Raw genomic sequence first — 113,803 nt, forward strand, 5'->3', positions numbered from 1 at the left:
CCGCGACAAGTCGGTCGCAGCGAACGCCGGATGCTGGCACATGAACTGATAGATCGAGGGCACGCCGAAGAAATGCGTCAGCCCAACCGACGGATCTCCGATGATCGACAGTGCCGCGCCCGGATCGAACGCGCGCATCAGCAGCGTGGTGCCGCCAGCGTGCAGCACCGGATTGGTGTAGCAATTCAGCCCGCCGGTGTGGAACAGCGGCAGCACGCAGAGAAACACCGTGCGCTGCGAAATGAACGCCGGGATGCCGAGATTGACCGCGTTGATGAAGGTCATGCCATGGGTGATCATGGCGCCCTTCGGCTTTCCGGTGGTGCCGGAGGTGTACATGATGGTCGAGACGTCATCGAGCGTCACCGGCTCGGCGGCGCCGAGACGCGGCGAACTCGCCAGCGCGGCCTCATAGGCCTGACCGAACGCCAGCAGATGCGGCACGCCGCACGCAGCCTTCAACTCCGCCGCCATCGGCGCCAGCTCGTCGTCATGCGCCAGCACCCGCGGCGCGGCATCGCCGACGATATAGGACAGTTCGTGCACCGTGAGGCGGACGTTGAGCGGCACGAAGATCGCGCCGAGCCGGAAGCAGGCAAACTGCACCTCCAGCGTCTCGACCGCATTCAGCGCCAGCACCGCGACGCGATCGCCGCGGCCGACGCCGAGCGTTGCGAGATGCGCCGCCAGCCGGTCGACCCGCTCGTCCATTGCCCGGTAGCTGATGTTGCGGCTGGTGGCGAGATCGACCACCGCGATCCGCTCCGGGCGGACCTCGGCGTGATGGGCGATCCAGTCGAAGTAAGCGAAGCTCATCGGTTTTCTCCCTCGGAAGGTCGGCGGCTCTTGATGGCCGTCTCGACGAGGGAAGTGAAAGCGCGGGCCGGCGGGAAGTCAATCGCCGCATCTTGTGCGCCGCAACTAACTATCGCGAAATTGAGCCGGCCATGCAGCCGGTCGGCGCAAGACAGGCCGGCGCCGTCCAGCGGCTACTGATAAGCCGCCACGATGTCCGAGACCGCGCGTTCGAGCTGCTTGGCCGTCGCGCATTGCCGGACCACGTTGCAGAACGGCGCGTAGCGGAACATTTCCGAATCGCCCCAGCCCCAGCCCATCCGACCTTCGGGATTGAGCCAGACCACGCGCTTGGCGCGCTCCGAGATGGTGCGCAGAATGTCGGTGCGCGGATCGAGATTGTTGCTGCGGGCGTCGCCAAGCACGATCACCGTGGTCTTCGGCGTCACGGCGCGCAGCCAGCGCTTTTCGAAATCCGCCAGCGAGGCGCCGTAATCGGACGAGCCGAACCCGACCTTGGACATGATCTCGCGCATCGCCGCTTCCGGCTCCTGCTTGTCGAGGATATCGCTGACCTCGATCAGGTGGCCGGAGAACGCGAACGAGCGGACGTCGTCGACCACCTCGTGCAGGCTATGGATCAGCAGCAGGAAAAAATCCGACACCTGCGCCACCGAGCCGGAGACGTCGCACAGCGCCACGATCTGCGGCCGGTCGCGATGCCGGCGCTTCCAAGCGGTGAGGAACGGAATGTTGCCCCAGGCGGCGTTGCGGCGGATGGTGCGGCGGACGTCGAGATGGCCGCGGCGCTGCCGCTTGCGCGGCTTGCTATAGCGCTCGCGCAGCCGCCGCGCGATGGCGCGGATCAGCTCCTTCATCTGCTCGACCTGGCGCCGCTCCAGCCGCATCATCGGCGCGTTGCGCAGCACCTCGTGGCGCAGGTTTTCGGCCTCCTCGCGGCCGTAAAGCAGCAGCGCCTGCGCCACCATTTCGCGGACGCTGTCGCGCAGACCGTCGAGCGCCGCGGCGAGCCGTTCCGCCTGCGCCGGATCATCGGCCTTGAGTCGGTCGAGATCGTCGCGCAACCGGCTAACGCCGAGCGCTTCCATCATCCGGCTCTGAAACAGGCCGCGCTGGGTGAAGAACCGGATGTTGGCCAGCGATGCTTCGTTCGCCGCACCGGCAAGCGCGGCCGCAACCGCGCTGCGGTCCTGCGCGAGCAACATCTGCGCCAGCTCGCCGAGTTCCGGCGGCGCCGAGCCTTCGCCGCCGCCCTGCCCCGGCGCGCTGTTGCCGCTCGGCTGCGAGGGTGATGTCGCGTTGTCTGCCTGCTGATCGGCGTCGTCGGCCGCATCCGTGTTGGTCTTCGGCTCAGGCCGGCTGAAGAACAGATCGAAGCATTGCGCCAGCGCCTGCTTCTCGTCCTGGGTCTTGGCCAGCGTCACCAGCAGGGTGTCGCGCAACAGGCCGCGATCGGCGAAGCCGACCTCCGACACCGCCCGCATCGCGTCGATACTCTCGGCCGGCGACACGCGCACGCCAGCGCCGCGCGCCGCCCGGAAGAAGCGGTGCAGCTCCTCGCGCATCAGCCGAACACGCCCTCGCGCCCGGCCTTGGCGACGAATCCGGAGACCTGCGGCAGCGCGGTTTCAATATCGGCTTCGTATTTCAACAGCACGTTGAGCGTGTCCTTGACCACCTGATGGTCGAGCTCGCTCGCCTGCAGCAGCACCAGCACCCGTGCCCAGTCGATCGTTTCGCTGACCGACGGCAGCTTCTTCAGATCGAGCGCACGGATCTGGTTGATGAAGCCGACCATCTGCTTGCGCAGCGTCTCGCCGGCGCCGGGCACGCGGCTTTCGACGATGCGCTCCTCCAGCTTCTGTTCGGGGAAGCCGATGTGCAGATGCAGGCAGCGCCGCTTCAGCGCATCCGACAGGTCGCGCTCACCGTTCGAGGTCAGCAGCACCAGCGGCTTCACCGTGGCGCTGATGGTACCAAGCTCGGGGATCGTCACCTGGTAATCGGACAGGATTTCGAGCAGCAGCGACTCGAACTCGGCGTCGGACTTGTCGATCTCGTCGACCAGCAGCACGCAGCCCTGCGGCTGCTCCAGCGCCTTGAGCAGAGGTCGCGGCTCGACGAATTCCTTGGAGAAAAATACGTCGCCGAAATCGTGCAGCCGGCCGAGCGCATCGGTCAGTGTCTGCGCGCCGCCGAGCACTTCGCCGAGCTTGTCCTTGAGGATCTGGGTGTAGAGCAGCTGCTTGGCGTATTTCCACTCATACAGGGCCTTGGCCTCGTCCAGTCCCTCGTAGCACTGCATCCGGATCATCTGCAGGCCGCGCCAGCTCGCCAATGCTTTGGCCAGTTCGGTCTTGCCGACGCCTGCAGGGCCTTCGACTAGGATCGGCTTCTCGATCTTTTCGGCCAGATACACCGCGGTGGCGATCTGGCGGCTGGCGATATAGCCGACCGATGCCAAACCTGCGGTGACGGCCTCGATGGATTGCATCGGCAGATTCGCAGTCATAGCTATTGATTGCTCCAGAGAGATTGGCCGAGGGCGATCTGACGCTGCTTGCGCGGCTCGCGCGCCACATTAGCCAGCACGTCGAACGCCGCCAGCGATCGGGTGAGTTGATCGTCGATCCGATCCGGCGGCAACAGCGCGCGCAACTCTTCGACGAGCATACGCGCCAGGCTGCGGACGCCGATCACGCGCGCGCCATTGGGCGGCTCTCCGCTGTCCACCGCCTCCACCGCGGCGGCGCTTCCCGCTTGTGCCAGCGACAACAGTCCAGCGAGGCGGCCGAGCGTCAGGGCGTTCTCTTCGCTGTTCGCGATCCGCGCCGCGACCGTGTGCAGCAGCCAATCGAGGAAGCCGACAGTGGTCGCGGTGGCGACCGTATCTTCGAGATCGCGGAACGGCAGCGCCATCGCCGGATAGGCATCCGGCATCGTGCCGATCCGCGCCGAGGCCGGCACGACGCAGTTCTCAAAGCTCAGTTCGCAATGCGACGCCGGCTTCAGCACGTCGAGCGACGGCATCGGGGTCAGCGTCAGCCCCGCGGTGCCGCGCGGCAGCAGAAACAGGCCGTAGCGCTTGCGGCCCTGCTCGACGCCGGTGATCGCCAGCACCAGAAACAGATCGGCGACCGGACCGTTGGTGATCCACGCCTTGCGGCCGTTGATGACGTAGCCGTCGGCCCGCTGTTCGGCGGTCGTCTGGAGATGCTTCGGATGCGCACCGGCGCCGGGCTCCGAGATCGCCACCGCGGCCCAGCCGCGCCCCGAAGCGATCCGCGACACCAGTTCGCCGCGCTGCACAGCGTCAGCGAAGCCGGCGATAAAGAACCGCGCGATCAGTTGGCGGCCGGCGAACGCCGTGGCGAGACCGAGTTCGCCGGTCGACGCCGCAATCGCCCGTTCGGCCTGCGCGATCGCCCCGTAGCTGTCGAGCACCGCGTCGCCGCCGGGAAGGCCGATCTCGAACAGACCGGCCTTGGCCATCGGTATGAACGGATCGGTGCCGGATCGATCTGCGGCTAGCGCCCGCCAACGCGCGATGCGTGCGGCGACCGCCGCTGTTGCCGCCTCTGTCGTCCCGAGGGTCGCGCCTGACGCGCCCGGTGTTCGAAGCTCACTCATGGCTCCGTGTGTAGAACAAGCCCGCGGCGGCGGCGAGTGTTTGTTGTATTCCGGCAAATGGAATGCGCGCGCGGCGAAGCCGACTCCGTCGCGCGCCATCAATGTCGCCGAATAGCAAGCTTAGTTACACCGCGTGAACCTTCGGCTCGCGCTCCCAGAATCGCAGTTGCGAGCAAAGCTCCAGGAAACGCTCGGCGTCCTTCGGTCCGCCGAGACTCATCACGCCGCCGTCGGGTTCGACACCGGCCTTCTCGAGCAGTGGCGCGGCATCCTTGGTGACCGCAATAAACTTGGCGTGGGCGAAGGCGTCGGCAACGAAGTCGCGCGCGGTCGCTTCCTGTTGCAGTTGAAGGGCGCCGTCCGGCGAGAGCAGTACCGCGACCGCATCGTATAGCACCGACGGCCCACCATTGACCTTCTGCTTCGCCGGCCGCTGCTTACCATCGGACGCGGTGAAGCCGCCGACCTTCGGGGCGATCAGTTCGACCATCGCGCCTTGCTGCGTGGCGGCGGCCTCCAGCGCCGCCAACAGCTTGGCGTCGGCGCCGTCGCTGACCAGAATGCCGAGCTTGCGGCCCTTGAAGCTGCCCGGCGCATTCTTGACGATGCTAAGCGCCGGCGACGGCGGCAAATCCGTGATCGGCTTGCGGGCTGGCTCGGCAGCCGCCGGCAGCTTGATGCCGAGGCCGTCGGCGACCATCTGGGCGAGGGTCTTGTCGACATTGACGAGATGCGACACCACGCGGGCGCGGATCGCCGGCGTCTCGACCTTGCTGAGTTCGAACACGAACGCGTCCTTGATATGCGTCTGCTCGATCTCGCTCTGGCTGACGTAGAACTGCCGCGCCTGGCTGTAGTGATCGGCGAACAGTTCGCCGCGGGCGCGGCGCCGCTCGCCGGTTTCCTCGGCCGGAAAGCTGCGGAAACCCGTCGGCGTCTCGCGCGGGCCGGTCCCCCAGCTGTTCGGCTCGTAGTTGACGCGGCCACGCGGGTTGTTGAACGCCATGTGGCCGTCCTGCGTGAAGCTGTGGAACGGGCACTTCGGCGCGTTGATCGGCAGGTCGGTGAAATTGGTGGTGCCGAGCCGCTTCAGTTGGGTGTCGAGATAGGAGAAGTTGCGGCCCTGCAGCAGCGGATCGTTGGTGAAGTCGACGCCCGGCACGATGTTGGCAGTGTGGAACGCAACCTGCTCGGTCTCGGCGAAGAAATTATCGACGGTGCGATCGAGCACCAGCCGGCCGACGCGGCGGATCGGCACACGCTCTTCCGGAATGATCTTGGTGGCGTCGAGAATGTCGAACTCGAATTCGTCCGCGAAGGCGTCGTCGAACAGCTGCAGGCCAAGCTCCCATTCCGGATAGTCGCCGGCCTGGATCGCATCCCACAGATCGCGGCGGTGGAAGTCGGGGTCTGCGCCGTTGATCTTCACCGCCTCGTTCCACACTACCGACTGCATACCGAGCTTCGGCTTCCAGTGAAACTTGACGTAGGTCGATTTGCCCTCGGCATTGATCAGCCGGAAGGTGTGGACACCGAACCCTTCCATGAACCGAAATGAGCGCGGGATCGTCCGGTCGGACATGATCCACAGCGCCATGTTGATGGATTCCGGCATCAACGAGATGAAGTCCCAAAAATTATCGTGCGCGGTCTGCGCCTGCGGGAAGCCGCGGTCCGGCTCCTGCTTGGCAGCGTGCACCAGATCGGGAAACTTGATCGCGTCCTGGATGAAGAACACCGGGATGTTATTGCCGACGATGTCCCAGTTGCCTTCGCGCGTGTAGAGCTTGACGGCGAAGCCGCGGACGTCACGCGCCAGATCCGACGAGCCCTTGTTGCCGGCGACAGTGGAGAACCGCACGAAAGCCGGCGTGCGTTCGCCGGCGCGCTGGAAGATGTCGGCAGCGGTGATGTCCGACAGCGACTCATAGGTCTCGAAGAAGCCGTGGGCGCCGAAACCTCGCGCATGCACGACGCGCTCGGGGATACGCTCGTGGTCGAAGTGGAAGATCTTCTCGCGGAACAGAAAGTCTTCCATCAACGTCGGCCCGCGCCGGCCGATCTTCAGGCTGTTCTGATTGTCGCTGATCGGAATGCCCTGCCGGCTGGTGAGCGCCGGCATATCGCCGCTGGCAACCTGATGGGTCTCGCCGCCAGGCCCGCGATGGATCGAAGCGTCGGCCAGCTTGGCGGATTTCAGTTCGGGATGCTTGTCGGCCATGGAACCTCGCACGGGATGCAGTGAACGGCAGCGCGACGGCACTCGTCCGCGATGATGGCCATCGCGGCGCATGTCGATCCAATCGGTGCGCGAGAGGCGTCCGCCGGCGTGTCTACGGCGAGGATGCGGTTTGGTTCCTGGACCTGGCCGAAGATCGGTCAGGTCGATCTAACCATCCGTCTCTCCACGTCATGCCCGGGCTCGTCCCGGGCATCCACGCCTTGAGGCGTTCGTGGCAACAAAAGGCGTGGATGGCCGGGACAAGCCCGGCCATGACGGATGTGGGACGCTTACCGACGAATGAAGCGATGGTGTCTGCTCGGCAATGGCGCAGCGCTGCTAATTCAGATGCGCCAGATAATGCGCCAGCGCGTAGATCTCTTCTTCGCTGAGCTGATAGGCGACGTCGGCCATCGCCGCCATCGCGCCGCCGGAGCGCTGGCCGGATTTGAATTCGTTCAGCGCCTTGATCAGATATTCTTCGCGCTGACCGGCGAGCCGAGCAGTCGCCTTGATGCCGGCGAAGCTGTCGGTGTGGCAGGATGCGCAGCGCCGCCCCACAGCGGCCTCGGCGCCCTTGCGAGATAGCTCTGGCTTTTCATCCGGCTTCAGATTTTTCATCGGCGGCAATGAAGCGAAATACGCACCGAGATTGCGGATGTCCTCATTGCTGAGATCCTCGACCACCGAGCGCATATTGGCGTTTTCGCGGGTGCCGGCGCGGAAGAACACCAGCTGCCATTGAATGTAGAGATCGGGCTGTCCGGCCAGCGACGGGGTGTACTCCATCTTGGAGATGCCGTTCTCGCCGTGGCAGATGGTGCACACACCAGCCTTGGCCTTGCCGGCCTCGATGTCGCCGGCGACCAGAGGGGAGGCAAGCAAACCAAAACAGAACGACAGCGACAGCGCAGCAAGCAGGCGAGTCATGCAAGGGGCCTCTGTTGGCTCAGAGCTTGTGGTTGGAGTTCGTCATTCCGGGATTCGTCGCGGTCGGCGCAGCCGGCCGGGGCGAAGGCCCCCAATCCATAACCACTGCGATCGCGGTGAAGCACGAAGGCGGTGGTCGGGCCTCACAAACGGCACGGGGACCATGGATTCCGGGTTCGCCGCTGCGCGGCGCCCCGGAATGACACGTGGGGAGAGCGCGCTCAGCTCGAACTCATTTGCTGTAGCTGATGCGATAGATCGCGCCGGCCCAGTCGTCGGCCACCAGGATCGAACCATCCTTGGCCAGCAAGATATCGGCCGGACGGCCGAGATAGCCCTGATCGCCTTCGATCCAGCCGTCGGCAAACACCTCCTGCTTGGCGTTCTTGCCGTCAGCATCGGCCGTCACCTTGACGATCCGGCCACCCTGATATTTGTGCCGATTCCATGAGCCGTGTTCGGCGATCAGAATCGCGTTCTTGTAGTCGGCCGGAAACTGGTCGCCGGTGTAGAACTTCATGCCGAGCGGCGCGACGTGGGCGCCGAGATTGAGGACCGGCGGGGTGAACTCCGAGCACTGATGCCCCATCGCGAATTTCGGATCCGGCATGTCGCCCTGATGGCAATACGGATAGCCGAAATGCTCGCCGAGCTTGGCGATCATGTTGAGCTTGTCGCTCGGCATGTCGTCGCTGATCCAGTCGCGCGCATTTTCGGTGAACCAGTATTTTCCTGTGCGCGGATCGACGTCGCCGCCGACCGAGTTGCGCACGCCGAGCGCGACGATCTCGGCGTTGCCGGTCTTGGGATCAACCCGGCGGATTTGCGACACCGAGGTCGGCGGGATGCCAATGTTGAAGGGCGGACCGAACGGCACGTAGAACCAACCGTCCTTGTCGGCGGCGAGATACTTCCAGCCGTGCGCCACGTAGGATGGCATGTCGTCATAGACGACCTTGCCGGAGCCGAGATTGTCCAGGTTGGCTTCGGCGTTGTCGTAGCGGATCAGCTTGTCGATATCGATGACGTACAAAGCGCCGCCCTGATAGGCGAGGCCGGTCGGCATCTTCAGACCTTTGAGGATGGTCTTGACCTGCTTCTTGCCGTCCTTGTCGGTGATCGCGTAGACGTTGCCGAGTCCGAACGAGCCGACGAACAGCGTGCCGTTGTCGCCCCACGCCATCTGCCGCGCGGCAAGCACGCCCGAGGCATAGACCTCGATCTTGAAACCCGGCGGCAGTTTGATCTTCTTCATCATCGCCGCGAGTTCGGCGTCGGACGAACCGGTCGGCGGACCGGCCGGCGGCGCGAGCCCCTTCTGCGCTTCGGTCTCGTCACCGAGGAACCAATCGGGCGGCGGGTTGGTCCAGAATTCCTTGCTGCCGGATTCGTACTTCTTCAGCCCCTGGGCGCCAGCCTGCGATATCGCAGCGGCCGCCAATGCAATGGCGCAGGCAACCGCGGATCGTGTGAAGACCGATGTCATCGCGTTCACTCCCTCGGCGGCCATTCCGGCCGCTTTGATTCTTATTAGTTGGAACGGTTCGCGTCGGATCGTCGCCGGCGGAGGACGCCGGTGGCGAGACGCTATCACATCCGTTTCGGGAGAGAAGAACGATTGCGAGTGAATCGCGATGAACATTCGCTGCGCCGCAATCGATGCAGTGCAATGAAGCGCGTAGCTGAAATCAAACGATCGAATCAAAAGCGGGACGGCGGCGAACCGCCGTCCCGCGGCTTTGGCCAGGATCAGAAGATCTTCATCGCGTTCTGCAGCGTGATCCAAACGCCCCAGGCGAGCGGAACGCCGACGAACAGCCAGAACGCGGCGGCACGGGCATCGAGCCCACCCTTGCCGATGCCGTAGGAGCCGCCGCCGACATTGGCGGCTGCACCCTTGGCCTGTAGCGCGGCAACCTCCTCGGGCTTCATGAACCACTTGTCGGCGAGCGGCTTGACCATCGCGTTGCAGATCAGGCCGAGCACCAGCATGCCGGCGAGGATATACATCGTGAAGTCGTACACCTGCGCCCGCGGCACGCCGGCGGCGATCTGCGCTTCGCGAATGTAATTGACCACCACCGGGCCGATAATGCCGGCGGTCGCCCATGCGGTCAGCAGCCGGCCGTGGATGGCGCCGACGAATTGGGTGCCGAAGATGTCGGCCAGATACGCCGGCACTGTGGCGAAGCCGCCGCCATACATCGACAGGATGATGCCGAAGGCGAGCACGAACAGCGCCTTGCTGCCCATCGCGGCGAGCGTCGGCGCCAGCGCGTAGAGCACGATGCCGAGCAGGAAGAATACGTAATAGGTGTTCTTGCGGCCGATGTGATCGGACAGCGACGCCCAGAAGAACCGGCCGGCGATGTTGAACAGCGACAGCAGGCCGGCGAAGCCCGCCGCAATGCCGGCGATCACCGTTTTCTGCTCGGCCGACAGCTGATTGAACGACAGGTCCGGCAGACCGATCAGCTTCCCGCCGAAGATTTCCTGCAGCATCGGCGAGGCCATGCCGATGACGCCGATGCCGGCCGAAACGTTGAGGCACAGCACCGCCCAGATCAGCCAGAACTGCTTGGTCTTGTGCGCGTCCTTGAGGTGCACCTGATGCGCGGTGATGTAGGCGTTGTTCTTTTCCGGCGGGGTCCAGCCGTCCGGCCGCCAGTTCGGCGGCGCCAGGCGATAGGAGAACGCCCCGATGGTCATGAACACGAAGTAGATCAGGCCCATCGCCAGGAAGGTCTGCCACACGCCGACATCGGTCGGGGTCTTGAAATAATTCATCAACATGTTGGCCAGCGGGGCGCCGATCATCGCGCCGCCGCCGAAGCCCATAATCGCCATGCCGGTGGCCATGCCGCGGCGATCCGGGAACCACTTCACCAGCGTCGACACCGGCGAGATGTAGCCGAGGCCAAGACCGATGCCGCCGATCACGCCGGAGCCGAGCCACAGCAGCCAGAGTTGATGCAGATAGATGCCGAGCGCGCCCAGCACCAAGCCGCCCGCCCAGCACACCGCAGCGACGAAGCCGGCCTTGCGCGGACCGACCCGTTCCAGCCAGCCGCCCCACACCGCGGCCGAAGCCCCGAGCAACACGAAGAACAGCGTGTACATCCACCCCATCGAGGCGACGCGCCAGTCGCAGGTGGTGGTGAACAGCTCCTGCACGATGGTCATGTCGGCGCAGACCTTCGGCGCCGACAGCCCGACCGCGCGCGACAGCGGCAGCCAGAACACGCTGAAGCCGTACGCCATACCGATGCAGAGGTGGATACAAAGTGCCGCCGGCGGCACCAGCCAACGATTAAAACCGGCGGTAGCGATAATCCGTTCGCGATCAAAAATACCAGGCCGTGCGCCGGACAGCCGTCCGGCCCCATCCAATATGGTCATGTCGTTTCCTTCCCCTGTTGCGGCCGTCCGTTTTCGGACTGACCGTCGTCGCATGCGCCCTTGCTAAGTTGCCCCTTTCAACGCCTCCACTGCGGCCCGCACCTCGGGCGCGAGTCCATCACCCCCGGCCTCGAGATGCGCGATGATCGCCCGCCGCATCCGCGGCTCCCAGAACTTCTTCAGATGCTCGGTGATACCCGGCACCGCCTTGTCCGGCCTCTGACTGCGGAAGAACGCGCCGATCTGATTGGCCATATACACCAGCCGGTCAGGCGACATCGGCAGCTCCCTTGTGATCGATGTCGGTGATGCGCTGCGGATGGCTGAACAGCTCAAAGCCATCGGCACGTGCAATTGCAGCGAGCGTAATGCCGGCAGCCTCCGCCATTCGCACCGCAAGTGCGGTCGGCGCCGACACGGCGACCAGCACGGCGGCGCCGATCGCGGCGGTCTTCTGCACCATCTCGACCGAGACCCGGCTGGTCAGCAGCACGATGCCGTTCGATGCATCGATTTTATCTCGGGCGAGCGCGCCGGCGAGCTTGTCGAGCGCATTGTGGCGGCCGACATCCTCACGCACATGAACAATGCCGTGCTCCGGCGTGAAGTAACCGGCGGCGTGTACCGCGCGGGTTTCGACGTTGAGCTTCTGCAGCGGCGGCAGGGCCTCGATCGCGGCGATGATCTGCTGCGGCGAGAAACTGCGGCCGGCACCGACGGTCGCAACCGGACGGACCGCCTCGGCAATCGAGTCCACTCCGCACAGCCCGCAGCCGGTCGGCCCCGCGATATGCCGGCGGCGCTGCTGCAAGCGCTCGGCGACATCACCCGCGAGCCACATCCGCAGTTCGACGCCGTCGTCGTGCGGCACGATCTCCAGGCTGTCGATCTCGGCGGCCTGCCCGATCACGCCTTCGCTCAGGCTGAAGCCGATCGCGAAGTCTTCCAGATCGGCCGGCGTCGCCATCATCACCGCCTGGGAGGAGCCGTTGTAGCTGATCGCCACCGGCGTCTCGTCGGGGATTGTGCGCGTGCCGGGCTGCATCCGGCCGTGACGCCAGACCTTGGTCTTGCCGGTGTGGACAGTCGGCCGCGCCATCACTCCGCCGCCTCCGCCGGCACCGCGATCCGCCGCGCGGCCGTCGCCTGCTGCTCATAGGAGCGCTGCCATTCCGACGGGCCGTTCGACGGCGCGACCTGCACGGCCGTCACCTTGTATTCCGGACAGTTGGTGGCCCAGTCCGAGTACTCGGTGGTAACGACGTTGGCCTGGGTGTCGGGGTGATGGAACGTCGTATAGACGACGCCCGGCGCAACGCGATCGGTGATCAGCGCGCGCAGCGTGGTCTCGCCGGCACGGCTGGCGAGCCGCACCCAATCGCCGTCCCGCACGCCGCGTTGTTCGGCGTCGTGCGGATGGATCTCCAGCCGGTCCTCGTCATGCCACACCGTGTTGGCGGTCCGCCGGGTCTGCGCGCCGACATTGTACTGCGACAGGATACGGCCGGTGGTGAGCAGCAGGGGGAATCTTGGCCCGGTGCGCTCGTCGGTCGCCACGTATTCGGTGATGACGAACTTGCCCTTGCCGCGCACGAAATGATCGATGTGCATCACCGGCGTGCCTTCCGGCGCGCGTTCGTTGCACGGCCACTGGATCGAGCCGAGTTCTTCGAGGCGATCGTACGACACGCCCGTGAAGGTCGGCGTCAGCGCCGCAATCTCGTCCATGATCTGCGACGGATGGGTGTAGTTCATCTTGTAACCGACCGCCTCGGCGAGCCGCAGCGTGACTTCCCAATCTTCCAGACCGTTCTTCGGCGACATCACCTTGCGGACGCGCTGAATGCGGCGTTCGGCATTGGTGAAGGTGCCATTCTTCTCCAAGAAGGTCGAGCCCGGCAGGAAGATGTGGGCGTAGTTGGCGGTCTCGTTCAGGAACAGGTCGTGGACGATGACGCATTCCATCGCTTCGAGACCGGCCGCGACGTGCTTGGTGTTGGGGTCGGACTGCAGAATGTCCTCGCCCTGCACATACAGAGCCTTGAACGAGCCCTCGACTGCGGCGTCGAGCATGTTGGGAATGCGCAGGCCCGGCTCGTTGTCGAGCTTGACGTTCCACAGCGCCTCGAAGCTTTCGCGCACCGAGTCGGTCGAGATGTGGCGATAGCCCGGCAATTCATGCGGGAACGAGCCCATGTCGCAACTGCCCTGCACGTTGTTCTGGCCGCGGAGCGGATTCACGCCGACGCCCGGCCGGCCAAGATTGCCGGTGGCCATCGCGAGGTTGGCGATCGCCATCACGGTGGTCGAACCCTGGCTGTGCTCGGTGACGCCGAGGCCGTAATAGATCGCGCCGTTTCCGCCGGTGGCGTAGAGCCGCGCCGCTTCGCGCACCGCCTGCGGATCGACGCCGGTGAACGCTGCGGTCGCCTCCGGGCTGTGGCGCTCGTCGGACACGAACGCCGCCCAATGCTCGTATTCGCTCCAGTCGCAGCGCTCGCGCACGAAGGCCTCGTTGGCGAGTCCTTCGGTGACGATGACGTGGGCCAGCGCGGTCAGCACCGCGACGTTGGTGCCGGGCTTCAGCGGCAGATGCTGCGCCGCCTCGATATGCGCCGAGCGAACGAGGTCGATCCGCCGCGGATCGACCACGATTAGCTTGGCGCCCTGGCGCAGCCGCTTCTTCAGGCGCGAACCGAACACCGGGTGACCGTCGGTCGGGTTGGCACCGATGATCATCACCACGTCGGCATGCTCGACCGAGTCGAAATCCTGCGTGCCGGCCGAGGTGCCGAACGCGGTCGACAGGCCGTAGCCGGTCGGCGAGTGGCAGACGCGGGCGCAGGTGTCGACATTGTTGTTGCCGAAGCCGGCGCGGATCAGTTTCTGAACCAGGAAGGTTTCTTCATTGGTGCAGCGCGACGAGGTGATGCCGCCGACCGAGTCGCGACCATACTTCGCCTGGATCCGCTTCAGCTCGGACGCCGCGTAGCTGAAGGCTTCGTCCCAGCTCACCTCGCGCCACGGCTCGGTGATCTTGGCGCGGATCATCGGCTTGAGGATGCGCTCCTTGTGGTTGGCGTAGCCCCAGGCGAACCGGCCCTTGACGCAGGAATGGCCGCGATTGGCCTTGCCGTCCTTGTACGGCACCATGCGCACCAGCTCTTCGCCGCGCATCTCGGCCTTGAAGGTGCAGCCGACGCCGCAATAGGCACACGTCGTCACCACCGAGCGCTCCGGCGTGCCAATCTCGATCACGCTCTTCTCGTTCAGCGTGGCGGTCGGGCACGCCTGCACGCAGGCGCCGCAGGACACGCACTCCGAGCCGAGAAAGCTTTCCTGCATGCCGGGCGACACCACGGAGTCGAAGCCGCGGCCCGCGATCGTCAGCGCGAAGGTGCCTTGCACTTCCTCGCAGGCGCGGACGCAGCGCGAGCAGACGATGCATTTCGACGGATCGTAAGTGAAATACGGATTGCTCTCGTCGCAGCCCGGGTTCGGATGCTTCTCGCCAGAATAGCCGTAGCGCACGTCACGCAGGCCGACCGCGCCGGCCATGTCCTGCAGTTCGCAATCGCCATTGGCCGAACAGGTCAGGCAGTCGAGCGGATGATCGGAGATGTACAGCTCCATCACGCCCTTGCGGATCTGCTTGAGCCGCTCGGTCTGGGTGTGGACGACGAGACCGTCGGCGACCGGCGTGGTGCACGATGCCGGCGTGCCGCTACGCCCGTCGATCTCGACCAGGCACAGCCGGCACGAGCCGAAGGCGTCGACCATGTCGGTGGCGCAGAGCTTCGGGATCGCGGTGCCGATCTCCATCGCGGCGCGCATGATCGAGGTGCCCTCGGGCACCGAGACGCTGCGGCCATCGATCGTCAGCGTCACCATGGTTTCGGAGAGCGAGCGCGGCGTGCCGAAATCGGTTTCGTGGACCAGAGCCATGTCGTCGTCCTTTATTCCGCGGCCTGCAGCCGGCGCGGCGCGAGGCCGAAATCTTCCGGGAAGTGCGTCAGCGCCGACAGCACCGGGATCGGCGTCAGGCCGCCTAGCGCACACAGCGAGCCGAACTTCATGGTGTTGCAGAGGTCTTCGAGCACGGCGATGTTCGCGGCCGGCTTATCACCGGCGATGATCTTGTCGACGGTCTCGGCGCCGCGGGTCGAACCGATCCGGCACGGCGTGCACTTGCCGCAGGATTCGTGCGCGCAGAATTCCATCGCAAACCGCGCCTGCTTGGCCATGTCGACGGTGTCGTCGAACACCACCACGCCGCCATGCCCGACCATGCCGCTGCGCGCGGCGAACGCTTCGTAGTCGAACGGCGTATCGAACAGCGCGCGCGGGAAGTAAGCGCCGAGCGGGCCGCCGACCTGAACGGCGCGCACAGGGCGACCGCTCAGCGTACCGCCGCCGATTTCGTCAACCAGCTCGCCGAGGGTGATCCCGAATGCCACCTCGAACAGCCCGCCGTGCTTGATGTTGCCGCCGAGCTGGATCGGCTTGGTGCCGCGCGAACGGCCCATGCCGCAATCCGCATAGGCCTGGGCGCCGCCATCGAGGATGTAGGGCACCGCCGAGAAGGTCAGCACGTTGTTGATCACCGTCGGCCGGCCGAACAGGCCCTTATGCGCAGGTAGCGGCGGCTTCGCCCGCACCGTGCCGCGTTTGCCTTCGAGGCTCTCCAGCATCGAGGTCTCTTCGCCGCAGATATAGGCGCCGGCGCCGACTCTCACTTCGATGTCGAACGAATCCGTCGAGTGGCAGATGTGCTCGCCGAGATAGCCGGTGCGCCGCGCCGCCTCGATCGCGGCGTTCATCGCCTCGACAGCATGCGGATATTCCGAGCGGATATAGATGTAGCCCTTGGTGGCACCGACCGCGATGCCGGCGATCGTCATGCCCTCGATGATCATGAAGGGATCGCCCTCCATCAGCATCCGGTCGGCGAAGGTGCCGCTGTCGCCCTCGTCGGCGTTGCAGCAGATGTATTTCTGGCCGCGCCCGGCCTGGGCCACGGTGCGCCACTTGGTGCCGGTCGGAAAGCCGGCGCCGCCGCGGCCGCGCAGGCCGGATTTGACGACGTCGTCGATGATCGCGTCCGAACTCATCTTCAACGCGCGTTCGAGCCCGCGATAGCCGCCATGGGCGCGATAATCATCGATCGAGCGTGGATCGACGATGCCGCAGCGCGCAAAGGTCAGCCGGGTCTGCCGCTTCAGCCACGGAATCTCCTCGGTGAGCCCCTGCCGCAGCGGATAAGGCTCGCCCGCCACAATCGCATCGAGCAGCGCCGGCACATCGGCTGGCGACACCGGCCCATAGGCGACGCGGCCGTCCGGCGTATCGACTTCCAGCATCGGTTCGAGCCAGTACAGCCCGCGCGAGCCGGGACGGACCAGATCGACCGGCAGCTCGCGCGCATGCGCCTGCGCGAGCAGCGCGGCTGCGACCTCGTCAGCGCCGACCGCAAGCGCGCCGGAATCGCGCGGAATGAAGATGCGCAAACTCATCGCTGGGCCTCCGCCAACAGAGCGTCGAGCTTGCCGGCATCTAGCCGGCCGATCACGCGCTCGTTGATCATCGCCGACGGCGCCGTGGCACACAGGCCGAGGCAATAGGCCGGCTCCAGCGTCACTGCGCCGTCCGCGGTGGTGGCCCCGAAGGTCACGCCGAGCCGCGCCTCCGCATGCGCCACCAGCGCGTCGCCGCCGGCAGCCTGGCAAGCCTCGGCGCGACACAGCTTCAGCACGTGGCGGCCCGGCGGCTCACGGCGGAAGTCCGGATAAAAGGTGAGCACGCCATGGACTTCGGCGCGTGACAGGTTCAGCGCCTGCGCGATCATCGGCTCGGCGTCCTGCGGCACATAGCCGAACGCCTGCTGCAACGCGTGCAGCATCAGCAGCGTCGCACCTTCCTTGTGCGTCAGCCCGGCGATGATTTCGCTCGCGCGGGCGGGTTCCCATGGTTCGTATTGCATCGGCGCTCTTCGTCGTCGTGGATCGCCGGATGAGAATAAGAATTGTTCAAAAGATCAATAAAGCAGTCCAATGCTGCGATAAGGAATCCGCAACGACAAGGGGCAACCATAACGACACGGGGCCGCCATCGCCCTCCCCGTCATTCCGGGGCGCCGCGCAGCGGCGAGCCCGGAATCTCGCAGTTGTGAAGCCAGGAGATTCCGGGTTCGCTCACTCCGTGAGCGCCCCGGAATGACTCGTGGTGGCCGTTACACACCTAGCTGGCCTGGGGAGCGAGCCCCTGGATTGCTTCGCTCCTCGCAATGACGGACAGGCCCGCCCGCGATCAGCTCTGCAGCGTCGGGGCGACCTCGCGGGCCACCTGCATCAGGGCGGCGACCAGCGGTGTGTAGGGCTCGCGCGGCGGCACGACGAGGCCGATGCTGTAGGCGACCTTGGGCTCGACAATCGGAATGGTGCGGACTTCGTCGCCGAGCCCGAGCGTCTCGGCAAGCTTGGCCGGCATCACGCTCGCCCAGCGTCCGGTCTTGACGTGGGTGTAAAGCACGATGATCGAATTTGACGTCAGCGTCGGCTGTGCAGTGGTGCCGGCGGCGCGCAGCGCGCGGTCGATGATGCGGCGGTTCTGCATGTTCGGCGTCAGCAGGCACAGCGGAACCTGACCGACCTCACGCCAGGTCACTTGATCGCGATCGCCGAACATCCCGTCCGGCGAGGTGATCAGCCGATAGCTCTCCTGATACAGCGGCACGCTGCGGACTTTACCGACCGGCTCGTTCTCGGTGTAGGTCAGCCCGGCGTCGACTTCGAGGTTTTCGAGCAAGCCCAGCACTTCGGACGACGTGCAGGACAGGATGCTGAAGCGGACGTTGGGGTGCCGCGCGCGGAACGGCGTGGTGAGCTGCGCCACCATGCCGAGCACGGTCGGGATCGCGGCGATCCGCAGTTCGCCGGACAGCTCGGCCTTCAGCGCACCGATATCCTGGCGCATGGCGCGGCTGTCGGCGACGATCCGGCGCGCCCATTCCAGCGCCCGCTCGCCCTCCGGCGTGAAGCCGAGAAACCGCGAGCCGCGCTGCACCAGCATCACGCCCAAGATCTCTTCGAGCTGCTTGATGCCGGTCGACATCGTCGGCTGAGTCACGCCGCAGGCCTCGGCGGCGCGGCCGAAATGCCGCTCTTTGGCGAGCGCGAGTAGCAGCTCGAGCTTGTCGATCAAACCGGCCTCTTGGAAATTCTGGTGAATTTCAAGAGTCTTGCCCGATCAGGACGCATTCGGCAAGGCGGCCCAGGCGAGGCAGGCCTTGCGCCGCCGGACAACAATAACCCCGCCTCCCGGTTGCGCATCGGGAGCGCGGGGCCAGTCTGGGGAGAGACGCTGCCGGCGCGGGAAGCACGAACCATCCGCGCCACGCTTCGTCATCGGCAAACTAACTGACAGCCGGAATCGCGGATTGAGATGGATCAAGCTGACACGATCGAGCTGCCATTCGCATAGGGCGCTCGGCTAGGCACTCAGCGATCGCCGCTTCGCCGATCCCCTCGTCTCTCCTTGTGCAACTGCAGCAAAGTCGCGACGGGCTAACACTGACGAAGACGGTCGTTAAGCAACCACCACTCCACAGCCGTCATCCGCGGGCTTGACCCGCGGATCCATCGCCCGCGCAGCGCGCAATCAAAACGTTCTCACGGAGAAAGACCTGCAAGACCGCAGCCCGACGCGAGACTGGCTAGCAATTCTTATACTGCAAATGCTGGAGACACGTGCACGTCGTCGTCGAAGTGGAGTACTTGACGTCATAATAGGCGGGGCCGCTCGAATTGGCCGGACTGTCGGTGGAGCAGCGCGGGAACATCCACACCGTATCCGTCAGATTGACGGTGCCGCTGATCGTGAACCCGAGATTGGGCGTATAGGCGTACGTGACCTCTCCCACGATGAACGATACCTGATCGTTCTGGTTGTTCGGATTGGCTGCGTTGCCGACGGTCCCGTTCAGCGAGGTCGGCACCGTCAGGCCGGACAGACTGGTCCTTCCCGACCCGAAGGTGGCGCCGTTATAAGACCGACTCCATTGCAGGGTCAGGTTGCCGTTTGCGTCACTGGAAACCTCCGACACGGTGACGGTCAGAAGTGACTTGCCGCTGCTGTCACTGATGGAATACGGCGCGATTGTTGCGCTCGCTCCGGTGAGGATATTCTGCATCGATGAGGTGCTGAGCGAGGTGTTCTGCGTCACCATGTCGGCCACGGAGTGAGCCGTCGCGCTGACTTTGACGCTGATCGCCATTCCGTTCGCGAGCTCGACTCCCCCGATGAACAGCGCCAGCAGAAATGGCACCACGATCGCGAACTCGGTTGCGGCCACGGCGTCAACGTCGGCCTGCAAACTCCTGACGGAAACTGATCGGCGGATCATGGGCGGGACCTCTAGGGGTTGGCAGGCTCGTTCTGGAACGCTGCGGACGCCATGATCAGGCGGGATCCGTTCGGCTGATTTGCCAGATTGAAGGCGATCGGTCCGAAGAACATCGGCCAGAGATACATCACCCGGACGACGACGATGTCGCCGGCGTGGCCCGGGTTGAATTGCCAGCTGTTGTTGACGTTGCCGTTGCTGTCGTAGGTCAGCGCCGGCATGGCTATATTCGCCGCCGACCAATCGTTGGCGACGTTGACGTCGACCATCAGCCCCGAGCAACTGAAGAGCACATTGGCATTGGTGCAGACGGTCTGCTTGAAGGCGGCAGCCGACGCGGCCGGCGTCAAACTGACATTCTGCGCCTGAACCTGGCCGGTCAGGATCTGGCGGGCCGATTTCCGAACCGTGTTTTCGAGAACCGACTGCGCAAAGAACAACAGAAAAGTCTGGATCAACGCGACAATGATCGCGAAGAACGGCGTGGCGATCAGCGCGAATTCCACCGCGGTGGCGCCTGCGCGATCCTTGGCGAAGGCACCGATACGACCCCGACCCTGTTTGATTGCTCTTAGTCCAAATCGGGCCATAGCGGCTTTCTCATTGCGTGAGGCTGGCAGTGCTCGACGCGACCTTGAGGAACAAATCCGTCAAGGCTTGCGTGATGTTGCCGCCGGTTTGGACGTTTGAGAAGAAGCCTGGGGACGCGCAGGCTTGCAGATTCTGCGCGATAGCGCCGGTCGAAGACGTCGGCTCGTCGTAAGCATCGATCCAACTCATGTACCAATTGTCCGTCACCGGGACATTGGGGGTCTTGAGCTGCAGATACTCCGTATAGAGGATCGCGATCTTGATGCCCCGGTTCTTGATGGTCGCACAGATTGCGGTGTCGAGCGGCTGCTGGCAGCGGCTGTTGGAGGCATAGCTGCCGTTGGGGCAGGACGAGGAGATCTTGTCCTCCACGCCGTCGGTGACGAGGAAGACGACCTCCTGTGGCGTATCGCCCGAAGCATTGCTGCCAAGGCCCGGGCTCGGCATGATGCCGTTGAGGCTGGTGAGAGCCCCCGCGATATCCGTGCCGTTGTCGGTCTTGCAGTTGCTCGGTGAAGCCACGCAGTTCTGATAAGCGACGGGCATCAGCGCAATGTTGGAAACCTGGGCGCCAGCCTTCGTCGGGGTGGTGAGCGACGCCAACGTATTCAGGCCCAAATCGAACGTATAGAGCGCCGCTCGATACGAGGTATTGTTCAGGGCCGACATGCACTGCATGACTCCCCCCGAGATTCCGGACTGCGGGCAATTCGACCAGGTGTTGAGCAGCTGATTGACGGCGCTGGTCACCAGATCGATCCGCAATGTGATGTTGTTGGCTCGCGCGATGGCGAGGTTATCCTTGGTCCCGCCGTCATGGGCGATATTCGTTTCATGACAGGCGAAGCCGCAGTTCTGCGAGGATGACGCCTTCTGGTACTTCGGAGCAGTGGCGGCAATCAGATTACTGATGTCGGTCGCAGTCGCACCGATGCCCATCGACGGCGAATCATCCATCAAGAGATAGAAATTCATATTTGGCGCACTGGACGCCTGCGCCGTCGATGCACCACTGATCGCCCATGACACATTGTTCATGAGCAGCTGGGGAAAGTTGTTCAGCGATGCGGCGTTGTAGGACACCTTAACGGTGCGCTGAAGCCCCACGTCAGTGATCGTAATGGTCGGCGTCGGCACCGACGCCAACCCGGACGCCAGTCGGTTGGCGGTCGACATGAAGATCGCATAGGCGGTGTTTTGTGCCACTGCGTCGGTTTGCATCAGCATGGCCGGACGAACGGCTGCGATTGCGGCCGCGTCAGCGGCGGCGTCGAGTTGCTGCTTCTTGCGCAGCGCCTGGGTGAAGTCGAGCGTCATGCCGAGCAGAAAGACGATGGGAATCATCACGAGGGCGGTAATGACGGCGATGTTCGCTTTGCGATCTCGAACGAAGCGAGACAACAGGGCGTCAGACATGACTTCCATCCCAGTCGCTTTGGTCCAGCGGGCGTCATTTCGATGGAGTGAAGGCCGAGAAGAGAAGAGCAACGAACGCTCTCTCTGCTACGTTGTAGCAGTGGATGTTGAAGAGGCACCGCTAAGCAATGCTTAAGCCGACCGCGTGAACGTCCGCACTTGAAAGTCGGTCGAAGCTGGTCCCAGCGGTTTGTTTAAGAAGCAGTAAATACCGATACCCGGGACGCCCCTCTCGGTTAGAGTCCCCCGACCTAAGACTTTGTCAGTCAAATATTATTTGATCTGGACGGCGGCAGTCGCGCCCGCATCGGTGCGACCCGAATGCCCCATGTTCGGCTCCACAGCCGTCGATGAGTTCAGCAGCACAGGGGCCGGCGTGCTCGCGTCTGCTGCGCCGTCCTCAGTCCGCAACCGGCGATGTACCTGTGCGGTGGAATCAATGCAGCGTGATCGGCATGGAGCCGGCCGCCGCAAAACGCGAAACTTGCCATCAATGAGCCTGGACTCGTTCGGCCCGCCCTCAACCTCGGACGAACCCTATCAGTAGTCCTGCCTAGCTCCCGACCCCCGACCGCCGCGTATAGCAGTGGAAGCCGCCATAGATGCCGGAGCGGTCGCGGTCGAAACCGATGGCGCTGCGTTCGGCATCGCGCTGCCAAGTCTGTTGCAGCGGAGCCAGCGGCTCGGTCTCCAGCGGAGATTCTGCGCCGGCGGTGCGGAAGATCACCCGCACCTGATCCTTGCCGGCGCGGTCGATCGCGTCCCACAGCGCGCGGATTTCGTCCGGCGCCATCCAGTCCTGCGCATCGAGCAGCACCACGGCGTCGATCTGGCGGGCCGGCAGGCTCTCCAGGAACACCCGCAGGTTCTCGTGCACCGGGATCACCAGCCCGGCGCCGGCGCGCATCTGCTGATAGCGGCTCTCCTGCAGGTATAGCGGCAGGCAGCGGTCACCCGGACCCGGGTAACTGCGGCTCAGCGCCTGCCAGGCGAAGTAATTGGTCTCGTTGGGATAGACGTCGATCAGCCGGAGCAGGCGCTGATGCAGCACCTCGTTGAGCGGCTGGTCGCCGCCGAGCAGTTCGCGCTGCTGCGGCGGAATGCCGAGGCTGAACAGCAGCGCCGGGGTCTGGGTAAGCATGCGGGCGAACCGCGAGTGGAACAGCCGGTCGACGCGCTGCAGCGCCGCCTGCCGCTCCGGCGAGTCCAGCGCGCCCTTCAGCAGCACGTTGAGGTCGATCTTTGCGATCTTCGCCAGCAGATGCGCAAAGCCGATGAAGCGGCCGAGCGCGCCGTGGCGATAGAACCCGTCGGTGAAGTAACGGTAGCGCGGCCGGCCGCGGAAGTCGCGCTCGTCCCAAAAGCCCCGGGCGTCGAGATCGAGCGCGGGGCGCAGCCGCCGGCGATACAGGTCGGCGTTACCGGCCGCGGTGCCCTCGCCGAAGAACTGCCAGAACGATGCGTAGTCCGGCAGCGCCCTCAGGCCGGCGAGCTTCAACTTGAGCAGCGCCAGGTGTGCCTCGTTGAGATCGACCGCGAATACCTGCGCCGGCTTGGCGGTGAGGTAGGACAGCGCGTTGCAGCCGCCCGACGAGATCGTCACGATCGTCGAGCCGATCGGCAATTGCAGAGCCGCGAGGTCGGCCTCGGGATCTTCCCAGATCTGGGTATAGACCAGGCGGCGAAACCAGATCGAAAACAAAGCGTCCCACAGCGTCGACTCGCTGCGATCCTTGCTGTTGCGGACGGCGTCCGCGATCAGTTGCTGCGTGTTCATCAAATCCTCGACTCGGCAATCGATCCAAATTAGCTGCGCAACACTGCAGTTTTGCGACAGCAGGGAACTGATCAGTGCCGTCTCCCTTGTCATCACCCTGTCGCCTGAAATCGCGATGGAAGGCGGATGATGCCGAACCAGGGTGGCAGGCCATGACGACGCTCACTCGCACCGATCTTCCGCGCACCGAGCTGACGCACCACGAACTCACCGCCGATCCGACGTGGCCGGTCGACGCGACCTCGCGGATGAATCGGATGTACCGCTATCAACGGCACATCTACGACCTGACCCGCCGGTACTATCTTCTCGGCCGCGATCAACTGATTACCGAGCTGCAGCCGAAGGCGGGCGAAACCGTGCTGGAAGTGGGCTGCGGCACCGGCCGCAACCTGATCCAGGCGGCGACGCGGTACCGCGAGGCGAAATTTTACGGCCTCGACGTGTCGACCGAGATGCTGACCTCGGCGATCAGTTCGATCGAAGGCGCCGGGCTGATGTCGCGGGTCAAGGTCGCGCACGGCGACGCCACCGCCTTCACCGCGCAGGCGGTGTTCGGCCAGGCGGTCAGCTTCGACCACGTCATGATCTCCTACAGCCTGTCGATGATCCCGGACTGGACCGCGGTGATCGATCGCGCCGTCGCCAATCTGAAGCCCGGCGGCAAGCTGCACATCGTCGATTTCGGCGACCAGCGCGGCCTGCCTTCGGTGGCGCGCAACCTGCTGCGGCGCTGGCTGACGCTGTTCGACGTCACCCCGCGCGACAGCCTGGAAGCCGTGCTGATGCAGGTCGCGGCCCGTACCGGCGCCGGGCTGCGGTTCGAGCGGCCATATCGCGGCTATGCGCAGCGCGCCGTGCTGACGCTGCCGCCGCGCAACAAGCCATGACCGGTTGGCTCGCGCTGTTTGCCGCGGGCCTGATGGAGATCGTCTGGGCGCTGGGCCTGAAGCATTCTGAGGGCTTCACCCGGTTCTGGCCCGCGGTCGTGACCTTGGCCGCGATCCTGGCCAGCTTCGGCCTGATGAGCATCGCGCTGAAATCGCTGCCGTTCGGCACCGCCTATGCAGTCTGGACCGGAATCGGCGCCGCCGGCAGCATCGTGGTCGGGATGACGCTCTACGGTGAGCCGGCCAGCGGCGTGCGGGTGCTGTGCCTGTCGATGATCGTGGCCGGCATGATCGGGCTGAAGCTCAGCACGCCCGCCTGAACCGTCGGCCGCCCGACCAAGGCGGCGATTGACAAAGCAGGCCCGCTTCCATTTGATCGCGCCCGTTCAGGTGTGCCGGGAATCGTCCGGCACAGGGAAGCCGGTGCGGGCCAAGCTTATGGCCGCAAACCCAAATCCGGCGCTGCGCCCGCAACTGTGAGCGGCGAGCGATCCTTCAATCAGCCACTGGGCGGCACTTGCCCGGGAAGGCGAAGGATCGCGACGACCCGTGAGCCAGGAGACCGGCCTGAGCACGTCATCTTCCACCGTGCGGCGCGCGCGGCTGGAGCGGTCCGCCGCACAGGTGACAGGATGCTGCTCACCGGCCGGAGACCGCCATGACCGATCTCGTTCTGCCCGCTTCTTCCGATGGATTCCGCCTCCGCCTGATCGCCGTGCTCGGCGGGCTGGTGCTCGCCAATCTCGCCGCCTGGGCCTGGGCGCTGACCGCCTTCGCGGGCGAGCCGGTGCTGATCGGCACCGCGGTGCTGGCCTATAGCCTCGGTCTCCGCCACGCGCTCGATGCCGACCATATCGCGGCGATCGACAACGTCACCCGCAAGCTGATGCAGGAGGGCAAGCGGCCGGTCGCGGTCGGGCTGTTCTTCGCGCTCGGCCATTCCACCGTGGTGCTGGTGGCGTCGCTGGCAATCGCGATCGCGGCCAATTCGCTGACCGAGCGGTTCTCGGGCTATCGCGAAATCGGCGGGGTGATCGGCACCTCGGCGTCGGCGCTGTTTCTGTTCGCGATCGCCATCGCCAATCTGTCGGTGCTGAGCGGCGTGTATCGCGCGTTCAAGAAGGCCAAGGCCGGCGAGATCGTGCACGACGACGACATCAACGAACTGCTGCAGCAGCGCGGCTGGCTGGCGCGGCTGTTCCGGCCGCTGTTCCGCTTCGTCTCCAAGAGCTGGCAGCTGTTTCCGATCGGGCTGTTGTTCGCGCTCGGCTTCGAGACCGCCAGCGAGATCAGCCTGTTCGGATTGGCCGCCAACGCTTCCGGCAACATTTCACACTGGTCGATCCTGGTGTTCCCGGCGCTGTTCGCCGCCGGCATGACCCTGGTCGACACCCTCGACGGCGTGCTGATGCTCGGCGCCTATGGCTGGGCGTATCGCAACCCGATCCGCAAGCTGTACTACAACATGACCATCACCACCGTGTCGGTGCTGGTGGCGCTGCTGATCGGCGGCATCGAGACGCTCGGGCTGCTCGCCGGGCGCTTTCATCTCGAAGGCGCGTTCTGGGAGTGGATCGAAGAGCTCAACTCCAATTTCGGCGCGCTCGGCTACGGCATAGTGGCGCTGTTCGTGGCGAGCTGGATCGTGTCCACCATCATCTATCGCCTCAACGGCTATCACCGGCTCGACCAGGCCGCCCCGGCCGTGCAGAAATGAGCGCGGTATGACCCGACGTTCCGGACCGAATTCGCGCGCGGCGGTGGTCACCGCGGCGCTCGCGGTGCTCGTGGCCCTGCTGGCGATCGGATCGCTCGCGGTGGGACCGGTCAAGCTGTCGCCGCTGACCGTGGTACAGGCCCTGGTCGGGCTCGGCGGCGAGGTGCAGCAGATCATCGTGCAGGAGATCCGGCTGCCGCGCACCATCCTGGCGCTGGCGATCGGCGGCATTCTGGGCCTGTCCGGCGCGGCGCTGCAGGGCCTGCTCCGTAACCCGCTGGCGTCGCCGTCGCTGTTCGGCGCACCGCAATCGGCCGCGTTCGGCGCGGTGCTGATCATCTCGCTCGGGCTCGCCGACGTCCGCTCCTTCGCACTGCCGGTGGCGGCGATTACGATGGCGTTCGTGTCGGTGTTCGTGCTGCTGGCAATCGCCGGGCGCAACGCCAGCCTGTTGCTGCTGATCCTCGCTGGGCTGGCGATCTCCGCGCTCGCCGGCGCCGCCACCGCGCTGGTAATGAACCTGTCGGCCAATCCATTCGCCAGCCTGGAAATCGCATTCTGGCTGCTCGGCTCGCTGGAAGACCGCAGCTTCCGCCATGTCGTCTTGGCGCTGCCGTTCATCGTCGCCGGCGGCGTACTGCTGTTCAGCCAGCGCGCCGCGTTCCGCGCCCTCAGCCTCGGCGAAGAGACCGCGCAGAGTCTTGGCATCGACGTCGGCCGGCTGCGACTGATCGTAATCGCCGGCACCGCGCTCGGCGTCGGCGGCGCCGTCTCGGTGTCGGGCACGATCGGCTTTATCGGCCTGGTCGCGCCTCATCTGGTGCGCCCCCTGATCGGCCACGATCCCGCCCGCGTGCTGCTGCCGAGCGCGCTCGCCGGCGCGGCGCTGCTGCTCGCCGCCGACATCGCGGTGCGGCTGATCCCGGCCAGCACCGACATCAAGGTCGGGGTGCTGACCTCGATCATCGGCGTGCCGTTCTTCCTGTATCTGATCGTGCGCGAACGCCGCGCGCTGGGTGGAGGCGTCGCATGAGTGCCGCCTTCCTCACCGCGCGCGACCTCGCCGTCTCGCTCTCCGGCCGCGAAGTGCTGCGTGGGGTGTCGCTGTCGCTGACGCGCGGGCATCTGGTGGCGCTGGTCGGCCCAAACGGCGCCGGCAAGACCACGCTGCTGCGCGCCCTCGCCGGCTTGGTCGACGCCCAAGGCGAGATCACCATCGGCGGCGAGGCGCTGGCGACGATGCCACTGCGCGAGCGCGCCAAGCGGTTCGGCTATCTGCCGCAGGGCCATCTGGTGCATTGGCCGCTACCGGTGCGCGACGTCGTCGCGCTCGGCCGGTTTCCGCACGGCGCCACCGATCCGGCCTGGCTGTCGCCGCATGACGCCGAGGCGGTGGCGCGGGCGATGGCGGAGACCGACGTCGCGCAGTTCGCGGACCGCATCGTCACCGAACTGTCCGGCGGCGAACGCAGCCGCGTCGCGCTCGCCCGGGTGCTGGCGGTCGAGGCGCCGGTGGTGCTCGCCGACGAGCCGACCGCCTCGCTCGACCCGCGCTACCAGCTCGACGTGATGCAGACCTTGCGAACCACCGCCGACGCCGGCACGCTGGTGATCGTCGTCACCCACGATCTCGGCCTCGCTGCGCGCTTTGCCGATACCGTGCTGGTGATGGCGAGCGGCCGGCTCGCCGCCCATGGCGCGCCGAGCGAAGCCTTGTCGGACGAGATCATGCAGCAGGTGTTTCGCGTCAGCGCCTACCGGGCACAGTATCAGGACACTGGCGTGATCCTTCCGTGGTCCGGAACCTGACGGTGCCGCCGCTACAGCGCCACGGCGAGGGCGGCAGCGAGCCGATCGAGCCCGGCGGTATCGGCAGGCAGGCCGAACCTGAGCAGATCGTCCGCCCAGTCGAACCTTCGGCACCAGATCCGCTGCTTCGCCAAAACCTCATGCAACCGATGCGCCTCGGGGTGACGCGCCAGCCGGAACAGCGGCGTGCCGCCGACGGTGTCGAGGCCGGCGCCGCGCAGCACCTCGTCGAGCCGCGCCGCCTGTTCGCGCAACTCGTCGCGCATCTCGATCGCCCAGGCCTGATCGCGCAGCGCCGCAGCGCCGATCCGCAGCGCCGGCCCGGAGCAACTCCACGGCCCGAGCGCCAGCGCGATCCGCCTCGCAATCACCTCACCCGCGATCGCAAACCCGAGACGGACGCCGGCAAGGCCGTAGAACTTGCCGAACGAGCGCAGCACGACGATCGGCAGCTCGGGCGTCAGGACGGCCGCAGTGAAAGACGGATCGACATCGGCAAAGGCTTCGTCGATCACCAGCCAACCGCCACGTCGGCGCAGCTGCGCGGCGGCACGGCGCAAGGTCTCGGGTTCGACGATGCGGCCGTCCGGATTGTTCGGACTCACCACCACCGCGTGACGGGCCTGCTCGGGAATCTCATCGAGCGACGCGATGCCGACAAGCTCGCGCCCGGCATTCCGCCAAGCCAGCGCATGCTCCGCGTAAGTCGGTCCGACAATGGCGACACCGCCCGGCGCCGCGAGATACGGCAGCCATTGAATCAGCGCTTGCGTGCCGGCGGCAGCGACGATGCCCGACTCCTCCGGCACCTCGTAGGCTTGGCGCGCGGCATCGTACAGCGCAGTCTCGTCGGCCTGCGACGGCAGACGCTCCCAAGCATCCGCGGCAACGTCTGGGATCGGCCAGGGACGCGGATTGATGCCAGTGGAGAGATCGAGCCAGTCGGCAGCATCGCCGCCATGCCGCGCTATCGCCGCTGTAAGATCGCCGCCGTGCTTCATCACCGTGTCTTGCCACCATCGCGACCAAAGCGCGAGAGGCTCGGCGGCTTTTTAGCCGGATTGATGATGCTGTTAGTTGCGAGCCTCGCAACTGACGCGAGCGCAGCCGCTGCGCCCAAGGTGGTGTCGATTAATGCCTGCACCGATCAGTTGCTGCTGACGCTCGCCGATCCCGATCAGATCCTCGGGCTGAGCCCCTATGCACGCGACGCCGATCGCTCCTTCCTTGCCGCACAAGCGGCTCGATTTCCGCAATTGTCCGGCGAAGCCGAAGACGTGCTGATGCTGAAGCCGGACTTCGTGGTCGGCGGCCGATACACCAAACGCGCGACGCGCGAACTCCTGAAGCAGATGGGCCAACGCATCGTCGAGTTCGATTCGGTGAAGACGATCGACGAGTCCAAAGCGCAGATCCGGCAGATGGCCGATCTTCTGGGCCATCCTGAGCGGGCCGACGCATCGATCGCTCGCATTGACGCTGCGGTGGCGCGCGCCAAACAGGCCGCGTCGCGAACGAAGCTCACCGTGCTGCCGCTGGCGCGGCGCGGTTGGGTATCGGGGCGCGACAGCCTGATCAGTACGCTGCTCGACACTGTCGGGCTGCGCAATGCTGCGAGCGGCCTCGGCCTGCAACGCGGCGGCTTCGCGTCGCTGGAAGCGGTGGTGGCGTTACGGCCGGACTTTCTGCTGATCTCGGAAGACAGCGATTTCGCCGAGGACGAAGGCCGTGCCTTCGTGCTGCATCCGGCGCTGCAGCGCTTCTATCCGCCGTCGAAGCGCATTACGGTGCCGGAGCGGCTGACGGTGTGCGGCGGGCCGATGCTCGCTGACGCGCTCGCCCGGCTGACCGAGGAACTGATCCGCGTGGAGCGTTGACATGTTGCTGGATTCCCACGCGCTGCTGATCGTCGTGGTGGCGCTGGTGCTTGATGCGCTGATCGGCGATCCCGATTGGCTGTGGAAGCGCCTGGCGCATCCGGTGGTGCTGATCGGCACGATGATCGGCTGGCTCGACCGCACGCTCAACCGCGACGATTGGTCGGAAACGACCAAGAAAGTCGCCGGCATCGTCGCAGTCCTGTTCCTGATCGCGGTCGCCGGCCTGGTCGGGCTGCTGCTCGAAGCGCCGCTGCGACAGTTGCCTGGCGGCTGGGTGATCGCGGCCGTGCTGGCCGCAACGCTGATCGCGCAGCGCAGCCTGTACGACCACGTCGCACGGGTGCGCGACGCCTTCGCGTCCGGAGGCCTGAAGGAAGCCCGCGAAAAAGTATCGCTGATCGTCGGCCGCGATCCGCAGACGCTGGACGAAGCCGGTGTCTGCCGCGCCGCAATCGAATCCAGCGCCGAGAATTTTTCAGACGGCGTGGTCGCGCCGGTGTTCTGGCTGGCGCTGCTCGGGCTGCCGGGTCTGCTGATCTACAAGACCATCAACACCGCCGATTCGATGATCGGACATCTGACGCCGCTGCACCGGTCGTTCGGCTGGGCCGCGGCGCGGCTCGACGACGTGCTGAATCTGATTCCGGCACGACTGTCGGGCCTGCTGATCGCGTTGGTGGCACCGATCGTCCGTGGTTCGGTCAAGCAAGCAATCGCCGTGATGCGGCGCGACGCCGGCAAGCATCGTTCGCCGAATGCCGGCTGGCCGGAATCGGCGATGGCTGCGGCGATCGGCGTCGCGCTCGCCGGCCCGCGCAGCTACGGCGGCAAGATCACCGACGATCCTTATCTCAACGCCGAAGCGCGCAGCGAAGCAACCCCGGCCGATATCGGCCGCGCGCTGCGGGTGATGATTGCAGCTTGCGCACTGCAGGCCGCGATCTACGCGGCGCTGGCGTTCGTACTCTGACGGCTTCGCGCCATTCTGATCATCCGGTCGACATCGAGATGCGCTTCGAGATGATCGGCTAGCGCATCGAGAGCGGCTTCGACCTGGGACTCGTAAGCGAGCTGCGAGGCGATGCCGAGACCGGCGAGCCACGCACGGCGAAACTCATCGTTCGTAAACAGGCCGTGCAGATAGGTGCCTTGCACCCGGCCGTCGCCTGAAATCGCACCGTCGGGCCGACCGTCGATCGTCACCACCGGCCGCGCGCAATCAGGGCCCTCGGTGCGGCCGAGATGAATCTCGTAACCTTCGACCGGTGCGCCGGTCGCAACATGGACGCCGCGGACAAGCGTGGTCGACTTGTCGCCCCGCATGATCGTGACGGTGTCGAGCAGACCGAGCCCTTCGACCGTGCCGGGCGCGCCGTCGACGCCATCCGGATCGGCGATGCTGCGCCCGAGCATCTGATAGCCGCCGCACAGCCCGAGCAGATGACCGCCGCGGCGGACATGCGCGGCGATATCGATATCCCAGCCCTGTGCACGCAGAAATGCGAGATCACCGAGCGTCGACTTGCTGCCGGGAATGATCACAACGTCGGCCTCGGCCGGGATCGGCGTGCCCGGCGGCACGAACACCAGCTTGACGCCCGGCTCCATGCCGAGCGGATCGAGATCATCGAAATTGGCAATCCGCGCCAGCATCGGCACGGCGATGACGCGCTTGGCGGTCGATGCTTGCGCCCGGTCGAGATCGACCGCGTCCTCAGCCGGCAACAGTGCGGCCAACGGCAGCCACGGCACAACGCCAAGCGACGGCCAGCCGGTCAGCTCGGTAATCGCCGTCAGCCCATGATCGAACAGCCGGACGTCGCCTCGGAATTTGTTGATCAGATAGCCCGCCACCAGCGCCCGCTCAGCATCGTCGAGCACCAGATGCGTGCCGGCGAGGCTCGCGATCACACCGCCGCGCTCGATGTCGCCGGCGACCACCACCGGCACGTTCGCGGCCTGGGCGAACCCCATATTGGCGATGTCGCCAGCGCGGAGATTGATCTCCGCCGGCGAGCCGGCGCCTTCGACCAGCACGATGTCGGCCTCGCGTGCGAGCCTCGCGAAGCTGTCGAGTACGTGCGGCAGCAGCGCCGCTTTCTTGTCGAGGAAGTGCTGCGCGCCGAGCCTGCCAAACCGTTTGCCTTGTACGATCACTTGCGCGCCGGTGTCGGTCTCTGGCTTCAGCAGCACCGGATTCATATGCACCGTCGGCGGCAGTCTGGCGGCGCGCGCCTGCACCGCCTGCGCCCGACCAATTTCACCGCCATCGACCGTCACCGCAGCATTGTTCGACATGTTCTGCGGCTTGAACGGTGCTACCTTGAGCCCCCGTCGCACCAGCGCCCGGCACAGCCCCGCCACCAGCGTCGACTTGCCGGCATTGGAGCAGGTGCCCTGGATCATCAGCGCGGGGGTCACCTGCGTCATACCGCGTCACTCCTCACGACGTCATTCCGGGGCGCGAACGAACTTCGCGGCCCCGAAATCTCGAGGTGCTCTGCACTTCTGGATTCCGGGTTCGCCGCTGCGCGGCGCCCCGGAATGACACTCGACCTTCGGTCGCGCGCTCAAAATTCCACGCCCTTTTGCGCCTTCACGCCGGTCCGGAACGGGTGCTTCACCAAGGTCATATCGGTCACGAGGTCTGCGATCTCGATCAGCGCCGGGTGGGCGTTGCGGCCGGTGATCACCACGTGCTTGTCGGCCGGCTTCTCGTCGAGCAGCACCGCAACGATTTCTTCGATCGGCAGATAATCATAGCGCAGCACGATGTTCAGCTCGTCGAGCAGCACCATGCGATGACGGTCGTCGCGGATCAATTCCTTGGCGCGCTCCCAGCCGGCGCGCGCCGCGGCGATGTCGCGTTCGCGGTCCTGGGTTTCCCAGGTGAAGCCCTCGCCCATGATGTGCAGCGTCGCGAGCTCCGGAAACTTCGCCAGCAGCTTGGCCTCGCCGGTGTTCCACTTCTCCGACTTGGTGAAGTGCACCACGCCGACCGGCATGCCGTGGCCGATATGGCGGAACACCATTCCGAGCGCCGCTGAGGTCTTCCCCTTGCCGGTGCCGGTGTGGACGATGATCAGCCCCTTGCTGTCGGTCATGCCCTCCAGCTTCTTGTCGTGCGCGGCTTTCCGCTTCTTCGCCTTTTCGGCGTGGCGGACGTTTTCGTCGCGGGCGGGCAGAGGATCGGTCATGCAGCTTCCTTGGGAGTGAGAATTTCGGCGAGCAGGTCGGCCGCTCGGTTGGAGCGCGGCGTCCACAGCCCGCGGCGGATCGCCTCGTCGAACCGCGCCACGATATCGCGCAGCGCCGCCGGATTGGCGTCGCGGAGAAACTCGCGCACCGCGTCGTCTTCGAGATAAGCGGCGAACAGCAGGTCGAAATGACGATTGCCGACGGCGTCGGTCGAAGCCGCAAAGCCGAACAAATAGTCCACGGTGGCGGCGATCTCGGAGGCGCCCTTGTAGCCGTGGCGCATCACGCCCTGAATCCACTTCGGGTTGGCGGCGCGGCCCCGCACCACGCGAGAGATCTCATGCGCGAGCGTCCGCGGCAGCGGCGCTTCGGGCCGAGACGTGTCGACATGGGCGATCCGCGGTGCCTGCCCGCGCAGACTTTCGACCGTTGCGGCGAGACCGCCGATGAACTGGTAGTAATCGTCGGAATCGAGAATGTCGTGCTCGCGATTGTCCTGCGCCTGCGCCACCAGATCGACCGCTTTCAGCCGCGCCGCGAACGCATCGGCGGCCTCGGCGCCGTCCTGCCCCGCCCCATAGGCATAGCCGCCCCAGGCAAGATAAGCGCCGGCGAGATCATCGCGGCTAGTCCAGCCGCCGTCATCGATCATCGCCTGCAGCCCGGCGCCGTACGTGCCCGGCCTCGCGCCGAACACCCGCGCGCCGGCTTGCTTCTTCGCCAGCTCGGGATCGACACCCGTTCGAACTAATTGTTCGCTGCGGACGCGGACCTGGGCGGCGATCGGATTGGCGTCATCAGGTTCGTCGAGCGCAGCGACCGCTGCAATTGCGCTGGCAATCAGGTCCATCTGCACCGGGAAGGCGTCACGAAACAGTCCGGAGACGCGGAACGTGACGTCGACGCGCGGCCGCCGCAGCTCGGACAGCGGCACGATCGCAAAGCCGGTGACGCGGCCGGTTGCATCTTCCCAGGTCGGCCGCGCACCGATCAGCGCCAGCGCCTGCGCGACATCATCGCCGCCGGTGCGCATATTGGCGGTGCCCCACGCCGACAGCGCGATCGAGCGCGGCCATTCGCCGGCCTCCTGCCAATAGGATTCGATCAGGCGCTCGGCGGCGAGCTGGCCGATCCGCCACGCCGACGGCGTCGGCACCGCGCGGACATCGACCGCAAAGAAATTACGCCCCGTCGGCAGCACATCGGGCCGGCCGCGGGTGGGCGCGCCGGAGGGCCCCGGCCGAATGAACCGCCCATCGAGCCCGCGCAGCAGCGCGTCGCGCTCGGCATCGCCGGACGCTTCGATCGCCGGACGCAGCGACGTGGCGATCCAGTCGAGCACGGGCTGAGCGTGAGGCAGTCTCTCCTCATCGCCCGCAGGAGAGGGTGAAGCTTGATGAAGAGCCGACACCAGTCGCAGCGCCAGCGCTTCGACGCGCTCGACGGTGTCGCCATGGGTCCGCCATGGCCGATCGCTCAGCTCGGCGAGGACTGTTGGCCGTGGGACGGCATAGGGCACAGCCAGATCGCGGGTCAGTGGATCGAATTCGGTCCCGTCGGGGTTGGTTAGTCCGAGGTCGCGTGCCAGCGCGCGATGCAGCGAGGCATCCTGCGGCTTCAGTTCGGAGCGCGGCAGACGCGCGATCGAAACCAACAGCTCGTCGCGCTGCGCGGCGAGCGGCGTGCGGCCGAATACGTGCAGCCCGTCGCGGATCTGCATCTCTTTCAGATCGCACAGATGCGCATCGATCGCCCGCAACGCATCGAGCGTTGCGGTGTCGCGATCGATCGCGACGTCTTCGTCGAGCCGCGTCGCTCTTGCCAGCGAAATGATGTCCTCGGCGATCGCGTCCGCGCGGGTCGGATCGAGATCGGCCGCCATCGCATATTCGTCGACCAGCGTTTCCAGCCGCGCCATCTCGTCGTGCAGCTCGGCACGGGTCATCGGCGGCGTCAGATGATCGACGATCACTGCGGCGCTGCGCCGCTTGGCCTGGATACCCTCGCCGGGATCGTTGACGATGAACGGGTAGAGATGCGGCAGCGGCCCAAGCAGCGCGGATGGAAAACAGTCGCGCGACAGCCCGGCGCTCTTGCCCGGCAGCCATTCGAGATTGCCGTGCTTGCCGAGGTGGATCACCGCTTCGGCGCCGAACACCTGCCGCAGCCACAGATAGAACGCCACGTAGTGATGCGGCGGCGGCAGCTCGGGATCGTGGAAGCTGGACTTCGGATCAATCGCATAGCCACGCGCCGGCTGCACCCCGACCAGGATGTTGCCGAAGCGATGCAGGCCGAGACGGAAGGCCCCATTCGCGACATGCGGATCCTGCTCCGGCGCCCCCCACCGTTCTGTCACCGCGTCCCGCACCGCCTGCGGCAGCTCCGCGAACGCCGCCGCGTAGTCCGCCACCGGCCAGCTCACGCCGCCGTCCCGATCGGATCGGCTCTTCAGTTCGTTGGTCGGGCCGCGCTGCAGCCGCTCCATCAGCGCCGCCGTGTCGGCCGGCAGCTCGCGGGTGAGATAGCCTTCCGTCCGCAGCGTGAACAGCAGATCGTGCAGCGATTGTGGGGTGTCGAGGCCGACGCCGTTGCCGAGCCGGCCGTCGCGATTCGGATAGTTAGCGAGCACGATGGCGACGCGGCGTTGGTCGCGCGGCTGATGCCGCAGCCGCACCCAGGCCTGCGCCAGATCCGCCACCGCATCGATCCGGTCCTGCAGCGGCTGATACACGGTCGGGGCGAATTCGGCATCGCCGCCGCGCTGCTTGAACGCCACGGCGCCGGCGAAGACACGGCCGTCGACCTCCGGCAGCACGACATGCATGGCGAGGTCGCGCGGATTGAGACCCCGGCCGGATTGCTCCCAATGCTCGCGCGTCACCCCCGCCTGCGCCACCTGCAGGATCGGGCAGTCCGCCGACGCCAGTACCCCGGAGTCCTCCGTGGCGGTGGCGGTCGCAAACGCGGTGGCGTTGATGATGACGTCCGGCGGCGTCGCGGCAAGCACGCTGCGCAGGAACGCGATCGAGCGCGCATCCTTCAGGCTGGTCACGAAGATGCAGGTTGGATCGAAATCACGCGCGGCCAGGGCGTCACGCAGCGCCTCGATCGCCGCCGTATCGCCGCTCGCTGCCAGCGCCCGATAAAAGATCACCAACGCGCGGCGGCGCTGCGATGGCGGCGGCTCGGCCGGCCAGAACCCTGCGGCCGGCATCGGCCGCGGCGGCGGCGGGCAGTCGTCACGCAAGATCATCCAGGCGCCGTAGCGCAGCGCCAAGCGGACGTTCTCGGCGCCGCCCTCGCTGCAATAGCGCCACAGCGCGTGAGCATCGTCGAGATCGGCGGTGCTACGCGCGGCCAGCTCCGCATTCCATTCCATCTCGCCCGGAATGCAGACGAACTGCGCGCCGCGCGCCAGCGCATCGCGCCGCAGGCTGTCGACGCCATGCGGCCAGTAGGCCTCGCCACCGAGCATCCGCAGGATGACGAGCTTGGCTTTCGCCAGCGTGCGCTCGACATAAAGATCGACAGAGGCCGGATGGCCGAGCGCCAGAAAATTGGTGAGCTGGAGCGTCGGATAGTCGTCCGGCATCCCGGCGCGCGCAGCACCGAACGCCGCCAGATCGCTGTCGGCCGCCGACAACACCACGATATCGGCCGTCGCCTGACCAAGATCGCGCGCAACGTCGCCGTCGTCGATGCCGGCGCTGGTGTCGAGCTTCAGGTGCATGCGAGGAGCCTTGGTGGCACCAGCAACGCGCCCTTCCCGTCATTGCGAGGAGCGAAGCGACGAAGCAATCCAGCTCCGAGCACAGGGCTGGATTGCTTCGCTTCGCTCGCAATGACGGAAGGCGACATGGACTACCCCGCCAGTGCGCGGCGGGCGGCGTCGGCGTCGAAGCCTTTGAGGCCGATTACCACTAGATGGTCGGGACGCTCGGCATCGGGGCGGGCGAAGGCGAGATCGATGCGCGAGCCGACCGCCTGCACCACGACCGGGGCCGGCTTGCCGGCGACACGGGCATGGCCTTTGACGCGCAGCACGCCCTGGAGCCCCAGCGCATCGCCGACCCGCGCCTTCATCGCGTCGAGCGTCTCTGCCGGCTGCGGGGTGATCACCAGCGAGTCGAAATCGTCATGATCGTGCTCCTCGCCTTCGGCGTGATGCCCGGCGCGGGATGCAAGATCATTCTCGGCTTCGGCATCGAGACCGATCAGCACCGACGGCGCCAGCGTGCCATGCGACCGCACGATGCGGACGTTCGGACGTACCCGGCTCGCCAGCTTGGCCTCGAGCGCGGCAAGCTGGTCGGGCGTCACCAAATCGCTCTTTGACAGCACCACCAGATCGGCGCAGGCGAGCTGATCCTCGAACACTTCCTCGATCGGATCGTCATGCGTGGCGTCGCGCTGCGCCTTCACCGCGTCGTCGTCGAGCGGCACCCGGCCTTCGCACAGCGCCAACGCATCGACCACCGTGACGACGCCGTCGGCGGTCGCACGGGTCTTCACCGCCGGCCAGGCGAACGCCTTCAGCAGCGGTTGCGGCAGTGCGAGCCCGGAGGTTTCGATCACGATCGCGTCGAGCGGCGTGTCGCGGTTCAGCAGCTTTTCCATGGTCGGGATGAAATCGTCGGCGACCGTGCAGCAGATGCAGCCGTTGGTCAGTTCGACGATATCGCCCGGTGCGCACACCGACGCGCCGCAATCCTCGACCAGCGAGCCGTCGAAACCGGCATCGCCGAATTCATTGACGATCACCGCGATGCGGCGGCCGCTCGACTGATTGAGCAGCGCGCGCAGCAGCGTGGTCTTGCCGGCGCCGAGAAAGCCGGTGAGCACCGTGACGGGAACGCGGGCGGTCATGAACTACTCTCCTGATTGGCGTTTCAGCCACAGCGGCAGGCCGGCGGCGATGAAGGCGACGTTGGGCACGGCGGCAGCGATGGTCTGATTGAGGCGACCTTGCGCGTCGCGGAAGGCGCGGCCGAGCGGCGTCTCCGGCACCAGGCCGAGGCCGACTTCGTTGGAGACGAGCACGATCGGTCCGGCGGCGACGCCGAGATAGCGCGCCAGCCGCCTCGCCTCGACCTCGGGATCGCGGCCGGCTTCCATCAGGTTGAACAGCCACAGTGTCAGGCAATCGACCAGTACGGCGCGGCCGCGGCCGGCGTGCTGGGTCAGCGCATCGACCAAGCCGAGCGGCTCCTCGATCGTAGTCCAGCCCTCGCCGCGGCGGGCGCGATGGTGGGCGATGCGATCGGACATTTCGTCGTCGCTGGCGGTGGCGGTCGCGAGATAGATCCTGGCGAGGCCGCTCTCGGCGACCAGCCGTTCGCCGAACACCGATTTGCCGGAGCGCGCGCCGCCAAGCACCAGGGTAGAGATCAGCGCGCTCATGCCGGCGCCCGCCCATCGTCGGGAGACCATTGCGGCGGCGGCAGGCGGACGACGGTACCCTTGCGCAGGACTTCCGGTCGCTGCCGCCACGGCACCAGACCGTAGTGACTGTCCTGATAGGAGGCGACGAACGCCGCCACCGCGTCGGCGCCGCCGGCGCCGTCGAGATCGCCGAATACGAACGTGTAGCCGCCTTCGCTCGACACTGCGACGGTGGCGGCGCGTTTGCATGCGGACAGGCACTGCACGGCGCGGACCTGCGCTCCGCCGGCGCCGGCCAGCGCGTCGCGGACGGCTTCCAGCATCGGCGCACCGACGGCGACGCCGTCGATCGTCTTGCAGGTGGTGCAGACGCTGACCATCACCGGCGCGCCAGGCAGCACGCGCGGCGGATCGGCGCTCACATCGGCAGGGGGCTCGGAATCCATCGGGCTCGAATCATCGCGTCAGCTATCGAGCTTTGTCGGAACGCGCGGGAGAGGCCTTTGCCGTCCGCACTGCTTCCGTCCGGTGCACCCCGCCCCGACGACCCTTCAAAGCACAATACGCGATGGCAGGTCTCCTGGCTCGCGAGTCGCCGCCATTCGCCGCCTTCCCAGGAATTCCCAGTGGCCTCGGCGATGGCTCGTCGCTTACAGTTGCGGGGGCAGCTCCGGGATCGAGACGCACCGCGTCTCCCACCGGCTTCCCTTTTCACCTTCCTTGCGGAAGGACCATCGTCTGGCACGCTAGCTGCGACGCTGTTGCGGGTCAACAACGCGAAGGTGGTGTTGACCGGGCTTGCGCGTTTGCCTCAGTTGCGCGCCTTGCCGAACCAAAGGACCATCCGATGCCGACCGAAACCCTCGTCACCTGGCAGCCGCCGTCGATCACCCCGGTCGACCCGTCGCTGAAAGCAACCCTGCGGGCGCGGGTGGACGGCAAGGCCAAGCCGCTCGGCTCGCTCGGGCGGATCGAAGACCTCGCCATCGAACTGGCCTTGATGCGACATCCGCAGCCGCCGCGCGCCGACAATGCGGTGCTGATGGTGTTCGCCGGCGACCATGGCCTGACCGAAGAAGGCGTGTCGCAATATCCGTCCGCCGTGACGGTGGCGATGGTAATGACCTATCTGGCCGGCAAGGCCACCGCCAATGCATTCGCAGCCGCCAACCATGTCGACGTCCGGGTGATCGACGCCGGTGTCGCCGCCGAGCTGCCGAAGCATCCCGATCTGATCGACGCCAAGGTGCGGATGGGAACCGCCAACGCGGCGCGTCAGCCGGCGATGAGCATCGCGGAGGCGTGCCAGGCGCTCGATCGCGGCGCCGAACTGGCGCGGGCCGAGATCGCCGCGGGGGCGGACGTGATCGCGCTCGGCGAAATGGGGATCGGCAACACGGCTTCGTCGTCTCTGCTGCTGCACCGCCTCGGCCCGGCGCCGCTCGATCAGAGCATCGGGATCGGCGCCGGCCAGGATGCCGACGGCATGGCCAAGAAGAAGGCGGCGATCGAAAAGGCGGCGATGCGCAGCCCCGCCACCGCACCGCTGGAGGCGCTGGCCGAATTTGGCGGGCTGGAGATTGCCATGATGGCGGGCGCTGTGCTGGGCGCCGCCTCGCAGCGCCGGCCGGTGATCGTCGATGGCTTCATCGCCACGGCCGCGGCGCTGGTCGCGGTGCGGCTGGCGCCGGAAGCCCGCGACTATTGCGTGTTCGCCCATCGCTCGGCCGAGCGCGGCCACGACCTTGCGCTTCAGGCGATGGATGCCGCCCCGCTGCTCGATCTGCGGCTGCGGCTCGGCGAAGGCACCGGCGCGATTCTCGCCGTGCCGCTGGTGCGCGCCGCCTCGCGGCTACTCACCGACGTCGCCGATCTCGCCGACGTGCTGGCGGGCAAGCTGTGAGTACGGTGCTGAACAAAATGGCGGCGATGACCGATCCGGCCGAGATCGCAGCCGCCAACGCCAACCCGCCGGTGTTCGACGAAGCGTTTCGGGAGAAGTTCGCCGAGCTGATCGCGTGGCGCCGCGACGTCCGCCGCTTCAAGACCGATCCAGTCGCGCCGGAGCTGATCGATCAGCTCCTCGACCTCGCCCAGCTCGCCCCGTCGGTCGGCAACAGCCAGCCGTGGCGCTGGATCAGCATCGACTCGGCCGAAACGCGGGCGCGGATCCGCGCCAACTTCCTGCGCTGCAACGAGGTGGCGGCGAGCGCGTATCAGGGCGAACGTGCGGCGCTGTACGCCAAACTCAAGCTGGAAGGCATCGACGTCGCGCCGCGGCAGTTCGCGCTGTTCTGCGACCGCGAGACGGCGCAGGGTCTCGGCGTCGGGCGCCAGACCATGCCGGAAGCGCTCGATTACTCCGTCGTGGCGATGATCGAGACGTTCTGGCTCGCCGCGCGGACGCTCGGCCTCGGAGTCGGCTGGGTGTCGATCCTTGATCCAGAGGCGATCACCACCGAGCTCGACGTGCCGGCGACCTGGAAGTTCATCGCCTATCTGTGCGTCGGCTGGCCGGTGGAACACCACGTCGACCCGGAACTGGTGCGCCATCACTGGCAGGACCGCACCACCGCGGGCCGCATTGTGCTGTCGCGCTGAGTTCCATCGGTGCGCGGGCGCACTGAGTGTCCGCGCTGTTTGTTGATCGTTAAGGCAAGATCGCGGCGACGGCCGCAATTTGCAAGAAATCGTCACATTCGCGCGTCAGGACTCCGTCCGCGTTTCCGATAACGGAGGACCGGACATGCGAACTACCAACCTTTGGACGACCGCTTTGTTTGCCGGCGCGCTGGTCGCGTCGAGCCTCTCTGCCGCACCGGCGCTGGCGCGCGGCCAGCAGGATCAGCGCAACGCCGGCGAGGCCGCAGCGACGGCGTCGGGATGCAGCTCCTACGAACGCGCCCCCGACGGATCATGGCGCCCGATTCCCTGCCTTTCGAGCGGACCGGCCGCCGCGATTACGCGGAGCTCATCGAGCCGAAGCTCAGAAGCCAGCAACTGATCACAGCGCCTTCAAGACAACCGGCGCGGTCTCGGTCGTCCTGGCCTTTACGCTTCAATCCCGTCGTTGCTGATGACCGAAGCAATCCGGCATCAGCAGCGAACAGGATGGCATCCGCTCGGGCTTAACGCCCGAACAGTCCGGTGATCGTCGTCTTCGCCAGGGTGTGGAAGTTGAGGTCGAAGCCGACCAGCGCCGGCATCGCGGTGGCGCCGGCGTTCGGCAGCTTTTCGACGTCGACCGCGAATACCGTGATCTGATAGCGGTGCGGCTTGTCGCCCGGCGGCGGGCACGGGCCGCCGTAACCGGGCACGCCGAAATCCGTCAGGCCCTGGATCGTGCCTTCGGGCATCAAACCTTTCGCGATATCGCCCGCGCCCTTCGGCAGCGACGTCGTCGTGGCCGGAATGTTGAACACCACCCAATGCCACCAGCCGCTGCCGGTCGGCGCATCCGGATCGTACATCGTCACCGCGAAGCTCTTGGTGCCGGCGGGCGCGTCGCTCCAGCTCAGCGCCGGCGAGACGTTGGCGCCGGTGCAGCCGAAGCTGTTGAACAATTGCTCGTGGGCGATCGTTGCGCCTTCGGCGATGTCGGGACTGGTGAGCTTCATGGCCTGCACTCCTGCCGCATGCGGGCGCGCACGCCGGCTGGCGCGCAGCGCACGTCATCGGGTCGCTGATGTCGTGGTCCCCGCCGGGCGGCGAGGCGACGCGATGCTAGCAAGCCAAAACGGGCGACGGAAGCTCATGCGCGGCTCAAGGCCGGCGACAAATCCGCCGATTATTCCGGCTTGGCCGCCGGCGCCTTGCGGGACGGCCTCAGCAGCAGCGGAAAACCGGAAAAGAAGGTGTTGGAATTGATCAGCAGCGGAATCCCGAGCCATTCCGACACGGTCCGCGGACCGCTGCGGAGCTCCTCACGCCGCGCCTGAGGCGGGGCCAGCCGCGCCGGTGATGCAGCTGGCGCCGACTTGACCGCCTGCGCCGCAGGATCGGGGGCCGGCTGGGCTTCAGTCTTCACCGGCTGCGCGGGGGCCGGCGCCGCAGAGCCAGCGGTGCTCGTCGCACCCGCCTCCTTGCCGCCGTGCCGTTCGAGAATGCCGCTGGCCACGAGCGCCGACCCGAACGGCGGCTCGACCCGAACCACAGCCCCGCCGCCGCTCGGACCGCGGCGATCGGGCACCTCGACCAGTTCGACCTGGTTGAAGCCGCGCTGCTTGAGTTCGGCGACTGCGGCCTTGGCCTGTGTGGCGCTGTCGAAGGTACGAGTGATCTGCGTCATGTCTGGCATGCCTCGGAGGGTTGCTCGTCGGCGTGCAAACGACCTGAAGCGCAGGATCGTTCCTTTCGGGCAGACACGGCGTCCCGAGTGGGGAGCCGCCGGCCGGCTAAGCGCAGACGTCCGGCATGCAACAGCCGCCGCAGCCACCCTTGCCGTCGCACATCGGAGCCTCCGGGCCGCCCTTGGCGGGTTTGGCGATCAGCGACAATTGCTGCTCGAGGCTGGTGCTCTCGCAGGACGGGCAGACCGCGGATTCACCGGAGAACAGCAGCGTCTCGAACTGGTGACCGCATTTGTTGCAGACGAAGCCGTAAATCGGCATGACGGACCTTCCGAAGCTGACTGGGAACCACTTGCGCCTAGCAAACAACCGGCGCGACCTGCAACGCGTCGGATCAAATCGAAGCCAAGGAGGGACGCGATGGATCAGGGCGAGGCCTGCGTGGTGATGGTGACGGCGCCGAACAAGGGGGAAGCGGAACGCTTGGCAGTCGCAACACTCGAAGCCCGGCTCGCCGCCTGCGTCCAAATCCAGGCCATCACCAGCCATTATTGGTGGGACGGCAAGATCACCAGCGACGCCGAGCAACTGCTGCTGTTCAAGACACTGCCGACGAAGTTCGCCGCCTTGCGCGACCTGATCACCTCGCTGCACTCCTACGATACCCCGGAGATCATCCAGCTCCCGGTCACCGCCGGCGCGGAGAAGTATCTCGGCTGGATCAGGCGCGAGACCGGCGCATAGCGCTCACTCGCAACCACACCGGCGGCTCGCCGCTCACGGCGAGCGCGGCGCGAATGGTGCCGGCAGATACACGCGGGGGCCAGCGCAGCAGATGACTGCGGCAGTGCGTGCAGTCTGTAGCGCCGAATCCGTCGATCGGTACCGGAAGAAATCCCAGCCGTTCCACCAGTTCGCATTCATTGCCGAGAGCGACGGCCCAGGCGCCTTTGACCTCGCCGGCCGTGGTCAATTGATCGACATGCCAGCGGATCGATTTGTCCTTGCGAAAATGCCGCGCGAGCCGGGCCTGAAGTCCGCCCGGACCATAGGCCGAACCGCAATACAGATAACGCCCGGGCCGAAGCCGCGCCGACAGGCCGCCGCCGAGCCGCACCGTGAGCGGCGCCGCGATCGCGATCGCCACCACATAGGCGCCGGGGCCGGCCGGACAGGCGGAGAGCGACACACTGGTCATCGGGTCGTTGTGAGCGCACCGGCGCCGGCCGGTCAACCGTGGGCTTACGCGGCCTGCGACTGCCCCTTGTCCCGCGCCCGGCGACGTTCGGGGCCGGTATAGCCGGCGTCGCGAGTCTTGCGACGATCGAGCACGCCGGTGCGCAGGCTGTGGAAGAACTCGGTGACCTGGTGGGACAACCGACCGGCCTGCTCGGCGAGATCGCCGGTCGAATGCAGCACGCTGGCGGCGGACTGGCTGGCCTGCCCCACCGCCTCGCTGACGGTCGAAATGTTGTCGGCCAGCATCGAGTTGTCGCGCGCCGCACTTTGAGCGTTTTCAGAGATTTCGCGCGTCGCACTGCCCTGCTGCTCGATCGCCACCGCGATCGTCGCGGTCACCGCGCTGATCTCACGCATGGCGCTGCCGACGTCGCGGACCGCCTCGACCGCACTCCGGGTCGAGGTCTGGATCGCCGTGACCTCGCTGGAGATATCGGCGGTCGCCTTGGAGGTCTGCTCCGCCAGCGCCTTCACTTCGGCGGCGACCACCGCAAACCCGCGACCGGCCTCGCCGGCCCGCGCCGCCTCGATCGTGGCATTGAGCGCCAGCAGGTTGGTCTGCGCTGCGATCGCCTGGATCAGCCCGACCACCGCCCCGATCCGCTCGCTCATCGCCGCCAGCCCCTCAATCTCGTTGACTGAGCGCTCGGTCCGGCTGTCGGCGGTCCGCACCACATCGGTCGCCTTGGCGATCTGGCGTGCGATCTCGCCGATCGACGCCGATAGCTCCTCCGCCGCGGACGCAACGGTCTGCACGCTTTCGGAGGCCTGCTGCGATGCACCGGCGGCAGCCGCCGCCTGCCCGGAGGCCTCGGCGGCGACGTCGTCAATCGACTGCGCGTTGTTGCGCATCGTCGCAGCGTTGTCGGTCACGGCGCGCAGCATGTCCTCGATCGATGACCGGAATGCCTCGACCGCTTCGTTGACCTTCGCCTTCTGAGCATCCTCGATCCGGGCGCGCTCGGCTTCCTGCGCCTCGGCGTCATGCTTGGCCTTTTCGACCGCCTTCTCTTTGAACATCTCGACGGCGTGGGCAACTTCGCCGACCTCATCGCTGCGGCCGAGCCCCGGGGGCACCACCGTGAAATCGCCGTTGGCGAGCCGGTTCATTCCCTCGGTGAGCGAACGCAGCGGCCGCGAGATGCTGCGGCTGAGCAATGCGCCGGCACCGAGGGTCAGGACCAGGACCCCAAGACCGATGGCCAGCGCCCATTCGCGCGCCTCCTGCATCGCCTTGACAGAGGCGCTGCGGTCGACGCCGAGCACCGAGACGCCGATGGCTTCGCCGGCATAATCACGCACTGGGGCCAGCATAATCGTCTGATCCATTGAGCCGATATGCATCGCTTGCTGCGCCGACTTATCGCGCAGCGCAGCCGCCATCTGCTCGGCGCCGATCACCGGGTCGGTCTCGAAGGTTGAGGCGTATCGCTGGAAGCCGTTGGGAGTCTTCAAATACAAGGCGACGTCAGCGCCGGTGCCGCTCTTGAAAGCATCGAAGAAGCGGCTGCCGAGCGTCATCCCGACCTCCACCGAACCGATCGGCTTGCCGTCCTGGAACACTGGCGAGACACCGCGGATACCGAGTCCCTCGACACCATTTTCCAGTCCGCTCACCGGCTTGCCGCTGGCGTTGACGGCCACGACAGTCTTGCGGATCGCCGACAGATCGTCGCCGAACTTTTCCAGCTTGTGCAGCCGCAGGAACGACGTCGCTGGCGCGGTATGGAATTGCATCTGCACGACGCCGTGTGTCGCCTGTAACTGCAGGAAGCTCGGCTGCAGCATGCGGATCAACCCGTCGCGGTCGCGGCTCGCGAAGACATCCTGGATCGCGGTGTTGCTCGCCAGAGAAGCCGCCAGCGAAGCGGCGCGCTGTTGTGAGGCCGCCATCTGCTGACCGAGCGAATCCTGCAGCCCATTCAGTTCGCGTGCAGCTGCTTGCTCGGTCATCCGCGCTGACAACACAATGTTACTGATCGTGGTTGCGGCGACAGCCGTCACCACACTGGCAGCCAGCGCGATCGAAAATCGCAGACCGATGGTGAAACGAAAGGGGCGGCGCTGGGCGTTACTCATTCTATGTACCTCGGCACTCACGACCCGCATCGCTGGATCGTCATTCCACAGTGGCGTGTAAAATCCGCTGATGACGCCCGTGGTAGGACCGCGATCTTTACACAACGATTAAAATAATTCCGGCGCTTGGTGCGCAGGCCAGGCCGAACGAAGACTGGACGGCGACCTGATCGCAGGCGCGATTTTGGGAGCTGTCTTGCGCTGAACGGCAAGCGCCTCGCCAACGGATTTGGCTTATGCGACCGGCCTTTTCTCGATTGCTAATCGATTCACCGGAATGACGACGCAACGATTCAATCGAAAACAATCTTTGGCGCTGATCCCCCGCGCCACAACTCACGTCATGAACGGGACGCTCGAATGACGAATGCAGATTCGAGGGGCGCGGCGCGCTAACGTCGACGAAAGTTCTAGATATTTGTGGCGCGCAAAGCGGACGAAGTTACCTCACACACACCCGCCCCGATCAAACTGATCGAGAACACGATCCTAATGCTTGGTCGGGACCTGGCTGAGCAGGATGCGCTTCAGCTTGGCGCGTGCATGCATCTCGGTGGCGGACTGCATCACGAGGCCTTTCGGCGCATCGCTGAGAGATTCGGCCTGCGCCCATTCGGCGGCGGCGAGCCATTCCAACTCATCGGGCGACAGGTTGCGGAAGGGAGCTGGGTCGGCGACCTTCATGGCGATTTCCTCATAGGGCGATCCCGGCTGCTTCGGCTCCGATCGCTTGTCGTTATGGAGATCAGCTTAGGGCGATGCCGGCCCGACAACAACTGCGACATATCCGGCCGTCGCAAACGTTAGTTGCAAATGCAAAGCTAATGCGATGTTGACGCACCCGGTTGCAGTGGCCACCATCGCGGTCGATAGCTGCGTCACACTCGTCCGACCTGTGTGTGTTTATCCCTCCTTCGATTCTGCTCGACATGACTGATCTGCGATCCTATAGCGCTCCGTGGTGGTTGCCCGGCGGCCATCTGCAAACCATCTGGCCGACGCTGTTCGCGCAGCCACGGGCCTCGCAAGCCATCAAGCTCGTCCGCGAACGCTGGCGAGCGCCCGACGGCGACTTCATCGATATCGATCATCTGCCCGGGCCCGACCATGCGCCGTGGCTGGTGCTGTTTCACGGCCTCGAAGGATCGTCGGCGAGCCGCTACGCAATCGCATTTGCGCAGGGCGCGCTCGCGCGCGGCTGGCGGCTGTCGATTCCGCACTTTCGCGGCTGCTCGGGCGAACTCAATCTCGCACCGCGCTCCTACCACTCCGGCGACTTCCAGGAAGTCGGCTGGCTGCTAGCGCGAGTTCGCGACCGCGCCGATGCGCCTGTGCTTGCCGCCGGCGTCTCGCTCGGTGGCAACGCGCTGTTGCGCTGGGCGGAGGAGGCCGGCAGCGGCGCCGCGGAGATCGCGCGCGCAGTGGCGGCGGTCTCAGCCCCGCTGGATCTCGTGGCCGCCGGCGCCGCGATCGACAGCGGCGTCAACCGCCTGATCTACACCCGGCATTTCCTGCGCACGATGATTCCGAACGCGCTCGCGAAATGGCAGCAGCATCCGGGACTGTTCGATCGCGAACGGGTGCAACGGGCAACGACTTTGCGCGAATTCGACGACGCCTTCACGGCGCCGCTGCACGGCTTTGCGGGTGTCGATGACTACTGGACCCGTGCCTCGTCCAAGCCGCATCTGCACAAGATCAATATCCCGGCTTTGGTCGTGAACGCGAGCAACGATCCGTTCGTGCCGGCCGCCTCACTGCCGGCACCAGACGACGTCGGCACGATGGTGACGCTCTGGCAACCCGATGAAGGCGGACATGTCGGCTTCGCCACCGGCCCCTGGCCCGGCCGGGTCACCGCCATGCCCGAGGCGGTCAGCGACTGGCTCGGCTCTATCCTCGGCGGCTAATAGTCGGCGCTGCGCAGTTCGAATTGCGCGATGCTCTTGAACCGCGCACCTCGCGCGTCCTGGCGCAGCACAGCGATCCGATCGATTGCAATCCGATCCATGCCGGTGGCCGCGAATTGTCTCCGCAGCACCGCCAACAATTCGTCGTGGCGAGCCGGATCAAGCGAACCGGTCAGCGTCATGTGAAACCGGAACTCGTCCATCACATAGGGGTAGCCCCAGCGATCGAGATAGCCGACCTGCTCGGGCGTCAGCCGTTCCGGCTTGCGCCGGGCGCGATCCTCCGCCGACAGCGGCGCGCGAAATTCATCGAAGTCGCGAACGCAATCGGCCGCGAGCTGCTGCAGCGGCTCGGAGGGCGTTTCCGGCACCAGCGCGATGAACCCGCCGATCGGCCTGATCACCGGGGCGATCCGCGGAATCGCCCGCGGCGTTTCGGCAAAGGTCGCACAGGCCCAAAGCAAGTCGCTTTCGCTGCGGCCGCCGATCAATCCGAACGGCGCCTTCAGAGTGGCGTGAAAGCCGTAGCCGCGCGGGTCTGCGGTGATGTCGCGCCAGTCCGCAATCGCCGCCGTATGCGCAGCGAACGGCACGTCTTCGCCGGAGATGACATCGTAACCGAGCATCGTCGCCCCGAACTGCGCCAGAGCGCTGCCTGCGGCGGGCAGATAGTAAATCGCGTAACGTGGAAAATTCGACATCGCCGGTGATGATAGCGTCAGATCAGGCGGCAACGCCAGCCGGATGCGGCAGTTTGCGCATGATCACGAAGCGCTCCGGATCGTCGACATGCACCAGCCGGCCGCCGGCGATCACCGCGACGATCCGCGGCCGCAACGCGACCCGATCATCGACCAGCAGAACGTCAGCGCGCTGGCCGCTCGCAATCATGCCGCGCTCGGCGAGACCTGCGGCGCGGGCGGGGTTCTCAGAGATGAGCTTCCAGGCCTGTTCCAGCGGCAGGATGCCGTCGTGCACCAGGCGGAATGCGGCGAGCAGCGGCGCCGGGTAGTAGTAGTCGGACGCCAACACCGAGCACAGTCCTTTGGCGATCATGTCGGCCGCCTTGGTCCAGCCGGTGTGGCTGCCGCCGCGCACTACGTTCGGCGAGCCGAACACGATGAAGTCGCCGTGCAGCGCCGCATCGCGCGCGGTCTCCTCGGTGGTGGGGAATTCGGCGATGCCGACGCCGAGATCACGATAACCCTGCCGCATCGCCGGGGTATCGTCGTCGTGCGACAGCATCGGCATAGATACCTCGCGGGCGATGGCGGCGAGGCGCCGGTTCGCCTGTGGCACTTCGTCGCCACGCGCCGCGATGCGCTCGACCAACCGGTCGAATTCGCCGTCGGACAGGCCGGTGCGCTCGACCATCCGGTTCCGCTTCTGCGGCTTGGCGAGGTTCGCCAGCGTCGAGTCCATGTGATCGTTGAAGGCGAACAGATCGACGCGGCGGTCGCCGATCCACTGCGCGATCTCATCGACCGCATCGAGATTGAATGTCTCGTGGCGCAGATGAATTCGGGTGTCGGCGGAAAGCCGCGGCTTGGTGAGATCGATCGCATCCAGCATCCGGCGGGCGTTGTCGGCGCTGCGCAGGCCGGGCTCCCACGACCAGGTGACGGCGTGAAAGACCGTGGTCAGGCCATTGGCGATCGCCTGGCGGTCGCTGTCGATCAGCGCGACATCGATGGGAAAATCGACCCCCGGCCGCGGCATCATTTGCCGCTCGAAGGCATCGCCGTGCAGATCGACGATCCCGGGCAGCACCAGCAGGCCGCGAGCGTCGATCCGGATTGCCGCATTGCTCGCGGCGGAGCCGACCTCGGCGATGGCGCCGCCGGCGATCTGCAGCGAGGCCTCGGCAATCTCGTCGCCGAGCAGCGTCCGGCCACCTTCGATCGCGATCTCGCTCATCCCATCACCTGCTGTTCTGCTGCCGGCTCTCGGTCCGGCGACTGCACTTTCGCCGCACCTTCATATCGGTCGAGGAATTCGTCCGCTGACAATTTCCGGAAGTCGGGCAGCGCGTTGCGCAACGCTTCGTGGTCCCAATTCCACCACGCCAGCGCGACCAGACGCTCCGCCTGTTGCTCGGAGAAACGGCGGCGGATCGGCCGGGCCGGGTTGCCGGCCACGATCGTGTAGGCCGGCACGTCCCGGGTGACGATCGCGCCTGCAGCAACCACCGCACCGGGACCGATGTTGCGGCCCGGCAGCACGATGGCGCCGTGACCGATCCAGACGTCGTGGCCGATCTCGACGTGATGCGAGCGGCGCCAGGCGAAGAACTCGGCGTCGTCGCTCTCGCCCTCGAAATAGGTGCTGGCGCGATAGGTAAAGTGCGCCTGGGTGGCGCGCTGCATCGGGTGATTGCCGGGGTTGATCCGGGTCATCGCCGCGATCGAGCAGAACTTGCCGATGCTGGTGTAGGTGATCTGCGAATCGTTGACGACGTAAGAGTAATCGCCCATCGCCACTTCGTTCAGGATGGTGCGGGCGCCGACTTCGCAATAGGCGCCGAGGGTGACGTCGTGCAGCTTGGCGGTCGGATCGACGGTCGGCGCGACCGTTAGCAGTTTCGCGGCCATGGGAGTCTCGTGCGCGATGATTGGGATGAGACCTGTCATCGGCGCCGCTCATGACGCCGTCGTGACGCATCGATGACGCAGCGAAGACCTTGATATGTCGGCGGAACTACATCGACTGTCACACGGCTGCAAAACAACAGCGTTAGCGATTCCTCCCGAACCTGTTTCGGGAGCAGCGCATGCTGGTAGTTGAGGGTCTGACCTGCCGTTTCGGCAGCAAAGCCGCCGTAGATGGCGCATCGTTTTCGGTGGAGCGCGGCAGCTTCGTCGGGGTGATCGGGCGATCCGGCGCGGGCAAGTCGACCCTGCTACGCATGCTGAACCGGCTGGCGGAGCCGTCCGAAGGACGCATCCTGTTCGAAGGCGTCGATGTGACCGCGCTGCAGGGCCGCGAGCTGCGACAATGGCGCGCACGCTCCGCGATGATCTTTCAGCAGTTCAACCTGATCGGCCGTCTCGACGTGCTGACCAATGTGCTGATGGGCCGGCTGTCCGAAGTGCCGTCGTGGCGCTCGCTGGTGCAGATGTGGCCGGAGCAGGATCGCGCGCTCGCGATCTCGGCGCTCGATCAGTTCGATATGGCGTCCTACGCGGCGCAGCGCGCCGACCAGCTCTCCGGCGGCCAGCAGCAGCGCGTCGCGATCGCCCGCGCCCTGGTGCAGCAGCCGGACATCGTGCTCGCCGACGAGCCGATCGCCTCGCTCGACCCGCGCAACACCAAGATCGTGATGGATGCGCTGCTGCGCATCAACAAGCACTTCGGCATCACCGTGCTGTGCAATCTGCATTCGCTCGATCTCGCCCGAACCTATTGCGACCGGCTGATCGGCATGGCTTCGGGCCGCGTGGTGTTCGACGGCGCGCCGGCCGCGCTGACCGACCAGATCGCGCGCGAACTCTACGATCTCGAAGCCGACGAAGTGCTCGGCGCTGCGCCGCACGTTCCGCACGGCCTTCCCGCCCCCGCATTGGCCGGCGTCGCCGTGGCCTGATCCCGGCGGCGATCGTTCGCCGTCTCCCCTATCCGGCACCGCCCGCGGCGCGTCCGCGTGCGGTCGCCGTGTTTCGACCGTTCACCGACTGAAGAGACAGGAAACCTCATGATCAAGCTCCGTACTTTCGTCGCCGCCGCTGCCGCGCTGGCGTTCACCGCGCACGCCGCGCCGGCGCAGGACTGGAAGGCGAAATATCCCGAGCTGGTGTTCGGCAAGATCCCGGACGAGAACGCCTCGGGCACCACCACCCGCTGGACCCCGCTGACTGACTATCTCACCAAGCAGCTCGGCGTACCGGTGAAGCTGCGCATTGCCAACGACTACGCCGCGGTGATCGAAGGCCAGCGCGCCGGCAACATCCACATCGGCATGTATGGGCCGGCGTCCTACGCCCGCGCCTATCTGGTCGGCGCCAAGGTCGAGCCGTTCGCCATCGAGGTCAACGGTGACGGCTCCAAGGGCTATCACTCGGTGCTGTATGTGAAGAAGGACTCGCCCTACCAGAAGATCGAAGATCTCAAGGGCAAGAACCTCTGCCTGGTCGATCCAAATTCGACCTCCGGCAACAACGTGCCGCGCTTCATGATGAACAAGATGTCGATCGATCCCGACAAGTTCTTCGCCAAGGTGATCTACGCCGGCAGCCATGAGAACGCGGTGATCGGCGTCGCCCAGGGCACCTGCGATGCGGCGTTCAATTGGTGGAACACCGAGGACGAATCCAACCTGCTGCGGATGGACCGCAAGGGCATGGTCAAGGCCGCGGACTTCCGCATCATCCTGGAGTCGGACCTGATCGTGAACTCGCCGATGGCCTATCTGTCGGACCTGCCGGAAGACCTCAAGGCGGCGATCCGCAAGGCGGTGCTCGATCTCGCCACCAACGATCCGGAAACCTTCAACAAGATCTATGAAGGCAAGGCCAAGCCCTACGCGGCGACCAGCCACAAGGACTACGAGCCGGTGGTCGAGCTGATCAAGTTTGTCGACAGCCTGCGCAAGTCGAAGTCCTGACACATCCCAGCACATCATCGGACGTGGGCGGCCAAACGGTCGCCCGCGTCGTCATGTCGGACAACCGAATGCAGGCAGCCGTCACAGAACTCCCCGAACCGCAGCTCCGCGCCCTCGCCGATCACTACGATGCGGCGGTGGCGGCGAAGCGGCGGCGGCTGGCGCTCGGCGGCGCGATCCTGATCGCCGCGATCGCCGCGGCCGCCTGGATGGGCGAAGTCGACCTGGTCAAGCTGGCCGAGAATTTCTGGCGGTTTCCGTCCTACTTCATCTCGATCGCGCCGAAGCTCGCGCTCGCGACGCTGTGGACCGACCTCGCCGACTGGTTCTGGGGCATCAAGCGCTGGACCGGATTGCTGCTCGATACGATTCTGATCGCCTATGTGGGCACGCTGCTCGGGGCGCTCGCAGGCTTTGCGCTGTGCTTTCTCGCCTCGGCCAATCTGGTGCGTTCGCGCATACTGGTCTTCGTCACCCGCCGCTTCCTCGAATTCTGCCGCACCGTGCCGGAGATCGTGTTCGCGCTGCTGTTTGTGCTGGCGTTCGGGCTCGGCCCGCTGCCCGGCGTGCTGGCGATCGCGATTCACACCGCCGGCGCGCTCGGCAAGCTGTTCGCCGAAGTGGTCGAGAACATCGACGACAAGCCGCTGGAGGGCGTGGTGTCGTCCGGCGGTGACTGGTTCGAGATGGTCCGGTTTGCGGTGGTGCCGCAGGTGCTGTCGAACTTCGTCAGCTACGCGCTGCTGCGGTTCGAGATCAACGTCCGCGGCGCGGCCGTGATGGGCTTCGTCGGTGCCGGCGGCATCGGCCAGGACCTGATCGAGGCGGTGCGCAAATTCTACTACAGCGACGTCAGCGCCATCCTGTTGCTGATCATCGTCACCGTGATGGCGATCGACTATTTCACCGAAGGCGTGCGCCGCCGTCTGATCGGTCAGGAGCGACGATGAGCACCGCCCGCCGCACTCTGAGCTTCGGCGACGAAGCCGGCATCGCCGCCCGCTTTCCCGAACACTTCCGCCCCAACTGGATCAACCGCGCCAAGCTGATCGGCGGCCTGACCTTGGCTGCAGCGATCTTCGTGTTCGGCCTGATCCGGCTCGAAATCCCGTTCGACAGGTTATTCAGCGGCATCGGCCGCCTGATCGAGTTTCTCGGCCTGATGCTGCCGCCCGATCCGGGATCGTGGCAGCTCGCGCAAGTCTATCTGCATGCGATGGGCGAAACGCTGGCGATCGCCTTTCTCGGCACGCTCGGCGGCGCACTGCTGGCGTTTCCGGTGTCGTTCCTGGCGGCGCGCAACGTGCTACGCATTCGTCCGCTGCAGCTCTTGACGCGGCGCCTGCTCGATGCGGTGCGCGGCGTCGACACGCTGATCTGGGCGCTGATCTGGGTCGGCGTCGTCGGGCTCGGCCCGTTCGCCGGCATTCTGGCCGTGATGTGCTCGGACTTCGGCAATTTCGGCAAGCTGTTCTCGGAGGCCTTCGAGGCCGCCGACGAAAAGGCGAGCGAAGGCGTCAAGGCGACCGGCGGCTCGCACGTCCACAGCGTCCGCTTCGGCATGTTGCCGCAGGTGGTCCCGATCCTGGCCAGCCAGGTGCTGTACTTCTTTGAATCCAACACCCGCTCCGCCACCATCATCGGCATCGTCGGTGCCGGCGGCATCGGATTGCAGCTCGCCGAGCAGATCCGCGTGCTGGAGTGGCAGAAGGTGTCGTTCCTGATCCTGATGATCCTGGTCACCGTGGCGGCGATCGACTGGATCTCCAGCAAGCTGCGGTTTGCGATCATCGGCCGGAAGGCGGTCGCTTAAGAGCGACGCAACGCGTCGCTCACCGGCACCGCCGCCGCCCAACTCCCAGCCGTCATCCTCCGCGCAAGCGGAGGATCCAGTATGCCAGAGCGTCCGTGCTCTGCCGCGAACTCTCTGCAATACTGGTTCGCCCGCCTGCGCGGGCGATGACGTGAGCGCAGGGCGGGCCCTAATCCGGCTCGATCACGAATTCGACCCGCTCGGCGGCGAAGCGGGCGCGGGAGGTCAGCAGCGGGGTGCCGTCGGCAGCAACGTCGATGCTCTCCACCACCAGCACCGGCCGGCCGGCCGCAAGATCGAGCCGCGCCGCATCGGCGGCATCGACCACCGAGGCGGTGATCCGGGTCGACAGCCGGCGATAATCGCTGATGCCGTAATGCGCCAGCACCTTGGTCATCGAGCGTTTTGCCGCGAACACCTTGGGCGCATCGGGAAATCGCACCGCCGACAGCCAGGTCGTGCCGCGGCTGATCGGCACGCCGTCCGCCGATCGCAGCGCCTCGATCCGGAACAGTGGTGCACCAATGTCGAGATCGAGCTGGCCGGCCAACGCGCCGGTCGCGGCCTCGCGCTCCGCGGCGATCAATTGACCGCGCGGCTCGCGGCCGCCCGCATTGATGATCTCGGAAAACCGCGTCCGGGTGCGCAGCGGATAGGCGATCCGCCGGCTGCGGACGAAGGTGCCGCTGCCACGCTCGGCGCGCACCAATCCACGTTCCGCCAGCGCCGCAAGCGCCCGCCGCACCGTGTGGCGGTTGACCCCGTAGTTCTCGGCGATCTCGGTCTCTCCCGGCAGCTTGCCGCCGGGCAGATAGCGGCCGTCGGCAATTGCCAGCTCGATGCCGTCGGCGACCTGACGCCACAGCGCGACGCCTGAAGAGAGTGCCTCGGCGGTCATGACAGGAACGCTTTCGTGATCATCGCCACGGAATTCGTCGTCATCGAGTTTTCACATTGTGCCTCTATCAAGTTGTCTATTAACATAGACAACTTGAACTGGGCAATGGCGATGCACGCCGAAACCACGAACCTCCCCGAACAAGCTGCGATCGCGCGCCGGCGCGCCGCGATGGCGGTGTTGGCTGCGTCGGATACCGCAGCGATCGACGCCCGCGTCGGAGCCCTGGCGCCGCCGGCGTTCACGCTGCTGCGCGAGCCGGAACAGGGACTGGTGATGCTGCGCGGCCGGATCGGCGGCGATGGGGCCGCCTTCAATGTCGGCGAGGCGACGGTGTCGCGCGCTGCGGTGCGGCTCGCCAGCGGCGAGGTCGGGTTCGGCTACACGTTGGGACGAGATCGTACCAAGGCGAAGCTGATCGCGCTGTGCGACGCGCTTCTGCAATCGGCGGACTATTCAGCTGCGGTCGAGGCCGAGGTGATCGCGCCGCTGCGCACCGAGGTGGAGACCGCACGCGCCGAAAAGGCCGCCCAGACGGCTGCCACCAAGGTCGATTTCTACACGCTGGTGCGAGGCGAGGGCTGACCATGACCACCACCGAACTTGCCGCCGGCTTTGCCGACAAGGTGCTCGGAGCGCAATCGACCTTCCGTGCCGTGATGGAAGCGATGGCGCGGCCCGGCCGCATCCAACGCATCAGCGTCGAAGCCGGCACACCGGCGCCGCTGATGCACGGCAGCGCCGCACTGGCGCTGACGCTGTTCGATCACGACACGCCGATCTGGCTCGACGAGACGATCGCGGCGGACGGCACCGTGGCGCAGTGGCTGAAGTTTCACACCGGCGCGCCGCTGACCGGCGATCCCTCCTCCGCGGCGTTCGCGCTGATCGGGGACGGGTCAGCGTTGCTGCCGCTCGAGCGGTTCGCGCTCGGCACGCCCGAATATCCGGACCGGTCGACCACACTCATTATTCAAGCGCAGGCGCTCGGCTCCGGCGACGGCTTCCGGCTGCACGGACCCGGCATCGATGGCGAGACGCTGCTGCAGGCATCGCTGCAGCCGGTCGACCTGTTCGATCGCCTGAGTATTAACGCAGCGCTGTTTCCGCGCGGCCTCGACGTGGTGCTGGTGAGCGGCGATCAGGTGGTGGCGATCCCGCGCACCACGCGCCTCAGCCAAGGGAGCTGACCGATGTATGTCGCAGTCAAAGGCGGCGAACGCGCCATCGACAATGCCCACCGGCTGCTCGCCGACGCCCGCCGCGGCGATCGCAACGTGCCGGAGCTGACGCTCGACCAGATCTCCGAGCAGCTCGCGCTCGGCGTCGATCGGGTGATGAGCGAAGGCTCGCTGTACGACCGCGAGCTTGCGGCGCTGGCGATCAAGCAGGCGCGCGGGGATCTGATCGAAGCGATCTTCCTGGTGCGGGCATTCCGCGCCACGCTGCCGCGGTTCGGGTCGTCCGAGCCGGTCGACACCGGCGCAATGGCCGTGCGTCGGCGCATTTCCTCGACCTTCAAGGACGTTCCGGGCGGCCAGATCCTCGGCCCGACCTTCGACTACACCCACCGGCTGCTCGATCCGCAGCTCGCCGAGGGCGGCGATCCGGCCGAGCCGGCGACGGCGGAAGCCAGTGATGCGCAGACGCCGCGGGTGACCGACATCTTGCGCCAGGACGGGCTAATTGAAGAGTCGCCGATTGCGGATGACGACAGCGCGGTCGGTGACCTCACCCGGGAGCCGCTGAACTTTCCGGCCGGGCGCGACCTGCGGCTGCAGAACCTCGCCCGCGCCGACGAGGGCTTTTTGCTGGCGCTCGGCTACTCCACGCAGCGCGGCTACGGCCGCAACCATCCGTTCGCCGGCGAGATCCGGTTCGGCGAAGTCGAGGTGTTCTTCGAGGCCGAAGACGCCGGCTTCGCGGTGCCGCTCGGCAGCGTGGCGCTGACCGAGTGCCAGATGGTCAATCAGTTCAAGGGCTCGGCGACCGAAGCACCGCGCTTCACCCGAGGCTATGGCCTCGCCTTCGGCCAGAGCGAGCGCAAGGCGATGTCGATGGCCCTGGTCGATCGCGCGCTGCGCGCCGGCGAACTCGGCGAGGACGTCAAGGCGCCGGCTCAGGACGAGGAGTTCGTGCTGTCGCATTCGGACAACGTCCAGGCGACCGGATTCGTCGAGCACCTGAAGCTGCCGCACTACGTCGATTTCCAGTCCGAACTCGGCCTGCTGCGCAAGCTGCGCGCCGAATTCAACCAGGACCAACCCGAGCTGCGCGAGGCTGCGGAATGACCGAGGCGACTTACAACTTCGCTTATCTCGATGAGCAGACCAAGCGGATGATCCGCCGGGCGATCCTGAAAGCGATCGCAATCCCCGGCTATCAGGTGCCGTTCGCCAGCCGCGAGATGCCGATGCCTTATGGCTGGGGCACCGGCGGCGTGCAGGTGACGGCGTCGATCCTCGGCCCGGACGATACGCTGAAGGTGATCGACCAAGGCAGCGACGACACCACCAATGCGATCTCGATCCGCAAGTTCTTCGCCAAGACGGCCTGCGTCGCGACAACGACGGCGACGCCAGCCGCGAGCGTGATCCAGACCCGGCACCGTATTCCCGAGACGCCGCTGCATGAAGGCCAGGTGCTGGTGTATCAGGTACCGATCCCGGAACCGCTGCGCTTTCTGGAGCCGCGCGAGACCGAGACGCGGCGCATGCATGCGCTCGCCGAATACGGCCTGATGCACGTCAAGCTGTACGAAGACATCGCCAAGTTCGGCCACATCGCCACCGCCTATGCCTACCCGGTGAAGGTCGCCGGCCGCTACGTGATGGACCCGTCGCCGACACCGAAGTTCGACAATCCGAAGATGGACAATTGTCCGGCGCTGCAATTGTTCGGCGCCGGCCGCGAGAAGCGGATCTACGCAATCCCGCCCTACACGCAGGTGGTGTCACTGGATTTCGAGGACCATCCGTTCACGCGCTATCGCCAGGACGGCTGCTGCGCGCTATGCGGCGCCGACGATTCCTATCTCGATGAGATCGTCACCGATAACGCCGGCACCCGGATGTTCGTGTGCTCCGACACCGATTATTGCGAAGGCCGCCGCGCCCAGGGCCACGCCGGCAGCGAAACCGCACCGATGGAGAGCGTCCATGCTTGACCGCGTCTCATCCCCCGCCCCGGACGCCTTCACCGCGGCCGATCAGCCGCTGCTGATCGCCGATGGCCTGTCGAAACGCTACGGCCGGATAGACGCCTGTCGCGCCGTGTCGTTCGAGCTCTTCCCCGGCGAAGTGCTGGCGATCGTCGGCGAGTCCGGCTCCGGCAAATCGACCCTGCTGCAGATGCTGTCGGGACAGATGACGCCGAGCGCCGGTCGCGTGTCCTATCGGATGCGCGATGGCATCCTGCGCGATCTTGCCGAACTCGGCGAAGCCGAACGCCGGCTGCTGCTGCGCACCGATTGGGGCTTCGTGCATCAGGATCCCGCACAGGGCCTGCGCATGGCGGTCTCCGCCGGCGCCAATGTCGGTGAGCGGCTGATGGCGGTCGGCTGGAATCACTACGGCAAGATCCGCAGCGTCGCCAGCGAATGGCTGGAGCGGGTCGAGATCGATACCGGCCGCATCGACGACGCGCCGCGCACTTATTCGGGCGGCATGCGGCAGCGACTGCAGATCGCCCGCAACCTCGTCACCGATCCGCGCCTCGTCTTCATGGATGAGCCGACCGGGGGACTGGACGTCTCGGTGCAGGCGCGGCTGCTCGATCTGGTCCGCAGCCTGGTGGCCGAACTTGGGCTTGCCGCGATCGTCGTCACCCACGATCTCGCGGTGGCGCGGCTGCTGTCGCACCGGATCCTGGTGATGAAATCCGGCCGCGTCATCGAGACCGGGCTGACCGACCAGGTGCTCGACGATCCGCGCGAACCCTATACGCAACTGCTCGTCTCCTCGATCCTGCCGGCGTGATGACCATGACCCAAACTCCCGCTCTCGTCGTCGACAACGCCCAGAAGAGTTTCGTCATGCATCTGCAGGGCGGCGTCACGCTGCCGGTGGTGCGCGGCGTCAGCTTCCAGGTTCAGCCCGGCGAATGCGTCGTGCTGTCCGGCCCCTCCGGCGCGGGCAAATCGTCGATCCTGAAAATGATCTTCGGCAATTATCGCTGCGACTCCGGCGCGATCCGTATCGCCCATGAGGGCGATACGCTCGACATCGCCACCGCGCAGCCGCGGCAGATCCTCGCCGCGCGGCGCGGCAGCATCGGCTATGTCAGCCAGTTTCTACGCGCCGTCCCTCGCGTCGCGGCGCTCGACGTCGTGGCCGAACCGCTGATCGTGCAGGGCACGGCCCGCGAGGCGGCGCGCGAACAGGCCGGCGTGCTGCTGCGCCGGCTCAATATTCCGGAGCGGCTGTGGACGCTGCCGCCGGCGACGTTCTCGGGCGGCGAACAACAGCGCGTCAACATCGCCCGCGGCTTCATTTCGCACACGCCGATCCTGCTGCTCGACGAGCCGACCGCATCGCTCGACGCCAAGAATCGCGCCGTGGTGGTCGAACTGATCGCGGAGAGCAAAGCGCAGGGCGCCGCGATCATCGCCATCGTGCACGACGACGAGATCCGTGAGATCATCGCGGACCGCATCGTCGACGTGACCTCGTTTGCCGCCGCAGCATGACCAATGGAATGAACGAGACCATGAACAATTCGCAGGAGATGGTGCTGGGCAATGCCCGGCTGGTGTTGGCCGACCGGGTGATCGAGCACGGCTGGGTCGCGATCGCCGACGGCGTGATCGCGGAAGTCGGCGAAGGCGACGCGCCGAACGGCGCCAAGGACATGCAAGGCGATCTGGTGATGCCCGGCCTCGTCGAGCTGCACACCGATCATCTCGAGGCGCACTACACGCCGCGCCCCAAGGTGCAGTGGAATCCGGTCGCCGCCGTGGTGTCCTACGACGGCCAGCTCGCCACCTGCGGCATCACCACGGTGCTCGACTCGCTCCGGGTGTGGCGCGAGGAAGGTGCCGAGGAGGTCGATGGCCAGGCGATCGTGCTGGCCGGCGCGATCTCGACGGCGCGCGACGCGCAGCTGCTGCGCGCCGATCACTTTCTGCATCTGCGCTGTGAAATCCCGATGCCGAACGTGGTGGCGGAGGCCAAGGAGCTGATCGACCGCCCCGACATCCGGCTGATGTCCCTGATGGATCACACGCCGGGCCAGCGCCAGTTCCGCGACGAGGAGAAGCTGCGCGATTACTACCGCGGGAAGGGTGCCGGCATGACCGATGCCGAGCTCGACGTGATGTTCGCACGCCGGGTGTACTGCAAGGAGAATTACGCCGACGCCAACATGCGGGCGATCGTCGAGCTGGCGCATCGCTACGAGATTCCGCTGGCGAGCCATGACGACACCACGCCGGAGAACGTCGCAGACGCGATCCGCGACCGGGTCGCGGTCGCCGAGTTCCCGACCACGCTGGAAGCGGCGCGCGAACTGCACCAGGCCGGCATCGACATCCTGATGGGCGCGCCGAACGTGGTGCGCGGCGGCTCGCACTCCGGCAATATCGCGGCGATCGATCTGGCGCACGAGGGACTGCTCGACATCCTGTCGTCGGACTACATCCCGTCGAGCCTGTTGATCGCGGCGTTGCAATTGCCGATGCGCGCGCCGGCGATCGACCTTGCCGCCGCGATCCGTACCGTCACCAAGGCACCGGCCGAAGCGGTCGGGCTCAATGATCGCGGCGAGATCTCCAAGGGCAAGCGCGCCGACCTGATCCGCGTTCACGTCGCGCATGACGTGCCGGCGGTGCGCAGCGTCTGGCGCGAAGGACAGCGCGTGGCATGACCGATATCGCGGTGGCGGAGCAGACGACGAAACTGATCGGCCCGGGGCGGCTGGTGCTGGTGGTCGGCCCATCCGGCGCCGGCAAGGACACGCTGATCAATGCCGCCCGCTCGCTCGGTGCCGACGATACGGCGATCGTATTTGCGCGCCGCGTCGTCACCCGTGAAGCCTCTGCGGCCGAAGACAATCTGCAGGTCACGCCGGACGAATTCAGCCGCCTCGAAGCCATCGGCGAGTTCGCACTGTCTTGGCGCGCCCACGGCCATGCCTACGGTCTGCCGCGCAGTCTCGATGACGACATCCGCGCCGGACGGACCGTGGTGGCAAATGTATCCCGGATGGTGATCGACCCTGCGCGCACCGCTTACGCCAAGGTCGTCGTCGTGCTGATCACGGCGCCGGCCGAGGTGCTGGCCGCCCGAATCGCGGCGCGGGCTCGCGCCAGCGACGGCAGCATCACCGATCGCGTCGGGCGCAGCGTTGCGGCGCATCCCGACGTCACCATCAGCAATGTCGGCGATCCGATCGCCCACGCCCAAGACTTGTTGGAGATCATCCGCCATGGACGCCCGCAGCCCTGACGCTCCCCGCACCGCCTTCCCTGCGCTCGACACGGTCGAGGCGCTGGAGGCGATCTATGGCGTGCCGAACGACGCCTCCACCGAAAAGGTAGCGCACTGGATCACGCCGCCCTATCGCACGCTGATCGAGAAGTCGCCGTTCGCAGCGCTCGCCACCGTTGGACCCGAAGGACTCGATTGCTCGCCCCGCGGCGACGTCCCCGGCTTCATTCGTGTGCATGACGACACCACGCTGCTGATCCCCGACCGCCGCGGCAACAACCGGATCGACTCGCTGCGCAACGTCGTGCGCGATCCGCGCATCGGGCTGATGCTGCTGATCCCCGGCTCGATCAACGCCCTGCGCATCAACGGCCGCGGCTACGTCACCGCCGACGAGGCCTTGCGGATGTCGTTCGACGTCGAAGGCAAGGCGCCGCGCACCGTGATCGTGATGACGGTCGAGGAAATCTACTTCCAATGCGGCCGAGCGCTGATCCGCTCCTGCCTATGGGACCCGAGCAAGCAGGTCGCACAGGAATCGCTGCCGACGCCCGGCGAAATCCTCGCTTCAATGACCGAAGGCCGCGTCGGCGGCGAAGCCTACGACCGCGCCTGGCCGGAACGCGCCAAGGCGTCGATGTGGTAGCTGCCGTCTGATTGGCACGAGCATCGGCCTGCCTACCGTCATTGCGAGGAGCGAAGCGACGAAGCAATCCAGCTCGATGTGCGAGCCTCTGGATTCCTTCGCGGAGCTCGCAATAACGGTTAGACGCGCCTTCCAACGATGGAAAGCCAACCTGCCGCTCGCTGGCGCGACCTACTCGCTGCCCTGATCGGCGATGATGTCGCCGAAGCGCTCCCATTTCTCGCCGTCGAACTTCGCCATCTGGAACTGCTTGTTGACACGATAGTCGGTCGACGTGGTGGTGACGGTGATGCCGGGCAGCAGCATGTCGAGCGGCACATTGGTCAGGTGTGTCGCCTGATGCATCACATTGTCGTGGGTGAGATTGTCGCCGCAGGCTTTCAGCACGTGAACCAGCAACTGCGCGGTGATGTAGCCGTAGACGTTGAAGCTCGAATTTCGATCGCCGTCCGGGTAATACTTCGCCATGAAATCGAGGTAGCGCTTGTTGCCGGGATCGTTCGCCCACTGCGGATCGTCCGGCTCCTTGACGTAGCCAACGCTGATCACGCCCTTGGAGGCGTCCAATCCGGCCGGCTTCAGCACCGCACCGATCGATCCGGCGTTGATGTCGATGATGTGCACCGGGTGCCAGCCGATCTCGTACAGCTTCTTGATCGCCTGAGCGGCCTGTTTCGGCGTCGCGGCGCTGAACAGAAGGTCGGCGCCTGAATCCCTGATCTTAAGCAGCTGGGAATCGATCGTCGGCTCGGACAATTCGTACGAGGCTTCGGCGACGATCATCTTGGCCGCTTTGTCGCCGAGCCCCGCTTTGATGCCGGCAAGATAGTCCTTGCCGAGGTCGTCGTTTTGATACAGCACGCCGACCTTGGCTTTCGGATAGTCCTTCAGGATGTACTGACCGTAGATACGCCCTTCGACGAAATAGCTCGGGTTGAAACCGATCGTCCACGGGTAGTTCTTCGGATCGGTGAAGCGCGCCGCGCCGGTCGCCGCGAACAGCTGCGGCACCTTCTTGACGTTGAGATATTTCTGCACCGCAGCGTTAGGCGCGGTGCCGATGATCTGGAACGTCGCCAGTACCTCATCGCCTTCGACCAGTTTGCGGACCTGTTCGACGGTCTTCGGCGGCGAATAGGCGTCGTCATATTGGATCAGGTTGATCTTGCGGCCGCCGATGCCGCCCTGATCGTTCACCATCCGCATGTAAGCGGCCTGGGTCTTGCCGATCGACGAGTAAGCCGACGCGGGGCCGGAGAGCGGCACGGTCTGGCCGATCTTGATCTCGCTGTCACTGGCGCCGGGGTCGTAAGCCTTCTGTGCGGCGGCGAGCGATGCCGACACCGCCAACGCCACAATCGATGCGGCGAAGCTTGCTGCCACTTTCCTCATGTCGTTTCCTCGTGCTTGATTTTGTTGGAGCGGCCGGCGTTATCGCGCCGGTCCGGTCAGTTCTCTCGCAGTCCGGCCTCCTCGATCACGCGGCTCCACTTCGCGGTCTCGGCATCGATGACGGCCGCGAACTCCGAGCCATTCAGTCCGTGCGCTTCGAGCCCTTGGGCGATCAGCTTCTTCTTCACCTCAGTATCGCCGAGCGCCCGCAGCACCGCGTCCTGCATCCGGTCGATGATAGGCGCAGGCGTTGCGGCCGGCGCCATGAAGCCATACCAGCCGGTGGCGACGATCTGCGGAAAGCCAAGGTCGACCAGCGTCGGCGCATCCGGATAGATCGCGCTGCGCTGGGCCGAGCCGGCGCCAAGCACACGGAAATTCCCGGCCTGGATGTGGGGCAGTGCCGAGCTGATCGCCGTGAAGGTGGCGTCGACGCGTCTTGCAAGGAGTTCGGTATAGGCGGCGGCATCGCCGCGCAGCGGCACGTTGAGGCCTTTGACGCCCGCGGTCTTGAACAGCAGCTCGGCCGCAAGATGCGGCTGCGAGCCGGGCCCTGGAGAGCCGAACGTCAGCCCCTCAGGCTTCGACTTGCCGTAGGCGATCAGGTCCGGCAGCGTCTTGAAATCGGACTTGGCGTTGACGATCAGGAAGATCGGCGCGAACGCCGCCATCGCCACCGGCCGCAATTCGCTGCGTTGATAGTTCAGCTTGCCGAACAGCGCCTCCGCCGTTGCGTAAGGCGCCGCGGCGTACAGGAAGGTGTAGCCATCAGGCTGGCTGTGCGCGACCATCTCGTTAGCCAAGCGGGTGCCGGCACCGGGCTTATTTTCGACGATGAACTGCTGGTGCAGCTCGCGCTCGAGGAAATCGTTGATGATCCGCAGCGAGATGTCGTTGGCGCCGCCGGCACCGTAAGGCGAGATCGTCTTGACGATGCGGGCGGGCCAGTCGGGCGCAGCAAACACGGGCCATGGGGCCGCGCAGGCCGCGGCGGTGCCGGCAAGTAGCAGGCGGCGGGTGATCGGCATGGCGTCCCTCCCTATGGTTCGACGCCGCTGGCACGACGTCAGTCCAAGCATGAACGCGGCCGCAACTCCTGCACAGCGCGACGTTCGGGTGTCTCTCCCGCAGGGCGATGTCCGACCATGCACCTGCCGCTGCCCAGGCAGCGGCGGGCGTTCGTCGTCTCACCTCGTATTAGTTTTGGCCGGCCGCTCGCGCGGCGCAGCAGGCTCCGGATGCACGACGAGCGCGCGGATGCTCTCCGCCAGCGCACGCACGCGCGGTCCGATTTCGTTTTCGAGCTGGCCCGGCTGCAGTCGAAACGCCGGGATGCCGCAATTGATCGCAAACGCGCGATCGCGCAGCCGGAACAGCGGCGCCGCGATGGCATGGATCGCGGGCAGGTATTCACCGAAACAGGTACAGAATTGCCGGTCGGAGCATTGCCGCAGCCCGTCGTGGAAGAGATCGCGATAGCTCGCCCACATCGCCCCATCGGCGGCTTCGAGCTGCTGTTCGAGCCTTGCGGCCTCGGCCTCAGGCAGGATCGACGCAGCCGCCCGACCCATCGCGGTCCGAACCACAGGAATCGGCATCCCGATATCGGGCGTGTGCGGCCCGACATCGCCCGATCGCGCGGTTTCGACGTAAACCATCGACGGCCCGTCGAGCAGGCCGATCGAAACGGTGCCGCGTACGCTGTAGGCGAGATCCTGCATCAGCGGCCGGGCCAGCTGGCGAAACGGCATACCAGCGAGTAGCGGATGCAGCATCCGCAGGGCGCGCGCGCCCACCGCGTATTTGGCAATGCGCGCGTCGTAGTTCAGGTAGCCGAGCTCGGCGAGCGTATGCGTCAGCCGGGCAACCGTCGGCCGCGGAATCCCGGTGCGGACCGAGATCTCCATATTGCCGAGCAGCCCACCGCCCTCGAACGCCTCAAGCACCACAAGTCCCTTCGCGAGCGTCGTCGCAAACGCCCCATCGCTCGCGCTGTCGGCGAGGATGGGTTCGGCGGAGGGGCTGGGCATGAATGTTGGGCGGATGCGCGCGGTGCCAGTCATATTCCAAGTATCGGGAAGAATTTCTTAATTGTCCAATTTATTGCGAATTGAATGCGATCGCGTCCATTATGTGGACAAAACAGCTCACCCCTCGGAAGCAACCGATTCCGGGCGTGGGGCGTTGACAGGCGGGAGGACCCGCCATGAGCGAACGCAAGGAACTTGAGCCGCAGGATTTCCCGATCGAGACCGATCAGACCGCGCTGAAGACCAGCGACGGTCAGCCGATCGCCGAAGCCAAGAGCAAGAAGCTCGCCGACGATATCGCCGACCGCCTCAACGAGCAGGCGTATCGCGAAGAGCAGGACTGCTGGTCCGCCTGAGGCGACGTTAGTCCTGGGACGAGATGGTCTTGGCGAAGCGGATGCGGCAGATCGCGAGCGTGACAACGCCGATGACGAGCAACGCCAGAAGCTGTCGCCAGACCAGATCGAGCCCAGCGCCACGGTACAGCACCGCCTGCGAGAACGAGACGAACTGCGTGTTCGGCGTGAACTGCATGACGAACTGCAGCCAAGGCGGCATCGTCTCGATCGGCGTACTGGCGCCGGACAGAAGATAGAGAATGACGATCACCGGGATCGCCAACAGGCCGAACTGCGGCATCGTGCGCGCGTAGGTCGCCAGCAGCAGACCAAGCGCCGTCACCGAAAACATAAACAGCACCATGCCGAAGGTGAACAGCGGCACCGAGCCGATGATCGGCACACTCAACACGCCTTTCACCATGAACTGCAGCGACAGCAGCGCAGCGATGATAATCACCGCGCCGTTGGCGATGATCTTCGACAGCATGATGTCGAGCGGCCTCACCGGCATCACCAGGAGATGCTCGATGGTGCCGCGCTCGCGTTCGCGGATCAGCGCGGCGCCTGTCAGAATGATCGACAGCGTCGCGATGTTGTTGATCACCTGCATCACCGAGGTGAACCAAGCCGAGTTCAGGTTCGGATTGAACTTGGCGTGCATCACCAGATTGACCGGCGCGTTGGATGAGCCGGAATCCTTGCGCAGGTAAGCTGCGGTTTCATTCAGCACGATATTCTGGATATCGACCGCGCCATTGCCGGCGATCGCCATAGCGGTCGCGTCGACATCGATCTGCACGGTCGGGTTCTTGCCGGAGAGCGCGTCGGATTCGAATTTCGGCGGGATCTCGACGACGAACACGTAGCGACCGGTGTCCATCGCAGAATCGATTTCGGATGGAGCAATGGGTTCGGCGGTGCGGAACAGCGGCGGAAGCATCGCGGCGGCGATGCGGCGCGACAGTTCGGAATGATCCTCATCGACCACCGCAACTCGCGCGGCCTCGACTTCCAGCTTGGCACCCGTGGCGATCGTGTAGATCGCGACGCTGAAGACGTAGATGATGAAGCCGAGCAGGATGGGGTCGGCCCACAGGCTGCGCAGCTCCTTGCCGGTGAGACGATAGATATGCCGTAGCATCGAGCCCATCGTCACGCCTCCTGCTTGCGCAGCGCAAGGATCGCACCAATCAAATACACCAAGCCAAACCCGAACAGGATCAGCAGGTTCGGCGCCAGCATCCAGAAGCTCATGCCTTTGGTGAAGGCGCCGATGCTGACCTCCTGAAACCAGGCCGCAGGGAACGCCTCACCGAACCACCGCCCGGTCTGCGACAGCGACGATACAGGGACCAGCAGGCCGGAGAAGTTGACGGCCGGGATGATCGAAATGATCGCGACGATGAAGATCGCGGCGATCTGCGTGCTCAGGAACGACGAGAACAGTACGCCGAGCGCCGTGGTGGAGAACACGTAGAGCAGCGCGCCGCCGACGAGTGCGACGACCGAGCCTCGCACCGGAACGCCGAAGATCACGATCGCTCCGAGCAGCAACAGCACGAAGCTGAAGAACGACAGCAGCGCGTAGGGGATCTGCTTGCCGAGCAGGAATTCCGTCGCGGTCACCGGCGTCGACCGGAAGTTTGTGATCGAGCCGACTTCCTTCTCGCGGACCACGCCGACGGCGGTCAGCATCGCCGGGATCAGCATCAGGATCAGCGTAATCACGCCGGGAATGATCGAGTACACGCTCTTGAACGCCTGGTTGTAGCGGAACCGGGTCTCGATGTTGATCGGCGCGGTGGGTGACGCCATCGCATGCCGCCGATACTGCTCGGCCAGATAGGCTTGCGACAGTCCGGTGACGTAGGACCGAATGGTCTCGGCGCGGAACGGCATCGCACCGTCGATCCACACCGCCACTTCCGGCGACTTGTTGGTCAACAGGTCGCGTCCGAAACCGTGGGGCACTTCGATCACCAGCTTCAATTCACCGCTGGCGAGCCGCCGATCGATGTCTGCCGCGGATTTGATATCCGGCGCCTGCTGGAAGTATCGCGACCCGGAGAAACTCTCGAGAAGTTCGCGGCTCTCCAGCGTGTTGTCCTGGTCGTACACCGCGTAGGTGAGGTTCTCGACGTCGAACGAGATACCGAACCCGAAGGTCAGCATCAGCACCAAGGGGCCGAGGATCGCAAAAGCGAGCCGCAGCCGGTCGCGCAGAATTTCCATCGTCTCGCGGCGGGCGTAGGCCCAGAGCCGCGCCGGGTTGAACCAGTGCTGCTTGGTGATCGCCTCGCGCGGCGCGGCGAAGCTGTCCTCTTCACCGTCATGTTGAACGCCAGTCGCCTCTTCCAGATAGGCGATGAAGGTCTGCTCGAGATCGGCAGCGCCGCGGCGCTCGACCAGCTCGTGCGGCGCGCCGACCGCCAGCACCTTGCCGGCGTGCATCAACGAAATCCGATCGCAGCGCTCAGCCTCGTTCATGAAGTGGGTCGAGATGAAGATGGTGACGCCGTCCTGGCGCGACAGCCCGATCAGCATCCGCCAGAACGAATCCCGCGCCACCGGATCAACGCCGGAAGTCGGTTCGTCGAGAATCAACACTTCGGGGCGATGGATCACCGCGACCGCAAGCTGCAGCCGCTGGCGCAGACCGAGTGGCAGGCTGTCGGGTCGGGAGTCGGCAACATCGGCGAGATCGAACCGCGCCAGCATCTCGGCGACGCGATCGGGAATTTGTGCACTCGGCAGTTCGAACAATTGCGCGTGCAGCAGCAGGTTCTGCCGCACCGTCAATTCGGAGTACAGCGAGAAGCTCTGCGACATGTAGCCGACGCGCTTGCGGGTCGCCATGTCGGAGGCGTCGAGCACTTCACCGAACAGCCGCGCCTCGCCTTCGGTCGGCGTCAGCAGGCCGGTTAGCATCTTCATCGTGGTCGACTTGCCGCAGCCGTTGGAGCCGAGGAAGCCGAAGATCTCGCCGCGCTTGATCTGGAAGTTAACCTGGTCGACCGCGGTGAAGTCGCCGAACCGGCAGGTCAGGTTCTCGGCTTCGATCGCGTAGCCGTCTCCGCTGTTCGGCAACGGCGGCAGCACAACATCGGCATAGTTGGCGCGCATCTCGGCCGGCAGCAGCGCGATGAAGGCTGCATCCAGTGTCGGCTGCTTGGTTTGCGCCCGCAGTTCGGCCGGAGCACCGGCACCAATCACCTTGCCGTCGTTGAGAGCCGCGAGCCAATCGAACCGCTCGGCCTCTTCCATATAGGCGGTGGCGACCAGCACGCTCATCTGCGGCCGCCGCTTGCGGATGCGATCGATAAGTTCCCAGAACTGCCGGCGCGACAGCGGGTCGACGCCGGTTGTCGGCTCGTCGAGGATCAGCAGATCCGGATCGTGAATCAGCGCGCAGCACAGCGACAGTTTCTGCTTCATGCCGCCGGACAGTTTGCCGGCAGGCCGATCGCCGAACGGCGACAGGCCGGTGGCGCGCAGCAACTCTGCAATGCGCGCCTTGCGCTCGGCCGTGCCCTGGCCGAACAGCCGACCGAAGAAATCCAGATTCTCGAACACCGACAGCGTCGGATACAGATTGCGGCCGAGGCCCTGCGGCATGTAGGCGATCCGCGCCGCACTGGCGGCGCGATGACGCGCATCGCGCATATCGCCGTCCAGCGCCAGCACGTCGCCGCTCTGGATCCGGCGCACGCCGGCGATCAGCGCCAGCATCGTCGATTTGCCGACGCCGTCGGGCCCGATCAGGCCGACCATCTTGCCGGCGGGTAATTCCAGCGTGACGTCGTCCAGAGCATGTATCGCGCCGTAGGCGTGAGTGACATGCGTGAGACGCGCGGCGAAGCCGGTCATTGCGGCAGCTTGACCTGCAGGTTATCCGGCCATGGCTTGTCGCTGTCCGTGCGCAAATACGCCATCCCGCGCACGCCGGTCTTCACCTCGCGCTCGTATTTGCGCAGCAGGTCCGGAGGCAGCGTCAGCTTGACGCGGAACATCAGCTTTTCGCGCTCGTCCTTGGTTTCGACCGCCTTCGGCGTGAACTGCGCTTCGCTGGCCACGAAGGTGACCTTCGCCGGCACCACATATTGCGGGATCGCGTCGAGGATCAGCCGGGCGTCGGAACCGTAAGCCAACGCGGCTGCGACACTCGCCGGCACGAACACCGTCATGTAGACGTCGGTGAGGTCGACCAGCGTCAGCACGCGGGAGCCGGCACCGAGCACTTCACCGGCCTGCGCCAGCTTGTACTGAATGCGGCCACGGCGCGGCGCCTTCAGCTGCATATCGTCCAGCACGGTCTTGATCCGAGCCACTTCGGCGCGGGCGGCATCAATCGCAGCCGTGGCGTCACTGAGGCTCGCCTTCGCGGCGATCAGCGCCGCGTCGGCGACGTTCTGCGCGGCCTGGCGCTGGTCGCGGATTTCGGCGGTGGAGAAGCCTTTTTCGAACAGCGCTTCGGCGCGGCCGAGCTGCTGAGCGGCGAGCTTCTGTTCGCTTTCCCGCTGCAGCACCATCGCTTCAGCGACCGCCTTGCTCTGCACGGCGCGGCGCTCCTGCGCTTCGGCAGCAAGGAGCTGGGCCTGAATGTCGGAGACGTCCATCTTCACCAGAAGCTGGCCCTTCTCGACCTCGTCGCCCTCCTTCACCAGGACTTCGGCGATCCGGCCCGCCAGCTTGGTGGCGATCTCGACCTGTTCGGATTCGAGCCGGCCGTTGGCCGAGGCAAAGCCCGCGGGCAGCCGCTTCGGCATCAGCTTTTGGATCAGCTTGTCGAACTTATCGTCGGCGTGAGCGGGAAGCGGGCCGGCCAAAATGCCGGCTCCGACACACAGGGCGCTGAACAGCCGGACACCACGGCGGGTCGGGTGGAAGATCGTCATCATACGGCTCCGGAATCACGGACTGAACAGTGAGCGCCCCCGCCTCAGCTATCCCTCCGCTCGTTAAAGGCCAATTCCGCTTTGAAACGGATTGTCCGCGAAGCTCGTTCGCGGTATTGAACACAATTGTTCAAATCAGATCAAGTGTGTCCAAGATCGTGTCCAGCCCGGCGCAGCGACAGATCTACCTGGCGGCGATGCAATTATTCGCCGAGCGCGGACTGACGCAGATCAGCGTAACCGATTTGGCCCAGGCGGCCGGTGTCGCGCGGGGCACAGTTTACAATAACCTTGGCGACCTCACCGGCCTGTTCGACCTAGTGGTTACCAATCTCGCCACCGAATTGAATCCCCGGCTGACCGTGGCGCTGGCGGAGTGTCATGAGCCGGTGCGGCGGCTCGCGACCTGGATGCGACTGCTGATCCGCCAGGCGCATGAAGAGCCACGGCTCGGCCGGTTCGTCTGCCGGTTCGGCATGAGTTCGACGACTCTGCGGGTGGTCTGGGACGGACGTCCGCTCGACGACCTAGCCACCGGACTGTCGCAACGCGGCCACAGCCTCGGTCCCGCGCAGATCGCCTCGGCTGCTAATTTCATCTCGGGCGCGATCCTGGGTGCCATTTTTACAAGTCTCGACGGCCACCGCACGTGGGTCGACGCGGCTGCCGAGACCGTGGAATGGGTGCTGGTCGGCCTCGGGGTGTCGCGCGAGGAAGCCCGGAACCTGGCCGTCGGCGATCTTCCGCCACTGCCGGAGTGATCACAGCGGCGAGACGGCACGGCCCTTGCCGTTGAACTTACCGTCCCCCGGTCTTATGCCTGGGCGATGCAGACATCCATTGATACGGCCCCGCCGCTGATGACCCGGTTCCGCTCCAGCGCGGCACCGCACAAGCCCGCGCCTTTCCTGCCGATGAGCCGGGCCGAGATGAATAAGCTCGGCTGGGATGCCTGCGACGTCGTGCTGGTGACTGGTGATGCCTATGTCGACCATCCGAGCTTCGGCATGGCGATCATCGGCCGGCTCCTCGAATCCCAGGGTTTTCGCGTCGGCATTATCTCGCAGCCGGATTGGCAATCCGCCGAGCCGTTCAAAGCGCTTGGCAAGCCGCGCGTGTTCTTCGGCGTCACCGGCGGCAACATGGACTCGATGGTCAACCGCTACACGGCGGACCGAAGGCTGCGCCACGACGATGCCTACACGCCGAACGGCGAAGGCGGCAAACGGCCGGACCGCTGCACGCTGGTCTATGCGCAACGATGCCGCGAAGCGTTCAAAGACGTGCCGGTCATTCTTGGCGGCATCGAGGCCTCGCTGCGCCGGATCGCGCATTACGATTACTGGTCCGACAAGGTTCGGCGCTCGGTGCTGGCGGACGCCAAGGCCGATCTGCTGCTCTACGGCAACGCCGAGCGCGCGGTGGTCGAAGTCGCGCATCGGTTAGCTGCCGGCGAAGCACCGCGCGAGCTAGACGACATCCGCGGCGTCGCGCTGTTCCGCCGCGTGCCGGACAACTACACGGAACTGCACGCCGACGACCTCGATGCCGCCGATGAAGGCGCGCGGCAGGTGCGCGGCGACGTGGTGATCCGGCTGCCGAGTTGTGAGCAGGTCGAGCAGGACAAGGAAGCCTATGCCCGCGCCTCGCGCGTGCTGCATCGGGAAAGCAATCCCGGCAATGCGCGACCGCTGGTCCAGCGCCATGGCGATCGCGACCTGTGGCTCAATCCGCCGCCGATCCCTCTGACCACCGAAGAGATGGACTCGGTCTACGACCTCCCCTACGCCCGTGCGCCGCATCCGTCCTACGGCAATGCCAAGATCCCGGCGTGGGACATGATCAAGAATTCGGTGACGATTATGCGCGGCTGCTTCGGCGGCTGCACCTTCTGCTCGATCACCGAGCACGAAGGCCGCATCATCCAGAGCCGGTCGGAAGCCTCGATCCTGCAGGAGATCGAGAAGATCCGCGACAAGACACCTGGCTTCACCGGCGTGATCTCCGACATCGGCGGCCCTACCGCCAACATGTACCGGATGGCGTGCAAGGACCCGACGATCGAGTCCTCGTGCCGTAAGCCGTCCTGCGTGTTCCCGGATATCTGCCCGAACCTCAACACCTCGCACGACGACCTGATCCGGCTGTACCGCAAGGTGCGCGAGGTGAAGGGCATCAAGAAGGTGATGGTGGCGTCGGGCGTACGCTACGATCTGGCGGTGAAGAGCCCGGCCTACATCAAGGAGTTGGTGAGCCATCACGTCGGCGGTTACTTGAAGATCGCGCCGGAGCACACCGAGCGCGGGCCGCTCGACAAAATGATGAAGCCGGGCATTGGCGCCTATCACCGCTTCAAGCAGATGTTCGAGGCCGCCGCCAAGCAGGCCGGCAAGCAGTACTATCTGATCCCGTATTTTATCGCGGCGCATCCCGGCACGACCGACGAGGACATGATGAACCTCGCGCTGTGGCTGAAGCGCAATCGCTACCGCGCCGACCAGGTGCAGACCTTCCTGCCGTCACCGATGGCGACTGCGACCGCGATGTATCACAGCGGCGTCAACCCGCTGCGCGGCGTCCGCCACGGCGCCAGCGAGCCGGTCGAGGCGATCAAGGGCCTGCGGCAGCGCAGGCTGCACAAGGCGTTCCTGCGCTATCACGATCCGGACAATTGGCCGGTGCTGCGCGAGGCGCTGAAAGCGATGGGACGCGCCGACCTGATCGGCTCACGGCCGGATCAGCTGGTGCCGGCGCATCAGCCGCCCGGCACCGGCAAGGCCGCCGGCACCCGCCGCCCGGTGCGCGGCGATGGACCAAAGCCACAGCGCTTCACTACCAAGGGCGTGCGGCTGGTGAAGTAGCCGACGCTGCTCGCAAGCCGCCCGCTGATGCCGAGGCTATTGATCTCAGCCATCAATGCGTCGTGGCCGGGCTCATCCCGCCTGCGGGGACGTAGCCTTCGGCGCGGCGAAGGCCCGGCCATCCACGTCTTTGGTCTTGCACGGCGTTCAAGACGTGGATGCCCGCGACAAGCGCGGGCATGACGGCCTGCTGCTGGGTATTACGTCAGCAGCCCGCGCTTGCCTTCTTTCCAGCGCGCGAATTCGGTCTGCAGCACTGAGACGTGCTCGTCCTCTTCGGCGGCAAGTTCGCGATAGAGCTGACGCTCGACCGAACCGTCCGGGGTCTCGCCGACCCGGGTCTTGAAGAACGAGGCGGCGCGCCGCTCGAACTCGATCGCGGCTTCGAACAGCGTGGTCGGATCGCCGATCCGGCCTTTGACACCCGCCATGATCGCCGCGGTGCCGAGATGGAAGCCCTCGGTCGCCTGCGGAATCGCCACATGGTAGCGATTGGCCAGCGTGGTCATGTGCTCCTCTTCCATCGCGGCGAAGCTAAGGAACAGCTCCTGCAATGTCGGATCGGAGGTTTCTTTCGCGGCGCGGGCATAGAATGCGCGGCCGCCGAGTTCGATCTCGAACGCGGTGCGGATCGCCGCAAGCCCGGCCTCGTCGTTGACGCCGGCGCGGTCGAGCGGCTGCAGCTTGCCACCGCAATGCGGGCACATCCCGTAAGGGAACGCGAAGCCTTCGCTGACCTTGGCGCAGTCGTCGCAGCGCCATTGCAGCTCGGAGCCGGCACAGCAGATGTATTCTTCGGAGCCTTCCAGCGGCTGGTGACACTTCGGGCAATGCGCCACGCCATCCTCCTCGATCGGCGATGCCAGCTTGCCGGCGACGAAATCGTCGGCATCCTGCGCGGTGATGGGCCACTTGGTCTTGTTCAGACGCAGCCAAGCGGCGATCGACTTGGCGGCGCGGCGGCCCGCGCTCATCGCCAAGATCACAGTGGCGCCCCCGGTGACGATGTCGCCGCCGGCGAACACGCCCGGCATGTTGGTCGACTGGGTGTCGTCATCGGCTGCGATGTTGCCCCACTTGTTGAGCGCGAGGCCGGGCGTCGCTTGGCCGATGATCGGATTCGGCTTGGTGCCGAGCGCATAGATCACCGTGTCGCATTCGAGCTCGATGAACTCGTCGAGCGGCACCGGCTTGCGTCGACCGCGCTCGTCGGCCTCGCCGAGCTCCATCTTCTGCAGCCGCACCGCACGGACGTCGCCGCTCTCGGTGACGAGAATCTCCACCGGAGAATGCAGGAAGAAGAAGTCGACGCCTTCCTCCTTGGCGTGGCGGATTTCTTCGATGCGGGCCGGCGCCTCGGCTTCCGACCGGCGATAGACGCAGCGCACAGTCTCGGCGCCGACACGGCGGGCGACACGCAAGCAATCCATCGCGGTGTTGCCGGCGCCGATCACGATGACGCTGTTGCCGACGCTGACAGGCGTATCGAGATACGGGAAGCGGTCGCCGCCCATCAGATTGATACGAGTGAGGAATTCGTTGGCCGAATAGACCCGGCCGGCGAACTCGCCGGGAATACCCAAGAAGGTCGGCGCACCGGCGCCGGCCGCGACGAACACCGCGTCGAATCCGCGGTCGCGCATCAACTGTTCGATGGTGAAGGTCTTGCCGACGACCTTGTTGGTCTCAAACTTGACGCCGACATCCTTCAGCCGCTGAATTTCGCGATCGATGATGTCGCGCGGCAGCCGGAATGACGGAATGCCATATTGCAGCACGCCGCCGAGCACGTGCAGCGCCTCGTACACGGTGGTCTCGACATTGTAGCGGGTGAGATCGGCCGCGGCGGCAAGGCCCGCCGGGCCGGAGCCGACGATCGCGACCTTGCCGATCGTCTTGGACAGATCGATCGGCTTGCTCTTCGGCGCCCGCGCGTTGTCACCGATGAAGCGCTCAAGACGACCGATCGCGACCGGCTCATGCTTCTTGTACTTGCGGATGATGCACTGCGCTTCGCACTGCGTCTCCTGCGGGCAGACGCGGCCGCAGATCGAGGGGAAGATGCTCGACTGATAGATCGTCTCCAGCGCCGCGTCGAAGTCGCGGAACAGGATGTTGCGGATGAACACCGGAATGTCGATGCCGACCGGGCAGCCCGCCACGCAGGTCGGCGTGATGCACTGAATGCAACGCTCGGCTTCCTGCAGGGCTTCCTCGACCGAATAGCCGAGATTGACTTCCTTGAAATTGGTGGCGCGCTCGTGGGCGTTGCGTTCGGGCATCGGGGTTTGATGCGGCGGCAGCGTCGCCAGCTTCTTGTAGTTGCGCTTGCCCTCGACGATCAGCTGCTTTTCGAGATTGCAGACATGGGCGAAGTGTTCGTTCGCCTTGTCTTCCTCGGTCTTGAAACGTTTCTGGCGGGCGTGCAGCTCGTGGAAGTCGACCTTATGACCGTCGAAATCCGGGCCGTCGACGCAGGCGAACTTCACTTCATTGCCGACCGTGACCCGGCATGAACCGCACATGCCGGTGCCGTCGACCATGATGGTGTTGAGCGACACCATGGTCTTGACGCCGTGCGGACGGGTGGTCTCGACGCAGGCGTGCATCATCGGCATCGGGCCGATCGCCACCACCTTGTCGGGCTTCTGCTGGGTGATGATGCGCTCCAGCGCCGCAGTGACGAGGCCGGGCTCGCCGTAGCTGCCATCATCGGTGCAGATGATCAGCTCGTCGGCGAATTCGCGGAACTTGTCCTCCCAGAACACCAGATCCTTGGTGCGGAAGCCCATAATCGCGGTCGTGCGCGCGCCGGATTGTTTGAAGGCCCGGAGCTGCGGGAAGATGGGCGCGACGCCGAGGCCGCCGCCGACGAACACCACGTGGTCGACCTTGTCGATGTGTTGCGGCAGACCGAGCGGACCGACGAAGTCTTCGAATGCTTCGCCTTCCTTGAACTTGTCGCGCATCTCGCGCGTGGTCTTGCCGAGCGCCTGGACGACGACCGTCACCAGCCCCTTGTCGCGATCGAAATCGGCGACGGTGAGCGGAATGCGCTCGGCACCGTCGTAGAGACGAAGCATGACGAAATGGCCGGGCTCGGCAGAAGCCGCGATATCCGGTGCCTCGACGTCCCACAGGAAGGTCGCGTCCGAGAACTGCTCGCGTCGAACAATACGATACATGGTGACAGCACAGATTGGTCCGAGGCCGGCGAACGGCATCGAGAGGTGAGGGGAAAGCGGCTCAAAATAGCCAACGAGCGCCAAATTGATTTGACTTCGGTCATGTCCGGTCCGGCGCCGCACGGTTGCCGGCGCACGCAGTCCACTCGGGTGACGATCGACGGATTCGGCTGATTTGTGCGCTATTGACCGGCGCTGACGGGCAGCAAGCGAGTCTTCACCCGACGTTCCGCATGCATGACCGGCATGCAAAAGGCCGCCCGGCTTTCGTCGGGCGGCCTTAGACATAGGTCTAAGAATGAGAGCGCTAGAGCTTCCCGCGCGCCTCAGGTCTCGATCTTGACGTACTCGAAATCGCCCGGGCGATTGTCGATGCCGACCTTCGGCGGCGAGATCCACGGCGCGTACTGCCCGGCCTCCGACACCGGCACCATCAGCGAGGCGATGAATTCGCCATCATCCTTCGACGGCAGCCATTCGTTGCGCCGCTTGGCCCAGGTCGCCGGATCGATCAGCACGCCGTCGGGCGTCGCTTCGACATCCTTGAACTCGCCGATCTGGCGGTGGAACGCGACGTGCGGCAGCTTGAGCTGGAAGTCGTACCCGGCGGTGGTGATCACCTTGTTCCAGCGCAGCAGACCCTTGACGCAATCCTGCGAGTAGTCGTCGCGCAGCCGCATGTTCAGCGCGGTCAACGCCGGCTCGTCGACACGCTTGATCTCGCCGTCTACCAGCTTCAGCACCGGATAGGTGTCGTGCTCGAGCTTGTGGTCGTCCTGGATTTGAGTCTCGTGGAAGCGCCCCTTGATGCCGGCATTGAACGCATTGGCAGCGTTGGTCGAAACTTCCGAGCCGAACAGATCGAGCGACAGCGAGTAGTGCAGATTGAGCTTCTTTTGCACCGTCGGCAAGTCGATCACGCCGAGCGCGCGGACCTTGTCGATGTCGGTCGGATCGGTGATCCCGGCGGCGCGCATCGCCTCGCAGGTCCGCTGCACCACCCGGCTGATGCCGGTCTCGCCGACGAACATGTGGTGCGCTTCTTCGGTCAACATGAAGCGGCAGGTGCGCGACAACGGATCGAAGCCCGACTGCGCCAGGCTGTGCAGCTGCATCTTGCCGTCGCGATCGGTGAAGTAGGTGAACATGAAGAACGACAGCCAGTCCGGCGTCGCCTCGTTGAACGCACCCAGCATCCGCGGCGCATCGTCCGAGCCGGAGCGGCGGCGGAGCAGACCGTCGGCCTCCTCACGGCCGTCGCGTCCGAAGTATTTCTGCAGCAGGTACACCATCGCCCACAGATGGCGGCCCTCTTCGACGTTGACCTGGAACAGGTTGCGCATGTCGTAGAGCGATGGCGCGGTCTTGCCGAGATGGCGCTGCTGCTCGACCGAGGCAGGCTCGGTGTCCCCCTGGATCACGATCAGCCGCCGCAGCATCGCGCGGTGCTCGCCCGGCACCTCCTGCCAGGCCGGCTCGCCGTAATGCTGGCCGAAAGGCACGACACGGCCTTCTTCCTTCGGCGCCAGCAGAATGCCCCAGCGATAATCAGGCATCTTGACGTAGTCGAACTTCGCCCAGCCGCGCGGGTCGACCGAATACGCCGTGCGCAAGTACACCAGCGACTCCTGGAAGCCCTCCGGCCCCATGTCGTTCCACCAGTCGATGTAGCCGGGATGCCATCCTTCGAGCGCCTTCAGCACCTGGCGATCGGAGCCGAGATCAACGTTGTTGGGGATCTTGGTCGAATAGTCGACGTGCATGATGTTCATATTCATGGGCGGCTCCCGGGTTGATCGCGGTATCAATCACCGTCATTGCGAGGAACGGAACGACGAAGCAATCCAGCTACCTCGCGCGCGGTCCTGGATTGCTTCGCTTCGCTCGCAATGACGAAGCAGGTGTCTCGTTTCAGCGAGAGCGCACTACATCGAGCTGATCGCTCGTGTCAGACCCTCGTCATATCGAATTGAGGCTTCTGCCCGCTGCCGTAGCGGCGAAGCGCGCCGACCTCGCCGACCGCGTTCGGGCGCTGGAAGATCCAGTTCTGCCAGGCGGTGAGGCGCGCGAAGATCTTCGACTCCATGGTCTCGGGGCCGACGAAGCGCAGGTTCGCTTCCATGCCGGTGAGACTGTCGGGCGAAAACGATGCGCGCTCTTCCAGGAAGACGCGAACCTCATCGTCCCAATCGATATCGTCGAGCGCGAACGTGACCAGACCGAGCATTTCTGCGGCCTCGGCATCGAGCGCTTCGCCGGTTTTGCTCTGCACCGCCTCGTGGTCGGCCGGATCAGCTTGGAAGCGCGACTGCAGCCGGGTGAGACCGTGGCTCATCGGATAGGCACCGAAGTTGAGTCCCGACAGCGTCAGCATCGGCGGCGGGCGGTTGTCGCCGTCACGCGAGCCGATCAGCATGTAGCTGCGGTCGGCGGCGAACACGAGCTCCGCCAGCGTGCCGGCGAAGCAGGAGCCAGGCTCCACCAGCGTCACCAGCGAGCGCGACGTGACATCGACGCGCTTCAGCACGCGCTTCCAGAAATGGCGGATCTCATTGACCAGCCAGTGATCCTTGTGTGCTTCGAGAAGCGCGTCGTAAGCCAGCACTTGGTTTGCATCGCCATGGGACTTGAACACCCACAGTCCCAGCTCCGGCTCGTTCAGCCGCAGATGCAGAATGGCGTCGTCGAGTTCGCGGGCGAGCTGCAACGGCCAGAACGCCGCGCCTTGCGCCTGCAGCGCCTCGATCGAGGTCGGCGGCGCCGCGTCCGGGCCGCTCAGCGTGATGGTCGCGATCCGAGCGCCGCGATCGATCTCGATGCCGACCAAGCCGTAGCGGACGCTGGTATCGTCAAACTGGCGCTGCAGCGGCGTCAGCTGGACGCCCGTGTCGCCTCCGTTCCGCGGCGAGGCGGCAGCAAGTTCGCGGGCGCGCTCAACCACCTTGGCGTCGAGCTTGGTGGTCGCGGCGATGTCGTCGACCAGCCGCCACTGCACCGCGCGCTTGCCCTTGATGCCTTCCTCGATGGTGCAGAACACATCGGCATGATCGCGGCGAACCTTGCGCTTATCGATCACGCGGGTCAGGCCGCCGGTGCCGGGCAGCACCGCGAGTAGAGGTACTTCCGGCAACGCGACCGCTGCGGAGCCGTCGTCGGCCATGATGATGTGATCGGCGGCCAGCGCGAGTTCGTAGCCGCCGCCGGCCGCGGTGCCGTTGATCACCGCGATGCTACGCTGACCGGAATGCTGCGACGAATCCTCGATGCCGTTGCGGGTCTCATTGGTGAACTTGCAGAAGTTGACCTTGTGGACGTGGCTGGCCCCGGCCAGCATCCGGATATTGGCGCCTGCGCAGAACACCCGGTTCTTGGCGGAGCGTAGCAGGATCACCTTCACGGCGGGATGTTCGAACCGCAGCCGCTGCATCGCGTCGGCGAGTTCGATGTCGACGCCGAGATCGTAGGAATTGAGCTTGAGCTGGTACCCTTCGAACAGACCACCGTTCTCGTCGACGTCCAGGGTGAGCGTTGCGATCTCGCCATCGACCGTCAGCTTCCAATGCCGGTAGCGGGACGGCTCGGTCTGAAAATCGACCCGCACAGCTCCGTTCGCGAGCGGGCGCGTGTCTGCGGCCTCGGCCATGGCGGCTCCCTGCGCTTTCCTCTTGCTTCTAATATGCATTATAATTCATGTTTCGCCGGAGAGTCCAGCCGCAAATGCGACTTTGATGCATTTTAATGCGATCGGCTTGGTCCGTTGTGAGGGCTGATCAGGCCGCGCGACCGTCTGTCGCCTCGGCATGGCCGCTCAGAATGCGGTCCGCGAAGCCGGCGATCAGGCGCAGCGTCGCGTCGGCGGCTTCGCGATGCGGCGAATGCCCCGCTCCCGCGAGCAGCTCGACTTCGAGCGGGCAATAGCATTCCGAACGTGCGATCTCGATCTGCCGCATCGTTCCGTATTGGTCGTTCTCGCCTTGCACGATCTGCAGCGGCACCCGGATGTAAGCGAGCGAGTCGGCGATGTCCCAGGCGCGAAACGCCGGATCGAGCCAGGCATCGTTCCAGCCGTAAAAGGCATTGTCGACGTCGTCGTGCCAGCGCGCCAGCTTGGCACGCAGCTCGGTCGTCTCGTACGTCGTCCGAATCGCCGCGATCGACGCCACCGAAATGTCTTCGACGATGAAGTGCGGCGCGATCAGCGAGACCCCGCGGACACGGTGATCAGCGACACCACCCGCATACAGCGCCGCAATCGAAGCTCCGTCGGAGTGGCCGACCAGCAAGCCGCGGCGAAAGCCGATCTGATCAAGCACCCGCGGCAACACCTGCAAAGCCTCGCGATGCATGTATTCGAGCGGGCGCGGCAACGCGGCAGGTGTGGAGCGGCCATAGCCGGCGCGGGAATATGCGAACACGCCGGCACCGGTCGCGGCCGCGAGCTTGTCCGGAAAATCGCCCCACAGCGCTGCCGAGCCCAAACCTTCGTGCAGCAACACAAGGGTCGGCGCGACGTCCGGCTGCGGACCAGCGAAGCGATATTCCAATTGGGCGTCTTCGATTGCCAGCGTACCAGTCGGGGTCAAGCCTGCCATTGTTCTTCCTTTTGTCATCGGCCTTGCGCACTGACTTTAATCGATCAGCACTACGCCGCGCAGGTTCCGCCCGGCATCGAGGTCGGCATAACCTTGGTTGATCTCGTCGAGCCGATAGGTCCGGCTGATCAGCTCACCAAGCTTAAGATGACCGCGGCGATACAGGCCCAGCAGTTCGGGGATCTGCAGACGCGGGCTGGCGAAGCCGTACACCGCGCCCATGATCGCCTTTTGGGTGGCGAACAGTTCCAGAGGCGGCACGTCGATCTGCTTGATGGTGTCGGGCGTGATCGCAGTGACCACAACGTTGCCGGCCTTCGCGGTGGCACGAAACGCCGGCAGCAGCGTTTCGGCTGGGTTGATGCAGACGAAGGCGTGATCGACACCGACGCCTTCGGTCAACGCTTGCACGGTGCTGATCAGCTCGTCACCTTGCGCCGTGGTGCCGTGGGTGGCGCCGAAGCTCCGCGCCCATTCCAGCTTTTGTGCGACGATGTCGGCAGCGATGATCGTCGACGCGCCGCAGAGTTTTGCGCCCTGCACCACGTTCATGCCGTCGCCACCGCAGCCGACCACCAACACCGTATCTCCCGGCTTAACGCGCGCGCGATGGCGCGCCGCACCGACACCGGCCGGCACGCCACACGCGATCAGGCTGGCATGATCGAGCGGAATATCCTTCTCGATCACCAGCACCGAGGCCTGATCGACGACCGTGGCTTCGGCAAACGCCCCGATCATGCAGAACGCGCCGACGTCGTGGCCCTCGGCATCGCGTCGGCGAAAGCTGCCGTCGAGCTGCAGCCCATGCGTGATGCGCGGCCCCTCGGCGCACAGATGATGCAGTCCGCGCTGGCACCAACGACAACGGCCGCAGCCGGGAATGAAGGTGAGCACCACGTGATCGCCCGGCGAGACGCCCTGCACCTGATCGCCGATCGCCTCGACGACACCCGCGGCTTCATGACCCAGCACCATCGGCTGCATCGCAACACGGCGCTCGCCACGCATCACGTGATAATCGGTTCGGCACAGGCCGATGGCAGCGAGCCGCACCAAAACTTCGGTCGGCTGCGGCGGATCCAGAACGATCCGCTCGACGCGGAGCGCCGCGCCAATCTCTCTAAACACCGCCGCCCGAATGTCCATGCCTCGTAGGTTAGCAGCGGCTCGCAGGTTTTCAACGCGCCTCCGCGGCGCAGCACGGGTGATTGCCCTGCACCATTGCGCTGCAATGCAACACAATTTCGTACCGGAATGCACAAAATAGTTGATGGCGATCAAGGAACCGCGAAACCCGCATGGGGTGTAGTTGCCCTAATCAAAATTGGAAACGCTCTCGATGGCTTCGAAGCTGACCGGTGGTGATCTACAGGTCATCACCCGGATCGCCGTGTTTCGCGGACTGAAGGCGGAGACCGTCGCGCACATGATCGCGCCGGCCACCGCGATCAGCCTGCGGCCGCGCGAGTCGATCGTGCGCCAGGACGAACCGGCGACCGCGTTCTTCATCGTCGTCGGCGGCTGGGTGAAGCTGTTTCGCAGCAATTTGGCCGGCGACGAAGCCGTGATCGAAATCATGAGCCGTGGCGGCAGCTTCGCCGAAGCCGCGGCACTGACCGGCCACCGCTATCTGGCCAATGCCGAAGCCGTCACCGACGCGCGTGTCGCGCGAATCCCTGCTGATCATCTGGTCCGCTGCATCCGAGCCAACCCAGATATATCGGTCCCGATGATCGCCTCGATCTGCCAGCACATGCACCATTTGGTGCAGCGCGTCGAACAGCTCAAGGCGCAGAGCGGGGTGCAGCGGCTCGCCGAATTCCTCGCCTCGCTGGCGATCGCCGAACAAGGCGCGTGCGCGCTGGTGCTGCCCTACGACAAGGCGCTGATCGCCGGTGAGTTGGGGTTGACGCCGGAATCGCTGTCGCGGGCCTTCGCCAAGCTGCGCAGCATCGGCGTCACCGTCGAGGCTTCGCAGGTCGCGGTGCGCGATGTCGCAAGGTTGCGCAAGCTGGCAACCGACGGCCGCAGTGCGGTGCGCGGTAAGCTGCAGGCCGTACGCTAAGCGCTCATTCGCGAACGGCCGCCTCAGCCCTGCGCCAACGAAGCAAACAGCTCGGCCGTCACGCGGCTCGCCAGGGCCGCCGCGACGACGCGCCGGTAGTTGGCCGGCATCAGCGTCGTCCGCATCGGCTGCACTTGTTTCTGCACCAGCCGATCGATCTCGCGCAGCAGAGCATCGTCGAGCGGCCGCTGCGAAAAGGCGGCGGTCTCGGCGAGCAGGAACGGCCTTGAATTGGTCCCCGTCAGCGCGATGCGAAGCTGCCCGATCTTGGGCCCGGAACGCGTCAGCGCAACGGCTATGCCGGCAAGCGGATAGTCGATTGCGCCGCGCTGCCGCACCTTGACGTAGCGCGACGCAAGTGGGTCGGGCGGCACCCACACCGCAGCAAGGACCTCGCCTGGCCGCAGCGCGAGATGCGCCCGCCCATCTTCAACATACAATTCGCTGAGCGCGATGCGGCGCCGGCCGCCGGGCCCGGCGATCTCGACCTCGGCGCCGAGCACCAGCAGGGCCGGCGCGAGATCGCCGCTGAAGGCGGCGTGGCAGCGGTTGCCTTTTGGTGCGACGTGACATGTTTCGCCGCGGTTCTTCAGGCAGTACGCATTGGCCGCGCGCCACCATTCGGTCTGATTGTAGTAGATGCAGCGGGTGTCGAGGCAGAGATTGCCGCCGAGGGTGCCGAGCTTCCGATGACCGGGTCCCGCCACACTGCGAGCAGCTTGGCTCAGCGCCGGATAGCGGGCCGCGACCAAGCCGTCGGCGGCGAGGGTCGCCACGGTGACTCCGGCGCCGATGGTCACGCCGCTGCCATCGGCGACGAGCCGCTTGATCTCGGCGATGCCGGTGGTGTCGATCAGCGTCTCAGGCTGAGCGATGCCGCGCCGCATGTTGACGAGCAGATCCGTGCCGCCGCCGAGCAGCCGTCCTCCCGGATGCGCCAGCAGTGCGGCGATCGCCTCATCGATCGAGCCCGGACGAAGCAAATTCAACGCATTCAGGCCAGTCATGAGGCGGCCCTCACCGCCACTGCCCGCTTCGCTTCGCGCCGCCTCCGCGCCAGCGCCTCGACGACGCGATCAGGCGTCGCCGGCAGATCATCGAGATCGATGCCGATCGCATTGGCGACGGCGTTGACCATCGCCGGCGGAAAGCCCGCGAGCGCTCCTTCGCTGGCCTCCTTGGCGCCGAACGGCCCAAACGGATCGACGCTCTCGACGAGAGCGACCTCGATCGGAGGCGATTCGATCATCGTCGGCATCCGATATTCGAGAAAGCTGGCGTGCGCGGGCAGCCCGTCGAGGTAGCGCGTCTCCTCGCACATTGCCTGCCCCATCCCCATCCACACCGCGCCCTGCACCTGCCCGACCACCGCGAGCGGATTGATGGCGCGGCCGCAATCCAGCGCCGCCCAGACCTTATCGACGGTGATCAGGCCGGTCGCGTCATCAACGCTGACCTCGACCACCTGGGCGGCGTAGCTGAATCCCATGGTCGAACCGACGGCGCCGCCGCGATGTTTGCCGCCCTGCGATTCCGGCGGGCACGTGAAAGTGCCCTTGACCGTGAGGGCGCCCTCGTCGACCAGCGCGGCTTTCACCACTTCGGCAAATCCGAGTACGGCCGGGGCACCGCTGCCGATGAAGAAGCTCTCACCGGCACACTCGATCTGCTCGGGCGCGGCTTCAAGCTTGCGGGCTGCCGCCGCGACCCGGATCTGTTTCAACTTCGTCGCCGCATCGATGGCGGCGTTGCCGACCATGAAGGTGATGCGCGATGAATACGCGCCATTGTCCTTCGGAGTGATCGCGGAGTCCCCGGAAATCACCCGGACCCGGTTCAGCGCGATGCCGAGCGTTTCGGCGACCGTGATCGCCACCACGGTCGACGATCCCTGGCCGATGTCGGCGGCACCGGTCAGCGCGGTGACGCCACCGTCGAAATCGAGCCGCAGCGCCACTACCGCATGGGGCTCGCCGGTGAAATGAATCGGCTTGGCCGAACCGCTGACATAGTGCGAGCAAGCCATGCCGAGGCCTTTGCCCGGCGGCAACCGGCCGATCCGCTCGCGCCAGCCGCTGGCGTGCTCGACCTTGTCCAGGCACTCGGCGAGGCCGTAGCTGTTGACCATCAGATCGTTGAGCGTGCGCGTCGGCGCCGCCAGCAGATTGGCACGGCGCACCACGAACGGATCGAGGCCGAGCTCACGCGCCATCCGGTCGACCAGATTCTCGAAGGCGTGACGGACGTCGACCGAGCCGTGCCCGCGCATCGCGCCGCACGGCGGCAAGTTAGTATAGACGCGGTAGCCATCGTATTTGACGGCGGGAATGTCGTACAGCCCCTGCAGCAGCGCGCCGGCATACAGGATGGTGACGATGCCGTACCCCGCATAGGCGCCGCCGCGCTGCACCACTTCGCACGAACAGGCTGAGAACCGGCCGTCGCGGCGCATGCCTATCGTCAGGGTGATGTCGGTCTGCGGCCGAGCGCGATGGGTGATGAAGGTCTCTTCACGGCTTAGCCGCATCGATACCTTGCCGCCGGCCTTGCGGGCGAGCAGCGCGGCAATCACCTCGAAATTCAACACTTCCACCCGCGCGCCGAAGCCGCCGCCGACGAACGGCTTGATCACCCGCACAAGCGACGGATCGATCTCGAGGCAGCGCGCCAGCATCAGGTGCAGATAATAGCCGACCTGTGACACGCTCTGGGCGGTCAGCCTCCCGGTGGCCGGATCGTAATCCATCAGGCAGGCATGCGGCTCGATCTGGGCGTGGTTGACCTCCGCACAATGGTGCGTGTGGGTACGGATCAGGTCAGCGGTTTCGAAGCCCGCAGCGAGATCGCCGAACTCGTTGTGAACTTCGCGTTCGATGTTGCCCGGCTTGTTGTCGTGCAGCAGCCAGGCATCCGGGGCGCGCGCAGCCTCGGACTCGTAGTAGGCCGGGAGCTTACGGAACTCGCATTCGATCAGGTCGAGCGCGCGCTGTGCCGTCTCTTCGTCGACAGCAGCCACCGCGGCGATCGGTTCGCCTCGATACCGGACCCGATCGCGCGCCATCGGATATTCGTTCATCGCGATCGGCAGAACACCGTAGGTGATTGCGCAGTCCTCACCGGTGACGATCGCCGCGACGCCCCTCAGCGCGAGCGCCTTGCTGATATCGAGCCGGGCGATTTCGCCATGACTGATCGGACTGCGCAGAATGCGCGCGACCAGTGCGCCAGCATGATCGAGATCGGCGGTATAACGCGCTCGCCCGGTGACTTTGTCGATGCCATCGACCAGCGGAACGCCGGCACGGTCGAGGCCTCCCTGAAACACAGGACCGCTCATGGCGCGATCTCCGCGGCGGCCTGCACCGATTCGACGATCTTGGCGTAACCGGTGCAGCGGCAGAGATTACCAGACAGAGCCGTCCTGATCTCGTCGTCGGTCGGCGACGGATTGCGGCGCAACAGACCTTCGGCCGCCATGATCATGCCGGGCGTGCAGAAGCCGCATTGGGCCCCGAGCCGCTCGTGAAATGTCTGCTGCAGCCGGTGCAGCCGCCCATTCGCCGCCAGGCCCTCGACCGTCTCGACGTGGCGTCCCTCGCAGCGCACAGCCAGCACCAAGCAGGATGGAGTTGCTTCGCCGTCGATCAGCACGGTGCAAGCGCCGCACTCGCCGCCGTCGCATCCCGTCTTGACGCCGGTGAGCCCTGCGATGTCGCGCAAGTAATCGACCAGCAACATGTCGTCGGTAACCGCGTCCTCGCGCCATCGGCCATTGACGTTCAGGCCGAGCAGCCGCTTGCGGCGTCGCAGCATCGTTTCATCCATGGGTCGCTCCCTCGCCGCAAGACTGTCGGCGCGGGAGGACGGCATCCATGACCAAAGTCAAGCGATCGTCACGCCGCAATAGTCGACTAAGCGCTTAGCAAAAATCAAGGAGATCACTCCGGGCGAACGCTTAGATCACTCCAATTCATAGACGTTGGAGGGAACCATGCCGCTACGCGACTACAACGCGGCGGTCGATTTCGTCGACCGCAACGTTGCGGAGGGCCGGGGCGGCAAAATCGCCTTCATCGATCCGCAGCGCAGCTTGAGTTATGGGGAGCTGCGCGACGCCGTCGCACGCGTCGGTCCGATGCTGGCACGCCTCGGCGTCGAGCAGGAAAACCGCATTGCGCTGGTGCTCAAGGACACCGTCGACTTCCCGATCCTGTTCTGGGGCGCGATCCGCGCCGGGATCGTTCCGGTGCTGCTCAACACCCGGCTGAACGCGGATCAGTATCGCTATCTGCTGGAAGATTCGCGATCCAAGGCGGTGTTCGCCTCCTCGGAATTCCTGCCGGCGATCGAGGAGGCCGCGGCCGATCTGCCACATCTGCGCGCGGTGGTCGCAGCGGACGACGCTCCGCACTCAGCCCTGCAGCTTACTGAGCTGCTCGCCGCCGAGGACGAAGGCGGCGCTCCCGCTGCGACTTGCGCGGACGACATCGCCTATTGGCAATATTCCTCGGGCACCACGGGGATGCCGAAAGGCGTGATGCACGTGCATTCGAGTCCGCGCGTCATGGCCGAAAATGCCGGCCGGCGGATCGGCTACCGCGAAGACGACGTGGTGTTCTCGGCGGCCAAGCTGTTTTTCGCCTATGGGCTCGGCAACGCGATGTTCTGCACCATGGGAATCGGCGCCACCTCGGTGCTGTACCCCGAGCGACCGACTGCCGACTCGGTGTTCGATACTTTGCAGGCGCACCAGCCGACGATGCTGTTCGCGGTGCCGACACTCTATGCGGCCATGCTGGCCGATCCGCGCTCGCGCACCGAGGCACTCCCGGACCGGCTGCGGCTGTGCGTCTCTGCCGGTGAACCGCTGCCGGCGCAGGTCGGGCTCAACTGGCGCAATCGTTTCGGCCGCGACATCGTCAACGGCGTTGGCTCGACCGAGATGGGCCACCTGTTCCTGACCAACCTCCCACACGCCGTGGAATACGGAACGTCAGGAGTGCCGGTCGACGGCTACCGGCTACGGCTGGTCAACGAGAGTGGAGACGACGTGGCCGACGGCGAGATCGGCGAATTGCTGGTGAACGGCCGCTCGGCCGCCGCAGGCTATTGGAATCAGCGCGACAAGACACGCACTACATTCGTCGGTGAGTGGACCCGGACAGGCGATAAATATCACCGGCGTGCCGACGGCGTTTACACCTATTGCGGACGAACCGACGACATCTTCAAGGTCAGCGGCATTTGGGTGTCACCGTTCGAAATCGAACAGGCGCTGATGAGCCACTCCAAGGTGCTGGAAGCTGCGGTGATCCCCGCCGAGGACGTCGACGGGCTGGTCAAGCCAAAGGCGTTCGTCGTGCTGTCATGCTGCGCCGAGGTCGATCCCGGCGCACTGTTCGAAGAGCTCAAAGACCACGTCAAGTCCGCGATCGGGCCTTGGAAGTATCCGCGCTGGATTCAGATCATGGACGATCTGCCGAAGACATCGAGCGGCAAGCTGCAGCGCTATCTGCTGCGCGAGATGACGCTCGGCGGAGTTGACGCAACAGAAAACACGCGCGCTGACCGCGCGGTCTATGGACGCGCTGCCGCCGGCAGCGGACGATGACAACCAAGTCGGCGCTTGCGGGTGCAGCGCAATATCAGCAAGACTGACGATGCGACCATCGGCCTCATTGGCGTCTCGCAAAATGATCTGGCCCGATGTAATAGTCGCAATAAAGTACCGAAAAAGCAAAATGACGAGCTGATCGCTCGCGAAGGGAAGACCGAGGGGAGGACTACCATGATCGATCGACGTCGTCTGTTGTCGCTCGGAGCGTCGGCTGGTGCCGCGCTGGCCTGCGGCCCGTTTATTCGCCCGTCCTACGCGCAAGCCGGCGCCCTGAAGGTCGGCCTGCTGCTGCCCTATAGCGGGACTTATGCGCCGCTCGGCGAAGCCATCACCCGCGGCCTCGAGCTGTATGTGCAATCGCAGGGCGGCAAGCTCGGCGGTAGGAGCATCAGCTTCGTCAAAGTCGACGATGAATCCGCGCCGCCGAAGGCCACCGAACTCACCACCAAGCTGATCCAGAGCGAGAAGGCCGACGTGCTGATCGGCACGGTGCATTCCGGCGTGGCGATGGCGATGGTGAAGATCGCCCGCGAGGACGGCATTCCGACCATCGTGCCGAACGCCGGAGCTGACATCATCACCCGCGCGATGTGCGCCCCCAACGTATTCCGCACCTCGTTTGCCAACGGCCAGATCGGCCGCGCCACCGGTGACGCCATGATCAAAGCCGGCCTGAAAAAAGCTGTGACGGTCACCTGGAAGTATGCGGCAGGCGAAGAGATGGTGTCCGGCTTCAAGAAGTCGTTCACTGCCGGCAAGGGCGAAGTGGTCAAGGACATCACCATCGCGTTTCCCGACGTCGAATTCCAGTCGGCGCTGGCCGAGATCGCGTCACTGAAGCCGGACTGCGTCTATGCGTTCTTCTCCGGCGGCGGCGCGCTGAAGTTCATCAAGGACTATGCGGCGGCCAATCTCGGCATTCCGCTGTGGGGCCCCGGCTTCCTCACGGATGGCGTCGAAGCCGCGGCCGGCCCGGCCGGCGACGGCATCAAGACCGTGCTGCACTACGTCAGCGACCTCGACAACGCCGAGAACCAGGCCTTCGTCAAATCGTTCGAGGCCGCCTACAAGATCCCGCCGGACGTCTTCGCGGTGCAGGGCTGGGACGCCGGGCAATTGCTCGACGCCGGCCTCAAGGCGGTCGGCGGCGACGTCGCTAAGCGCAAGGAGCTCAATGCCGCGATGGCGGCGGCGAGCTTCGCCAGCCCGCGCGGACCGTTCAAACTGTCGGCCGCGCATAACCCGGTGCAGAACTTCTATCTGCGCGAGCTGAAGGGCGGCAAGAGCGTCAATCTCGGCCTCGCCGCACCGGCGGTGGCCGACGAAGCGATCGGCTGCAAGCTGAGCTGACAACTGCCCGACTGAGGGTTCGGCAGCGGCCGGCGCATCGTCGCCGTCCGCGGCCCTGCCCGACCGACATCGGTGACCGGTTCCCATGAGTCTCATTCTGATCCAGGCGCTGAACGGCCTTCAGACCGGACTGGTGATCTTTCTGGCCGCCAGCGGCCTGACACTGGTGTTCGGCATTCTCGGCGTCATCAATCTCTCGCACGGCTCGTTCTACATGCTCGGCGCCTATCTGGCGCTGTCGCTGACCGGCATGTTCGGGGACGTCTTCCTGGCGCTGGTCGCGGGCATTCCGCTTGCCTTCCTACTCGGTCTGGCGATCGAGTGGTTGTTCATCCGCCACCTTTACGATCGCGATCACCTGCAGCAGGTGCTGCTGACCTTCGCGCTGATCCTGATTTTCAACGAATTCCAGCAGGTGGTGTGGGGCTCATATCCGCACTCGATCCCAGCGCCTGGCTATCTGGCGCACAGCGTCCGGCTCACCGAAGGCCTCAGCTATCCGGTATATCGGCTGGCCTTGATGGCGATCTGCGTCGCGCTGGCTATCGCGATGGCGCTGGTGATTCAGAAGACCCGGATCGGCCGCCTGATCCGCGCCGCCGAATCCAACCGTGAGATGGTCGAGGCGCTCGGCTTCGACTCGCGGCTGATCTTCCGCATGGTGTTCGCCACCGGCGTCGCACTCGCCGCGACCGCCGGAATGCTGGCGGCCCCGATCGAGAGCGCCTATCCGGGCATCGGCGACCGCGTGCTGATCATCTCCTTCGTGGTCGTGGTGATCGGCGGCATCGGCTCGGTCCGCGGCGCATTCATCGGCTCGCTGCTGATCGGCATGGCCGACGCGTTCGGCAAGGTGTTCCTGCCGCAGTTCTCCAGCATCATCATCTACGCGCTGATGGCGCTGGTGCTGGTGATCCGCCCGGCCGGGCTGTTCGGGCGGGCCTGACGATGCTGACCCGTCCCAACCTCGTCGTCGTCCTGTTCTTCACGGTGCTGCTCGGCTGCCTGCTGGCGCTGCCGTTCGTCGCCGGACCGTATCCGGTCAAGCTGATGACACGGATCGTGATCATCGCGACCTTCGTGCTCAGCCTCGATCTCCTGATCGGCGTCACGGGCCTGGTCAGTTTCGGTCATGCCGCTTTCTTCGGCTGCGGCGCCTATGCGGTGTATTTCGTCTCGCCGGAAGCGGAAGCCGCCAACGTCATCGTCGCGCTCGGCGCCGGGCTGCTGGCCGGCGGGCTCGCCGCGCTGGTGGTGGGCGCGTTCGCGACCTTAACGCGCGGCTTCTATTTCATCATGGTGACGCTGGCCGCCGGCCAGATGCTGTTCGCGCTGTTCCACGACACCGACATCGCTAAGGGTTCGGACGGAGCCTACATCAACGTCAAGCCCGAGCTGACGCTGGGCGGCCTGACGCTGCTCGATTTCTCCGACCGCCGGCAGTTCTATTACGTCTGCATCGTCGTGCTGATCGCCGCCTACGGCCTGCTGCTGGCGCTGGTGCGGTCGCCGTTCGGCCGGGTGCTGCAGGGCATCCGCGCCAACGAGGTGCGGATGAGCTCGCTCGGCTACGATACCTATCGCTACAAGCTCGCCGCCTTCACCATCGCAGGGATGGTGGCGGGGCTTGCTGGTGCGCTGTTCGCATCGATCGATGGGTTCGTCACACCCGACCTGCTGAACTGGCATCAATCCGGCCTCGCCATCATGATGGTGGTGCTGGGCGGCGCCGGCACGCTGTTCGGCCCGATCATCGGCGCGCTCGCCTACTCGTCGCTGGAAGAACTATTGAAGACCGCCAGCATCGTCGGTTCGCTGGTCGCCGACCATTGGCGGCTCGGCACCGGCGCGACACTGATCGCCGCGGTGCTGATGTCGCCGGACGGCCTCGCCGGATTGCTGAACTGGCGGCGCAAGCTGCCGCAGGCAATACCAGCACAGCCGCCAGCAGCAGAGCCTCAACGTCCGGCGAAGACCGCGAAGGCGCTGGCGACCAGCCATCTCAGCAAGAACTTCAACGGCATCGCGGCAGTCAGCGACGTCACCGTGACGTTCGAGCCCAACAAGGTTCACGCCATCATCGGCCCCAACGGCGCCGGCAAGACCACCTTCACTAACCTGTTGTCCGGCGCGCTGCCGGCCAGCGCCGGCAGTGTGCAGATCGACGAGCTCGACGTCACCGGTTGGCCGGCCTACCGGATCGCCCGCGCCGGCCTCGGCCGCTCCTATCAGCGCACCAACATCTTCCCGCGCTTCACCGTGCGCGAGAACTGCGTCCTCGCCGCGCAGCTCGATAAGGGCGCGCTGTGGCGGCTGCGCGACGCGCCATATCGGGCGCGCGAACACGCCGCGGTCGACCGCGCCCTGCGGGTCGCAGGACTCGCCGATCGCGGCGACAGCATTGCCGGACGAATGTCGAATGGCGAGCAGCGACAGCTCGAAATCGCAATGCTGATCGCCAGCGGCGCCGATCTCTTGATCCTCGACGAGCCGCTGGCCGGGATGGGGCCGGAGGAAACCCAGCGGGTGGTGGCGCTGTTGCGTGACCTGGTGCGCGACCACACCGTGATCGTGATCGAGCACGACATGGATGCGGTGTTCGCTGCCGCCGATACGCTGACGGTGCTGGTGCAGGGCAAGCTGTTCGCCCGCGGCCGCCCCGATGAGATCCGGCGCAACGAAGCCGTGCTCGAAGCCTATCTCGGCCATCACGCCAAGATGAAGGAGTCGGCATGACCGCGGCGGCACAGGCGATGCTGGATGCACGCGGCATCGACACCTTCTACGGACCCAGCCACATCCTGCGCGGCGTGAACTTTCACGTCGGCCGCGGCGAGACGGTCAGCCTGCTCGGCCGCAACGGCATGGGCAAGACGACGCTGCTGCGGACGCTGATGGGACTACTGAAGCCGAAGAGCGGCGCAATCCTGCTCGACGGCCGCGACGTCACGGATGCGAGGGCCAATATCAAGGCGCGTGCCGGCATGGGTTTCGTGCCGGAGGGACGTGGCATCTTTCCGAACCTGTCGGTCGAGGAAAACCTGCTGTTTGCGGCCCGCCCGGGTCCTGACGGCCGGGTCGACTGGACCCAGGAGGCGATCTACCAGATGTTTCCGCGACTATTCGAGCGGCGGCGGATCTGGGGCAATCAGCTGTCCGGCGGCGAGCAGCAGATGCTGACGATCGGCCGGGTGCTGCTCAGCAATCCCAGCATCCTGCTGATTGACGAAGCGACCGAAGGTCTTGCGCCCAAGATGCGCGACGCGATCTGGGAAACGCTCGGCATCATTGCCCGCAAGGGGATCTCGATCGTGATCGTCGACAAGAACCTCGACGATCTGGTCGACCTGGTCGACCGCCATGTCGTGCTGACCAAGGGACAGGTGGTGTTCGAAGGCACCTCGGCCGAACTGCTCGCCGATCAGGAGATGGTCAGAACCATGCTGGGCGTCTGAATCGCCTCGTCTCAAAGATCAATCGACGCCCGGCACCGCGGCTGCATAATCCGCATCAGGAGCCGGGATCACGCGGCACCACGAGGGAGGACAACGCGATGAGTGGCGCAAGCAGCATCACCGCGGCGGAGCCGTACCGCGATGTGCAGATCCGGCCCGCCGCTGCGACGGACGTGGCGCGCGTGGCGGCGATCGACGAGGCTGCGACCGGCGAAGCCAAGCCGCGGTATTGGCAGAGCCTGTTTGAGAGTTTCTCGCAGATCCGCACCGGCTGTCGCGCCTTCCTAGTCGCCGAGCTGAAGGGCGAGGTGGTCGGCTTCATCTGTGGCGAAGTGCGGGATTTCGAGTTCGGTGCGGAAAGCTGCGGCTGGGTGTTTGCGTTGACCGTCGATCCTGCGATAAGGGTGAACAGTATCGGCACGCAACTCTTTGAAGAGATTTGTCTAATTTTCACTCAGGCGGGGGTGAGGAAGGTTCGCACGATGATCGAGCACGACAATCAGCTCGTCATGGCGTTCTTCCGCAGTCAGGGCCTGATGGTCGGCCGGTTCATCGGAATGGAAAAGAATCTCGACTGATCACACCACCCCGACACGCTCGCGCGGTTTGTGGTCGAGACCAACACGAAGATTGACGCCGATGCGGCTGCAGAAATCGACGATGTGTGGACTGTACGCCGTGCTCGAACTCGCGGCGAATCCGGATCGTCAGGTTTCGGCCGGCGACATCGCCGACAAATACGACATCTCGCTCAATCATCTGGCCAAGGTCCTGCGCACCTTGGTGCGGGCGCGGCTGATCGAGTCGGTGCGCGGCCCTGGTGGCGGCTATCGCTTCGCCGGCAATCCCAAGCGCGTCACCTTGCTCGATATCATCGCGCTGTTCGAAGACACCGGCCTCGACCTGCAGGAGGCCGCCTCGGACGAGCATGAAGAGAGCCGGGCGCTGCACAAGGTTCTGCGCGACATCGACGAAATCGCGATGACGACGCTGCGGTCCGTATCGATCACCTCGCTGCTCAAGGTGATCGATACCGAGCGTCGCAAAACCGAACGCGGACCGAACGGCGCCGCGGCGCGGCATTCCTCCGCCGGACGGGCGTAGCCCTCGACCGGGCTTTCCGGCAGCGCCGTTGCGGCGCAGCCGATCTCAGGAATGCAGCTGCTGGTACTTGTCCTGCAACTGCTCGGGCGTCTCGCGCCAATCCGGATTGGGCACAATGGAATCGGCGGGGCAGACGAGCTGGCACTGCGGCTCGTCCTCGGCGCCGACACACTCGGTGCAGCGAAGCGCATCGACCGCGTAGATCGTGTCGCTGGCCGAGATCGCCTGGTTCGGACACACCGGCCGGCACGCGTCGCAGGCCGTGCAGTCCTCGTTGATCATCAGCGCCATGTCGTCCTCCTCCCCGTTCAGCCCAACACGCCCTCGCGCAGCTTGAAGCGCTGGATCTTGCCGGTCGCGGTCTTCGGCAACTCGGCGACGAACACCGTGCTGCGCGGATATTTGTACGGCGCCAGTCGATCCTTGATGAAAGTCTTCAGCTCGGTCTCGGACAGCGTCTGACCCGGCCGCGCCACCACATAGGCCTTCGGCTTGGTCAGGCCGTGCTCGTCGGCGACGCCGACCACGGCGGCTTCGAGCACGCCGGGATGCTGCACCAGCGTCGCTTCGATCTCGAACGGGCTGACATAGATGCCACTGACTTTGAGCATGTCGTCGGTGCGGCCCGCATAGGTGTAGGAGCCGTCGTCGTTGCGAATGTATTTGTCGCCGCTCTTGGTCCACCCGCCCTGAAAGGTGTCCCGGCTCTTGGCACGGTTGCCCCAATACATCGTCGCCGACGATGGGCCGTGAATGTAGAGATCGCCCGGCTCACCATCGGCAACGGGACCGCCGCCGTCGCCGCGCAGCTCGATCTGATAGCCCGGCACCGGCCATCCGGTGGTGCCGTAGCGCACCCGGTCCGGCAGGTTCGACAGAAAGATGTGCAACATCTCGGTCGAACCGATGCCGTCCACGATATCGATGCCGAAATGGCGCTGGAACCGCTGCCCGATCTCCGCCGGCAGCGCTTCGCCCGCCGAGGATGCGAGCCGCAACGCCACTTGGCCGTGCGATGGCAGGTTTGGCGCGGCCAGCATGCCGGCGTAACCGGTGGGCGCGCCGTAGAACACGGTCGGCTTCACTCCGCCGACACCGCCGAGCCAGCGCTTGAACACCGCGTCCGGGGTCGGCCGCTCGCCCATCAGCAGCGTGGTCGCGCCGACCGTCATCGGAAACGTCAGCGCGTTGCCGAGGCCATAGGCGAAAAACAGCTTCGCCGCCGAGAAACAAACGTCGTCTTCGCGCAGATGCAGCGTGTGGCGGCCGTACAGCTCCGAGGTCCAATACGGATTGGCATGGGTGTGCACCACGCCTTTCGGTCGCCCGGTCGACCCCGACGAATACAGCCAGAACGCCGGATCATCCGCCTGGGTGGCGGCGGGCTTCTCCAGCGGCGCCTGTGCGCCGACGAACGCGGCGAAATCGACCTCGCCCGGCTCCAGCGGCGCCGCGGGACGCGCGACGATCACCTGCTGCACCTCGTGATCGCTCTTGGTCAGCGCCGCCTTGAGCACCGGATGCAGCGCACCGCTGACCAGCACCGCCTGGGCGCGCGAATGCTCCAGCATGTAGGCGTAGTCATCGGCGGTGAGCAGCGTGTTGACCGCGACCGGAACGATGCCAGCGTAGATTGCGCCCAGAAACGACACCGGCCAATCGGTGCCGTCGAGCATCAGCAGCAGCACGCGCTCTTCTCGTTTCAAGCCGATCGCGCGCAAGGCAGCTGCGAGCTGACGCGCCTGGGCTTCGAGCTGCGCGAAGCTCAGCGACGAGACGTCGTCGACGAACGCCGTCTTGTCCGGCCGCACGCGGTTGGCCTGCAGCAGATGTTCGGCGAAATTGAATTTCTCGGGTGGCGGCGTGACCGCTGCGGCATTCATGGTTTCCTCCTGATCGCCTTTATGGTTGTCCGGAAGCGATCTTGACGCCGCTTTCCGCTCGCCGGTTGTGAATGTCGATATCGGCATCCACCCGGCTTCAGGCTGATCGCAATTATCAGGCGGCGTGGGCCATGTCGGCAAGCCTCTTGTGACGGAAGGCTCCCCACAGCGCTGCGCCGATCGCCCCGGCGTAAATTGCGTCCGGATGGCTCTCGATCGCGACGTCGACCTTGGCCTTGACCACAGCGTCTTTCATCGCCTCCACCAGCCCGGCATCGAGCGCCAGACCGCCGGTCATCTGCACCGTGCCATCGAGGCTACCGAGGGTCTTGAGCAGCTTAGCGAGCCGGTCGGCCATCGATTCATGGATGCCGCGCAGAATGTTCGGCGACGAGATGCCGCGCGACACCATGTTGATGACGTCGGTCTCAGCCAGCACGGCGCAGATGCCGGAGACTTTCTCCGGACTATCGGCACGCTGCGACAGCGAACCGATTTCGTCCTGCGCGATGCCGAGATAGCGGGCGATGTTCTCCAGGAACTGCCCGGAGCCCGAGGCGCATTGACTGGTCATCTTGTAGGCCAGCACCTTGCCACGCTCGTCCATACGGATCGCGCGTCCATGCAGCGCGCCGGTGTCCAGCACCGCGCGGCTGCCCGGATTGAGATAGATCGCGCCGCGGGCATGCGTCGTCATCGAGTAGAAGTGCCCGGTGTGGAAGGTGAGCGCCTCGCCCTCGCCGGTGGTGGCACAATAGGCGACGTCGGCACGCGCCAGACCCGTCTCTTTCAGCAGATCATCGTAGATGTCGCCGGCGAGCTTCAAGGGATCGCGCTGCCGCACCCGCTCGACCCGCTTACCGAGGCAACGCTCCTGGTCGCCCTCGACCGCGAACGCCACCACCTTGATGGCCCCGGTCCCGACATCGATCCCCGACGTGATGGTCATCGTTTCCTCCTCGCAAGTCCGGCTGTACGTTCGATCAACCAAGCGCCCACCATTCACGCCGCGACGGCGCGGCGGGCGAATTCGGAGGCGCCGAGCGCGCCGGTGTAGATCGAGTCCGGATTGATGTTGATCGTCACCTCGCCGTAGTTCTCCTGGATCAGCTTGCGCAGCTCGCGCACCGCCGCCTCATTCTTCGCGACGCCGCCGGTGAAGGTGAACTGATCGGTGACGCCGCCCGAGCGCGAGATGATCGAGATTGCCCGCAGGATAATGGCGCGGTGCAGGCCTGCGAGAATGTCCTCGCGCTTCTCGCCGAGCGACAGCCGATCGCGCAGTTCGGCGCCGGCGAACACCGTGCAGGTCGAATTGATCCGCGCCGGGCGATTGGACTGCATCGCCAGCGGGCCGAGTTCGTGCAGCCCCATGTTCATTTCGTCGGCGATGTAGCCGAGATAGCGGCCGCAGCCGGCAGCGCAGCGATCGTTCATCTGGAAATTCTCGACGATACCGTGACCGTCGATCTGAATGCCCTTGGTGTCTTGCCCGCCGATGTCGAGCACGGTGCGCGTGCCGGGATACATCATGTGGGCGCCGAGGCCGTGGCACAGGATCTCGGAGCGAATGTGCTCCTTGGAGAACGGCAGCGTCACCCGGCCGTAGCCGGTGCCGACCAGATAGGTCTCCTCCAGTTCGATCCCGAGCGCCGACTCGATCATCGCGGCGAAATCGCCTTCGCCATCAGCCGCGTGCGAATCCGCAGCCAGCATCCGCGCTACGGCACGGCGAAACTTGTCGCTGAGGTCGCCGCCCGGCGGCCGGTTCTCGACCTCGATGATCGACTTGTCGTAAGCGTTCAGCACCATGTCGAGGGCGATGCCCATCTCGCGGGCCACCGCTTCGGCGTGGACATGAAACCGCGAACCGGCGATGTCGCGGAAGAAATCCGACTTGCGCTTGGCACCGGGGGCATAGAGCGAGGCCGCCTCCTCCCGCAGCCGGGCGAAGATGACGTGTAATGCCTCCTGCAGCGGGCCGGCAATCGACTTGAAGCGATCCGCCTCAAGCTGGCGATGACACGTCTCCTCCAGATCGTCGAGCTGTTCGAGAAACTGAATCAGTCGGAAGTTGCGCTCCAGCGCCGCCAGAAACTCGGCGCTATGCTCGTGGCCGGCCTCGCCGACATGCAGAGCGCGGCGGAACAACGTGAAGCGCGCGTCGATCCGCGCCTCTTCGGAGGCGACGCGCGCCGCGGTGGCGTAGTTCGAGCGAGAATTGGTGATGCCGCGCCCGATCACCTCCTTGTTCTCGTCCATCAGCACCGCCTTGGTAGTGGTGGAGCCGAGATCGATTCCGACGAAAGTCCGCATCGTTGCGCTCCTCAGGCGGCGCCGCGGAAGCCCGCGCGCTTCTGTTCGATCATCTGGAAATAGCTCTCCAGCCGGTTCTTGACGTTGGCGGCGGAGAAATAGCGCGGATCGACCAGATCGGTCTCAATGAACGCCGCTGGCTTGCCGGTGCGCTTCTCGACCTCGCGCATCATCAGGAGCTGGCCGGCGGAGAACGAATTGCAGCTCTTGATCGAATTGATCAGAAGGCCGTCCGCCTGGTATTCGTTGATGTAATTCTCCAGCATGTCCACCCGCATCGGCAGGTTGCGGTTGGTGTAGACATTGAGGCAGTATTCAGCGAGCGACTCCAGCGGCCGATCCGGATCGTGGCGGAAACCGTAATCATAGGTGCCGCCGACCTTGGTGTAGCTGGAGGCCACCACCACGGCGCCCTCGTCGTAGAACATCTTCCAGAACTGGCGGAAATTGGTGTAGTTCGGCGGACCTTCCACCACTAGGCGGTAGCGCTCCTGCCCCATGTCGCCATCGGGCGTCACCGGCCCCTTACCTTGCGCGATCCGCTCCTCAACCTCGGCGCGCAGGAATTTGTAATATTCGATCGCGTCGTCGGTGCCGCGGAAGGCGCCGAAGATCGGTCCGATGTAATAGATCCCGCCGAAATAGGCGTCGATCGGCGACGGCTTGTGCTTGGCCGATTGCAGCACCCAGACGTGATCGTCCTCGGCCTTGGCGGATTTGCGCAAATATTCACGCAGCCGGTCGATGTCGAATTTGACGCCTGAGATCCGCTCCAGCTTCGGGATCACGTCCTGCCGGAGTTGCTTGACCATGTAGCTAATCATGTCCTTGGTGATCCGGCCGTCGGCCAGATACGGCGTCTGGAACATGATGGTCTCGCATTTGTACTGCCGGCGCAGCAGCTCGAACCATTTCATGAAGGTGAAGCAGCCGGTGTAGGATAGCAGCAGCACGTCCGGGTCGGGCAGCGGCTTGCCGTTCGGACCGATATTGCCCTTGGCCATCATGCCGATGTCGGATTTGACGTAGGTGCAGACGTCTTCGGAATGGCCGAGCTTTTCCGCCTCCATCACGTAGCCGCCGCTTTGCCGCCGCAGCCCGTTCTGGATCGCGTTGACCTCCGGCAGGTTGTTGACCATATCGAAGCACATCAGCAGCTCGTTGAGATTGCCCGGCACGAAGGTCGCGGCCACCTTCTCGCCGCGCTCCTTGGCGCTCGCGAGACGATCGTAGTGGGCGTTGACCATCTGCTTCTGCCGCGCCATCGACGCATCCTTGATGGCTTCCGGCGGCTTGGTCTTCGGTCCGACGATGACGGTCATGCTCCGCTCCACAATTTGATCGAATCGGCGAAGGTGCCGGCCTGCTCGCGGATCGGCTGCATCTGGCCGGAGTTCTCGGCGTATTTGAATGCGATCTGAGGGATGCCGTGGCTCTTCAGCACCGCCTGCAGCATCGGCCGCTCGAGCAGGCCGGGATCGCAGAACGACGTCATGGCGAAGATCACGCCTTCGGCGCGGTTCTTCCGCACGCTGTCGACCAAATACAGCCCCTTCTTGGCTTCGTCCGGCTCGTATTTCGGCGGCGTCGATTTGGAGTCGTGCAGATAGGCGTGGGCGAGGCTCCGCAGCGGATCGCCGTCGAGCGCGACGTCGGAATTCTCCCAGCGCGTCACCAGAATGAAGTCGTCGTCGACGATGTAGCAACCGGACAGCTCGATCGACTTGATCAGGTTCAGCGGCGGCTGCTCGCAGAACATGCCGCAGATCACCACGCGCGAATTGTCCTTGATCGGCCGCTGCTGCAGCCGCACTGCCGCCAGGTAATCGGTGAGCATCTGGTTGTGCTCCTCGACCGGGATCACCATGCCGGCGCGGAGCAGCAGATAGAGTTCCGCCGACGGCACGTTCCACGGCTCGTCGGCGCGCAGCTGATACAGCGCACGGACCAGCCGGCGGTTATCGTTGAACACCGCGATCGAGGCGCGGATCGCATCGGAGGTGATTGGCTTGCCGGTGAGGCTCGACAGCCATTCGCAGGTTTCGCGCAGCTCGCTGACATAGAACTCGCCGCCGAGATCGTCGTCGAAATTGTGCGGCAGGTCGATGTAGCGCGCGCCCTTGGACGGGAACATCAGCTTCCACATCCCCGAAAGATTGCGGATCACGTCGCAGATCGATGGAAACATCATGCTGTCGACGAAATCGAGCCGGCCGGAGACACCGAGCTCGATGGTCGAACGCGGAATTCGGCAGATGTAGCTCTGATAGTAGGCGTCGCCGTGGATGACTTCGAGCTGGTCGCCGCCACCGAAGATCCCGAGCGGCAATCCGCCGGCGGCGTGCACCAGTTCGCGGGGAGCGTAGTAGGGCAGAAAGCCGACCACTATGCGGCCGGGCTCTGCGGCCTTCCATTCGCGGGCGGCGGTGAAGCTGAGGTCGGAGAACAGCGCCTCGCAACGGGCGATGATGTCCGCCGTGGTGTGATGCGGCCTGTCGAGCATGCCGGTCGTCCTCCCTGCCCGGCGGCTCTGCCGGGGTCGCGCTGCCGGCCATTTTCCGGCCCGACGATTTAAATGTAATCTAGTATTGGAATGCGAAAATTAATTTGATGCGGATCAAATTTAGCGATGGGAAAGCCGAGACCGGCCGGACGGCACCCCGCCGCCGCGGGGCTCAGATGTCGATCGCGATCTTGCCGAACTGGCTGCCGGATTCGAGATGATCGAATGCGGCGCGGATATCGCCGAGCGGATAGTGCAGATCGATCGGCGGCGTCAGCTTTCCGGCATCGCACCAGGCAATCAGCTCGGAAAGCTCACTCGGGTTGCCGAGGGTCGAGCCGAAGATCTGAAGCTGGCGGATGAACACCCGGCGCAAATCGGCCGGAGGCTGATCGCCGATCGTGGCACCGCAGGTCGCGACCCGCCCGCCGCGCACCAGCGATTTCAGCGCCGCGCTCCACATCGCGCCGCCGATATTCTCGATCACCACGTCGGCGCCGCGGCCGCCGGTCGCGTCCATCACCGCGGCGGGGATCTTATCGGCCGGCGCATCGATCACCGCATCGGCGCCGAGCGCCCGGGCCCGCGCCAGCTTGTCAGCGCTGCGTGAGGTCACCAGCACACGGGCGCCGGCGGCCGCAGCAATCTGCATCGCCGCGAGCGACACGCCGCCACCAACCCCGAACACCAGCACGGTCTCCCCCGGTTGCAGCTTCGCCTTGGTGAACAGCATCCGCCACGCCGTGAGATAGTTCACCCCGAGCGCAGCGGCCTGGGCGAAATCAAGGCGGTCAGGGATCGGCAGGGCATTTCCCGCCGGCACGCAGACATACTCGGCCATGGTGCCGTCGCGATGCTCGCCGAGCAGGCTCATCTTGGCGCATAGCACCGGCTCGCCGCGCCGGCAGAATTCGCAAGAACCGCAGACAATGCCCGGATACAGCGTCACCCGTCGCCCGATCAGCTCCGGCGTATCCGAATCAGCCTCCTCGATCACGCCGGCACCATCTACTCCCATGATCTGCGGCAGGCTGTGGGTGATGCCGGCGCCGCTGTCGCGCATGTAGAGGTCGACGCGGTTGACGGTCGCGGCGCGCATCCGCACCAGCACTTCACCCGGGCGACGCTGCGGCGTCGGGCGATCGCCGACCTCGATCACCTCGTTGCCGCCGTGACCGGTCATGAATGCCGCCTTCATCGCCTCCGCCCCTCGTCTTGTTATCGCTTCCGCCCGATAGACGTTGGATGACGCCCGCGCGCCTTGACCAAAGTCATTCTAGTTCCGTCGCCGCCTCGCCTGCAGTGCCGTCGTCGAGGCGCTTCATGTTGCCGAGAATCTTGAGCAGGTAGTGCAGCGCGTGGGTGACATCATTGATCGAAAAGTCGCCGAGCACTTCGCCGTAATAAGCACGTATCTTCGGCTGCGCGAGCACCTCCCAGACGTGACGCCCGGACTTGGTCATCGTCACCAGCCGTGAGCGGCGATCGCGCTCGTCCGGCACCACCGCGACATGACCATCGCGCTCCATCCGGCCGATCAGACCAGTGAGGTTCTGCCGGCTGACCATCAGATAGCGCGCCAGATCGCCAATGCTCATGCCGTTCGCCACAGCGGGTCGCGACAGCGCTCCGAGCACCGCCCATTGCTGCGTCGTCAGCCCCTCGGCTTCGACCGCCCGGGTGCCTGTCTTATGCAACATATTGGCGCATTGATAGAGACGGAAGAACAGCCGGTTGGCCAATTCCATCTTCGCATCTGCAGAATTATCGGCGCTAGTGCGCTTATTTGCCATCATCGTCCATCTTGACGCATCTTCGCAACGCTGACTAAATATAGCAACATATTGTCCTAGTTGCCAGCTTCGACCGCGGGCTTCCTGGGGAAAAAGAGATCAGAATCAAAGAGGAGCGAGCGAGGATGGCGCGGCTGCAGAACAAAACGGCAGTGATCACGGGTGGCGGCGGCGGCATCGGCGGGGCGACGTGTCGCAGGTTTGCGCAGGACGGCGCCAAGGTCGCGGTGCTCGACCTCAATCTCGACGCCGCCGAGAAAATTGCCGGCGATATCCGCGCCGCGGGCGGCGCGGCCGAAGCGATCCGCTGCGACATCGCCGACCGCAAAAGTGTCGACACCGCGATCGCGACGACGACGGACAAACTTGGGCCGGTGGACATTCTGGTCAACAACGCCGGTTGGGACATCTTCAAGCCGTTCACCAAGAGCGAACCCGGCGAATGGGAGCGACTGATCGCCATCAACCTCACCGGCGCGCTGCACATGCATCACGCGGTGCTGCCTGGCATGGTCGAGCGGCGCTACGGCCGCATCGTCAACATCGCCTCTGACGCAGCGCGCGTCGGCTCGTCGGGCGAAGCGGTGTACGCCGCCTGCAAAGGCGGCCTCGTCGCATTCTCCAAGACCTTGGCACGCGAACACGCCCGCCACGGCATCACCGTCAACGTCGTCTGCCCGGGCCCGACCGACACCGCGCTGCTCGCCGGCGTGACCTCCGGCGCTGCCAATCCAGAGAAGCTGATCGAGGCCTTCACCAAGGCGATCCCACTCGGCCGGCTCGGCAAACCGGATGATCTCGCCGGCGCGATCGCGTTCTTCGGCAGCGACGACGCCGGCTTCATCACCGGCCAGGTGCTGAGCGTCTCCGGCGGCCTGACGATGAACGGCTGAGCCCAATCAACAATAACGGGAGGATTCCGATGCAGTTCGAAGACCTGATCTATGAAATCCGCAACGGCGTGGCGTGGATCATCATCAACCGTCCGGACAAGATGAATGCGTTCCGCGGCACCACCTGCGACGAGCTGATCAAGGCGCTGTACAAGGCCGGTTACGACAAGGACGTCGGGGCGATCGTGCTCGCCGGCGCCGGCGATCGCGCCTTCTGCACCGGCGGCGATCAGTCCACCCACGACGGCAATTACGATGGCCGCGGCACCGTCGGGCTGCCGATGGAAGAGCTGCACACTGCGATCCGCGACGTGCCGAAGCCGGTGATCGCCCGCGTCCAGGGCTATGCGATCGGCGGCGGCAATGTGCTGGCGACGATCTGCGACCTGACGATCTGTTCGGAGAAGGCCATCTTCGGCCAGGTCGGCCCGAAGATGGGCTCGGTCGATCCGGGCTATGGCACCGCGTTCCTGGCCCGCGTCGTCGGCGAGAAGAAGGCCCGCGAGATCTGGTACATGTGCCGTCGTTACTCGGGCAAGGAAGCCGAAGCGATGGGCCTCGCCAATCTCTGCGTGCCGCACGAGGAGCTCGACGCCGAAGTGCAGAAGTGGGGCGAGGAACTGTGCGAGCGCTCACCGACCGCGCTCGCGATCGCCAAGCGCAGCTTCAACATGGACACCGCGCATCAAGCCGGCATCGCCGGCATGGGGATGTATGCGCTTAAGCTCTATTACGACACCGAAGAATCGCGCGAAGGCGTCAAGGCGCTGCAGGAGAAGCGTAAGCCCGAATTCCGCAAATACATCAAATAACCGCTCTCCCGCCGACGAACGGCGCCGGCAACGCCGGCGCTCGAATTCTCAAGGAGGGCGAGGCATGAATCCATATTTGAACGAAGACCTGGTGGCGCTGGCCTCGCAGGCCCGGCGGTTCGCCGCCGACCGGATCGCACCGGGATTTCAGGAGCGCGACCGGACGCGGGTGCTCGACCGCGGCTTGATGAAGGCGATGGGCGAGATGGGCTTCATCGCGCCCGAACTGCCGGAAGCCTGCGGAGGGCTCGGCATGGACAGCCTCGCGGCCGGTGTGATCCACGAGGAGATCGCGCGCGCCGACCTCAGCATGTCCTACGTCAATCTGCTCGCCTCGCTGAACGGCCAGATCCTGTCGCAGCACGGCCAGCGCGAGATCGTGCAGCCGTGGCTGACGAAGCTGATCGCCGGCGACGCGCTGTTCGCGATCGCGCTGACCGAACCGCGCGGCGGCTCGGATGCGGCGAACTTGCGGCTGCGGATCGAGCGCGACGGCGACGACTACATCGTCAATGGCGAGAAGACCTCGATTTCCGCCGCCGATCAGGCCGACGCCGCGGTGGTGTTCGGCCGCACCGGCTCGATCGAGTCCGGCGCTCACGGCGTCACTGCGCTGCTGATCCCGATGGATCTGCCCGGCATCACCCGCAACCGGTTCGACTGCCACGGCCAGCGCGCGATCGGCCGCGGTTCGCTGTTCTTCGAGAACGTGCGCGTCCCGGCCGCACATCGGCTCGGCGACGAGAACAAGGGTTTCGTCCAGGTGATGCAGGGCTTCGACTTCTCGCGCGCACTGATCGGCTTGCAAGTGCTCGCCGTCGCGCGCGTCGCGCTCGAAGAGACCTGGGCGCATGTCGCGGAACGGCAGGCATTCGGCAAACCGCTGTCGGCGTTTCAGGGCGTGTCGCATCCGCTCGCCGACCTCGACACTCAGGTCGAGGCCGCGCGACTGCTCTGCCTGCAGGCGCTGTGGCTGAAGGACCACGGCGCCCCGCACAGTGCCGAGGCCGCAATGTGCAAATGGTGGGCGCCGAAACTCGCCTACGATGTGATCCATCAATGTCTGCTGATGCACGGCCACGGCGGCTATGACCGCGGCCCGATGGAGCAGCGGCTGCGCGACGTGCTCGGCTTCCAGATCGGCGACGGCACCGCACAGATCATGAAGACGATCATCGCGCGCCACCGTGCCGGCCGCGCCGCAGTGCCGGCCTGAGCGGAGGTGCCGCCGAGACGTTCTGCATCCATAACTAATAACTACTCCGGGGGGAAAAATGGAGTTCGACGCCGTTCTGCTGCCGCCACGCCGCGCCGCGAGCATCGCCGCCGGCCTGTGGCACGACCGCACCATCAACGACGATCTCGACGCCTGCGTGGCGCATTGCCCCGACAAGATCGCACTGACCGCGGTCCGGCTCGACGGCGGCGTGGTGCGCCGCTTCAGCTACCGTGAGCTTGCGACGCTGGCCGATCGCGTCGCCGTCGGGCTCAGCCGCCTCGGCGTCGGCCGCGGCGACGTCGTCGCGATGCAACTGCCGAACTGGTGGCAGTTCACCGTGCTATATCTCGCCTGCTCCCGGATCGGCGCGGTGCTCAACCCGCTGATGCCGATCTTCCGCGAGCGCGAACTGTCGTTCATGCTGAAGCACGGCGAAGCCAAGGTGCTGGTGGTGCCGAAGAGCTTTCGTGGCTTCGATCATGAAGCCATGGCGCGCGGCCTGCAGCCTGATCTGCCGGCGCTTCGAACCATCGTGGTGGTCGATGGCGGCGGCGCGGACGATTTCGACACGTTGCTGACGACGCCCGAATGGGAAAAGCAGCCGGACGCCGCAGCGATCCTGAGCCGCAGCCGGCCCTCCCCGGACGACATCACACAACTGATTTACACCTCCGGCACCACCGGCGAGCCGAAAGGCGTGATGCACAGCGCCAATACGCTGATGGCCAATATCGTGCCCTACGCGCAGCGGCTCGCGCTTCGCGAGTCCGACGTGATCCTGATGGCTTCGCCGATGGCACACCAGACCGGCTTCATGTACGGGCTGATGATGCCGATCATGCTGCGCGCCAGCGCGGTGCTGCAGGACATCTGGGATCCGGTCAAAGCCGCCGAGCTGATCCGCGTCGAGCGCGTCACCTTCACCATGGCGTCGACGCCGTTCCTCACCGATCTGACGCGCGTCGTGAAGGAGAGCGGCGAGCCGGTGCCGAGCCTGAAGACTTTCCTGTGCGCTGGCGCGCCAATTCCCGGACCGCTGGTCGAACAGGCTCAGGCAGGTCTCGGCGCTAAGATCGTCTCGGCTTGGGGCATGACCGAAAACGGCGCGGTGACGCTGATCAAGCTCGACGACGATGACAAGCTCGCCTCGACCACCGATGGCTGCCCGCTACCCGGCGTCGAGGTCAAAGTGATCGACGGCGACGGCAAGGCGCTGCCGCCGAACCAGATCGGCCGGCTGGTGGTGCGGTCGTGCTCGAATTTCGGCGGCTATCTGAAGCGGCCACATTGGAACGGCACCGATGCCGACGGCTGGTTCGACACCGGTGACCTCGCCTACATGACCGCCGACGGCTACATCCGGATCAGCGGCCGCAGCAAGGACGTGATCATCCGCGGCGGCGAGAACATCCCGGTCGTCGAGATCGAAGCCCTGCTCTACAAGCATCCCGCCGTCGCCCAGGTGGCGATCGTGGCCTATCCGGACGAACGGCTCGGCGAACGCGCCTGCGCCGTGGTGGTGCCGAAGACTGGGGCGCGCATCGACTTCGCCGCCATGGTCGAGTTTCTCAAGTCGCAAAAGCTGGCGCTGCAATACATTCCCGAGCGCCTCGTGGTTCGCGACGCGATGCCGGCAACACCGTCCGGCAAGATCCAGAAATTCCGGCTGCGCGAGATGCTGCAGCAGAGCGATCTTTAAACCGCACACCGACCACGGAGCACGACCTTGTCGTCCAATCCCATTATCACCGAAACCCAGGGCCGGGTCGGCATCATCACGCTGAACCGGCCTGAAGTCCTCAACGCCCTGAACGACGCGCTGATGGATGCGCTTGGCGCAGCCCTTCTGGCGTTCGACGCCGACGACGGCATCGGCGCGATCGTGATCGCCGGAAATGCCCGCGCGTTCGCGGCCGGCGCCGACATCGCCTCGATGGCCGCGTGGAGCTATAGCGACGTCTATGGCTCGAACTTCATCACTCGCAATTGGGAGACGATCCGCCAGGTCCGAAAGCCGGTGCTGGCCGCGGTGGCCGGCCTCGCTTATGGCGGCGGCTGCGAATTGGCGCTTGCCTGCGACATCGTGATCGCCGGCCGCAGTGCCAGGTTCGCGCTGCCGGAAATTAAGCTCGGCCTGCTGCCCGGCGCCGGCGGCACGCAACGGCTGCCGCGCGCAGTCGGCAAGGCAAAGGCCATGGACATGTGCCTGTCGGCGCGGCCGCTCAACGCCGAAGAGGCCGATCGCTACGGCCTAGTGTCGCGCGTGGTTGATGACGACAGGCTGCTCGACGAGACCGTGGCGCTGGCCACCACGATCGCGGCGTTCTCCGCCCCAGCCCTGATGGCGCTGAAGGAAAGCCTCAACCGCGCATTCGAAAGCACTCTCGCCGAAGGCATCCTGTTCGAACGCCGCGAACTGCACGCCCGTTTTGCCAGCGCCGACGCCCGCGAGGGCATTCAGGCCTTCCTCGAGAAGCGCGCACCACACTTCACCCACCGCTAGGCGATGCGGCGCCGCCTCGTCATTTCAGATAGCTGGCAAGATTGAGGCCAAAGATCTTGCCGATCGCCGAATACGACGCGGTCAATTGCGACTGGTAGGTCGACAGTTCGGCGGTGACCGCAGCGACGTCAACGCTGGTCAGGTCACTCGCCAGCGTCGAGGCAAAGCTTTTGTAGTCGCTCTGCCGCGCACTGGCGTTCTCAATCGCGGACGCCGCGTTTCCGAGTCTTTCCTGCACCGAGGCAGTCGCATCGAGCGCGGAACTCGCCAGATCAAGCGCCGTCGCGATCTGGCTGGAGGACAGCGACGAACTGTTGGCCACATAGCGCAGCACGCGCATCACCTGCTCGAACGCGGAATTGTCGGCGTTGACGCCGTAGGCCACCGACTGGTCGGCGCTGACGCGGACGGACGTGGTCGCGTCATCGCCGACGTAATAGCTGGTGTCGGCGGTGGTGGTGCTGCCGGCGCTCGAGGCAAAGCTGCTGAGATCTACCGGCGGCGTCGACGTCTTGCTGCCGGCAAACACGTACTGGCCGTCGTACTGCGTATTCAGCAGCGATCCCACCTGCTGCAGCATCTGCTGCGCCGAGCTGATCGCCGAGGTCGCTTCGGTGGCGCTTCCAGTCGACGCCGCACTGAGCTGCGAGCGGAGCTGCGTCACGATGTCGGCGATCGAGCCGGCCGCCGAGTACATCACCTGGACTTTGCCGCCGGCCAGCGTCGCCGCATCGATGTAGGACTGCGCGCGGGTGACCCCGACCTGCAGATTGACGACGTGCTGGGCGTCGGCGCCGTAGCCGGCGAAGCTCTCGGACTTCACGCCCGAGGCTTCCTGGATCTGCAGCTCCGCCATCCGCGACTGCAGCCGCAGCGCGTCTGCGATCATCTGTCCGGACTGCGCGAAGGTCGCGACCCGCATCACCGTCATGCGCCGGCTCCAGTGTCAGGTCGAGCTCACGGCGCTGACCAGCGCGGTGAACATCGCATTGATCGCCTGGATCAGTTGTGAGGCGGCGGTGTATTTGTTCTGCAATTCGCTGAGCCGCGCCGACTCTTCGTCGAGATTGACGCCGGACTGCGACGACAGAGAATTGGCGTAGGTCGATTGCGCAGCCTCCTTGGCGCTGTAGGTCGAGGACGCCTGCGACGCTTTCCCTGCAACGCTGGAAACGATGGTGGAGGCGAAGTCGGCGAACGAGCCGGTGACGGCCGCCAGCCCTCCCACCGCTTTGAAGCTGGTCGATCCGGTCAGCGCATCGTACAGCGCATTGGCAGCGCTGGCTCCATCAGACGACAGCACCGAGCTGCCAGTGGTGAGCGTTGCGGACGACGACAGCGTCGCCAGCGACAGCGACGTTTTGCCGGACAGGATATCGCTGCGGACCGCGATGTCCGAGGCCCCGGTGGCGATGACGAGATCGTTGAGGCCGAAATAGTCGGAGAAGCTTTCACCGGCGCTGCCGACCGAACTCGTGAGCCCCGCGATCGAAACGCCGGTGTTGGACGCAGTCGTGGCGATCTTCAGGTGCCCACTGAAATCGATCGTGGCCGACAACCCGGACACGCCATTAATGGCGCTCACCAGATCACCCACACTCGAATAGGACGACAAATCGAGATCGCTGTAGGAGATCAACTTGCCGCTGGAATCGGTAACCGCGAGACGCACCGAGCCCGTCGCCGACAGCGCGTCAGAACTGCTCACTGTGGCAGTACCAGTCAGGCTCGCCGGCGGCGGCAGCGTGGTCTGGCTGTTGGACACCGCATTGAGGCTGGTCGCAAGCTGCTGTGCCAGTTCGTCGAGTTGCGATTGGGCGGCCGGTAGCGTCTGGTCGCGCAGCGTCACCAGCGCACCGATTTTGCCCGACGTGATCTGCGACGTGACATCGACGCCATTGAGCATGATGCCGCTGAAGCCGCCGCTGCTGTAGCTGGTTGCGGCACTGACGCTCGCCGTCTTGGTGTAGCTCAAGGGATGCGCCGTGCTGTCGACCAGCGCCTGACCGGTTGCCGTATAGACCTGCAAATCGCCGTTCGACGCCGTGTAGTAGCTGACATTCATCTGAGACGACAGATCCTGCAGCGCGGTGTTGCGCTTGTCTTCGAGATCCGCCGTCGACTGGCCCGCCGCGGCCGCCTGTTTGATCGCCGCATTCAGATCGGCGATCTTCTGCACGTCGTCGTTCACCGAGCCGACCGCCGAAGCGATATCCTGGTCGGCATTGGACCGCAATTTCTGGATGCCGCTGGAGGTCTCGCGCAATTGCGACGTCACGCTGTCGAGCGCATCGACCACATTGGACTGCAGCGCCGAGCTGGTCGGCGTGCTGGCGAGCGACGACAACGCCGATTCCAGCGATGCCAACGTATTGGCGAGCGAGGTTCCGGTCGAGGTACTGGTCGCGCTGGTCGAGGAACCGTAGAGCTGCTGCAACGAGGTCAGGTAGCTGTTGGTGGTGTCGGCCGCGCCCAGATCCGAATTCGCCGCGATCAGCGATTTCAACAGCAGCTTGTCGACCGAACTGGTGATGCCAGTGACAGTGACGCCGGTGCCGACCCCGCCGGTGACGCTGCTGGCCTGACCGGCGGTCTTCTTGGTGTAGCCCGTCGTGTCGGCATTCGAGATGTTCGCCGAGGTCACTGAGATCTGGACCTGCGTCGCCGCGAGGCCGCTGAACGCGATGCTGCGGGCGATGTTGAGCGACACGCGAGCCTCCCTGGGCTTGGATCAGGCGCGAAGGCTGGTCCCGCACGACACTGCTCGGGCGGTGCGCGTCCCGGCGGCCCCATACGGCGCATTGCCGGCCAGTTGCTCGCGGATCGCCTGCATCACCGCCTCGATCCGGCGATTGCTGGCTTCGATCGCCGCGCGCAGTCGCATCAGGTTTTCATCCATCGCGCCACGGAGCTGAAGAATCCGGTCGAGCAGCCTGTCGCGCAGCTGGCGGTTCTGCACCTGGATCGCGCCATTGCCGCCAGTGCATTCAGCCACCCAGCGCTCGAACAGCTCGGCGAGCCGCGCCTTCTCGTCGACCTGCTTCAGCCGCGACGCGGGCAATCCCTTGGCGAGTTCGACATTCTCGTCGTCGATCACCAGAATCAGGTCATCGATCAGCGCGATCATCGCCAGCGCGCGCTCGTCGCTCACCGGAGAAACCGCGGGGGTGCCAATCTGTGCCATCTTCATCATTCCCGTTGTTCGAATTCAGTGACGCCGCACGGGTGCGCCTGCCCCGCGCGCGTAGGCCGTGATCGCCGTGGTCCGCGTCGTCGCGCGGGCCATCTCGCTGCCGACCCGCTCGCGGCCTCGGACGAGTTCGCGCTTGATCTTCTCGATCTCGTCCAGCAGCGCGACCAGTTGGCCGCGATCGCCACGGTCCACCGCCAGCGACAGCAGCTTGAGCCGTGCCAGCCGGCTGAGCAGCAATTCGAGATGCGTCTCATCGCTGATGGCAGTGACCATGGCGGTTACCTCATCGCCGAGATCAGGGTGTCGAACATCTTGTTCACCGTCGTGATCACCTGCGAGGCCGCCGAATAGGCTTGCTGGGCCGAGATCATGCTGGCGAACTGGCTCGAGGTGTCGGTGGTGCTCGATTCCAGTTCGCTACCGTAGATTTTGCCGGCCCCGTTGCTGCCGGAGGTCTGAACCGATGCATCGCCAGACGCCGCAGTCGCCGAGTAGATACCGTAGCTGTTCACCGAGAGGCCGTCGGGATCCTTGAAGGTCGCGACTGCGATTTTGTAAATCGCGATGGTCTGTCCGTTCGAATAGGTCGCATTGACCGTGCCGTCATCGCCGACCGCGATGCTGCTCAATTTGCCGTAAGGCAGACCGTCGGACGAAATGCTGGTGACGTTGATGGTCGGCGTCGCTTCACCCGATGCATATTGGGTGAGGCCGTTGGTCTTACCGACCGTTCCCAGGTCGAGCGAGATCGTGCTGTCTGCGGCACCGTTGGTCCAGCCCGACACCGAGATCGTCGGCGGACTGGGGCTGGTGGACGCGAGCGAGCCATCGCTGTTGAACGTGAGCGACACCGAGCCGGTGGTGGTGCCGGTGGTGGTGCTGGTGCTCGACGATAGCGTCGGATTGGCGAAGCTCGCCGTCCAGGCATTCGACGCCGTCTTGGTCCAAGTCACCTGGATCGAGTTGGCGGTGCCGAGCGAGTCGTACACCGTCATCGAGCTCGAATAAGTCGCGCCCGTCTCCGCATCCGCCGGCAGATTGGCCGCGAAGGTGGTCTTGGTGGTAGCGCTGCCGCTGGTCGCGGCCACGTTGGTGTTGATCGGCGACAGCGTCGCCGACGATGCGTCGCCGACGATCTTGCCGTCGGCATCGGTGCGCCAGCCTTCCAGGTAGTAGCCGCTATTGACCAGATAGCCGGCGTTGTCGATCGAGAACGCGCCGTTTCGGGTATAAGACGTTGTGCCGCCCGAGGTCTGGTCCGACACGACGAAAAAGCCGGAGCCCTGGATGGCAACATCGGTCGCGTTGCTGGTCGCAGCCAGCAGTCCCTGCTGGCTGATGTTGGCGCGCCCCGCCACGGTGACGCCGCCGGATGCGTAAGACGTCGCGCTGCTCGACGCCGTCACCAGCTGACTGAACATCGCCGAGGTGGTTTTGTAACCGGTGGTGTCGGAGTTGGCGATGTTGTCGGAGATCATCGATAGCGATTGGCTTTGCGCGTTGAGCGCAGATATCGCCGAGGAAAGCGCGCCAGTGAGACTCATGATACTACTCCGGCCGCACTCAGGACGAAACGCCGATGATGTTGCTGGCGCTGACGGACACGCCGTTGACGAGCAGGGCCGGCGTGCTCGACGAGGTGTCGATGCCGGTCACGGTGCCGCTGACGGTGGAATATTTGTAGACGGAGTTGCCGGCTGAATCGGTCGCGGTGACCGAGATGGTGTACTGGCCGCCGTCGGCGAGCTGGGTGCCGCTCGAATTCTTGCCGTCCCAGGTGAAGCTGTTGGAGCCGGCGTTGCCGGAGCCGGTGCCGCTCCACACGGTGTTGCCGGATGA

103 protein-coding genes and 2 riboswitches (2 of these 105 running past the window's edge) are annotated in these 113,803 nt (G+C 65.4%); of the genes, 40 read left to right on the top strand and 63 right to left on the bottom strand.

The window, feature by feature from the left end:
• The 18 genes from DY467_RS02870 to DY467_RS02955 form a co-directional block, all read right to left on the bottom strand.
• Positions 1-816, bottom strand: partial view of an acyl-CoA synthetase gene (locus DY467_RS02870; protein WP_164633952.1) — the 5' portion only. The gene continues 711 nt to the left of window position 1, outside the view; the window shows 816 of its 1,527 coding nt (coding positions 1-816); it begins with the start codon at positions 814-816; its stop codon lies beyond the left edge, outside the window.
• A gap of 173 nt (positions 817-989) precedes the next feature.
• On the bottom strand, positions 990-2,381 hold the full coding sequence (locus tag DY467_RS02875) for a vWA domain-containing protein (protein ID WP_164633953.1): 1,392 nt from the start codon (positions 2,379-2,381) through the stop codon (positions 990-992).
• Positions 2,381-3,328: an AAA family ATPase gene (locus tag DY467_RS02880; protein ID WP_107354218.1), complete on the bottom strand. Its 948-nt coding sequence runs from the start codon at positions 3,326-3,328 to the stop codon at positions 2,381-2,383. The genes DY467_RS02875 and DY467_RS02880 overlap by 1 nt, the downstream gene beginning before the upstream one ends.
• 2 nt (positions 3,329-3,330) lie before the next feature.
• Positions 3,331-4,308 carry an acyl-CoA dehydrogenase family protein gene (locus DY467_RS02885; RefSeq protein ID WP_246701441.1) on the bottom strand — a complete coding sequence of 326 codons (978 nt, stop codon included), beginning with the start codon at positions 4,306-4,308 and terminating at the stop codon, positions 3,331-3,333.
• 262 nt (positions 4,309-4,570) lie between these two features.
• A complete protein-coding gene (gene katE, locus DY467_RS02890; protein WP_164633955.1) occupies positions 4,571-6,667 on the bottom strand; it encodes a catalase in 2,097 nt (698 codons plus the stop codon).
• Between the two features lie 339 nt (positions 6,668-7,006).
• On the bottom strand, positions 7,007-7,597 hold the full coding sequence (locus DY467_RS02895) for a c-type cytochrome (protein ID WP_164571364.1): 591 nt from the start codon (positions 7,595-7,597) through the stop codon (positions 7,007-7,009).
• Positions 7,598-7,829: 232 nt separating this feature from the next.
• A complete protein-coding gene (locus DY467_RS02900; RefSeq protein WP_164633956.1) occupies positions 7,830-9,083 on the bottom strand; it encodes a PQQ-dependent sugar dehydrogenase in 1,254 nt (417 codons plus the stop codon).
• 263 nt (positions 9,084-9,346) lie between these two features.
• Positions 9,347-10,996: an OFA family MFS transporter gene (locus DY467_RS02905; RefSeq protein ID WP_164571366.1), complete on the bottom strand. Its 1,650-nt coding sequence runs from the start codon at positions 10,994-10,996 to the stop codon at positions 9,347-9,349.
• A gap of 63 nt (positions 10,997-11,059) precedes the next feature.
• Positions 11,060-11,275 (bottom strand): formate dehydrogenase subunit delta, encoded by a 216-nt coding sequence (locus DY467_RS02910; RefSeq protein WP_164633957.1) that lies wholly within the window; start codon positions 11,273-11,275, stop codon positions 11,060-11,062.
• Positions 11,265-12,095, bottom strand: a complete 831-nt coding sequence (fdhD, locus tag DY467_RS02915; protein ID WP_164633958.1) for a formate dehydrogenase accessory sulfurtransferase FdhD — start codon at positions 12,093-12,095, stop codon at positions 11,265-11,267. Before fdhD ends, DY467_RS02910 begins: the two co-directional genes overlap by 11 nt.
• Positions 12,095-14,941, bottom strand: a complete 2,847-nt coding sequence (gene fdhF / locus DY467_RS02920; RefSeq protein WP_164633959.1) for a formate dehydrogenase subunit alpha — start codon at positions 14,939-14,941, stop codon at positions 12,095-12,097. The genes fdhD and fdhF overlap by 1 nt, the downstream gene beginning before the upstream one ends.
• A gap of 11 nt (positions 14,942-14,952) precedes the next feature.
• Positions 14,953-16,509, bottom strand: coding sequence for a formate dehydrogenase beta subunit (locus tag DY467_RS02925; RefSeq protein ID WP_164633960.1), 1,557 nt, complete (start codon positions 16,507-16,509; stop codon positions 14,953-14,955).
• The gene (locus tag DY467_RS02930) at positions 16,506-16,976 is read right to left on the bottom strand and encodes a formate dehydrogenase subunit gamma (RefSeq protein WP_164633961.1); all 471 of its coding nucleotides are present in this window, start codon (positions 16,974-16,976) and stop codon (positions 16,506-16,508) included. The genes DY467_RS02925 and DY467_RS02930 overlap by 4 nt, the downstream gene beginning before the upstream one ends.
• A 326-nt stretch (positions 16,977-17,302) precedes the next feature.
• On the bottom strand, positions 17,303-18,196 hold the full coding sequence (locus DY467_RS02935) for a LysR family transcriptional regulator (protein ID WP_107342917.1): 894 nt from the start codon (positions 18,194-18,196) through the stop codon (positions 17,303-17,305).
• Between the two features lie 511 nt (positions 18,197-18,707).
• Positions 18,708-19,397, bottom strand: a complete 690-nt coding sequence (locus DY467_RS02940) for a TadE/TadG family type IV pilus assembly protein (protein ID WP_164633962.1) — start codon at positions 19,395-19,397, stop codon at positions 18,708-18,710.
• An 11-nt stretch (positions 19,398-19,408) separates the two neighbouring features.
• The gene (locus DY467_RS02945; RefSeq protein ID WP_164633963.1) at positions 19,409-19,987 is read right to left on the bottom strand and encodes a TadE/TadG family type IV pilus assembly protein; all 579 of its coding nucleotides are present in this window, start codon (positions 19,985-19,987) and stop codon (positions 19,409-19,411) included.
• Between the two features lie 10 nt (positions 19,988-19,997).
• Positions 19,998-21,404 carry a TadE/TadG family type IV pilus assembly protein gene (locus tag DY467_RS02950; RefSeq protein ID WP_164633964.1) on the bottom strand — a complete coding sequence of 469 codons (1,407 nt, stop codon included), beginning with the start codon at positions 21,402-21,404 and terminating at the stop codon, positions 19,998-20,000.
• A gap of 553 nt (positions 21,405-21,957) precedes the next feature.
• Positions 21,958-23,181 carry a BtaA family protein gene (locus tag DY467_RS02955; RefSeq protein ID WP_164633965.1) on the bottom strand — a complete coding sequence of 408 codons (1,224 nt, stop codon included), beginning with the start codon at positions 23,179-23,181 and terminating at the stop codon, positions 21,958-21,960.
• Between the two features lie 152 nt (positions 23,182-23,333).
• Between DY467_RS02955 and DY467_RS02960 the strand changes: the two genes are divergently transcribed.
• The 5 genes from DY467_RS02960 (at position 23,334) to DY467_RS02980 (ending at position 27,597) form a co-directional block, all read left to right on the top strand.
• Positions 23,334-24,071, top strand: coding sequence for a class I SAM-dependent methyltransferase (locus tag DY467_RS02960; protein ID WP_164633966.1), 738 nt, complete (start codon positions 23,334-23,336; stop codon positions 24,069-24,071).
• Positions 24,068-24,391 carry a DMT family transporter gene (locus DY467_RS02965; protein ID WP_164633967.1) on the top strand — a complete coding sequence of 108 codons (324 nt, stop codon included), beginning with the start codon at positions 24,068-24,070 and terminating at the stop codon, positions 24,389-24,391. The genes DY467_RS02960 and DY467_RS02965 overlap by 4 nt, the downstream gene beginning before the upstream one ends.
• 51 nt (positions 24,392-24,442) lie before the next feature.
• A riboswitch (cobalamin riboswitch) is annotated at positions 24,443-24,656 on the top strand.
• Between the two features lie 73 nt (positions 24,657-24,729).
• Entirely contained in the window at positions 24,730-25,788 is a 1,059-nt protein-coding gene (locus DY467_RS02970) for a HoxN/HupN/NixA family nickel/cobalt transporter (RefSeq protein WP_164633968.1), read from the top strand.
• Between the two features lie 7 nt (positions 25,789-25,795).
• Entirely contained in the window at positions 25,796-26,821 is a 1,026-nt protein-coding gene (locus DY467_RS02975) for a FecCD family ABC transporter permease (RefSeq protein WP_164633969.1), read from the top strand.
• Entirely contained in the window at positions 26,818-27,597 is a 780-nt protein-coding gene (locus tag DY467_RS02980) for an ABC transporter ATP-binding protein (protein ID WP_164633970.1), read from the top strand. Before DY467_RS02975 ends, DY467_RS02980 begins: the two co-directional genes overlap by 4 nt.
• Before the next feature lie 11 nt (positions 27,598-27,608).
• Here DY467_RS02980 and cobD read toward each other — a convergent pair whose 3' ends face one another.
• Positions 27,609-28,598 (bottom strand): threonine-phosphate decarboxylase CobD, encoded by a 990-nt coding sequence (gene cobD / locus DY467_RS02985; protein WP_164633971.1) that lies wholly within the window; start codon positions 28,596-28,598, stop codon positions 27,609-27,611.
• A gap of 63 nt (positions 28,599-28,661) precedes the next feature.
• Between cobD and DY467_RS02990 the strand changes: the two genes are divergently transcribed.
• Together DY467_RS02990 and cbiB are read left to right on the top strand one after the other, a co-directional pair.
• Positions 28,662-29,474, top strand: a complete 813-nt coding sequence (locus DY467_RS02990; protein ID WP_164633972.1) for an ABC transporter substrate-binding protein — start codon at positions 28,662-28,664, stop codon at positions 29,472-29,474.
• Between the two features lies 1 nt (position 29,475).
• On the top strand, positions 29,476-30,447 hold the full coding sequence (cbiB, locus tag DY467_RS02995; protein WP_164633973.1) for an adenosylcobinamide-phosphate synthase CbiB: 972 nt from the start codon (positions 29,476-29,478) through the stop codon (positions 30,445-30,447).
• Here cbiB and DY467_RS03000 read toward each other — a convergent pair.
• The 6 genes from DY467_RS03000 to DY467_RS03025 all read right to left on the bottom strand — a co-directional run bounded on the left by DY467_RS03000 (position 30,420) and on the right by DY467_RS03025 (position 38,506).
• Complete coding sequence (locus DY467_RS03000) at positions 30,420-31,907, bottom strand: cobyric acid synthase (protein ID WP_164633974.1); 1,488 nt, start codon at positions 31,905-31,907, stop codon at positions 30,420-30,422. The two genes, cbiB and DY467_RS03000, sit on opposite strands and share 28 nt — an antisense overlap.
• Positions 31,908-32,047: 140 nt before the next feature.
• Positions 32,048-32,674: a cob(I)yrinic acid a,c-diamide adenosyltransferase gene (cobO, locus tag DY467_RS03005; protein WP_107354196.1), complete on the bottom strand. Its 627-nt coding sequence runs from the start codon at positions 32,672-32,674 to the stop codon at positions 32,048-32,050.
• The gene (cobN, locus tag DY467_RS03010; RefSeq protein WP_164633975.1) at positions 32,671-36,408 is read right to left on the bottom strand and encodes a cobaltochelatase subunit CobN; all 3,738 of its coding nucleotides are present in this window, start codon (positions 36,406-36,408) and stop codon (positions 32,671-32,673) included. The genes cobO and cobN overlap by 4 nt, the downstream gene beginning before the upstream one ends.
• Positions 36,409-36,539: 131 nt before the next feature.
• Complete coding sequence (cobW, locus tag DY467_RS03015; RefSeq protein WP_164633976.1) at positions 36,540-37,544, bottom strand: cobalamin biosynthesis protein CobW; 1,005 nt, start codon at positions 37,542-37,544, stop codon at positions 36,540-36,542.
• 3 nt (positions 37,545-37,547) lie between these two features.
• On the bottom strand, positions 37,548-38,078 hold the full coding sequence (gene cobU / locus DY467_RS03020; protein WP_164633977.1) for a bifunctional adenosylcobinamide kinase/adenosylcobinamide-phosphate guanylyltransferase: 531 nt from the start codon (positions 38,076-38,078) through the stop codon (positions 37,548-37,550).
• Positions 38,075-38,506, bottom strand: coding sequence for a DUF1636 domain-containing protein (locus tag DY467_RS03025; RefSeq protein ID WP_164633978.1), 432 nt, complete (start codon positions 38,504-38,506; stop codon positions 38,075-38,077). Before DY467_RS03025 ends, cobU begins: the two co-directional genes overlap by 4 nt.
• A gap of 107 nt (positions 38,507-38,613) precedes the next feature.
• A riboswitch (cobalamin riboswitch) is annotated at positions 38,614-38,811 on the bottom strand.
• Between the two features lie 96 nt (positions 38,812-38,907).
• On the opposite strand from DY467_RS03025, the gene cobT reads away from it, so the two are divergent.
• Positions 38,908-39,963: a nicotinate-nucleotide--dimethylbenzimidazole phosphoribosyltransferase gene (cobT, locus tag DY467_RS03030; protein ID WP_164633979.1), complete on the top strand. Its 1,056-nt coding sequence runs from the start codon at positions 38,908-38,910 to the stop codon at positions 39,961-39,963.
• Positions 39,964-39,989: 26 nt separating this feature from the next.
• Positions 39,990-40,661 (top strand): 5,6-dimethylbenzimidazole synthase, encoded by a 672-nt coding sequence (gene bluB / locus DY467_RS03035; protein WP_205501998.1) that lies wholly within the window; start codon positions 39,990-39,992, stop codon positions 40,659-40,661.
• Positions 40,662-41,188: 527 nt separating this feature from the next.
• Here the strand turns inward: bluB and DY467_RS03040 are convergent.
• The 3 genes from DY467_RS03040 to DY467_RS03050 form a co-directional block, all read right to left on the bottom strand.
• Positions 41,189-41,677, bottom strand: a complete 489-nt coding sequence (locus DY467_RS03040) for a YbhB/YbcL family Raf kinase inhibitor-like protein (RefSeq protein WP_107342895.1) — start codon at positions 41,675-41,677, stop codon at positions 41,189-41,191.
• A gap of 170 nt (positions 41,678-41,847) precedes the next feature.
• The gene (locus tag DY467_RS03045; RefSeq protein WP_164633981.1) at positions 41,848-42,348 is read right to left on the bottom strand and encodes a hypothetical protein; all 501 of its coding nucleotides are present in this window, start codon (positions 42,346-42,348) and stop codon (positions 41,848-41,850) included.
• Positions 42,349-42,454: 106 nt separating this feature from the next.
• Positions 42,455-42,670, bottom strand: coding sequence for an FmdB family zinc ribbon protein (locus tag DY467_RS03050; protein ID WP_107342894.1), 216 nt, complete (start codon positions 42,668-42,670; stop codon positions 42,455-42,457).
• A 99-nt stretch (positions 42,671-42,769) separates the two neighbouring features.
• Between DY467_RS03050 and cutA the strand changes: the two genes are divergently transcribed.
• Positions 42,770-43,093 carry a divalent-cation tolerance protein CutA gene (gene cutA, locus DY467_RS03055; protein WP_164633982.1) on the top strand — a complete coding sequence of 108 codons (324 nt, stop codon included), beginning with the start codon at positions 42,770-42,772 and terminating at the stop codon, positions 43,091-43,093.
• Here the strand turns inward: cutA and DY467_RS03060 are convergent.
• The 3 genes from DY467_RS03060 to DY467_RS03070 form a co-directional block, all read right to left on the bottom strand.
• Positions 43,071-43,496 carry a GIY-YIG nuclease family protein gene (locus tag DY467_RS03060; protein ID WP_349627603.1) on the bottom strand — a complete coding sequence of 142 codons (426 nt, stop codon included), beginning with the start codon at positions 43,494-43,496 and terminating at the stop codon, positions 43,071-43,073. The two genes, cutA and DY467_RS03060, sit on opposite strands and share 23 nt — an antisense overlap.
• A 95-nt stretch (positions 43,497-43,591) precedes the next feature.
• Positions 43,592-45,541: a methyl-accepting chemotaxis protein gene (locus DY467_RS03065; RefSeq protein WP_164633984.1), complete on the bottom strand. Its 1,950-nt coding sequence runs from the start codon at positions 45,539-45,541 to the stop codon at positions 43,592-43,594.
• Between the two features lie 615 nt (positions 45,542-46,156).
• Complete coding sequence (locus DY467_RS03070) at positions 46,157-46,351, bottom strand: hypothetical protein (protein ID WP_107342890.1); 195 nt, start codon at positions 46,349-46,351, stop codon at positions 46,157-46,159.
• Positions 46,352-46,596: 245 nt separating this feature from the next.
• Between DY467_RS03070 and DY467_RS03075 the strand changes: the two genes are divergently transcribed.
• Complete coding sequence (locus tag DY467_RS03075) at positions 46,597-47,577, top strand: YheT family hydrolase (protein WP_164633985.1); 981 nt, start codon at positions 46,597-46,599, stop codon at positions 47,575-47,577.
• Here DY467_RS03075 and DY467_RS03080 read toward each other — a convergent pair.
• Genes DY467_RS03080 through DY467_RS03090 form a run of 3 tightly spaced genes read right to left on the bottom strand, consistent with a single transcriptional unit; the run spans position 47,574 to position 50,168 of the window.
• Positions 47,574-48,278, bottom strand: a complete 705-nt coding sequence (locus DY467_RS03080; RefSeq protein ID WP_164633986.1) for a DUF1045 domain-containing protein — start codon at positions 48,276-48,278, stop codon at positions 47,574-47,576. The two genes, DY467_RS03075 and DY467_RS03080, sit on opposite strands and share 4 nt — an antisense overlap.
• A gap of 22 nt (positions 48,279-48,300) precedes the next feature.
• Positions 48,301-49,494, bottom strand: a complete 1,194-nt coding sequence (locus DY467_RS03085; protein ID WP_164633987.1) for an alpha-D-ribose 1-methylphosphonate 5-triphosphate diphosphatase — start codon at positions 49,492-49,494, stop codon at positions 48,301-48,303.
• The gene (locus tag DY467_RS03090) at positions 49,491-50,168 is read right to left on the bottom strand and encodes a transferase hexapeptide repeat family protein (RefSeq protein WP_164633988.1); all 678 of its coding nucleotides are present in this window, start codon (positions 50,166-50,168) and stop codon (positions 49,491-49,493) included. The genes DY467_RS03085 and DY467_RS03090 overlap by 4 nt, the downstream gene beginning before the upstream one ends.
• A gap of 179 nt (positions 50,169-50,347) precedes the next feature.
• Between DY467_RS03090 and phnC the strand changes: the two genes are divergently transcribed.
• From phnC to phnE (DY467_RS03110), 4 genes are all read left to right on the top strand, one after another.
• The gene (gene phnC, locus DY467_RS03095) at positions 50,348-51,160 is read left to right on the top strand and encodes a phosphonate ABC transporter ATP-binding protein (RefSeq protein ID WP_164633989.1); all 813 of its coding nucleotides are present in this window, start codon (positions 50,348-50,350) and stop codon (positions 51,158-51,160) included.
• Positions 51,161-51,268: 108 nt separating this feature from the next.
• The gene (gene phnD, locus DY467_RS03100; RefSeq protein ID WP_164633990.1) at positions 51,269-52,177 is read left to right on the top strand and encodes a phosphonate ABC transporter substrate-binding protein; all 909 of its coding nucleotides are present in this window, start codon (positions 51,269-51,271) and stop codon (positions 52,175-52,177) included.
• Positions 52,178-52,245: 68 nt separating this feature from the next.
• Positions 52,246-53,127: a phosphonate ABC transporter, permease protein PhnE gene (gene phnE, locus DY467_RS03105; protein ID WP_164633991.1), complete on the top strand. Its 882-nt coding sequence runs from the start codon at positions 52,246-52,248 to the stop codon at positions 53,125-53,127.
• Complete coding sequence (gene phnE, locus DY467_RS03110) at positions 53,124-53,990, top strand: phosphonate ABC transporter, permease protein PhnE (protein ID WP_107342883.1); 867 nt, start codon at positions 53,124-53,126, stop codon at positions 53,988-53,990. Before phnE (DY467_RS03105) ends, phnE (DY467_RS03110) begins: the two co-directional genes overlap by 4 nt.
• Positions 53,991-54,159: 169 nt before the next feature.
• On the opposite strand, the gene phnF is transcribed toward phnE (DY467_RS03110), so the two are convergent.
• Complete coding sequence (gene phnF, locus DY467_RS03115; protein WP_011156263.1) at positions 54,160-54,888, bottom strand: phosphonate metabolism transcriptional regulator PhnF; 729 nt, start codon at positions 54,886-54,888, stop codon at positions 54,160-54,162.
• A gap of 111 nt (positions 54,889-54,999) precedes the next feature.
• On the opposite strand from phnF, the gene phnG reads away from it, so the two are divergent.
• Genes phnG through DY467_RS03160 form a run of 9 tightly spaced genes read left to right on the top strand, consistent with a single transcriptional unit; the run spans position 55,000 to position 61,959 of the window.
• The gene (phnG, locus tag DY467_RS03120) at positions 55,000-55,473 is read left to right on the top strand and encodes a phosphonate C-P lyase system protein PhnG (protein WP_164634082.1); all 474 of its coding nucleotides are present in this window, start codon (positions 55,000-55,002) and stop codon (positions 55,471-55,473) included.
• A gap of 2 nt (positions 55,474-55,475) precedes the next feature.
• Positions 55,476-56,078 carry a phosphonate C-P lyase system protein PhnH gene (phnH, locus tag DY467_RS03125; RefSeq protein WP_164633992.1) on the top strand — a complete coding sequence of 201 codons (603 nt, stop codon included), beginning with the start codon at positions 55,476-55,478 and terminating at the stop codon, positions 56,076-56,078.
• Between the two features lie 3 nt (positions 56,079-56,081).
• Positions 56,082-57,179, top strand: coding sequence for a carbon-phosphorus lyase complex subunit (locus DY467_RS03130; protein ID WP_164633993.1), 1,098 nt, complete (start codon positions 56,082-56,084; stop codon positions 57,177-57,179).
• Positions 57,176-58,054 carry an alpha-D-ribose 1-methylphosphonate 5-phosphate C-P-lyase PhnJ gene (locus DY467_RS03135; RefSeq protein WP_164633994.1) on the top strand — a complete coding sequence of 293 codons (879 nt, stop codon included), beginning with the start codon at positions 57,176-57,178 and terminating at the stop codon, positions 58,052-58,054. Before DY467_RS03130 ends, DY467_RS03135 begins: the two co-directional genes overlap by 4 nt.
• On the top strand, positions 58,047-58,865 hold the full coding sequence (phnK, locus tag DY467_RS03140; RefSeq protein ID WP_164633995.1) for a phosphonate C-P lyase system protein PhnK: 819 nt from the start codon (positions 58,047-58,049) through the stop codon (positions 58,863-58,865). Before DY467_RS03135 ends, phnK begins: the two co-directional genes overlap by 8 nt.
• Positions 58,865-59,575, top strand: a complete 711-nt coding sequence (gene phnL / locus DY467_RS03145; protein ID WP_164633996.1) for a phosphonate C-P lyase system protein PhnL — start codon at positions 58,865-58,867, stop codon at positions 59,573-59,575. Before phnK ends, phnL begins: the two co-directional genes overlap by 1 nt.
• Positions 59,576-59,583: 8 nt before the next feature.
• Complete coding sequence (locus tag DY467_RS03150) at positions 59,584-60,750, top strand: alpha-D-ribose 1-methylphosphonate 5-triphosphate diphosphatase (RefSeq protein ID WP_502706438.1); 1,167 nt, start codon at positions 59,584-59,586, stop codon at positions 60,748-60,750.
• Complete coding sequence (gene phnN / locus DY467_RS03155) at positions 60,747-61,331, top strand: phosphonate metabolism protein/1,5-bisphosphokinase (PRPP-forming) PhnN (RefSeq protein ID WP_164633997.1); 585 nt, start codon at positions 60,747-60,749, stop codon at positions 61,329-61,331. Before DY467_RS03150 ends, phnN begins: the two co-directional genes overlap by 4 nt.
• Positions 61,312-61,959: a pyridoxamine 5'-phosphate oxidase family protein gene (locus DY467_RS03160; RefSeq protein ID WP_164633998.1), complete on the top strand. Its 648-nt coding sequence runs from the start codon at positions 61,312-61,314 to the stop codon at positions 61,957-61,959. Before phnN ends, DY467_RS03160 begins: the two co-directional genes overlap by 20 nt.
• A gap of 171 nt (positions 61,960-62,130) precedes the next feature.
• Here the strand turns inward: DY467_RS03160 and DY467_RS03165 are convergent, their stop codons facing one another.
• From DY467_RS03165 to DY467_RS03175, 3 genes are all read right to left on the bottom strand, one after another.
• Positions 62,131-63,351, bottom strand: a complete 1,221-nt coding sequence (locus DY467_RS03165; RefSeq protein ID WP_164633999.1) for an ABC transporter substrate-binding protein — start codon at positions 63,349-63,351, stop codon at positions 62,131-62,133.
• 56 nt (positions 63,352-63,407) lie between these two features.
• Positions 63,408-64,379 carry a Bug family tripartite tricarboxylate transporter substrate binding protein gene (locus DY467_RS03170; RefSeq protein WP_164634000.1) on the bottom strand — a complete coding sequence of 324 codons (972 nt, stop codon included), beginning with the start codon at positions 64,377-64,379 and terminating at the stop codon, positions 63,408-63,410.
• Between the two features lie 159 nt (positions 64,380-64,538).
• Positions 64,539-65,414, bottom strand: a complete 876-nt coding sequence (locus DY467_RS03175) for an IclR family transcriptional regulator (RefSeq protein WP_164634001.1) — start codon at positions 65,412-65,414, stop codon at positions 64,539-64,541.
• Positions 65,415-65,557: 143 nt separating this feature from the next.
• Here DY467_RS03175 and DY467_RS03180 point away from each other — a divergent pair, with 143 nt between their 5' ends.
• Positions 65,558-65,737 (top strand): hypothetical protein, encoded by a 180-nt coding sequence (locus tag DY467_RS03180; RefSeq protein WP_107342872.1) that lies wholly within the window; start codon positions 65,558-65,560, stop codon positions 65,735-65,737.
• Positions 65,738-65,744: 7 nt separating this feature from the next.
• On the opposite strand, the gene DY467_RS03185 is transcribed toward DY467_RS03180, so the two are convergent.
• Genes DY467_RS03185 through DY467_RS03195 form a run of 3 tightly spaced genes read right to left on the bottom strand, consistent with a single transcriptional unit; the run spans position 65,745 to position 70,617 of the window.
• Positions 65,745-66,872, bottom strand: a complete 1,128-nt coding sequence (locus DY467_RS03185; protein WP_164634002.1) for an ABC transporter permease — start codon at positions 66,870-66,872, stop codon at positions 65,745-65,747.
• 2 nt (positions 66,873-66,874) lie between these two features.
• Positions 66,875-69,589 carry a ribosome-associated ATPase/putative transporter RbbA gene (gene rbbA / locus DY467_RS03190; protein WP_164634003.1) on the bottom strand — a complete coding sequence of 905 codons (2,715 nt, stop codon included), beginning with the start codon at positions 69,587-69,589 and terminating at the stop codon, positions 66,875-66,877.
• Entirely contained in the window at positions 69,586-70,617 is a 1,032-nt protein-coding gene (locus DY467_RS03195; protein ID WP_164634004.1) for an HlyD family secretion protein, read from the bottom strand. Before DY467_RS03195 ends, rbbA begins: the two co-directional genes overlap by 4 nt.
• Before the next feature lie 146 nt (positions 70,618-70,763).
• Here DY467_RS03195 and DY467_RS03200 point away from each other — a divergent pair, with 146 nt between their 5' ends.
• Positions 70,764-71,378: a TetR/AcrR family transcriptional regulator gene (locus tag DY467_RS03200; RefSeq protein WP_349627604.1), complete on the top strand. Its 615-nt coding sequence runs from the start codon at positions 70,764-70,766 to the stop codon at positions 71,376-71,378.
• A gap of 66 nt (positions 71,379-71,444) precedes the next feature.
• On the top strand, positions 71,445-73,478 hold the full coding sequence (locus DY467_RS03205; RefSeq protein WP_164634005.1) for a YgiQ family radical SAM protein: 2,034 nt from the start codon (positions 71,445-71,447) through the stop codon (positions 73,476-73,478).
• A gap of 200 nt (positions 73,479-73,678) precedes the next feature.
• Here the strand turns inward: DY467_RS03205 and gltA are convergent, their stop codons facing one another.
• From gltA to DY467_RS03230, 5 genes are all read right to left on the bottom strand, one after another.
• Positions 73,679-76,663, bottom strand: coding sequence for an NADPH-dependent glutamate synthase (gene gltA / locus DY467_RS03210; protein ID WP_164634006.1), 2,985 nt, complete (start codon positions 76,661-76,663; stop codon positions 73,679-73,681).
• 326 nt (positions 76,664-76,989) lie between these two features.
• Positions 76,990-78,441 (bottom strand): benzoyl-CoA 2,3-epoxidase subunit BoxB, encoded by a 1,452-nt coding sequence (gene boxB / locus DY467_RS03215; RefSeq protein ID WP_164634007.1) that lies wholly within the window; start codon positions 78,439-78,441, stop codon positions 76,990-76,992.
• A gap of 170 nt (positions 78,442-78,611) precedes the next feature.
• Positions 78,612-80,306 (bottom strand): 2,3-epoxybenzoyl-CoA dihydrolase, encoded by a 1,695-nt coding sequence (boxC, locus tag DY467_RS03220; protein ID WP_164634008.1) that lies wholly within the window; start codon positions 80,304-80,306, stop codon positions 78,612-78,614.
• Between the two features lie 127 nt (positions 80,307-80,433).
• Entirely contained in the window at positions 80,434-81,255 is an 822-nt protein-coding gene (locus DY467_RS03225; protein ID WP_164634009.1) for an alpha/beta fold hydrolase, read from the bottom strand.
• A gap of 36 nt (positions 81,256-81,291) precedes the next feature.
• Complete coding sequence (locus tag DY467_RS03230; protein ID WP_164634010.1) at positions 81,292-82,404, bottom strand: Zn-dependent alcohol dehydrogenase; 1,113 nt, start codon at positions 82,402-82,404, stop codon at positions 81,292-81,294.
• Between the two features lie 193 nt (positions 82,405-82,597).
• On the opposite strand from DY467_RS03230, the gene DY467_RS03235 reads away from it, so the two are divergent.
• Positions 82,598-83,323 (top strand): Crp/Fnr family transcriptional regulator, encoded by a 726-nt coding sequence (locus tag DY467_RS03235; RefSeq protein WP_164634011.1) that lies wholly within the window; start codon positions 82,598-82,600, stop codon positions 83,321-83,323.
• Positions 83,324-83,346: 23 nt separating this feature from the next.
• Here the strand turns inward: DY467_RS03235 and hcrB are convergent, their stop codons facing one another.
• The 3 genes from hcrB to hcrC are packed head-to-tail and all read right to left on the bottom strand — an operon-like array spanning position 83,347 to position 87,148.
• Complete coding sequence (gene hcrB, locus DY467_RS03240; RefSeq protein WP_164634012.1) at positions 83,347-84,330, bottom strand: 4-hydroxybenzoyl-CoA reductase subunit beta; 984 nt, start codon at positions 84,328-84,330, stop codon at positions 83,347-83,349.
• Positions 84,327-86,660 carry a 4-hydroxybenzoyl-CoA reductase subunit alpha gene (hcrA, locus tag DY467_RS03245; RefSeq protein WP_164634013.1) on the bottom strand — a complete coding sequence of 778 codons (2,334 nt, stop codon included), beginning with the start codon at positions 86,658-86,660 and terminating at the stop codon, positions 84,327-84,329. The genes hcrB and hcrA overlap by 4 nt, the downstream gene beginning before the upstream one ends.
• Complete coding sequence (hcrC, locus tag DY467_RS03250) at positions 86,657-87,148, bottom strand: 4-hydroxybenzoyl-CoA reductase subunit gamma (protein ID WP_164634014.1); 492 nt, start codon at positions 87,146-87,148, stop codon at positions 86,657-86,659. Before hcrC ends, hcrA begins: the two co-directional genes overlap by 4 nt.
• Positions 87,149-87,314: 166 nt before the next feature.
• Here hcrC and DY467_RS03255 point away from each other — a divergent pair, with 166 nt between their 5' ends.
• The 7 genes from DY467_RS03255 to DY467_RS03285 all read left to right on the top strand — a co-directional run bounded on the left by DY467_RS03255 (position 87,315) and on the right by DY467_RS03285 (position 94,849).
• Positions 87,315-88,934, top strand: a complete 1,620-nt coding sequence (locus tag DY467_RS03255; protein WP_164634015.1) for a benzoate-CoA ligase family protein — start codon at positions 87,315-87,317, stop codon at positions 88,932-88,934.
• Positions 88,935-89,111: 177 nt separating this feature from the next.
• A complete protein-coding gene (locus DY467_RS03260; RefSeq protein WP_164634016.1) occupies positions 89,112-90,290 on the top strand; it encodes an ABC transporter substrate-binding protein in 1,179 nt (392 codons plus the stop codon).
• Between the two features lie 85 nt (positions 90,291-90,375).
• Positions 90,376-91,236, top strand: a complete 861-nt coding sequence (locus DY467_RS03265) for a branched-chain amino acid ABC transporter permease (RefSeq protein WP_107354155.1) — start codon at positions 90,376-90,378, stop codon at positions 91,234-91,236.
• 2 nt (positions 91,237-91,238) lie between these two features.
• The gene (locus DY467_RS03270) at positions 91,239-93,026 is read left to right on the top strand and encodes a branched-chain amino acid ABC transporter ATP-binding protein/permease (protein ID WP_164634017.1); all 1,788 of its coding nucleotides are present in this window, start codon (positions 91,239-91,241) and stop codon (positions 93,024-93,026) included.
• Positions 93,023-93,745 (top strand): ABC transporter ATP-binding protein, encoded by a 723-nt coding sequence (locus DY467_RS03275; RefSeq protein ID WP_164634018.1) that lies wholly within the window; start codon positions 93,023-93,025, stop codon positions 93,743-93,745. Before DY467_RS03270 ends, DY467_RS03275 begins: the two co-directional genes overlap by 4 nt.
• 182 nt (positions 93,746-93,927) lie before the next feature.
• Positions 93,928-94,323: a GNAT family N-acetyltransferase gene (locus DY467_RS03280; protein WP_349627605.1), complete on the top strand. Its 396-nt coding sequence runs from the start codon at positions 93,928-93,930 to the stop codon at positions 94,321-94,323.
• A 61-nt stretch (positions 94,324-94,384) separates the two neighbouring features.
• Positions 94,385-94,849, top strand: coding sequence for an Rrf2 family transcriptional regulator (locus DY467_RS03285; protein ID WP_164634020.1), 465 nt, complete (start codon positions 94,385-94,387; stop codon positions 94,847-94,849).
• Between the two features lie 45 nt (positions 94,850-94,894).
• On the opposite strand, the gene DY467_RS03290 is transcribed toward DY467_RS03285, so the two are convergent.
• From DY467_RS03290 to DY467_RS03325, 8 genes are all read right to left on the bottom strand, one after another.
• Positions 94,895-95,140, bottom strand: coding sequence for a YfhL family 4Fe-4S dicluster ferredoxin (locus DY467_RS03290; protein ID WP_107342852.1), 246 nt, complete (start codon positions 95,138-95,140; stop codon positions 94,895-94,897).
• A gap of 17 nt (positions 95,141-95,157) precedes the next feature.
• Positions 95,158-96,732, bottom strand: a complete 1,575-nt coding sequence (locus tag DY467_RS03295) for a benzoate-CoA ligase family protein (RefSeq protein WP_164634021.1) — start codon at positions 96,730-96,732, stop codon at positions 95,158-95,160.
• Positions 96,733-96,847: 115 nt separating this feature from the next.
• Positions 96,848-97,681, bottom strand: a complete 834-nt coding sequence (gene bcrD, locus DY467_RS03300) for a benzoyl-CoA reductase subunit D (protein ID WP_164634022.1) — start codon at positions 97,679-97,681, stop codon at positions 96,848-96,850.
• Between the two features lie 53 nt (positions 97,682-97,734).
• Entirely contained in the window at positions 97,735-99,048 is a 1,314-nt protein-coding gene (bcrA, locus tag DY467_RS03305) for a benzoyl-CoA reductase subunit A (protein ID WP_164634023.1), read from the bottom strand.
• A gap of 11 nt (positions 99,049-99,059) precedes the next feature.
• Positions 99,060-100,370 (bottom strand): benzoyl-CoA reductase subunit B, encoded by a 1,311-nt coding sequence (gene bcrB / locus DY467_RS03310; protein WP_164634024.1) that lies wholly within the window; start codon positions 100,368-100,370, stop codon positions 99,060-99,062.
• Positions 100,367-101,551, bottom strand: coding sequence for a benzoyl-CoA reductase subunit C (gene bcrC, locus DY467_RS03315; RefSeq protein WP_164634025.1), 1,185 nt, complete (start codon positions 101,549-101,551; stop codon positions 100,367-100,369). Before bcrC ends, bcrB begins: the two co-directional genes overlap by 4 nt.
• A gap of 172 nt (positions 101,552-101,723) precedes the next feature.
• On the bottom strand, positions 101,724-102,749 hold the full coding sequence (locus DY467_RS03320; protein ID WP_164634026.1) for a zinc-binding dehydrogenase: 1,026 nt from the start codon (positions 102,747-102,749) through the stop codon (positions 101,724-101,726).
• Positions 102,750-102,822: 73 nt separating this feature from the next.
• The gene (locus tag DY467_RS03325) at positions 102,823-103,347 is read right to left on the bottom strand and encodes a MarR family transcriptional regulator (RefSeq protein WP_164634027.1); all 525 of its coding nucleotides are present in this window, start codon (positions 103,345-103,347) and stop codon (positions 102,823-102,825) included.
• A 122-nt stretch (positions 103,348-103,469) separates the two neighbouring features.
• Here DY467_RS03325 and badH point away from each other — a divergent pair, with 122 nt between their 5' ends.
• The 5 genes from badH (at position 103,470) to DY467_RS03350 (ending at position 108,771) form a co-directional block, all read left to right on the top strand.
• Positions 103,470-104,237, top strand: coding sequence for a 2-hydroxycyclohexanecarboxyl-CoA dehydrogenase (gene badH, locus DY467_RS03330; protein WP_164634028.1), 768 nt, complete (start codon positions 103,470-103,472; stop codon positions 104,235-104,237).
• Positions 104,238-104,266: 29 nt separating this feature from the next.
• Entirely contained in the window at positions 104,267-105,049 is a 783-nt protein-coding gene (badI, locus tag DY467_RS03335) for a 2-ketocyclohexanecarboxyl-CoA hydrolase (RefSeq protein ID WP_107354141.1), read from the top strand.
• 64 nt (positions 105,050-105,113) lie between these two features.
• Positions 105,114-106,265: a cyclohexanecarboxyl-CoA dehydrogenase gene (gene aliB, locus DY467_RS03340; protein WP_164634029.1), complete on the top strand. Its 1,152-nt coding sequence runs from the start codon at positions 105,114-105,116 to the stop codon at positions 106,263-106,265.
• A 58-nt stretch (positions 106,266-106,323) separates the two neighbouring features.
• On the top strand, positions 106,324-107,967 hold the full coding sequence (aliA, locus tag DY467_RS03345; protein WP_164634030.1) for a cyclohexanecarboxylate-CoA ligase: 1,644 nt from the start codon (positions 106,324-106,326) through the stop codon (positions 107,965-107,967).
• Between the two features lie 27 nt (positions 107,968-107,994).
• Positions 107,995-108,771, top strand: a complete 777-nt coding sequence (locus tag DY467_RS03350) for an enoyl-CoA hydratase-related protein (RefSeq protein WP_164634031.1) — start codon at positions 107,995-107,997, stop codon at positions 108,769-108,771.
• Positions 108,772-108,790: 19 nt separating this feature from the next.
• Here DY467_RS03350 and DY467_RS03355 read toward each other — a convergent pair whose 3' ends face one another.
• The 6 genes in view from DY467_RS03355 to DY467_RS03380 are tightly spaced (at most 24 nt apart) and all read right to left on the bottom strand, a layout consistent with a single transcriptional unit that may run on beyond the window.
• A complete protein-coding gene (locus tag DY467_RS03355) occupies positions 108,791-109,702 on the bottom strand; it encodes a flagellin (RefSeq protein ID WP_164634032.1) in 912 nt (303 codons plus the stop codon).
• A gap of 15 nt (positions 109,703-109,717) precedes the next feature.
• Complete coding sequence (gene flgK, locus DY467_RS03360; protein WP_164634033.1) at positions 109,718-111,481, bottom strand: flagellar hook-associated protein FlgK; 1,764 nt, start codon at positions 111,479-111,481, stop codon at positions 109,718-109,720.
• Positions 111,482-111,502: 21 nt separating this feature from the next.
• The gene (locus DY467_RS03365; RefSeq protein WP_164634034.1) at positions 111,503-111,955 is read right to left on the bottom strand and encodes a flagellar protein FlgN; all 453 of its coding nucleotides are present in this window, start codon (positions 111,953-111,955) and stop codon (positions 111,503-111,505) included.
• Between the two features lie 24 nt (positions 111,956-111,979).
• Positions 111,980-112,237, bottom strand: coding sequence for a hypothetical protein (locus tag DY467_RS03370; protein WP_164634035.1), 258 nt, complete (start codon positions 112,235-112,237; stop codon positions 111,980-111,982).
• 5 nt (positions 112,238-112,242) lie between these two features.
• Positions 112,243-113,508: a flagellar hook protein FlgE gene (gene flgE, locus DY467_RS03375; RefSeq protein ID WP_164634036.1), complete on the bottom strand. Its 1,266-nt coding sequence runs from the start codon at positions 113,506-113,508 to the stop codon at positions 112,243-112,245.
• Between the two features lie 19 nt (positions 113,509-113,527).
• Positions 113,528-113,803, bottom strand: partial view of a flagellar hook assembly protein FlgD gene (locus tag DY467_RS03380; protein WP_107354133.1) — the 3' portion only. 393 nt of this gene lie beyond the right edge of the window; only the last 276 of its 669 coding nucleotides appear in the window; its start codon lies beyond the right edge, outside the window; its stop codon occupies positions 113,528-113,530.

This window comes from Rhodopseudomonas sp. BR0G17 (assembly GCF_010907025.1).
Taxonomy (GTDB): domain Bacteria; phylum Pseudomonadota; class Alphaproteobacteria; order Rhizobiales; family Xanthobacteraceae; genus Rhodopseudomonas; species Rhodopseudomonas palustris_H.

Excerpts from the sequence above, each read along its gene's own strand:
- DY467_RS03285 (WP_164634020.1), top strand. The coding sequence starts at position 94,385 with ATGCGGCTGCAGAAATCGACGATGTGTGGACTGTACGCCGTGCTCGAA.
- badH (WP_164634028.1), top strand. The coding sequence starts at position 103,470 with ATGGCGCGGCTGCAGAACAAAACGGCAGTGATCACGGGTGGCGGCGGC.
- DY467_RS02905 (WP_164571366.1), bottom strand. The coding sequence starts at position 10,996 with ATGACCATATTGGATGGGGCCGGACGGCTGTCCGGCGCACGGCCTGGT.
- cutA (WP_164633982.1), top strand. The coding sequence starts at position 42,770 with ATGGATCAGGGCGAGGCCTGCGTGGTGATGGTGACGGCGCCGAACAAG.
- DY467_RS03075 (WP_164633985.1), top strand. The coding sequence starts at position 46,597 with ATGACTGATCTGCGATCCTATAGCGCTCCGTGGTGGTTGCCCGGCGGC.
- DY467_RS03160 (WP_164633998.1), top strand. The coding sequence starts at position 61,312 with ATGGACGCCCGCAGCCCTGACGCTCCCCGCACCGCCTTCCCTGCGCTC.
- DY467_RS03150 (WP_502706438.1), top strand. The coding sequence starts at position 59,584 with ATGAACGAGACCATGAACAATTCGCAGGAGATGGTGCTGGGCAATGCC.
- cobD (WP_164633971.1), bottom strand. The coding sequence starts at position 28,598 with ATGAAGCACGGCGGCGATCTTACAGCGGCGATAGCGCGGCATGGCGGC.
- DY467_RS03255 (WP_164634015.1), top strand. The coding sequence starts at position 87,315 with ATGCCGCTACGCGACTACAACGCGGCGGTCGATTTCGTCGACCGCAAC.
- DY467_RS02940 (WP_164633962.1), bottom strand. The coding sequence starts at position 19,397 with ATGATCCGCCGATCAGTTTCCGTCAGGAGTTTGCAGGCCGACGTTGAC.
- DY467_RS02880 (WP_107354218.1), bottom strand. The coding sequence starts at position 3,328 with ATGACTGCGAATCTGCCGATGCAATCCATCGAGGCCGTCACCGCAGGT.
- phnE (WP_164633991.1), top strand. The coding sequence starts at position 52,246 with ATGCAGGCAGCCGTCACAGAACTCCCCGAACCGCAGCTCCGCGCCCTC.
- DY467_RS03050 (WP_107342894.1), bottom strand. The coding sequence starts at position 42,670 with ATGCCGATTTACGGCTTCGTCTGCAACAAATGCGGTCACCAGTTCGAG.
- DY467_RS03355 (WP_164634032.1), bottom strand. The coding sequence starts at position 109,702 with ATGACGGTGATGCGGGTCGCGACCTTCGCGCAGTCCGGACAGATGATC.
- cobW (WP_164633976.1), bottom strand. The coding sequence starts at position 37,544 with ATGACCGCCCGCGTTCCCGTCACGGTGCTCACCGGCTTTCTCGGCGCC.
- DY467_RS03065 (WP_164633984.1), bottom strand. The coding sequence starts at position 45,541 with ATGACCGAGCAAGCAGCTGCACGCGAACTGAATGGGCTGCAGGATTCG.
- DY467_RS03175 (WP_164634001.1), bottom strand. The coding sequence starts at position 65,414 with ATGACTGGCACCGCGCGCATCCGCCCAACATTCATGCCCAGCCCCTCC.
- DY467_RS02945 (WP_164633963.1), bottom strand. The coding sequence starts at position 19,987 with ATGGCCCGATTTGGACTAAGAGCAATCAAACAGGGTCGGGGTCGTATC.
- DY467_RS02960 (WP_164633966.1), top strand. The coding sequence starts at position 23,334 with ATGACGACGCTCACTCGCACCGATCTTCCGCGCACCGAGCTGACGCAC.
- bcrC (WP_164634025.1), bottom strand. The coding sequence starts at position 101,551 with ATGCTCGACAGGCCGCATCACACCACGGCGGACATCATCGCCCGTTGC.
- DY467_RS03000 (WP_164633974.1), bottom strand. The coding sequence starts at position 31,907 with ATGACGCAGGTGACCCCCGCGCTGATGATCCAGGGCACCTGCTCCAAT.
- DY467_RS02930 (WP_164633961.1), bottom strand. The coding sequence starts at position 16,976 with ATGCAATACGAACCATGGGAACCCGCCCGCGCGAGCGAAATCATCGCC.
- DY467_RS03365 (WP_164634034.1), bottom strand. The coding sequence starts at position 111,955 with ATGGCACAGATTGGCACCCCCGCGGTTTCTCCGGTGAGCGACGAGCGC.
- DY467_RS03370 (WP_164634035.1), bottom strand. The coding sequence starts at position 112,237 with ATGGTCACTGCCATCAGCGATGAGACGCATCTCGAATTGCTGCTCAGC.
- phnK (WP_164633995.1), top strand. The coding sequence starts at position 58,047 with ATGCTTGACCGCGTCTCATCCCCCGCCCCGGACGCCTTCACCGCGGCC.
- phnE (WP_107342883.1), top strand. The coding sequence starts at position 53,124 with ATGAGCACCGCCCGCCGCACTCTGAGCTTCGGCGACGAAGCCGGCATC.
- DY467_RS03180 (WP_107342872.1), top strand. The coding sequence starts at position 65,558 with ATGAGCGAACGCAAGGAACTTGAGCCGCAGGATTTCCCGATCGAGACC.
- rbbA (WP_164634003.1), bottom strand. The coding sequence starts at position 69,589 with ATGACCGGCTTCGCCGCGCGTCTCACGCATGTCACTCACGCCTACGGC.
- fdhD (WP_164633958.1), bottom strand. The coding sequence starts at position 12,095 with ATGGCGCGGCCGACTGTCCACACCGGCAAGACCAAGGTCTGGCGTCAC.
- DY467_RS03260 (WP_164634016.1), top strand. The coding sequence starts at position 89,112 with ATGATCGATCGACGTCGTCTGTTGTCGCTCGGAGCGTCGGCTGGTGCC.
- DY467_RS03025 (WP_164633978.1), bottom strand. The coding sequence starts at position 38,506 with ATGGATTCCGAGCCCCCTGCCGATGTGAGCGCCGATCCGCCGCGCGTG.
- cobN (WP_164633975.1), bottom strand. The coding sequence starts at position 36,408 with ATGCACCTGAAGCTCGACACCAGCGCCGGCATCGACGACGGCGACGTT.
- cobU (WP_164633977.1), bottom strand. The coding sequence starts at position 38,078 with ATGAGCGCGCTGATCTCTACCCTGGTGCTTGGCGGCGCGCGCTCCGGC.
- DY467_RS03290 (WP_107342852.1), bottom strand. The coding sequence starts at position 95,140 with ATGGCGCTGATGATCAACGAGGACTGCACGGCCTGCGACGCGTGCCGG.
- DY467_RS03295 (WP_164634021.1), bottom strand. The coding sequence starts at position 96,732 with ATGAATGCCGCAGCGGTCACGCCGCCACCCGAGAAATTCAATTTCGCC.
- boxB (WP_164634007.1), bottom strand. The coding sequence starts at position 78,441 with ATGAATATGAACATCATGCACGTCGACTATTCGACCAAGATCCCCAAC.
- phnN (WP_164633997.1), top strand. The coding sequence starts at position 60,747 with ATGACCGATATCGCGGTGGCGGAGCAGACGACGAAACTGATCGGCCCG.
- gltA (WP_164634006.1), bottom strand. The coding sequence starts at position 76,663 with ATGTATCGTATTGTTCGACGCGAGCAGTTCTCGGACGCGACCTTCCTG.
- DY467_RS03130 (WP_164633993.1), top strand. The coding sequence starts at position 56,082 with ATGTATGTCGCAGTCAAAGGCGGCGAACGCGCCATCGACAATGCCCAC.
- DY467_RS03185 (WP_164634002.1), bottom strand. The coding sequence starts at position 66,872 with ATGGGCTCGATGCTACGGCATATCTATCGTCTCACCGGCAAGGAGCTG.
- bcrD (WP_164634022.1), bottom strand. The coding sequence starts at position 97,681 with ATGACCATCACGTCGGGGATCGATGTCGGGACCGGGGCCATCAAGGTG.
- DY467_RS02895 (WP_164571364.1), bottom strand. The coding sequence starts at position 7,597 with ATGACTCGCCTGCTTGCTGCGCTGTCGCTGTCGTTCTGTTTTGGTTTG.
- DY467_RS03040 (WP_107342895.1), bottom strand. The coding sequence starts at position 41,677 with ATGAAGCTCACCAGTCCCGACATCGCCGAAGGCGCAACGATCGCCCAC.
- phnL (WP_164633996.1), top strand. The coding sequence starts at position 58,865 with ATGACCATGACCCAAACTCCCGCTCTCGTCGTCGACAACGCCCAGAAG.
- DY467_RS03275 (WP_164634018.1), top strand. The coding sequence starts at position 93,023 with ATGACCGCGGCGGCACAGGCGATGCTGGATGCACGCGGCATCGACACC.
- DY467_RS03235 (WP_164634011.1), top strand. The coding sequence starts at position 82,598 with ATGGCTTCGAAGCTGACCGGTGGTGATCTACAGGTCATCACCCGGATC.
- DY467_RS02925 (WP_164633960.1), bottom strand. The coding sequence starts at position 16,509 with ATGAGTTTGCGCATCTTCATTCCGCGCGATTCCGGCGCGCTTGCGGTC.
- DY467_RS03195 (WP_164634004.1), bottom strand. The coding sequence starts at position 70,617 with ATGACGATCTTCCACCCGACCCGCCGTGGTGTCCGGCTGTTCAGCGCC.
- phnF (WP_011156263.1), bottom strand. The coding sequence starts at position 54,888 with ATGACCGCCGAGGCACTCTCTTCAGGCGTCGCGCTGTGGCGTCAGGTC.
- bluB (WP_205501998.1), top strand. The coding sequence starts at position 39,990 with ATGACCGATCCGGCCGAGATCGCAGCCGCCAACGCCAACCCGCCGGTG.
- hcrA (WP_164634013.1), bottom strand. The coding sequence starts at position 86,660 with ATGAGCGGTCCTGTGTTTCAGGGAGGCCTCGACCGTGCCGGCGTTCCG.
- boxC (WP_164634008.1), bottom strand. The coding sequence starts at position 80,306 with ATGGCCGAGGCCGCAGACACGCGCCCGCTCGCGAACGGAGCTGTGCGG.
- DY467_RS03265 (WP_107354155.1), top strand. The coding sequence starts at position 90,376 with ATGAGTCTCATTCTGATCCAGGCGCTGAACGGCCTTCAGACCGGACTG.
- cbiB (WP_164633973.1), top strand. The coding sequence starts at position 29,476 with ATGTTGCTGGATTCCCACGCGCTGCTGATCGTCGTGGTGGCGCTGGTG.
- DY467_RS03225 (WP_164634009.1), bottom strand. The coding sequence starts at position 81,255 with ATGGCAGGCTTGACCCCGACTGGTACGCTGGCAATCGAAGACGCCCAA.
- DY467_RS02990 (WP_164633972.1), top strand. The coding sequence starts at position 28,662 with ATGATGCTGTTAGTTGCGAGCCTCGCAACTGACGCGAGCGCAGCCGCT.
- hcrB (WP_164634012.1), bottom strand. The coding sequence starts at position 84,330 with ATGACTGGCCTGAATGCGTTGAATTTGCTTCGTCCGGGCTCGATCGAT.
- DY467_RS03080 (WP_164633986.1), bottom strand. The coding sequence starts at position 48,278 with ATGTCGAATTTTCCACGTTACGCGATTTACTATCTGCCCGCCGCAGGC.
- DY467_RS02910 (WP_164633957.1), bottom strand. The coding sequence starts at position 11,275 with ATGTCGCCTGACCGGCTGGTGTATATGGCCAATCAGATCGGCGCGTTC.
- DY467_RS03320 (WP_164634026.1), bottom strand. The coding sequence starts at position 102,749 with ATGAAGGCGGCATTCATGACCGGTCACGGCGGCAACGAGGTGATCGAG.
- cobO (WP_107354196.1), bottom strand. The coding sequence starts at position 32,674 with ATGACCGATCCTCTGCCCGCCCGCGACGAAAACGTCCGCCACGCCGAA.
- DY467_RS03045 (WP_164633981.1), bottom strand. The coding sequence starts at position 42,348 with ATGACGCAGATCACTCGTACCTTCGACAGCGCCACACAGGCCAAGGCC.
- DY467_RS03135 (WP_164633994.1), top strand. The coding sequence starts at position 57,176 with ATGACCGAGGCGACTTACAACTTCGCTTATCTCGATGAGCAGACCAAG.
- DY467_RS03230 (WP_164634010.1), bottom strand. The coding sequence starts at position 82,404 with ATGGACATTCGGGCGGCGGTGTTTAGAGAGATTGGCGCGGCGCTCCGC.
- DY467_RS03165 (WP_164633999.1), bottom strand. The coding sequence starts at position 63,351 with ATGAGGAAAGTGGCAGCAAGCTTCGCCGCATCGATTGTGGCGTTGGCG.
- DY467_RS02975 (WP_164633969.1), top strand. The coding sequence starts at position 25,796 with ATGACCCGACGTTCCGGACCGAATTCGCGCGCGGCGGTGGTCACCGCG.
- DY467_RS03090 (WP_164633988.1), bottom strand. The coding sequence starts at position 50,168 with ATGGCCGCGAAACTGCTAACGGTCGCGCCGACCGTCGATCCGACCGCC.
- bcrA (WP_164634023.1), bottom strand. The coding sequence starts at position 99,048 with ATGCGGACTTTCGTCGGAATCGATCTCGGCTCCACCACTACCAAGGCG.
- hcrC (WP_164634014.1), bottom strand. The coding sequence starts at position 87,148 with ATGGATGAAACGATGCTGCGACGCCGCAAGCGGCTGCTCGGCCTGAAC.
- cobT (WP_164633979.1), top strand. The coding sequence starts at position 38,908 with ATGCCGACCGAAACCCTCGTCACCTGGCAGCCGCCGTCGATCACCCCG.
- aliB (WP_164634029.1), top strand. The coding sequence starts at position 105,114 with ATGAATCCATATTTGAACGAAGACCTGGTGGCGCTGGCCTCGCAGGCC.
- DY467_RS03325 (WP_164634027.1), bottom strand. The coding sequence starts at position 103,347 with ATGATGGCAAATAAGCGCACTAGCGCCGATAATTCTGCAGATGCGAAG.
- DY467_RS02885 (WP_246701441.1), bottom strand. The coding sequence starts at position 4,308 with ATGGCCAAGGCCGGTCTGTTCGAGATCGGCCTTCCCGGCGGCGACGCG.
- DY467_RS02970 (WP_164633968.1), top strand. The coding sequence starts at position 24,730 with ATGACCGATCTCGTTCTGCCCGCTTCTTCCGATGGATTCCGCCTCCGC.
- flgE (WP_164634036.1), bottom strand. The coding sequence starts at position 113,508 with ATGAGTCTCACTGGCGCGCTTTCCTCGGCGATATCTGCGCTCAACGCG.
- DY467_RS03085 (WP_164633987.1), bottom strand. The coding sequence starts at position 49,494 with ATGAGCGAGATCGCGATCGAAGGTGGCCGGACGCTGCTCGGCGACGAG.
- fdhF (WP_164633959.1), bottom strand. The coding sequence starts at position 14,941 with ATGGCTCTGGTCCACGAAACCGATTTCGGCACGCCGCGCTCGCTCTCC.
- katE (WP_164633955.1), bottom strand. The coding sequence starts at position 6,667 with ATGGCCGACAAGCATCCCGAACTGAAATCCGCCAAGCTGGCCGACGCT.
- aliA (WP_164634030.1), top strand. The coding sequence starts at position 106,324 with ATGGAGTTCGACGCCGTTCTGCTGCCGCCACGCCGCGCCGCGAGCATC.
- bcrB (WP_164634024.1), bottom strand. The coding sequence starts at position 100,370 with ATGACCGTCATCGTCGGACCGAAGACCAAGCCGCCGGAAGCCATCAAG.
- DY467_RS02980 (WP_164633970.1), top strand. The coding sequence starts at position 26,818 with ATGAGTGCCGCCTTCCTCACCGCGCGCGACCTCGCCGTCTCGCTCTCC.
- DY467_RS03270 (WP_164634017.1), top strand. The coding sequence starts at position 91,239 with ATGCTGACCCGTCCCAACCTCGTCGTCGTCCTGTTCTTCACGGTGCTG.
- phnD (WP_164633990.1), top strand. The coding sequence starts at position 51,269 with ATGATCAAGCTCCGTACTTTCGTCGCCGCCGCTGCCGCGCTGGCGTTC.
- DY467_RS03070 (WP_107342890.1), bottom strand. The coding sequence starts at position 46,351 with ATGAAGGTCGCCGACCCAGCTCCCTTCCGCAACCTGTCGCCCGATGAG.
- phnH (WP_164633992.1), top strand. The coding sequence starts at position 55,476 with ATGACCACCACCGAACTTGCCGCCGGCTTTGCCGACAAGGTGCTCGGA.
- DY467_RS03170 (WP_164634000.1), bottom strand. The coding sequence starts at position 64,379 with ATGCCGATCACCCGCCGCCTGCTACTTGCCGGCACCGCCGCGGCCTGC.
- DY467_RS02900 (WP_164633956.1), bottom strand. The coding sequence starts at position 9,083 with ATGACATCGGTCTTCACACGATCCGCGGTTGCCTGCGCCATTGCATTG.
- badI (WP_107354141.1), top strand. The coding sequence starts at position 104,267 with ATGCAGTTCGAAGACCTGATCTATGAAATCCGCAACGGCGTGGCGTGG.
- phnG (WP_164634082.1), top strand. The coding sequence starts at position 55,000 with ATGCACGCCGAAACCACGAACCTCCCCGAACAAGCTGCGATCGCGCGC.
- DY467_RS03205 (WP_164634005.1), top strand. The coding sequence starts at position 71,445 with ATGCAGACATCCATTGATACGGCCCCGCCGCTGATGACCCGGTTCCGC.
- DY467_RS02955 (WP_164633965.1), bottom strand. The coding sequence starts at position 23,181 with ATGAACACGCAGCAACTGATCGCGGACGCCGTCCGCAACAGCAAGGAT.
- DY467_RS02950 (WP_164633964.1), bottom strand. The coding sequence starts at position 21,404 with ATGTCTGACGCCCTGTTGTCTCGCTTCGTTCGAGATCGCAAAGCGAAC.
- DY467_RS02965 (WP_164633967.1), top strand. The coding sequence starts at position 24,068 with ATGACCGGTTGGCTCGCGCTGTTTGCCGCGGGCCTGATGGAGATCGTC.
- DY467_RS02875 (WP_164633953.1), bottom strand. The coding sequence starts at position 2,381 with ATGCGCGAGGAGCTGCACCGCTTCTTCCGGGCGGCGCGCGGCGCTGGC.
- phnC (WP_164633989.1), top strand. The coding sequence starts at position 50,348 with ATGCTGGTAGTTGAGGGTCTGACCTGCCGTTTCGGCAGCAAAGCCGCC.